This is a genomic window from Thermostichus sp. MS-CIW-37, from assembly GCF_054060065.1.
The window spans coordinates 55,628-141,422 of sequence record NZ_JBSSCV010000004.1; the positions used below are offsets into that span (position 1 = coordinate 55,628).

The following is an 85,795-nucleotide window of genomic DNA, read 5'->3' on the forward strand; positions in this document are numbered from 1 at the left end:
GGTCGGGCTGGGAGCACCGGTGTGGGGTTGGACAGAAGCGCTGGGCAGCAGCTTACGCTCCGGCTTGCGCTCTAGGAGCAAGGCTGACCGTTCCAAGCGCGTATCCACCAGTACCGAGGGAGAGGCCAAGTTAACGCGCTCCAGCAGGCGCTGCAGCAGTTGAGCATCGAGGATGTCCACGCTGTGGGGGGATGTCGCCGTTCCGGCCACCAGGGGGGTGGGGGTGGCTTGAGGAAGGGATCCCTCAGCAACAGGTTCTGACCCATCGCTGGGCTCTTTTAGCACCAATTCCGCCATTGCCTGGGCCACCTCTTGACCATACACCCCATCAGGGCCCGAAGGGAGTAGATCCAGCCGTCCCTGCTGAGCGGCCAAACGGCTCAACCCCAGTTGCACAGCTACCACCGCTGCCCCCCGATCCCCCCGCCTCAACGTGCGTTGGCCGGCCAGAATGCTCTTGAGTTGGGCTTTGGCCGCCTCTTGCTCGCTGCCGGGCAAAAGTTGCACCAGCCCCTCCAGCCGATCTCCCTCAGAGCCAGCCTTGGCCTCGGGAAGGGGATCCCTGGCCCAGAGGCGGTTCATGTCGTAGAGCAAGATGGCATGGGGCACAGGACGGCTGGGCTGGTTGGGACCGGCATGGCCGGTGGCGAGGATCTCCCCTTGGTAGACCAGGGAGGTGCTAAAGCCAGAGTCCAGCAGCACGGCTTCCCGGATCCCGGTTTTGGGCAGCAGACTGGCCAGGATGGCGGCGTTGACGTGGGTTTTGGTAACTCCGATCACCACCCGCTCCTGGTCATCTACCCCAAAGAAAGCTCTGGGGCGAAACTCAGCAGCGCTGGCAAGGCGGAACGAGTTGATCTCCGCCGGAGAGAGGGCATGGCCATCCTTAACCAGCCATAGACCGGCCACAAACAGATCCGTGACATCCGGCATCAACTGGCGGATGTTCTCCAAGTGGGTCATGGTGTCGGGATCAAAGGGCACAAAGCGGAGGCGATCCCTGCCCAGCAGCACCAGCGGCCGGCCGCGGATTGCCTGGTCATCTTCGGGACGACCGGGGATGAAGGTCTTGTGGTTGGCAGCCATCGCCGGCCCCACCATGACGTTGCTGGCGGAGTTGATCCAGGGGATGGAGAAGAAGCTGCCGTTAATGCCAGCATCGGCCTGGTAGCGCTGGACCAACGTCCTGACTTCGTAGCGCCGTTCTGCGTGCACTGTGGCTGCCCGTCCGCCGCGGATGGTGAGCACCCGCACCCCGTCAATGATCTCGTCGGTCAGAGCCAGAGGCTGCGTCACATCCAGCCAGTAGTCGAGGCTGCGGCTGAGGCTAAAGGTGCGGGCGCCAAGAATGGCCTCGGTGAGGCGAAACTGGTTAAAGCGCCGCACCTCCAGCAGGTTGGGCGATTGTCCTGTAAAACCGGGATCCATCGTAAAAGACATCCGGTAACCGGCATGGGCCAGGTATTGCTTCACCCGATCGTCCCGGTTGCCTTCGGGATAGGCAAAGTAGTGGATGGGGTGGCCCAGCTCCTGCTCCAGCTTGGTCTTGCAGTCGAACACTTCCCGCCGCAGACGGGCATCGTCTAGCACCCGCAGATCAGGAGGATGGTTGACGGTATGGGCGGCAAAGTCGATCAGCCCGCTGGCATCCATCTCCCGCATCTGATCCCAGGTGAAGTGATCCTTGCTGGTGGGCACGCCGACAAAGCCGGTTTGCACAAAGTAGGTGGCGGGGTAGTTGTACTCCTTCAAAAGGGGGTAGGCGTTTTCGTACAGGCCCAGGTAAGCGTCGTCAAAAGTGAGCAAAATGGCTTTTTCGGGCAAGGGATCCCCGTCCCGCAGGTGTTTGTACAGTTGGTCGATGTGGATGGGGGTAAGTCCTGCTTGTTTAATGGCCTCAAAGTGTTGCCGCAGCTCCGCCACCGTAGTGTCGAACCAGACCTGTTTGCGTCCGGCCACCACATCGTGGTACATGATGGCGGGCACATAAGAAAGGCTGGCCAAGGGATCCAAAGCAAAGGGATCCCGCTCCAGTTGGGTCTCTAAGGAGATGGGCAAGCGCTGTTGAGCCGCTTTAGCGTGGGCGCGGGGGGCAGGGAGCTCCGCTAGAGGTGGCGATAGCCCTGGCAAGCGGCTGACCCAATCGGGATGAGCAGTTGCCCAGGCTACCAGGGCTCCAGTCCCAAACCCCAGCAGGATCACCAGCAAGCTGAAAAAGTGGAACGACCTAAGGCGAGACTTTGCCGGCGAACGTCGAGGGGGATGGGGAAAGCTCTGTCGTGAAGTGGGTGAGGAGTATGGCTGGGATCCCTTTGTTGACCCAGAGCCTGAGTAGCCTTGGGGTATCGACCCTCCCAAGCGCGTCGGCTGTCGTCGAGATGTCATGGCCTCACTCCCCACTCCCAATTGCAAAAGCTCAGCCCTCGCCGGAACGCCTTTTCCTACCCAAAGCCCACCCCCAGGACAGCAGGAAAAGGCAGCCTTCCAGGCAACGGCAAAACCAACGCCAGCCTACCACCCCATCCTCAGGTTGGGGATAGGGGAGAAATCGCCGCATGCTTTCTACAGGGATCCCTCGTTGAAATTGTTTGAACCAGAACGGCCTGGACGGGTGGCCTGAAAGAACCCAGAACCTCCCAGGAAGCCGCCCGCTACTCAAGGGTGCTTAGCAGATTGGACTCGGCAATGCTGACGATCTTGCCTCCCATTTGGGTGATCCGTTTCACTTCTTGGGAAAGGCGGCTGAAGGGCACTTTGTACTCGACAACGCTTCTGCGCACGCCTCCTCCCACAAGGCCGGATACCTTGATGGTGAAGATTTTATCGCTATTCGGCAGCCCTCCTTCTGAGCTGCTGGCCTGAGCGACCTCTGGTTCTGGGGCCGATGCCGCTTGAGGCGCGGTAGCAGCGCTCTCCCGCTCTAGGAGCAGCCTCCAACTGCGGGGATAGGCGGGGGCCAGACGATAGACCACTTTGTAGGACCCGGTCGCGTGGTCATCCTCGGACTCCACCTTCACCACAGTTCCCGCTGGAATGTCCAGCTTGGCCCCCTTAGACATGACTTTAATTCCCGGCCAATTGGTGGGCACATCCGTCAGCAGCTCGACCTCAAAGGCTTGATCCCCCAACAACAACTTGGCCATCTCAACAACTCCGTTTTGCTCAGCATTCAGTGGCGGGAGAGCCGCCCACAACCACAGCTTCATCGTCAAACATTCTACCGTTGCCAGGTGCCCACCAGAAACCTCCTGCAGGCAGGGGCTAAACTGCTGCCTCAAAAGGATTTGAGCTGCGCTCGATCTGAGTGGACAATTTGGGGATCACCTGCAGCTTGAACTGCTGTTCGAAGACTTTTTTCTTCTCGTTCAAGCTCCACAGCTCCAAGGCGCAGTCATCATTGGGATGCCTGGGATCCAAAATCAACTCCATGCGGCGGGGGCCTTCTCCCAAGAGCTGAAAACGGCAGTGCAGCGCTTGGATGGCTTGCAGACGGCGGCGATCCAGGGCACAAGCCATGCGCAGCAAGGGGCTCAGTTCCAAGACGATTTGGCGATCCCGTTCGTCGGTGAGGCGCTGAAAGTTTTCGTGCTTCTTCTTGGGAGGCGATTTGCGGTGGTAGCGGGCCAAGTTGGCGATCACTTCCACCTCTTCTTCATTGAAGCCCAACAGTTCCCCATGGCGAATCAGGTAGTAGGAGTGTTTGTGGTGGGCGGCATGGCTGATAAAGTGGCCGCAGTTGTGCAGCATGGCCGCTGACCAGAGGAGGGCCCGCTCGCGGGATCCCCAACCATGCAACAGGCCGCGGGTCTGGTCGAAGAGGCTGAGGGCAAATTCGGCCACCCGTTCGGCATAGGGCAGCTCCACCTGATATTTTTCCGCCAGCTTGAGCACACTGCGCCGCCGCACCGAGCTGTGGTAGCGCAGCCGATCCTCAATCAAGCCTTGGCCGATCATCCAATCCACGATCAGCCCTTCCCGCAAAGCCCGTTCGCAAAATTGAACCCGCTCTACCCCCAGCAGGCTCATCACTTCCTCTAGGATCAGGGCGCCGGCCAGGATGATCTCCCCCCGTCTTTCCCCTAGACCGGGAAGTTTTTGCCGTTCGGCCACCGTCAGGGATCGCAGCTCTTTGATGTAGCCGCGCAAGGCTTCCAAGCTGAACTCATACCCCTGCAGGCGACTGGGGGGAGCGCCCAAACGACGGCGGGCATCCCACTGGGCCAGGCTCTCGACGGTGCCAGAGGTGCCCACCAAAGGCAGGGATCCCTGTTGTTGTGAAGATGCGACGATCCGTTTCATCTGCTCAATGGGGGATTCCAGCATGCCGCGGATGTGCTGGCGCAGGGCTTGCAGTTCGCCAGAAGCGGGCGGATCGTGGTGCAAAAAAGCCTGGGTTAGACGCACAGCTCCCACCTTGATGCTGCGCAGAAACTCCGGCTCTTGGCCGTTGCCCAAGATCAGCTCGGTGGAGCCACCGCCGATATCCACCACCGCGTGCATCCGGTTGTGGAACTCCATCGCCGAGAGCACTCCCAGATAAATGCGGCGGGCCTCTTCCTGCCCCGAGATCAACTCCACCCGCAGGCCCAGCTCCCGTTCAATCCGCTTCAAAAACTCCGGCCCATTGGGGGCCTCGCGCACAGCACTGGTGGCCACCGCAACAATGGAATGCACCTGAAAGCTCTCGGCAATGCGGCAAAATCGTTCCAGGGCCACTCGGGCCCGCTCCATGGCTGCAGGCGTGAGGGCACCCGTCTGGTTGCAGTATTCCCCCAGCCGCACGGTGGCTTTTTCGCGGGAGATGATGGTGAAGCTGGGGATACGGGGATTGATGCGCACCACCACCATGTGGAGAGAGTTGCTGCCCACATCGATGGCCGCCAGAACGGGGGCAGCCCAAGATTCAGGACGAGAAGCCGGGCCGGTTTCGGAAACTGGGGGAGCAGAGGCGACAGGGCATTCCGTGAAGTCGGTGCGCGAAGAGATCATGGCTCGGGTGTGGGGGTCAACCCCTTTAGGATACTGTGTACTTTCCCCCCTTGTTCCGGGCCCAGTTGTCAGGTTTGCGATTGACTCGGCAAACAGGGGAATTGATTAGCTGGGGATCCCTGCCGCTCTCGCCCCAGCCTAAGATAGGGACACAGTATTTGATTTGTTTGTTTCAAAGTAGGTTCCGATGTCTCAGCCAGCCGAATCACCTCAGAAGGCCAACAGCACCCTCAAACTGCTGCGCACTCACGAGTCTCCCCAACTGGAGCGCATCCGCCACACCACTTCCCATGTCCTGGCTATGGCGGTGCAAAAGCTGTTTCCCAAGGCCCAGGTGACCATCGGCCCCACAACCGACTACGGCTTCTACTACGATTTTGACCATCCCGAGCCCTTCACGCCGGAAGATCTGGATCGCATCAAAAAAGAGATGCAGGCAATCATCAAAAAAGGTTTGCCGGTGATCCGCGAGGAGGTGAGCCGTGAAGAGGCCAGGCGCCGCATCGAAGCCCTCGGCGAACCCTACAAGCTGGAGATCTTAGACAGCATTCCCGAAGGGGAGGTCATCAGCATTTACCACTTGGGGGATGAATGGTGGGATCTCTGTGCTGGCCCCCACGTGGAAAACACCCGAGATCTCAACCCCAGAGCCTTTGATTTGCTCAGTGTGGCCGGCGCTTATTGGCGGGGGGATGAAACCAAGCCGCAGCTCCAACGCATCTACGGCACCGCCTGGGAGACCCCAGAGGAGCTGAAGGAATACAAGCGGCGGCTGGAAGAAGCCAAACGGCGGGATCACCGCAAGCTGGGCAAAGAACTGGGCCTATTTTTGTTTTCGGATGAGGTGGGGCCGGGCTTGCCCCTTTGGACTCCGAAAGGAACTACCCTACGCTGGGTGCTGGAGGATTTTCTCAAGCAGGAGCAGCTCAAGCGGGGCTACCTGCCGGTGGTTACCCCTCATATTGCCCGTGTGGACTTGTTCAAGATCTCCGGCCACTGGCAAAAGTACCGGGAAGATATGTTCCCCATGATGGCGGAGAATGAGCAGGATCGCGCAGCCGAACAGGGCTTTGTCATGAAGCCGATGAACTGTCCTTTTCACATCCAAATCTACAAATCCGAGCTGCGATCCTACCGCGATTTGCCCCTACGATATGCCGAATTCGGCACCGTCTATCGCTATGAGCAATCGGGGGAATTGGGAGGTCTGACGCGAGTGCGTGGCTTCACGGTGGACGATGCCCACCTGTTTGTCCGGCCCGATCAATTGGAGGAGGAGTTTCTCAAGGTTGTCGATCTCATTTTGGTGGTTTTCGATAAGCTCAAGCTCAAGGATTTTCGCGCCCGCCTCAGCTTCCGCGATCCCAAGTCGGACAAATATCTGGGATCCCCCGAAGATTGGGACAAAGCCGAAAATGCCATCCGTCGCGCTGTGGAGAAGTTGTCGATGCCCCACTTTGAAGGGATCGGAGAGGCAGCCTTCTATGGGCCGAAGCTGGATTTTATTTTCCGCGACGCGCTGGATCGGGAGTGGCAACTGGGCACGGTTCAGGTGGACTACCAAAACCCACAGCGCTTTGATCTGCAATACGTAGCTGAGGATGGATCCCGGCAGCGTCCGGTGATGATTCACCGTGCTCCCTTTGGCTCGCTGGAACGACTCATCGGCATTCTCATCGAAGAATACGCTGGGGATTTTCCCTTCTGGCTGGCCCCGGAACAGGTGCGCATTTTGCCCGTTTCCGATCAGTATTTGGGCTATGCCACCCAAGTGCGGGATCAACTGCGAGAACACGGGATCCGCGTCCACATCGATGCCGACAGCGATCGTTTGCCCAAAAAAATCCGCAATGCCGAGAAGGCCCGGATCCCCTTCATGCTGATCGTGGGGGAACAGGAACAAGCGGCAGGAACGGTGAGCGTGCGCCAGCGCCATGGACAGGAGCTGGGATCCCTGACGGTGGCAGATTTCCTAGCCCAGCTACAGGCACTTGACTAGCCCGAGCATTCGGGATCCCCGGCTTGCGGCAATTGGGTTTTCAGAACTTGGAGCTCAAGAAAGAGCCTGAGTTTCCCTTTCTCAAGGGAAGCCAAGGGGGCTCATTGAAATCAGGGTTTGGCCGACAACCCACCATGTTCTCTAGGGATTTTCTGGAGAGGATCCTGCAACGCTTTAGGAGCTGACGGCTAAATCGATCTGTCGCCGAATGGATTGGCCGTTACTTTGGTGAATTGATTGATAGTTACTTTGAATTGCAGTGAAATAGCCTGTCGATCTAAGCTCCTCATCTCCCGCTCTGCGATTGTAGATAACAGCACTATGAATTGTAGCTTTTACTACAGTATTAGCTTCTCTATTGGAGATAGGCTTTTGTGCATTCAAAGTCTGACCGCAGAGTGATGACTCAAGGATAGGATCCCATGCCCAAAACGCTGTTTAAAGTTGACCTGACTAAGCCAATGGATCAACAGGATCTACCGGGTCACAACCGCTGGCATCCTGATATTCCCGCTGTGGTTTCTGTAAACCCTGGCGAGGTATTCCGAATTGAGTGTAAAGACTGGACGGATGGGCAAATCAAAAACAACGATGATCCTTCCGACATTGAGCAGGTTGACCTAAGCGTTGTCCATGTTTTGAGTGGGCCTATTTGGGTTAACGGCGCCCAGCCTGGAGATATCCTGGTTGTCGATCTGTTAGACATTGGGCCACTGCCGGGAGACGAGTGGGGGTTTACAGGTATTTTTGCCAAAGAAAATGGAGGGGGATTCCTCACCGATCATTTTCCCAACGCGGCCAAAGCCATCTGGGATTTTCAAGGCATTTACACCACTTCCAGACACATTCCCCATGTGCGCTTTGCCGGCATCATTCACCCCGGCCTCATTGGCTGTGCCCCATCTCACGAGTTGCTGGCGGCTTGGAATAAGCGGGAAGCTGAGCTGGTCGCTTCGGCTCCCGATTTGCGCACTTACGGCGCGGGGCTATCCGGCAATCAGCCTGTGCTGGCCGCCTTGCCCAATCCCAAGAACGCAATTTTGGGAACTTTGCCCAAGTCAGAGTATGAGCGGGTTGCTGCTGAAGCGGCTCGGACGGTGCCCCCGCGAGAGCACGGCGGTAATTGCGATATTAAAAACCTGTCTAAAGGAACACGGATCTACTTCCCGGTTTACGTGGAGGGTGCCAAGCTGTCGATGGGAGATATTCACTTCTCGCAAGGGGATGGGGAGATCTCTTTTTGTGGCGCTATTGAGATGTCGGGCTACATCGATCTCCACGTCGATCTAATCAAGGGTGGTGTTGAGAAGTACGGATTGGTTAACCCCATTTTTAAGCCCGGCCCTGTTGAGCCACGTTACTCGGAATACCTTGTGTTTGAGGGCATTTCTGTGGACGAGCTTACAGGTAAGCAGCATTATATGGATGTTCACATTGCCTATCGACGCGCCTGCTTAAATGCCATCGAATATCTGAAAAAATTCGGCTTTACGGGAGAACAAGCTTATCTGCTGCTCAGTTCTGCACCGGTGGAGGGCAGAGTGAGTGGGATCGTCGATATTCCCAATGCTTGCTGTACGGTGGCTGTTCCTACGCAAATCTTCGACATAGATATTCTCCCTAGGTGAATGTTATCCGATGCCTCGTTCAAGGGGGTGGAATAGGAAGATGCCGCTGTATGAGTTTAAGTGTCAAACCTGTGGGGAGTTTGAGGTATGGCGGCCCTTATCTCAATATCGAGATCCGGCCTATTGTCCTTCTTGCAATCAGGAAGGGAAACGTCTCATTTCAGTTCCCATGGTTCAGCTTTCCAGCTCTTTGCCTATTTCAAAGGGGGGAAGAGAACCCAAACTGATCAAGCGTGAACAGCACTCAAATTCTGATCCAAACTCGCCAAAATATCGCTCCCAATCTTGTGGGCGACCTTGGATGTTGCACCATTAGTTATTAGACATAGTTGTTTCAGGCTAGGGTAAGACGCCTGGGCTATTGAAAAAAGCCTTCTGGCCCCGTGCATTATTGCTCCGCAGCGCTATTGCTATGCCTACGGCACCCTGACGGGAACCGCAACGCTGACGCGACGATGCGACGACGTAACGACGTGACCAACGTTTTAGGTGTGGGTGCAGTGTCCCAGTTTGAATCGAAATGACCATAGTGCTTAGAAAAAGAGAGACTCTCACAATACCCCCAGAAATGCTTTCCTCTGGCATGGCAGTTCACAACCTATGCTGGAAAAGGCGTTCAAGAAGCACCTCATGAGTGGGCCTGATCCTTCTTTGGCAGAGGGATCCCATCGCAGCGATATTGCCCTTCGCTTGCAGGGGATCACCAAGCGTTATCCTCTGGTGTTGGCCAACGACCACATCGATCTGGAGGTGCGTTGGGGAGAGATTCTGGCGCTGATGGGGGAGAACGGGGCGGGCAAGTCTACCCTGATGAAGATCGTCTATGGGTTGGTCAGCCCGGACGAGGGATCCATTCAAGTGGATGGGCAACCGGCCAAAATTCACAGTCCCGCCGATGCCATTCGGTTGGGAATTGGGATGGTGCATCAACACTTTATGTTGGTGGATCCCTTGACGGTTATGGAAAACGTGGTTCTTGGGGCTGAACCCGGCCATCTTTTTCAGGTCGATTTCCGTCGGGCCAGGGCTGAGGTGGCTCAGTTGATTGCCGAGATGGGCTTCCATCTGGATCCCGACGCCAGAGTGGAGGATCTGCCGGTAGGCCTACAGCAGCGGGTGGAGATCTTGAAAATGCTCTACCGCAAGGCCCGCATCTTGATTTTGGATGAGCCGACGGCAGTGTTGACTCCGCAGGAGGCAGGCGAGCTGTTTGCGTTTTTGCGCCGCTTTGCCCGGCGGGGGGGAGCTGTCATTTTCATCAGCCACAAGCTGAAGGAGGTAATGCAACTGGCCGACCGCGTCACCGTCATTCGGGATGGCAAGGTGGTGGCGACGTTGCCCACTGCCCAAACCGATGCCCAGGAACTGGCGCGGCTGATGGTGGGGCGGGAAGTCAGTCTGACCGTTGAAAAAAAGGCCGCTACCCCTGGGGAGGTGTTGCTGGATGTGCGAGATCTGTGGGTGGATATACCGGGGCGGAAGCCGGCGGTGGCGGGGGCGAGCTTCCAGGTACGTGCCGGCGAGATTGTGGGCCTTGCCGGTGTGGAGGGAAACGGCCAAACGGAATTGGTGGAGGCGATCACCGGCTTGAGAAGCTACCGCGGCCAAATTCGCTATGGAGCCGGATCCCTGTCTGCTTCGGCCCGACAGGTGCGTTGCTGGGGTCTGAGTCATATCCCCGAAGATCGCAATGTGAGAGGTTTGGTGCTGGATTTCCCCACCCGCGACAACCTGATCCTGGGGGATCACCATCAAAAGCCGTATACCGGCTGGTTGGGATTTTTTCGGGAAGAGGCCATTGACCAACATGCCCGCCAGGTGGTGGAGAGCTTCGACGTTCGCCCCCGCAGCATTTCCCTGACGGCCCGCCGCTATTCTGGGGGCAATGCCCAGAAGATCGTTGTGGGACGGGAGCTTTCCTGTGGATCCAAAGTGCTGGTGGCTGCCCAGCCGACGCGGGGGGTGGATGTGGGGGCCATCGAGGCCATTCATCGCCGCATCCTGCAGGCACGGGATCAGGGCATGGGGGTGCTGCTGGTATCGGCGGATTTGAATGAGGTGATCAGCTTGTCGGATCGCATTTTGGTGATCCATGAGGGCCGCCTAGTAGGAGAACTCAGGCCTGAAGAGGCCACCGAAGAGCGGATCGGGCTGCTGATGGGCGGGATCCAGCATTAGACGAGGCTGGGGGCAGCTTGAGAAGACCCTGCCGCCCGTTCTTGGGCTAGGGCTGCTCGCCGTTGCTCCAACTCTTGAGGAGAGATGCGCCCATAGGTCACGCTCATCTCGGCCAGCCGCTGGATCATGTCCTGCCGCAGCATCTCTTCGCGGTAGCGCCAGGCCCAGTTGTTCTCGGTGGTGCCGGGGAAGTTCATGCGCGCCTCTGCCCCCAGCCCCATCACATCCTGCAGGGGAATGATGGCCAGGTCGGCTACGGAAGAAAGGGCCAAGCGGATCAGATCCCAATGGATGCCCCCGGATCCCTGGCAGCCCAAATAGCGCAGCAGGTTTTGTTTTTCCCACTCCGAGCGATCCGGGTCATGAAACCAACCCACCACCGTGTTGTTGTCGTGGGTGCCGGTGTAAACGACAAAGTTGCGCTCATAGGCATGGGGCAAATAGGGGTTATCGGGCCCAGAGCCGAAGGCAAAGAGCAACACCTTCATGCCGGGCAAGCCAAATTGATCCCGCAGTTGCAACACCTCGGGCGTAATGTCTCCCAGATCTTCGGCAATCACCGGGATTTCCCCCAGCTTGTCGGCCAGGGCCTGAAAGAAATCTGCTCCCGGCCCTTTTTGCCACTCCCCTTCCACAGCCGTTTCCGCATCGCCCGGAATGGCCCAGTAGCTCTCGAAGCCGCGAAAGTGGTCGATGCGCACACAATCCACTTGCTTGAGAATGGCCTGCATGCGTTTGATCCACCAGTCGTAGCCACGGGCCTTGAGCACTTCCCAGTTGTAGAGGGGGTTGCCCCAGCGCTGCCCGGTGGGGCTGAAATAGTCCGGCGGCACACCGGCTACTTGTAAAGGCCGTCCCTGTTCATCCAGGTGAAACAGCTCCCGGTTGGCCCACACGTCGGCACTGTTGGGGGCAACATAGATGGGCACATCCCCGATGAGCTGCACTTGATGCCGATGGGCATACTCCCTCAAGGATCCCCACTGCTGGGCGAACAGATACTGCCAAAACATCTGCTCGGTAATGGCATCGGCATAGCGGTCGCGAGCCTCTTGCAGGGCCGGCGGATCCCGTCGCACCAAGGCCGGATCCCATTGGTTCCACTCTTGCTCGCCGTACACATCCTTGAGGGCCATGAACAGGGCATAGTCGGGCAACCAATCGGCTTCGGCAGCACAATAGGCTTGGAAGGCTTCCCAGTCGGCGGCGGACGCTTTTTCTTTGAAGGTTGCCCAGGCGCGGTGCAGCAGGCCCAGCTTGAAGGGGATCACGGTTTCGTAGTCCACCCGCTCGGCAGACCCGGCTTGGATCGTTGGCCATTGGGGCAGATCCTGCCAACTGTTGGGATCCAGCCAACCGGCCCCCACCAATAGCTCCGGGCTGATGAGAAGCGGGTTGCCGGCAATGGAGGAAAAGCTCATGTAGGGGGAGTTGCCCCAGCCGGTCGGCCCAAGAGGAAGAACCTGCCAGAGGCGTTGGCCGCTCTCCACCAGAAAGTCCACAAAGCGATAAGCCGATGGCCCCAGATCGCCGATACCAAATGGCCCCGGTAGCGAGGTGGGGTGCAGGAGGATCCCACTGAGTCTGCCCATGCGCATGGCCAAGCCCTTTTGCCCTAGGTGGTTTCACCGCCTATGCTGTCACTTCTGGAGCCACGGTGGACAGCTCCAGACAAGACAAAATTAGAACAAAGTTAAAAAATGAGCAGGATCCAAGGCCAAGACGCGCTTTTCCCTCTGGCCAGGGGATCCCGTCAGGGCGTCTCAGGAGCAGGGCAGGCTTGGGCATACCAGTCGTAGAGGCCATCACCGGTGGTGAGCCAAGTCTGAGGGCGAGATTGGATGTGCTGCAAGGCTTTTTTCAGGGATCCCATCCGCAGAGGCTGCCCGACAATGAAAGGATGTAGGCCGATGGCCATGACGCGGGGGGAGCGTTCCCCATCTTGCCACAGTTGATCAAACTGGTCGATGAGGGCTTGGGCAAAGGCTTCTGCCGGCAGGCGGGCGCTGAGGCAGAGGCTGATGTCGTTGGCCTCTAGAGTGTAGGGGATCCCCAAGAGAGGGCCGGCGGCAGTCTGCAGCCAGTAGGGTTGGTCGTCGTTTACCCAGTCGGTGGTGTAGCGGATCCCGGCAGCCTTGAGCAGGTCAAAGGTGTTCTCGCTAACGGAAAACCCCGGCGTCAGCCAGCCCCAGGGTCGGGATCCCGACACCTTCTCCAAAAGGGACAAACTGCGCTCAATGAGCTCCTGTTCGACGTCACGGGCCAGGCCGCTGTGGCCGGTGGAGTTGTTCCAGCCGTGGGCCAGCACCGACCAGCCGTATTGGCGGATCCCTTCGATGATGGGGGGGTAAAGATCCACCATTTCCGCATTCAAGGCCGCCGTCACCGGGATCCCCAGCTCGGCAAACAGCTCAAACAAGCGCCAAATGCCCACCCGATTGCCATAGTCCCGCCAGCCATAGTTGGCGATCTCAGGGGAGCTGGTGAGATGGGGTTGAATGGCCGTGCCCAGCTTGCCAAAAGTGAAGTGCTCGATGTTCATCACCACGTACACAGCCACCCGCGCCCGATGCGGTAGGCTCGGCAGATTTCGGCTGGGCAGAGCTGAGTAGGCAGGGGGCAGCATGTCCGCTCTCCAAAGCTTTGATGCTCACCAAGGGGGCAGGCTAGTCCTTTGATTTTCCTGAGGTCAAGGCCCGATGGCAAGCCTGCACTTCTGGAAGGGTGAATAGGCGACGAAAGGCGATCCCTGCCTCTCGGTAGCGGTCTTCTGCCCCTTCCAGCCGATCCACCAAAGCCAGGATCCCTTCCGCCCGGTAGCCGGCTGCCCGCACCCGCTCTACAGCTTTGAGGGTCGAGCCGCCGGTGGTGACGACATCTTCCAAGATCCAAACCCGGCTGCCCGCCGGCAGTTCTGGCCCCTCGATCCAGGCCTGCGTACCGTGCCCCTTGGGCTCTTTGCGCACGATCAAGGCGGGTAGGTTGGCGGGTTCAGCATGCAGAGAGGCCAAACTCACCGCCGTCACCAGGGGATCTGCCCCCAGCGTCATTCCGGCCACTGCCTCGGTTTCGGGCGGCAACAGTCGGTGCAGCAGGGATCCCACCCAATAAGCTCCTTGGGGGTGAAGGGTAACCGGTTTGCAGTTGATGTAGTAGGGGCTCTTCTGTCCAGAAGTGAGGGTAAAGGAGCCTTCTCGGTAAGCCAGTTGGGCCAGGAGATATAGCAGTTTCTCCCGCGCTTCCTCTGGGGAAAGGGTCAGGGGAGAGCAATCGAGAAGCAACACAACGGGGATCCTCTTGGTTCAATGGCTGGCAAGAAAGATCACTCAGGACATTTCATTATGCGGCAAATCTCCACCGAATCCAATCTCCCGTTTTTCGGCTTCACGGGAGGGATCCCTGTCACGCAAAAGATACGCCTGTGTTGGCTGGGGTCGATGTTGCTAAAAAAAGCTGTAGCCTGCTGGATACCTGAAAATCTGTTCAAACAACCACCTGGGGCATCATTTGCTCAACCAACAGAAGCAACGTGTTGGCAACAGAAGATGGCTCTTGAGCATTCAAAGTGGTGTGGGGAATCGCGCCATCTTGATTCCCCAAAATTAACAAAATGTCTTCTGGATCCCAGGCATTGGGTTGATCGACGTGAGTGATCCCAATCACGCAGGGGGCACTTGTCCTGGCTTTCATAAAAGATTGAATAGCTTGGGCGTTGCGAAATTGGCCCGGCAGGTGCGCGGGCACCAGAAGAACATAGCCGTGGGCACGCTTAATCAAAATATCCCACATAAAGTTAAAGCGAGACTGGCCGGGAGTGCCGTAGAGATGCAGCCACATCTCTTCTTCCTCCTCTCCAATTCTCAAGCGGCCGAAGTCCATGCTTACCGTCGTGGTTTTCTTCAGCTCTGCCACCTCGTCGGTTGCTTTGCAATCGGTGTCTACTACCTCAATCTCGCTAATCGTGCGAATAAAGGTAGACTTTCCAGCTCCCACCGGCCCTGTTACAACAATTCGCAAGATATTTCCCATAAACTGGCCTCAGACTAAGCTCTAGCGACAAAGCTGAATAAAACTCGGGGGAGTGCACCGATGTGCCGCACGGGAGGTAAAGCTATCTCCAGGTTGCTTCTAAGATAATCTAAAAAAGATACCAACGCCAGCTCTGCTCCAGAGGGATCCCAGAAACTCAAGCACCTCAGCCCAAGAAGGTAGAGAAATTAAGCAAGTAGAGTAAGCAAGAGCCCACTCTAACTCAAACAACTCAAATTAAACTGTTGGCACCATTGGCAATTAACCGTTTGAATAAAGCCTCGCTCATGCCTGTTTCCTGTTGCACTGCATTGTAGGCCACCTCAAGGTAAGCTTGCTCAATAAAGGAGAGGTCAATCATACAGACCTTGCTCAAGCTGGTGCGCAACTGCTCAGGCTTGCCTTCTTTCACCAACCGCCGACTGACCTCCTGCACAACTGTGGCCATAGCAGGCACAACATGTTGAGGGCCGATGCCAACGCGCACATGAACTATGCCAATCTTCCAGCGCCGCTCAGCGTATTGTGGCCCCCAGTTATCCATGCCCGTGAACATTTCCTTGAACCAGTCAGCAAAAGTTTGGCCCAGCCGCTGCCGGTTGTGCTTGGCTATCACTGCCGCCATTTCGGCATCGCGATCCAGATAGCCGTAAAAGGCGTTTGACATTTCCGCCGCGATACTGCCGCCCCAGTCAGCACTTTGCTGCAAAATTTTCTTGTCATCATCTGTGAATTGCGTGCGTGAGATCAGGACTTGGAGCAGCTCAGAAGGTTTAATGGCCATACTTCCCTCAACGTCAGGACAGAATCAAAAACTTAGCCTCCACATTTGATTTTCTTACTTCATTGCCTCTGCAATGCTTGCCGCGACTCGCTTAATTTCCAAAAAGAGCAAGCCTTGCTTGACTTCATGGCTGGCAATTGTCAGCAAGACGGCATCGGGGCCACAACTGGTTAAAACCCCGTATCCTTTTTCCCCCTGTACAAAAACCCTCTCTATGGCTCCGCGCCCTAGCTCTCTCCCAATCCGTTCGCCCAAAGAAAGCATGGCAGCCGACATAGCAGAGGTTCTCTCTTCATCCATACCCACAGGCAGTGTGGAAGCTAAAGGTAGCCCGTCGGGGGTGACCACTGCTGCTCCCTGGACTTCCGGTGTGTTGGCAACATAGCTCTGGAGGATCGCCTGCAAAGAGGACAGATTAGCCATCCTACATCTCCCTGCTGATTCACTATTTCTAATGTTTCTACCCGAAAACCGAAAACATGACTGCAAATATCCCTATGCTTTTATTTTTCGCGCATGCCCTTGAGGAGGGTGGCTAATCGACTGACCAGAGAAGGCTTGACCGGGCCGCTCTCATCCTGAAAACCGGGCACCCTTGCCCCCAGCCTCTCCCTCACTTGCTCAGGATTCACCCCCTCAGCCACTGACTTGGACAGCTCCAAGTGACCAGACCGAGCCAGAACCGTTGGCCCCTCACAGGGACTGATCAACCCCAGCTTCGCCAGACGGGCACAGGCATAGCGCACCTCCAGCAGGTCTGCCCCCAGTGCTTGAGCCAAAGCCGTCAGCTTGCGGGAAGGCGACACCTGCTCTAGGATCCCCCACTCCAGCGCAGAAAGCTTGAACAGAGGCAGTTCGGTGCTGGTACGCCAAAAGCAGCTATCAGGCTCTGGCAGGTCTTTTTCGGGGCGCTGGTCTAGCTTGAGCTGCTGCAGGGCTTCCAGGACGGCAGCGGTGGCGCCTTTGCTCAGGCCGGTCATTTCTCGGTAGGGCATGGGCACGTTGGGCAGGAAGCTGAACTGGCCGGATTCGAGGGCAAAGAGGCTGTAGAGGCCGGTTTGCAGTTGATGGCGGAAGAGCTTGGCCAGGGCTGCTGGGGTAATCAACCCTTGCCGCTGCAAGCAACGCCCCAGAGGCTCTTCCGAGCCGCAAAAGGAAGCCAGCTTCTCGACCACCCGCTCGCTCACCAAGCCGGAATGGGCCAGCAAGCTCTCCAGGCGGTGTTCTTCCTGAGGTGGTAGGGCAGCAATGACCCGACCCTGATAAAACCAGATCCTGTAGATGCCGCCGGGCGCCCAGATACAGAGCTGTCCTGTTTTGCTGCCTCTCTCGATCAGCTGCAACAGATCGGGCAAGGAAAATTCTTGGAGGTCTCCAACTATGGCCATAAGAACTCTCTATGAACCTCGCTTCGATGGAATGGGTAAAAAATCAATGCTTCAGTGATTTTTTGGACATCCCTATTCTTGTACATGTACTCTCGGACAACAACCGTGTATCAACGGCTGTGTTCTTTGTAGCTAGGTACTCTGCGCGCCAGCAGTTACACTTACTATCCGGGAAAATCTATCAAGGAATACAATTAGGCAGCACTCGGAAGCCCTTCACAGAAGAGTTCTAGTTTCCTTTGTTTCAGCTTTGTGTTGGATCATGTCGCTTCGTAAGATAGAACTCCTATTTTTGCTTTCTCTGTGAGCGGAAGTTAGAGAAAAGTTATAGACCCTTCCAAGTTCTTTACAAAGCCAGAAGAAAGCCAGAAGATTGTTTTTTTCCGTTAGGTTTGCCTCACTTTTCGCGCATGCCCTTGAGGAGGGTGGCTAATCGACTGACCAGAGAAGGCTTGACGGGGCCGCCCTCATCCTGGAGACCAGGCACCCTTGCCCCCAGCCTCTCCCTCACCGGCTCGGGATTCACCTCCTCAGCAATCGACTTGGACAGCTCCCAGTGACCAGACCGAGCCAGAACCGTTGGCCCCTCACAGGGACTGATCAACCCCAGCTTGGCCAGACGGGCACAGGCATAGCGCACCTCCAGCAGGTCTGCCCCCAGTGCTTGAGCCAAAGCCGTCAGCTTGCGAGAAGGCGACACCTGCTCCAGGATCCCCCACTCCAGCGCAGAAAGCTTGAACAGAGGCAGTTCGGTGCTGGTACGCCAAAAGCAGCTATCAGGCTCTGGCAGGTCTTTTTCGGGGCGCTGCTCCAGCTTGAGCTGCTGCAGGGCTTCCAGGACGGCAGCGGTGGCGCCTTTGCTCAGGCCGGTCATTTCTCGGTAGGGCATGGGCACATTGGGCAAAAAGCTGAACTGGCCGGATTCGAGGGCGAAGAGGCTGTAGAGGCCGGTTTGCAGTTGATGGCGAAAGAGCTTGGCCAAATCTACGGGCGAGATCAACCCTTGCCGCTGCAGGCAACGCCCCAGAGGCTCCTCCAAGCCCCTAGCGACCAACTGGCTGACCACCTGCTCGTCCACCAAGCCAAAGCGCGTCAGCAGGCTTTCCAAACGATGCTTTTCTTCAGGGGTGAGGGCGGCGACCACCCGACCTTGGTAAAACCAAATCCGCTGAATGCCATTGGGTGCCCAGATGGATAATTGCCCTGCTTTCTTACCCTTTTCCATTAAATGCAACAGGTCGCATAAGGAAAATTCCTGAAGATCTCCAAGCATCGCCATACTTTTGCTCCCTTCACCGCTGCAAGATGCGCTTTCCCAGTATTTTCACGGTTTTTGCTTTGCTAAGCAAGAAACCAGAAGATGCGCTTACAGCTTGGTTTCGGCCTAATCTTACAACCAAATCCTCAAAAGTTAAAGCGGATTAATCTTTTTAATCAAATGTAATCGAAGTTGCCGAATTTTTGGCTTGGACGCAGCGGAAATTGTGTCAGAAGCTCGGTAAAACCTCGGAAGACTTAACGATCGATACTTAGTCATTCGTAATTTTTAACACTTTTTTAGCTGCGGCTACTCGAAGATCTACGGGGTACAAAAGTTCGCCTCAAGAGGAGTGAATTGAGGATTACACTGAGGGAACTCAAGGCCATGAGACCCCCAGCGATTGCCGGGCTAAGCCCAATGCCAAAGGGGGGTAGGAGCACGCCTGCTGCCACTGGGATCCCCACCAGGTTGTAGCCAAAGGCCCAGAGGAGGTTCTGCTGGATCTTGCGGAAGGTGGCGCTGCTGAGGCGGATAGCTTCCACCACATCCCAGAGGCGGTTGCGCATGAGGATGATATCGGCGGTTTCTAAGGCCGCATCAGTGGCTGAGTGCAGGGCGATGCCCACATCGGCTTGGGCCAAAGCCGGAGCGTCGTTAATGCCATCTCCCACCATGGCAACTCTCTGGCCTTGGGTCTGCAGGTCGCGGATGACTTGAGCTTTGTCTGCCGGGTGAACCTGGGCGATAACGCGGATCCCGGGCACTTGCAGAGCTTCGGCTACCTGCTTGGCCACCTCAGCCCGATCGCCAGTAAGCAGCATCACCTGCAAGCCCATCTTTTGCAGTTGTCGCAGTGTTGCCTGCGCATCAGGCCGCAAGGGATCCTGGGCTGCCAGCAGCCCCACCAAGGATCCCTCTACAGCCACGCCCACCACCGTTTTGCCGGCTGCCAGTAGCGCCTCGGCCTGGGCCTGCGCCTCTGGGGAAATTGGGATCCCCAAAGCAGCCAGCCCATCCAGGGATCCCAACACCACTTCCTGCCCTTCCACTTGGGCGGCGACTCCTATCCCCGGTTGGGTTTGAAACTCGCCGGCGGAGAGCAACGGCAAACCCTGGGTGCGGGCGGCTTGCAAAATGGCTTGCGCCAGAGGGTGGCGAGTGCCGCTTTCCACTGTGGCCGCCAGTTGGAGTAGGCGATTGGGATCCAGGGAGGGGTCAAGGCTGAGACAGTCCGTCAGGTGGGGATCCCCTTGGGTGAGGGTGCCGGTTTTGTCGAAGACCACCGTTTGCAAGCGATGGGCTTTCTCCAGAACATCTCCCCCTCGGATGAGCAAACCCCGCTCGGCTCCCAAGCCAGTACCCACCAGGATGGCCATCGGCGTAGCCAACCCCAAAGCACAGGGGCAGGCCACCACCAAAACGGCAATGGCCATCTTGAGGCTGCTGAGCAGGGGTGTGGGGTGAGGGGGATGGTCACCCAGATGCAGATGGGCGTGCAGGCTGAACCCCTCCAGGACGAAGTGCTCCGCACCGTCGCTCCCCCAAAGCGGGATCCCAATCCAGTACCAGAACCCAAAGGTGAGAATGGCCAGCGTGACCACCCCATAGGTGAAGTAGCCCGCCACCTGGTCGGCTATCCCTTGGATGGGGGCCTTGCGAGCTTGGGCCTCTTCCACCAGGCGAATGATCTGGGCCAAGGTGGTGTCTTTCCCGGTGCGCGTCGCCCGGCACAGCAGCAACCCCGATTGGTTCAGCGTTCCCGCCACCACGGGATCCCCCACTTGTTTCAGCACCGGCAAGGGTTCCCCTGTCAACATCCCCTCGTTGACCGTGGCCTGGCCGGCAATGACCTCTCCATCCACCGGGATCTGTTCGCCGGCTCGCACCTGGAGCCAATCCCCCACTCGCACCTGTTCGACAGGGCACCATTCTCCGGTTTGGGATCCCAGATCCAGGTTCCCCTCTGGGCTGGAAGCCAGAGATCCCGCCTTCTCTGCAGGCTGAACCCGCCGAGCCAAACTGGGACACAAGCTCACCAGCGATTGCAGGCTGCTGGTCGCCCGCAGGCGGCTGTGCTGTTCCAAGGCCCGTCCCAACAGGATGAAGCTGAGCATCATGACGGGCTCGTCGAAAAAGCACTCCCAGCCCACCTGAGGGGCCAGCAACCCCACCAGACTGGCCAGGTAGGCCGATCCGGATCCCAGGGTAACCAAGGTGTTCATGTTGGGGGCCAGCCGCCGCGCCCCTCTCCAACCATCCAGGACAATGCCGCGAGCTGGGCCGACAAAAGTCAAGGTCGCCAAGCCCCAGTGCAGCCAGACATCATTAAGGAGGGGCAAGCCCAGACGGGCGAAGAGATCCAAGTGTCCGGCGGCAGAAATCAGCAGCAAAAAAGCGGCGGTGAGCGCTTGGCGAATGTGGTGTCGGGTCTGCTGTCGCTGCCGAGAGAGGGGATCCGCAGGCACATCCAAGGCTTCTTCCCACCCACCGGGAGGGGAAGAGGGATCTTGAGAGTGCTCCGCACCGCTGACGCGAACGGAACTCCCGCCGGAGAGGGCCTCACCCTCTGAACTGTAGCGGCTGGGAAACCCTGCCTCTGTCAAAATCTGGGCCAGGTGCTGCGGGTCGGGCCGGATCCCAGGGGCAAACTCCACAAGGGCCGACTCGGTAACCAGGTTAACGCTGGCCTTAACCACCCCCGGCTGTCTCAGCAGGGCCTGCTCAACGGTGCGAACGCAGCCGGCACAACTCATGCCCCCCACGCGGAGAATCAGGGATCCCGCCTGAGAAGGCGCTGTGGGCCCATTCTGGTCAGCCGGATCCCTTGGCCTGTCTGCCTTATGGGCCTTATGGGTCAGAGTGCTCCGCACCGCTGACGCAATTGCATCTGTAATGGCCATCTTTGTCCTCCCGTGGTTGACAGACTCCTGGCCCTACTGGCTGCGGTAGGACAGGGCTCTACATCCCATTTTTTGCCAAACTCAATCGTAGGACTGGGATCCCGGCGACAAAGTGCTCCCCACCGCTAACGCAAACGGCAAGGGAACAGAAAGCAACAACTAGGCAGCGCGGGCAGGCGGGGACATAAAGCTGGGGGGAATGGACTCGGGAACATACCTTTGCAAAATATCCTCGATGGTCTGCATCGCTTCCGCATCCAACGACCAGCCCCAAAGGCCGGATATTGCCTCCAGATGATAGGGCTTGCGTGCCCCCCACAGCGCCACACTCACCCCCGGTTGATCCAGCAGCCAGCGCACCGCCAACTGGGCCAAGGTCTTGCCATAGCGATCCTGAGCAAACCGGCTCAATGCCTCTGCCGCTTTTAGGTACTGGGAGTAGCGCGGTTCAACAAACTTGGGATCGATCCCGGCGCGCATATCCCCTGGGGGGAAGGTGGTTTGTGGCGTCATCCGTCCGCTCAGCAGACCTCGGCAGAGGGGGCTGTACACCAAGGTGTGAATGCCGTGCTCTCGACAGTAGGGCAAGACCTCTGCTTCAATCTGCCGCTCGAACAGGTTGTAGGGGGGCTGGGCGGTGTGCAGAGGAGCCACCTGGCGAAACCGATCCATCTGTTCGGGGGAAAAGTTGCTGACCCCAATGGCGCGGATCTTGCCCTGCTGCAGCAACTGCCCCAGAAACGCCGCCGTTTCTTCGATCGGTTCCAAGGGATCCGGCCAATGAATTTGGTAGAGATCGATCACATCTGTTTGCAAGCGGCGCAGAGAATCCTCCAGTTCTTGGGCCAAGCGAGGCAGGCTGGAGTTGCGCACCACTTTGTTGTTTGTCCACTCCAGTCCCGCTTTGGTGGCGAGAACCACCCGATCGCGGCAACCTGAGTCTTTGATCGCTTGCCCCAGCACTTCCTCCGAAACACCCAGTCCGTAGATGGGAGCGGTGTCGAAGGTGGTTATGCCCAAATCAATGGCTTTGCGAATCGTGGTGTAAGATTCCTGGCGGTCGGAAGGGCCCCACCAGCCGCCGCCCATCGCCCAAGTGCCCAGGCCCACCCGGCTCAACCTTAGCCCTGCATCTGCGAGGGTGACGAACTCCATGGCTGCTCCTGCTGAACCCCGATCCTCCCACTGTGGCCAGGGATCCTCTCCAAAAATCTAGCAGACATTGCTGACAGCAGCCGAGGTTGCGTGAACGACCCAAGCCTGTGACCGGGGTTGGAAGGAGAGGAGAGGCTTTTGACTCTGCTGTTGTAAGGAACTGAATCGATAGGATCCCATTCAAGAGCTGCAGCGTCTCTCAACCCAGAACTTTTGCGAGGAATGGCTCCATGAAGCCCACTTTTCTTGTCTCTACTGTCAGCTCCGTCGGTATGGCTCTCCTGTGGGGATCCCTTCTGGCTGGAAGGGCTGCCCAAGCGCAGGTGATCACCCCTCTTTTCCCCTCTGGAACTCCCATCCCCGTCGAACCCTTGCCCCCCAGTCCCGATATTCCCACCCTGCCCATCGTGCCGGATCCCCGGCCTGTGCCGGCAACCCCTGCTCCCCGGCGACCGCTGCCCAGGGGGAGTTTTGAGGAGATCAGCCGCTACTTCCGGGATCTCAACCGCGCCAAAAACCTGGCCCGTCAAGCTGCCGAGATCGCCAATGGGGGCCTACAACGCTATCGCGCCGAAGCTTCCATGCACGGGGCAGCCATTGACTCGCCGTTTGAAGAGTTTGAAGACGCCTGGATCTTCACCTTCCGGGGGGGAGAGCCCAGCTTTGTCCAGCCCAGCATTGAAACCCAGGTGCGGGTGGACAGGCGCACCTTTCAAACCACCATCCTCTACAACGGCCCCATCCGCTCTCTGCGCTGAGGGATCCCTGGCATAATCAAAAAAAGGCAAGGGATCCAAGCTATGACCAAGTTTGTCTTCGTCACCGGTGGAGTGGTCTCCAGCATCGGCAAAGGCATTGTGGCGGCTAGCTTGGGTCGCCTGCTCAAATCCCGCAATTACACGGTGTCGATTTTGAAGCTGGATCCCTATATCAATGTGGATCCCGGCACCATGAGTCCCTACCAGCATGGAGAAGTGTTCGTCACCGACGACGGCGCCGAGACCGACCTGGACTTGGGCCACTACGAGCGCTTCACCGACACCAACATGTCTAAGCTCAACAACGTTACCACCGGCGCCATCTACCAGGCCGTGATCCACAAAGAGCGGCGCGGCGATTACCAGGGCAGCACGGTGCAGGTGATCCCCCACGTCACCCAAGAGATTAAAGAGCGCATCCGGCGGGTGGCCCGCGAGACCAACCCCGACGTGGTGCTGGTGGAGGTGGGGGGCACGGTGGGAGATATCGAGTCTCTGCCCTTTTTGGAGGCCATCCGCCAATTTCGCAAGGATGTGGGCCGGGCCAACGTGGCCTATGTGCATGTTACCCTGGTGCCCCTGATCAAAGCGGCAGGGGAGATGAAAACCAAGCCTACCCAGCACTCGGTCAAGGAGCTGCGCTCCATTGGCATCCAGCCAGATGTGTTGGTGTGCCGCTGCGAGCAGCCCCTGCCCCGCAGCATCAAAGAGAAGATCTCCGAGTTTTGTGACGTGCCGGTAGAATGCGTCATCCAGGCGCAGGATGCCCCCAGCATCTACGACGTGCCTCTGGTGCTGGAGCAGGAGGGGTTGGCGCAGCGGGTTTTGGAGATCCTCAACCTGGATCCGCAGCAGCCAGATCTACGGGAGTGGGAGCTCCTGGTGCAGCGGCTGCACCACCCCCAAGAGCAGGTGGAGATTGCCATTGTCGGCAAATACGTGCGCCTTACAGATGCCTATCTTTCCGTGGCCGAGGCCCTGCGCCATGCTGGGTTGGCTCTCAATGCCGGCGTCACGCTGCGCTGGATCTCTTCTGAGGAAGTCGAGGAGCGGGGGCCGGAAGCCCTACTGGCTGGTGTGGATGGGGTAGTGGTGCCGGGGGGGTTTGGCAATCGCGGCATCGAGGGCAAAGTGGCCAGTATTTGCTACGTGAGGGAGCAAGGCATTCCCTTCCTAGGGCTGTGTCTGGGCATGCAGTGCGCGGTGATCGACTGGGGATGTCACATTGCCCACCTGGAGCGGGCCAACAGCTACGAGTTTGACCCCGATACCCCCCACCCGGTGATCAGCCTCTTGCCGGAGCAGAAAGATGTGGAAGATCTGGGAGGAACCCTGCGGCGGGGCCTCTATCCCTGTCGCATCATGCCCAATACCCTGGCGGCCAAGCTGTATGGCGAGACCATCATCTACGAGCGCCACCGCCATCGCTATGAGTTTAACAATGCCTACCGCAGCCTTTTTCTGGACTCTGGTTATATCATCAGCGGAGTCTCGCCGGATAACCGCTTGGTGGAGATTATCGAGCTGCCCAGCCACCCCTTTTTCATCGCCACCCAGTTCCATCCGGAGTTTCGCTCCCGCCCCAACCGCCCCCACCCCCTCTTTTTGGGGTTGATCGAAGCTGCCCTGCGCAGCCGCCCTCAGCCTCACCCCCTGCAGTTGCAGAAGATGGGCTAGTTGACAGATCCCTTGTCCAAAAGTGGGGGCACGCCTCTGGTCCTGGTTCTGCAGAGCTTTGCTGAACATAAACTGCTGCGGAATCCTGGGTTTCGCCTGTGGAGCAGCCGTGGCCTACTGCCTAAAACGAGGTCATCCAATCTGCCAAAATTTCCTGTCGGCGTGGATGGCGCAGTTTGCGCATGGCTCGTGCTTGAATTTGTCGGACGCGCTCTCGAGACAGGCCGAAAAGCTGACCAATTTCGGAGAGAGTGTGTAGGTGGCCATCTTTCAGCCCATAGCGGAGCTTGAGAATCTCTTGCTCTCGGGGGCTGAGCTGCTCCAGCATCTCTTCCAGTTGGGCAGACAGCAGGTACAAGTCCATTTGCGATTCGGGAGTGAGGCTGTTGGCGTCCTCGATAAGCTGCATCAGCTCCCTATCCTCCTCTTTGCCAACCGGAGTATGTAGCGAAAGGGTTTGGCGACCGGCTTCCAAGAGGGTTAAGAGAGCGTCCAGCTTGTCGGGGGAAATCTCCAGAGCTTCGGCAATTTCCGCTTGGGTGGGGCGACGGTTTAGGGTCTCGGTCAGCTCCCGCCGGATCCGCTTCACCTGGTTGAGCTTTTCTACCATATGCACCGGGATCCGCACCAGACGCCCCTGATTGGCAACGGCGCGGGTGATTCCTTGGCGAATCCACCAGTAGGCATAGGTGGAAAACTTGTAGCCGCGTTCGCACTCAAATTTTTCTGCGGCTCGGATCAGGCCGATGGTGCCTTCTTGAATCAAATCCAGAAACGGCACACCGCGATTCAAATACTTTTTGGCAATCGAGACCACCAAGCGCAGGTTGGCCCTGACCAATTCCCGTTTCGCCCGTTCCCTGGCAGCTCCCCCCTCTGCGATCAGCCGCCCCAACTTCACCTCCTGCTCGGCACTGAGGAGTGGGTAGCGAGCCATTTCCCGCAAAAATATGCCCACCGAGTCCTCCGACAGCGAGGCTTGAGTTGCCCGGCTGCCGGGTTTGCTGAGCCGTACCTCAACCCGCTTCAGTGGAGGAGGAGAGTTCTGAACAGCTACATTCGTCCCATTTGGTTGAGATTTCATACAAACTCAAGCTCAAGTTCACAAGCGGGTGTTAAGAACTTTACTCAGTACAGGATGGAGGCGGCTAACCTTTCAGCAAACCCAACTTCCTTCAGGGATCCCTGCAGACACAGGGCAGAGATCTCGCCGGATTTCAAGAGGCTACTCGATTTCTCTAGGTTCAGACTTCAGCTTTTGCTAAGGTGGGGCGCAGACTAAACACTTCCGTGATGGTAACGGTCAGCATCCGGTAGGATTGTTAAACTGACTACAGAGTTGACCTTGTTTTGCAGTGCACTATGCCACGCCAACGGAAGAAATCGGATTTGCCCAGCAAAATTTGTCTTACCTGTCAGCGACCCTTCACCTGGCGCAAAAAGTGGGCCGACTGTTGGTCGGAGGTGAAATACTGTTCTGAGCGGTGTCGCAATCATCGCCCCAAGGGATCCCTGCCTGCTTCCCGGCAAGACGGTTGGGACGGATAATGTTGTCTCAGGATCAGGACATAAGGGTTTGGATCTGTCGGGGTTGGCGATGCGGTTTCTCAAGTGGCTGTTGCACAATCCCCACGAGACAGAAGAGGAGGATCCCTTTTTGCGGGCCATCACCCGCCTGGAAAGCCTGATCTCGAAGCTACTGTCAATTTTGATGATCGGGCTAATCACAGTAGCAGTGGTGGACTTGGCCCGGTTCTTGGTGGCAGATTTGTTGACTGAGCCAACTGGGTTTTTCTCCACCACTTTAATCGAGATCTTCGGCCTCTTTTTAAATATTCTGATTGCGCTGGAAATTCTGGAGAACATTACCGCCTACTTGCAAAAGCAGGTGGTGCAGGTGGAGCTGGTGATCGTCACCTCTTTGATTGCGGTGGCCCGCAAGATCATCATTTTTGATTTCGAGAAGCTGGGGGGGTTGGAGCTCATTGGCTTGGGGGCAGCGACGTTGGCCCTCTCGGTGAGTTATTGGCTGGTGCGGCGAGCCAAGCCTCCATCCAAGTCCGGGGAAAATTAGGCTAGGACAGAATCCTGGTAGGATAGGGGTGGAGCTTTCCTGCAAGAATTGTGCGTGCGCGATCTGAGTTGGCCAGCCTGGTGAAGTTAGCTGTGCTGATGGTGGTGCTTTGGGTGGGGCTGAGTGCTCTCCCTGTCTTGGCCCGCCCGCATTCTTCTCGCGATTTGCTCCTGGCACAACACTTGGGCAAACCCGTGAAAACCTACAACAGTCCCCCCCCGATGGTGATCGACCCGGCCAAGTCCTACACGGCCACGATGGAGACCACCGCCGGCACAATGGTTCTGGAGCTGTTTCCTCAGGAAGCTCCCCTGGCCGTCAACAATTTCGTCTTTTTGGCCAACGATCACTTTTACGATGGCGTCATCTTTCACCGCGTGATCCGCGGCTTCATGATCCAGGGCGGGGATCCCACGGGTACAGGGCGGGGTGGGCCGGGCTACCGCTTTCCCGATGAGCCGGTGCAACGTCCCTACAGCCGTGGCACTTTGGCGATGGCCAACGCCGGCCCCAACACCAATGGCAGCCAGTTCTTCATCATGCATGCCGACTACCCGCTGCCGCCCAACTACACGATCTTTGGGCAATTGATCGAGGGAGAGGATGTGTTGGATAAAATTGCAACGGCTCCCACCGGCCCCCAGGATCGCCCGCTGAATCCAGTGGAGATCCAGTCCGTTCGTATCTCGGAATCCAATTAGGTTGGGCCACTCCGGTGGAACAGTTTGGTTGAATTAACTTGGCCTCTGGCCCCATTTTTGCAACTTGCCCTCAGGGGGACTCAGGTATGGAGTTCGCTAGGCCCCGGCGAATGTCCCCCCGCATTCTGGTTCTGGATTTTGATGGTGTGCTCTGCGATGGGCGGGCGGAGTATTTTGCTTCCTCCTGCCGCGTTTGTGCTCAGGTGTGGGGCTTGGCTCCTGCTCAGCTAGAGCCGCTGCGTCCTGCTTTTGACCGTCTGCGCCCGCTGATCGAGACCGGCTGGGAGATGCCTCTGTTGTTGTGGGGGCTACAGGAAGGGATCCGGGAGGAGGACTTGCGCCAAGACTGGCCGGGCTGGCGTCAGCAGTTGTTGCAGCAGTCAGGGATCCCTGCCCTCTCTCTAATCCAAGCGTTGGATCGGGTGCGGGATCGCTGGATTGCAGAGGATCTGCAGGGGTGGCTGGGGCTACACCGCTTTTATCCGGGGGTGGCGGCTTGGCTACGCCAGGTTCAGGCTGCCGGGGAGCCGCGCTTGGCCATCCTCAGCACCAAAGAGGGACGGTTCATCCAGCAGCTCTTGGGCCGAGCAGGGATCCAACTGCCACGCCACCGCATTCTGGGCAAGGAGGTGCGCGCCCCCAAGGCCACCACTTTACAGCGGCTACTGGCTGCCGCCCAACTGCCGGCTGAGGAGCTGTGGTTTGTGGAGGATCGCCTGCAAACGCTGCGCCAGGTGCAGACGGTGCCGGAGCTGGAGCAAGTTCTCCTGTTTTTGGCCGACTGGGGCTACAACCTGCCGGAGGAAAGGGAAGAGGCCGCTCGGGATCCCCGTCTCCATTTGCTCAGCCTGGAACAGCTTTGCCAGCCCTTTGACCGTTGGATTGCCCCTTCTCCCCCGCCGCGCTTTTCTATCAGTCCCGCCAGCTGGGAAGACTTGAGCCAGGCTCGGCCCACCCCTGGCCGGAAACGCCCGGAAGCCGGTTTGGCCTCTCTGGTGCTGACCTTGGTGGAGCTGTTGCGGCAGTTGATGGAGGCGCAGGTGGTGCGGCAAATGGAGGCCGAGCGCCTTTCTGCAGAGCAGATTGAGCGGGCCGGCAGCAGCCTACAAGCCTTGCGGGAGCAAATTCGACAAATCTGCAGCCTGTTGGAGATCGACCCAGCGGATTTGAACCTGGAGCTCGGAGATCTGGGCACCCTCCTGCCCCGCCAGGGGGACTACTACCCCGGACAACCCCACCGCGAGGGATCCCTGCTGGAACTGTTGGATCGGCTGATCCACACCGGCATCGTCGTCGATGGCGAGATCGACTTGGGGCTGGCGGACTTGGATCTGATCCACGCCCGCCTGAAGCTGGTGCTCACCTCCAGCGCCAAGCTCTACTGAGCCCGTGGATTGAGAGTGCTGATGGAGACGATTGGGAGAAGAGATGCCGGAAGCGGAAAGAGAGACCGGAAATCGCGGTATGCTGGCTGTGGATCCCCTTCATCTGTCTTCATGTCTTCCCCTATGGATGTCTTTGCCCCAACCGGAAACCTGTATGCCGGTGCCATTTGGCCAGAAGTGGTGGTTACCCTCACCCTCTTGCTCGTCTTGGTGGTGGATTTGGTCGGTGGTTCGGCGGCGCGCAAAAGTCTTCCGGCCCTCTCCATCTTTGGCTTGATCGGGGCCTTGGTGACCTTGGTGTTGCAATGGCAGCAGCCCCAGTTGGAGAGCTTCTTGGGCAGCTTTGCAGCGGATCCCGTCAGCATTCTCTTCCGTGGCCTGGTGGTGGGGACGGCGGTACTGACCGTGATGATGGCGGAGCGCTACATCTCTCAGTCCGGAGCCCCCACAGGCGAGTTTTATGTGTTGCTGCTCACGGCCACCTTGGGGGGCATGTTCCTCTCCGGGGCGACGGACTTGATCCTGGTGTTTGTATCTCTGGAAACCCTGGGCATTGCCAGCTACCTGATGGCCGGCTACACCAAGCGGGATCCCCGTTCTTCGGAGGCAGCCCTGAAATATCTCTTGATCGGGGCCAGCAGCACAGCCATTTTTCTCTACGGCATGTCGCTGCTCTACGGCCTTTCGGGTGGGCAAACGAAGCTGGAAGCCATTGCCTCCTCTATGGGGGATGCCGGCTTGGCAGGGATCATCGCTTTGGTGCTCTGCATTGGTGGTATCGGGTTTAAGTTGGCGGCGGTGCCCTTCCACCAGTGGACTCCCGACGTCTACGAGGGATCCCCAACGCCGGTGGTGGCCTTTTTGTCGGTGGGATCCAAAGCGGCAGGCTTTGCCTTGGCGGTGCGCTTTCTGGCCACCGTGTTTCCGGCCATGACGGAAGAGTGGCGGGCGGTGCTCTCGGTGCTGGCCATTTTGACCATGGTGCTGGGCAATGTGGTGGCCATTGCCCAAACCCGCCTCAAACGGCTGCTGGCCTATTCTTCCATTGGACAGGCGGGCTTCGTTTTGATTGGCTTGGTGGCGGGCACTGAGGCCGGCTATGCCAGCTTGATCTTCTACTTGATGGTCTATTTGGTCATGAACTTGGGGGCCTTTTTGTGCATCACCCTGTTCAGCCTGAAGACCGGCACCGACGAAATCAACGAGTACAGCGGCCTCTACCAGAAGGATCCCTTCCTCACCCTGTGCTTGAGCATTTGTCTGCTCTCGTTGGGTGGATTGCCCCCTCTGGCGGGCTTCTTCGGCAAGCTGTATCTGTTCTGGGCCGGTTGGCAGGCGGGGGCCTATACCTTGGTGTTGGTGGGGTTGGTCACCAGCGTCATCTCCATCTACTACTACGTGCGGGTGGTGAAAACCATGGTGGTGAAAGAGCCGCAGGAGATGTCGCTTTCGGTGCGGAATTACCCCGAGACCAACTGGCAGGCGGAAGGCATGCAGGCTCTGCGGGTGGGCCTGGTGTTCACTTTGGTGGCCACCATCTTTGCCGGGATCCTCTCCAATCCCCTCTTTACCCTCTCCATCCAGGCAGTGGAGCAAAGCCCGTTCTTGGGGTTCCCAGCCGCACAAGCCTTCCTTCCAGAGTCGGCAAGACTTCAGGTGGCAGTCGAGGGATCCCTGGGTGCGTCTGCTCAGACTGGCGAAGCATAGTTTTTGGGATTCTCTCTGCCTCGAAGTTTTGGAAAGCAGTGCTGGGCAGCGCATGGGGCTAGCTCCTCAGGGCCGAGGGTCTGTCTCCCCAGAGGGATCCCTTCAAGGTCGGCCTATTAGCGCCCACCGATCACAGCGATGTAGTTGGTCACCCATTCGTAGTAGGGCACGCAATCCATACGTCCATCGCCACAATCGGCCACAGGAGTTTTCCAGAAGAAGATGCGCTCAAAATTGTCGATGCCATTGGTCTTGCATCCCTCTGGCCCCAGCAGCTCGCTGGCCTGACAAGCGGCGGGCACCACCGGCACCGAGCCAAACCAAGCCGCCAGATCCCCCTGCACCTTCGGGTTCAAGGAATGTTCCATCCACAGGTAGGCACAGTTGGGGTGTTTGGCGGTAGCGCTGAGCATGGTTGTATCTGCCCAGCCGGTGGCTCCCTCTTCCGGTATCACACTGGCGACAGGTTGACCTTCGGATCGCAACAGATTGACCTGGAAGGGCCAAGAGCTGGAGGCCACTACCCCTTCGTTGACAAAGTCATCCACCTGCACCGCCGCATCGTGCCAGTAGCGTCCAACCAGTTGCCGCTGCTGTCGCAATAGAGCTAGAGCAGCATTGAACTGTTCGCGGGTCAGCTCGTAGGGATCCGTGATGCCCAATTCTGGGCGGTGGGCCTTCAGGTAGAGGGCGGCATCGGCAATGTAGATGGAGCCATCGTAGGCTTGGATGCGGCCCTTGTTGGATTTGCCGTCTGGCAGGATTTTTTCTTCAAACACCACATCCCAACTGGTGGGGGGTTCCGGGAAAACCTTTGTGTTGTACATCAACACGTTGGATCCCCATTGATAGGGCACGCCGTAATGCTTGCCATCCACGGTATGCCAGGGAGCATCCCGCAGGCGCGGGTCGATGGTCTCCCAACTGGGGATCAGGCGGGGGTTAATCTGCTGTACCCGTTCCCCTTTGATCAGGCGTAGGGTGGCATCGCCGGAGGCCGTCACCAGATCAAAGCCGCCCTCATTCATCAGGGCTACCATCTCATCGGAGGTTGCCGCCACCTTAACGCTGACTTGGCAGCCGGTTTCTTTCTCAAACTCGGTCACCCAGTCATAGGCGGGATCCGTTTCTCCCCGTTCGATATAGCCTGCCCAGGCCACAATCGAGACCGCCCCCTCTGGGCGGCCCAAGCGATACAGGGGCCCGCGAGCAGCATGGGCGGAATGGGAGGTCAGCAGCAGCGTGAGCAAGGCCAAGCCCAATGAGAGCAGAAGAGTTAGCCAGAGGCGAAACAGAATAGACCCCAGCTTCTTGGCCTGTAGGGGAATGAAGGGGTTCAGGTTGGCCATCACAGGCTTCTCCCAGGCAACAACTGCGCTGGCATCAAGGGTAGATCATTCCTCGAAGAGATCCCGCTACATTGAAAACAATCTCGACAACTCTCTATTCGACTCCACAGTTCTGGATCCCCCTCAATGGTTTCACTGTTGCCCAAGGATGGGATTCCGTCTCGCTCAAGCGACCAGCAGGGCGGGGTCAAAGCAATGGCACCGCAGGGAATCAAATGCCCTCTAGGCTGACGTTGAGAAAGCGGGCAATCTCGGCTGCCTGGTTTTCGATCTCCATCAGGGGGGGAGGCTGGCCCACTCCGGTGAGGGGGATGTCACCACGTCCTTTCACTCGCAAGTAGATGGCTCGGCGGGGGTTAAGCCCCTCTCTCAGCTCCACCCGTAAGCTTTGCACATCGGCAAAGTCATACTCCAGGCGGACTTCACGGTTTTTGCCCGGAAAGCCTCGCCGTACCAGAGTTATCTTCTGCGTGCGCCGGTCGAACTCGTTGTAGCCGCCTCCCAAGTTCCAATACAAACTCAGCCACTGGTATAGCCCCGCCAGGGATCCGAGCACCCCGTAAAAGAGCATGGCAATGCCTTGGGGAATAAACACCAGGCTGGCGGGATCGGAAAAGGGGAGCAAATTGCGGTGGAGATAGCTGGAAAGGCCGGCCAAGGTAAAGCCCAGCCCTCCCCCCGTCAGCGCCACCGCCCAAAAGTACACGCTGGGCCGCCGCGACCCAATCACGGTGTAGCGCAGCAAATCGTCAGAACGGATTTCAGGAACAATGGCGGACACAGTTGGGATCCCTGCAGGTTTTCCAAGGCTGGCTTCCCCCATTCTATAGGCTATGGGCGGCAAGGGTTTTCCCCAGCAGAGGGGCGCTCAGGGGACTGGCAAGAGCTAGAGCCGCCTGGGGAATGGGGGCGGAAGTCCTCTGCGCTGTACAGCCCCTCTCCCGAAGGGAGTTAGGGATAGTTTTTATTGTTATGGCTCCTTTTGCTCCTTGTAAGAGCCGTAGCAGGGATCCCTGCTGGGGTTCTGAGGCGTTCTATCTGCTGACAGAGCCCAACAGCATACGCCAATGGGATCCCTCTCACCTCAGGGTTGGGTTTGGCGTGGGGTAACGATCCTACCCTCTCCTGGGGCGACTTCCGGGGGGTTGGGTCGGGTCTGCCCAGGGGGCTCATCAGCAGCATCCGAGGGAGAGGCAGGGGTGGGATCCGGCTCAGGAGAGGCCGTTTGTTGCGGTTCTGCGGCAGGGGGAGAAGGCTGAGGCTCAGGGGTTGGGTCTGGCAGGGCTGGCGGCTGGGGTAGGGCGTCTTGGGCTGTTCGTTCCCCAAAAGCCGATAAGGCAATGGCAGCTTCCCCGCGGCTGACCGGCTCGAAGGGGTTGAAGGTGCGGATGGGGCCAAAGGTGCGCAGCACGGTGGAGGCATTCTCCAGACTGCGATCCGCTACCAGAGCAGGAACAACCTCAGGAGGAATTTGCGCCGCATCGGTAAACCCCCAGCGCTCTTCCAGCTCTGCTCGGGATCCCTTGATCTGGCCGGGAGGTAAGTCCAGAGGCACCTTCATGCGGATCAACTCTGCCCGCGACAGCAGGCTGTTGGGGCGAAACTCTCGATTGGCATCTCCGGCAATTATGCCGGCAGCTCCCAGGGCTTGAATGTAGCGAAAGTTGGGATCCTCCTCCGGCACATCCAAAAAGAGGGGGCGTTCCGAGGGGGATCCCAGGCGGATTTGCCGGCTGGGCTCATCGGCGTGGATGGCGTTGTTGGCCAACACCAGCCAACGGGCAAATTCTCCGCGACGAACGCTGCGCTGCGGCTGAAATTCGCTGCTGGAGATATCGGCAAAAACTCCCAACCGATCTAGGTATCCCACCGAACGGGCCACCAGAGATCCGGGCTCCAAGTCTGTAAAGCGGCTGCTGTCCTGGCTGGGCAGAGGTGAAGAGGGGGCGGGAGCAGTGGGGATCGAGATAGAGGGTGGGATGGATCCCGGCGAAGGTTGAGGCGAGGGAGGTGCCAGCGGCTCAGATTGGGCTGTGGGCGGGCCCACTGGGCGTACAGCGCGCTCTAGCTGTTCTCCCCACTCGGTTCCCTGGCAAGCCGACAACAGCCAGAGCAGCGGAATAAGGCTGCCGAGCTTGAGCCAGGGGCCAGGCCGCATAGGTTTAGACTGATGATGCACCGCTCTACCTTTCTCTATTGGTCTCTATTGGGCCCATTTGCGGCTGAACTCCTCCAACACGTCCAGCAGGTTAAGCAGGCTTTGCATCGGCAGGAGATCGGCCAGGGGCAATTCTTTGCGCCCACCCCCCACTTTCACCGGGATCCCTTGCAAGATCTCTGTGACGGCGTCCTCATCCACCTTGCCTGCCATCACCTGGGGTGCCAGTCGCTCCGCCAAAAGGGTATGCAGGTGGGCATCGCGCAGGTAAAGATGCCAGCGGGCCACATCGATGTAAACTTCTTTACCAATGGCAGCAGCTAATTGCTCAATGTCTGGGTTGCTGGGCACTTTGGCCATCGCTCAGCTCCGTTGGGGGTTGCGTCTGCCCTTGCTCAATCATAGCCTGAACCCAAGGGATCCTCAGGGAGAGCTGGCAGCCGAGCGGTCGGGTAGAGGTAGGGCGAAGTTCTCTTGCAACTGCCGCAGCATCAACAGGTGCTCTAGGGCCAAGCGATCCCGTTCTGTCCGCAGCCGGCTCAGTTGGGCCTGAATTTGACGAATATCGGCCTCATCGGAGTCCCAGCTTTGCAAGAGGCGGTAGAGGCGCTCTTGTTGGTCGGCAATTTGCCGGTTTAGGCGGGCTAGGCGGCGGCTGAACTCCACATCCATTTCCTCTGCCAGCTCGGAATCCGGCAGCAGGGCCAGGCGATCCCAATGGATGCCCAGGTCGGCCAAGCTTGGCGGGGACGGATCCAACTCCTTGAGGAGGGGGAAATCCGGAAAAAGCAATGGATCTGTTTGATCGGGGGCGGGGGGTTGAGGGCGAGCCACCGGAGGGGTGAGACGGGATCCGGGTGAAGGCAGGTTTGTGGGCTGGGGGGCAGGCTCCTGTCCACTGGGAGAGGAGTGCAACTGCTTCGGACTCCGTCCCGCCGGCGCGGACGGCGTTGCCAGATGGCTACTGCTGGGATCTGCCTGGGCCGACAGGGATCCCAGACTGCATAGCCAAAGGCAGACTCCTAGCCCACAAGCCCAGCGAACTGCTTTTTCCACCCTGCGCTCCTCAGTCTTTCTCAAGCCTGCTCAGGTCATTCCCAGCCCACCAAGGACTCCGTCCCGTTGATGCGAACGGCTCCGGTCCCGTTGGCGGAGCGAGATCCACGGTCGGGCATTGCCTCAAACAAAATCGAGTAGGCATCTTGTTTTTGCCCCGCCTCGAAAAGATAGCGTTGGGCAACACGAGCAGAGGCAGGCACGATGGCCACGCGCACCGGCGGATCTTCCAGCGATACCAAAGGCTGGGGATGAGACCAACGCCATCCCGCCCAGCCCGCCCCTGCCAAGGCCACTACAGCCGCTGCCACCCGTCCCCAAGGGGTGCCCTTACGTTGCCGCCAGCCCAGGTCGAGCATTGGCCGCCGATCCAGCTCAGCGAACACACGGCTGATCAACAGCTCCGTCTGGGTGGAGTTCAAGGTGGGGGCCTTGAGATTGGCCAAACCGGCCTGTAAAGCTGCCAGTTGGCTGTACAGTTGCCGCGCCTGAGGATCGCTGGCCAGCCAATCTTCCACCTGCCGCGCCTCTTGAGACGACAATTCCCCATCCAAGTAGGCGCTCAACTGTTCAAAGCGCTCATCCACCACCGGCAGCTCTTGCTGGGGATCCCTGGGGTCGGGGTTGGGGTTGCCGCGAACCATGGTCATTCACCATTAAGGTAGGGTTTTAGGGTGGATTGCAAGCGGGCGCGGGCGCGGGCAATGCGAGACTTAACAGTGCCCAAAGACACCCCTGTGATCTCGGCAATTTCCTCATAAGCCATTCCCTGAATTTCCCGCAGCAGGATTGTCTGGCGAAAGGCCTGCGGCAGGTCGCGGACGGCTTGGTGCAATCGCTCGTAGAACTCGCAGGTGGCGAGGTGCTCATGGGGACTGGGGCTCTCGCTGGGCAGCTCCCACTCCATCTCGCTATCCCGCATCTGAATCGGCGCATCCAGAGAAAGGGGCTGCTGCTGTCGTTTGCGCTTGCGCAGCTCGTCGTAAAACAGGTTGGTGGCGATCCGCCCCAGCCAGCTGCGAAATTTTGCCGGCTCCTGTAGGCGTTTCAGGTGGCGGTAGGCCCGGATCCAAACTTCCTGGGCCAAGTCATGCCGGTCCTGCCAGTCCGGGGCAAGATGATAGAGCACCTTGTCCACATGGGCCTGATGGCGACGCATCAACTCGGCAAAAGCCTCCCGATGGGGCTGGGATCCCTGCTGACAGAGCAGCACCAGATCCGCATCAGCGAGCTTTTCGGGCCGCACAGGCACGTTCTTCACCAAGACGGACCAGCGCTGGCCACTGATGTCGCTGAGGGCAGCATCCATAGGCATCCATAGGTTGTAACAACAGCAACAGCGGAGGGATCCCCTCGCCGACAAAACCTCTGTTGCCCAGACGAAATGGCAGAGTTTGGGTTCCCCCCACCCTCAAACCGAGGGTAGCTCCAGAGGCTCTGAGGGCCATACCGGCAAGACCACCTCCTCATTGGATCTTGGCGCACATGGCAGGACGGTGGACACAGGAGCACTTTTGCAGGATAGCTCTTGAGTTGATAACTGGGCTACAGTGGGCTTGCGGTATGGTAAAACCCCGACCCGGCATGACTTCCGATGCTCCTGTTGCCGTCCTCTCCGAGCTCAAGGCGGTACCCATGTTGGCCGAACTTTCGGCAACGTCCTTGCAATGGCTGGGATCCCAGGTCAAGCTGCGGGATATCCCGGCGGGACAGGCCCTCTTCATGCAAGATGCCTGGGGCAGCGTAGTTTATCTGATCCTCGCCGGCTGGGCTAAGGTGCGGCGGGCTTTGCGGGCGCAAGACAGCACCAAAACCCTTGCCTTGCTGGGGCCGGGCGCTTGGGTGGGGGAAATGGCGGTACTGGACGAAGCTCCCCGCTCGCGAGATGTGCTGGCCCTAACCCCGCTGCGGGTGGCCGGGATCCCGGCGGCAACCTTCAAAGCACTGATGCTGCAGGAGCCGCAACTGTGCTACCAACTGGCCTGCAGCCTCTCCCGTCGCCTGCGCCTGGCCAACTTGCAGGCGGATCTCGACCAGCAGAGCCCCCCGGTGCGGGTGGTGCATACACTGGTGCAACTGGCGGAAGCTTTTGGCGAGAAGACCGCCCAGGGGATGCGCATTGTCTACCCTCCCCCCCAGGATTTGGCCGATCTCAGCCAGGTTAGCCGAGAGACAGCCACGGCGGTGCTAAGCCGTCTGCAGCAGCAGGGAGTTATTCAGCCTTTGCCGGAGCAACAGTCTTTGCTGCTGATCCAGTACGCCAAACTGGTAGAGGCCACCCGTCTGCTTTAGATATTGAAGATATTGACCCATGTCTCCCCAACCGATTTCTCCCCATCCAGGACAAGAATCTGTCTGGGACTATCCGCGCCCACCTCGTCTGGAGCCCACCACAGAACTGGTGGAAGTTCTCTTCAATGGCGAGCTCATTGCCCAAAGCCGCCGTTGCTACCGCGTCCTGGAAACCAGCCACCCGCCCACCTACTACATTCCCCCCACCGACGTTCGACTGCAGTATCTCCGCCCCAGCTCTCGCACCTCTTTCTGTGAGTTCAAAGGGGCTGCCTGCTACTGGACAGTTCAGGTCGGATCCCAAACAGCCGTAGATGCCGCCTGGAGCTATCCGGATCCCAGCCCGGCGTTTTTGCCCATCCGCGACTACCTTGCCTTTTATCCAGGCCGTGTGCAGGAGTGCCGGGTAGGTGGAGAACGAGTCCGGCCTCAACCCGGAGATTTCTACGGCGGTTGGATCACCTCAAAGGTCGTAGGCCCTTTCAAAGGAGAGCCGGGTAGCTGGAACTGGTAGGGGCGGAGCAGCGATTCCCGAGGGGGGATCCCTTTTACCCACGAAAAGGACTACAGTTAAGTCGATGCGGGTAAGTTGTCCAAGGACTCCGTCCCGCTGGCACGAACAGGAGAGCGCGGACAAAAACCATGACGGTGCGGGTGCCCCTCGACTATTATCGGGTTTTGATGCTGTCGGCACGGGCAGATGAGCATCAGATTGAGCAGGCATACCGGGAGCGAATCGATCTCAAGCCGGGCGAGCGCTCCTGGCTGCTGGAGTTCTCGCCACAGGCTGTGGAAGCTCGCGCTCAAATGATCCAAGAGGCAGCTTCTGTGCTGCTTAACCCTGAGGCACGGCGAAACTACGACGAACATCTCATGCCGGCGGATCCCACCTTAACGGTGGAGGAAACACGCTTGCCGGGAGTGCTGTGCTTGTATTGCGAAGCCGGAGAATACCAAGCTGCCTTGGACTTGGCTCAACATATGCTGGAGCAGGGCCACCCTGCTCGTTCCGATGCCATTTTGGCGCGGGCCATCGCTCGTCTGGAACTGGGTCGAGAAGCCTGGCAACAGGGATCCTATGAAGAGGCGGCGCGTTCCCTACAGGCGGGCTTGGCGGAGCTGGAGGAGTATCAGGCCTTTCCGCAGATGCAAGCGGAGATCCGTATCGATTTGGGCAAGCTGCGTCCCTATCGCATTTTGCAACTCCTCAGCCAAAGTGCTCCCGCCCAAGCTGGAAGACACACCGCTGATGGGAACGGGGAGCGACAGCAGGGACTGGCTCTCCTCAAAGCCATGCTGGACGAACGGGGCGGCATCGAGGGGATGGGGCAAGATGGCTCTGGCCTCAGCACCGAAGATTTCCTGCGCTTTATCCAACGGGTACGTCGCCACCTCACCCTCAAAGAACAGCAGGAGTTGTTCGAGCGGGAGGCTGAGCGTCCCTCGATGGTGGCCGCCTACTTGGCCGTGCAGGTGTTGCTGGCGGCAGGTTATCTGGAAAACCGCCCGGCTCTGGTGCGGCGTGCTCGCGGCTACCTGGCTCGTCTGGCGCAGCGGCAGGATGTGCATCTGGAGCAGGCTATCTGTAGTCTGTTGCTGGGGCAGACCGAAGACGCGCTCGCCCATCTGCGCTCCACCCAAGAAGTAGAGGCCTTGCAGTTTATCGAAGAACACTCCGCCGGTTCTCCCGACCATCTGCCGGGTCTGTGCCGCTTCACAGAAAAATGGTTTCAGGAGGAGGTGTTCCCGGAGTTCCGCGGTCTGGAAGCCGCCCAAGTGACGTTGCAAGCCTACTTCGACAACCCCCAAGTACAAGCTTACCTGGACGAAATGCCCAGCCGCGAAGACCCGCCGGCGGGGATGCTCTCTCCCAGTGCTCCGCACCGCTGTCGCGAACAAGTCCCCCATCCCCCACCTCATTTGCCTGCCGTGGTGGGTGGCGTGCGCCCCCCTAATCCAACCCAAGAATTGCAGCGCCCCCCCACCCCTTGGCAACGGGGAGGAGTGATGCCCCCGCCAGAACCCCCGCGCCTCTCGGATTTGCCCTCCTACCGGAGCACCCCCAAGGCGGGCGTCTCTGCTCTTGCGGATGAGAGTTCTAGTGCCCAAGACCGTTCCCCTCAGGGGGACGGAGTCCAGGGCCTAAGGTCCGCTGGCGCGATCGGTTTGCAGGATGTGGAGCGTTACCGCCGCAGCCGCTTGGGGGGCCGTAAGCGTCCTACCTTTCCCGCTGGCGTTCGTTTGGGCTCCGCACCGCTGGCGCGAATGGCCGGGGTGGTCGGTGTGGGCATCCTCTCCCTATTGGTCATCTGGCAAATGTTGCGGGGCCTCTTCACGCCGCCGCCGGCACCACCGCTGGAGCAACCCCAGGTGCAAATTGAGCAGCCGCCGGTTGACATATCGCTACGCGACGCCTCCGCGAACGACAATCCCGGCCAGACGGAACTCACTCCCACGCCTGAGCTAACCGGCCCTCTGGCGGAGTGGCAAGGAGTACAACAGGTGCGGGTGGTCTCCAACGATGGCCTCAACATTCGCCAGCAACCCAGCCTGACGGGAGCCATTGTCGGGACAGCCCCACGCCAAGCCCTGCTGCGGGTGGTGGAGGTGCAGGCTGGGGAGGGACAGGTGCCCGTCTGGCTGCGCATTGAGCGAGATGGCGCGCCCGGGGGATGGGTCGCCGCCCAGTCGGGCTCCACCCGTCTGGTGGAACGGCTCTAGCTCTCCCTTGCTGCCAGCTGTTATTGCTCCGCAACGCTGCTGCGACCGCGCTACGGGGACGGAGTTCTCGGTCCCGCCCTTTTAAGGGGTATAGTCTGCTTCCTTCTCAACTGTTGTGGATATTCTGCGCAATGCCCCGCTGGGGATTTATCTGGAAGAGCCTCGCACCTGGCTACATTGCCTGGATCCGCGGGTTAAGCTGGCCTGGCTGCTCAGCTTTCTCCTCAGCCCCATTTTGGCCGGCAATGGTTGGCGCTTGGCCGTGGTGGTGGCTCTTCTGCTGCTAACTGTGGCGGCCCGTCTGCCGCGCCGGGTTTGGTCGGGCCAACTCTCCCTGGTGCTGGCCCTGAGCCTGCTCACCTTTGGGATCACCAGCTTGGCGCCGGATGGATTGGGGGTTTTTCCCCAACCGCAACGGCAGGATATGCAGGTGGTAGGCTATGGGCTGATTCCCGTTAGCGGTGCCGAGCGCTCTGTTCGCGACAGCGGGAGGGATTCCTTTTTGGCTGTAGAACAGGGATCCCCAGACCGTGCCTGGCGGGAGCAAACCCGTGCTTGGCAAACCCCTTACCGCTACCGCCTGGTTCAGTTTTCCCTGTTGGGGCGAACCTTTCAGGTCTCCCGCCGTTCTCTATCGGTGGCGCTGCGGCTGGGCACCCTCATTTTTACGTTGCTCTACGCTACCCATTTGTTTTTGTTGACCACGGCCCCCGAAGAAATTGCCGAGGGGATCGGCCAATGGTTGCAGCCTCTCAAGCGTTGGAGATGGCCGATTGCCGAAGTAATTCTCACCCTCACCTTGGCGCTGCGCTTTCTGCCTTTGGTGATGGAAGAGGTGCAAAACTTGGCGCGGGCGGTGCGAACTCGGGATGTGCGCTGGGGATCCCTGAGTTTCCGGGGCGGGATGCAAACCCTGCTGGCCTTGGTGGAGCGCTTTTTTGAAAACTTGCTCCTGCGTGCCGAACAGACGGCTATGGCAATGCAGGCCCGTGGGCTGACCGGCCCAGACCATCCCCTGCGCTGGCACCGCCTACAACTGCGGCGGCTGGATCGCGGCCTACTGGCTCTACTGCCCCTGTTTTGGCTGCTCAGAACCTTGTCCCCCTAAGGTGACCGGCAACACAGCTTTTTCCTACCCAGGGGGATGGGGCTCGTCGCTGCCCATCGGCATGAGCAGCCGAGAGACACAACGCCCATCGGAAGAGAGGTAAAAGGAGAGCTGGCCCCCCATCCGCTGCACCACCCGTTGACACAGGCTGAGTTCCAGACCAGGACTTACCGATAGAGGCGACTTGAGCAGAGGATCTGCGTAGATCACCTGGTTCGGATCCAACTGAAGGGCGGCCATCAGGTGAGGGTCGAAGCTGCCCTGATCCACCACCAGCAGCTCTGCATAGCCAAAGGGCTCCGCATCGCTATCGCGAACGCTGGCTTGGCTCCACAGATCCAGCCGCCCCCCTTCCGGGCTGCGCAAAATAGCGGCTGTCAACACCTCCCAGAGCACCATCTCCAGTCGTTCGGGATCCCCCTGGATGGTAAGGCTCATGTCCCCATGGGCCCGCGGCCATAACTTGCGTTTTTGGGTCAGGGCCTCCACTCGGCGTAGGCTTTTGCGCACCAAGGTTGCCAAGGGCACCGACCGCGACTGCGGCTGCACCTGCCAAGTTTCCGACTGCAACAACGGCCCTGTGGAGACGGTCAGATCCCGCAGCCCTCTGCCGATCTCCACCACCTTTTGCCAGCGGGTGGCTTCGTCTCCGGGAATCTCCGGCACCTGACCCAGGCGGCGCAGGCTGTCCAGAAGGGCATTCTGCATGTCCATCAGGCGGCGGTGTTTGTACCAGTTCAACTCCCTGAGCACCTCCTGCTGCTCTTGCAAAGTTTGCATCCAGAGCAAGCGCCGCACCGTCCAGCCGCAGGTCTGGGCGATCAACATCACAGCCGCCCGCTCGTCGGGATCCCAAACCTTGCCCGCTTCTGCCCCCAAGATCAAAACTCCCAAAGCTCCCGCCTGAGATTCCGTTGGGACAGTGTTGACCAGCAGCCAGGATCCCAGGCCGGTAGCAAAGTGCTCCGCACCGCTGACGCGACTGAGCCAAGTGCGGCTGGCAGGGGGGATCTGGGTGAGCGGGAGAGGTTCTGCTGACTGCAGCGCGTAGGCCAGTAGGGGATCTTGCAGATCGATCTCGGTGGGGCCGGTCTCCGTCCCGGCAGCAAAAGATGGCTGGAGCTGAGCCCGGCTCTCCCCCGGCTGCCAACTAACCATGAGCGCCAGAGGGATCCCCAGCAATTGGGCCGTCTGTCGAGTGGTAGTGGTGTACAGATCTGACAAGGTGGCCGAGTTTTGCAAGGTTAAACAAGTGGTGATCAGGCCCTTGAGCAACTGCTCTTGTCGTTGCCGGCGTTGTTCTGACCGAATTTGCCGCAGGATCACCCCCACCTGTTGGGCAATCCCCCGCAGCAGTTGCCGCTCTTCCCGGCTCCAGGCCCGTAGCTGGGGATGCAACACCAAGAGCAGCCCTTCCACGGGTGTGTTGGCCCCGGTATGGGTCAGCATCAGGGAACGAACTCCTGCCAGTTCCTGCCGCCAAGAGAGCAGGCGCAGATCTTGGTCGTAGTTTTCTGCCACCACCACCTCGCTGCGCATGAGATCCTGCCAGTCCTGGTCGCTCAGAGGGCTGAGCTGCTGTGGCAAAGTCTGCTTGCCTTCCCTGCGGTACTCGTAGAAGAGGCGGGGGATGGGGCTGTCGGGATCCACCGTCAACACGGCCACTGCACCGACTTTCAGGCGCTGGGCCAGGCCGACAATGGCTTGCTGGAGAGCCTGTTGCAGCTCCGCCGGGTTGTAAAGCGAGCGGCCCACCTGTTGCACAAACTCTTGGTCATCGGCCAACTGGCGAATGCGGCGATCCAGATTTTCCAGAGGGCTGGCCAGGGCCAACCCATTGGCGGCAGCGGCCACCAACTGTCGCTCAGCGGCTTGCCAGGTACGGGGCACATCGGATTGCACCCAGATAAACCCCAGCAGATCCTTCTCCAGCAAAATCGGGGCCGCCAAAACGGCCTGGGCCCGCAACTGCTGCATCAGCTTGGGGGGAACCTCAGAGCGAGTCGTCCCTGTGCCGCCCACCACCACCTGGCCATCGGCGAGGGTGTAGTACATGTCCCCCAATTCCCGCAGCGAAAGGCTGACCTCCCCTGTTGGCCCTGCTCCGACTTTCTCCGCCCCGCTGTCGCGAACAGCTTTGGGGACGCTCCCGTGGGGAACGAACTGACCCTGGCTGCGCTCGTGCCAATACACCTGAATGTGGACAGCGCCCAGAAAAGACTGTAACTCCTGCCTCACCAGGCTGACCCGTTCCTGCAGGGATCCCACCTGGCGCATCGCCGTTCCCAACCTCAGGAGCGGATCCTCAAGGCGCTTTTCGGTCTGCTGTTGCCAAGCGTTTTCCAACTCCTGCAGAGAGGCTGCCAACTGCCCCAGCAAAATCCCCAGGAGAGCCTTTTCGTCCTCACGGGTGGTAACCCCCCACATTTGGGATCCCAGCATCAGAATCCCCAAGCAGCGCCGCCGTCCTACTGCCGTTCGCGACAGCGGGCCGTAGGCCGAGAAGGGATAAATGAAACAGCCCTGGATCCCGCCCAGTCGCCTGGCCTCCCGCTGCCAAATGCCCATGCGCGGCTCCTGAGAGAGGTCAGGCAGGCTGATCGGTCGCTGCTCGATCACCACCTGCTCCAGGATCTCCCCCGGCTGTAGAGGATGCACCGCCCGCAGTAGGGTTTGATCCTCAAGAAGGGTCACTCCCCCCTGGCCCACCAACTGGTGATTTTGATAATCGTAAAAGGCCAGCCAGACCAGCGGCGCCCCAAACACCGCCCCGACATAGTCGAGGGTGAGCTGAATCAGCCCATTGGCATCCGTTTGCTCTCGCATCTGTTGCAATGTCGCTTGCAGGGCCACCAGGGGAGATATTGACCCAGCTCTATCCGAAGAATAAGGGGGAACAGACTGAACCATACCTGTGTGGATCTATTCCGCAGGTTCCTCTGCAAGCCAATGCCGTATCAGCCAGACTTCAGCTCGTCTCTGTTATGAGCCTTCTCGTCTCCCTGCTTCCTTGTTACTGGGCAACACTGACACAAAAAAGCGAGGAGAAGCGAGCCCGGACTTGTTGCTGTTTGAAACAACTATAGCCCCCAGATGAAAGGCTGGGTAGCAATAGGGGCAGCCGAAGTCTTTGACATGCTCCCCCGCCTAAAGGCAGGGGATTCCGGTTCCTGGTTCTGCGACAACTTGCCGTGTTGGGTTGCCCCTCCACAACAGCGGTGCTCATCTCCCCAGGCGTTCCCCCAAGCGCTACGCGCCACTGATGCAAGCGCAGGGCGGTTTCCTCTCGCGCCAGCGGGACAGAATCCTTATGCCCTTAGGTGCCGTTGCGAACAACAACTAAAAAACCTATTGAGGTTGCATCCAGTCGTGAGACTGTTGGGCTTAAGGCCTACGGCCCGCTTACGCGAATAGAGCGGTTGATTACCCTGTCGCTGCGGGCAGCATAGCACACAGCCGCCCTAAAGCGCGGGGCTTTAGACCCAGTTTTTTGGTAAGTGATTAAGTAATTAATTTGGGGTTAATTGTGGGAAGGCTTCACAACTGGGATCCCGCGCAGCTTGTGAGTATGGGTCACCAAGCTCTGGACAAAGTGTTGAAAGCGCTGTTGTAGCTTCTCGTCTTTGAGATTGCCTTGCTCGTCAAAAGCGTTCCAAGCCCGACCGATGGCGATTTGCTCTGGGATCACCCAGCCATGCACCCAACGCACAATCAAGCGCATCTGGTTCAGGGTATTGCTGTTGCTCTCGCCGCCCAAAACGCTGATTAACCCAAAGACCTTACCCTCCAGTTGCTCAAAACTCAACAGATCCAGTGCATTTTTCAGGCTGCCGCTGATGCCGCCGTGGTACTCCGGGCTGGCTAGGATGATCCCATCCGCCCGCTTCATGGTTGCTCGTAGGACTGCCACATCGGGATAATCCGCATAGGACTCCGAGCCATCCACAAAGGGCAACTTCATCTGCCGCAGATCGAGGATGTGCAACGGGGTCCCCAACTTCTCAAACTCGCGCCGCGCCACCTCCAGCGCCTGGTACGTTAAGGAATTGGGCCGCAGGCTGCCCCCGATTGCCACGAAACGGGCCTCAGAGGTTTCAGCCATGGTGGTTTGAGGATTGCCAGTGAGGGCTTGTAGAGGAGACATGGGCTGGACTCCCGAGCAGACATTAGTTACGTTGCAAACAATCATAACTCGTACCAACTTCGAGTTGTAAAGATTTCCTTAACTTTTCTGCTCCGCAACGCTAACACGTTTGCCGAAGGGTCGCGTAGCGATAGCAGCCGGATTCCTATCCAGAACTGGGGATCTGGATACCCTTTAGCAAAGGGATCCGGGGCCAACGGATCACCTGCAGCAGGTTGGAAAAATCATCCCGCCAGACGGGATCCCCGGCTTGGGGCAAAAGGGGCTGCCAGGGATCCAGTTCCTGCAGGACTCCAGAGTTTTGGGCCAAAGGGCTCCGCCCTGCTGAGGCGGTCGTCGAAGCGTCGCGCGGCGATAACAGCACCCAGTGGGAAGGGGCCAGCCCCGCCTGTCGTTGCTCAGGGGAGAGATCCCGGTGGTCTTGGTGCCAAGCGTGAAGCTGCAGGGATCCGGCCAGGCCGGCCAACACCGGGGCCAAGTCGAGGTGGCGGTTGGTGATGTTGAACAGCAGCCAGCCCTGGGGTTTGAGCTTGCTCAGGTAGAGGGCCAAAGCCTCTTGCGTGAGCAAATGCACCGGCACCGCGTCAGAGCTGAAGGCATCCATCACCATCAGGTCGTAGCTGCCCTCTGGGATCCCCTTGAGGCTGAGCCGGGCATCGCCGAGGATGACCTGCACCTGCGCCCGTGCCTGAGCCCACCGGAGATAGGAAAAATAGCGGCTCGCCCAATCGGCCACGGTGGGATCCAACTCGAAAAACGTCCACTCATCCCCTGGCTCGGCATAGGCGGCCAACGTGCCGATCCCCAGCCCCAACACCGCAATGGCGGGCGTGGGATCCACAGTCTGGGCTCTGAACGCCGCAAACACCTGCCCAACCGGCCCAGACCGAGAAAAATAGGTCAGCGGCTCCAGCGCTTTTTCCGGATCCAAGTTTTGGCTGCCGTGTAGAGTGGTGCCGTGCAGAAGGCTGCGGAAGGATCCCTGCTCAGTTTGGTATTCCACGATCCGGTTGAGGCCGAAGGCGCTGCGCTCGCTGTGGATCACCTGCAGTCCCGGCTGCAGCCAGGGTTGCCCCAGCAGCACAACCAACCCCGCCATTGCTCCCACCCAACCGACCTTGGCCTGCCAGCTAGGGGCTCCGCTCTGCTGCTGTGAACGGCTCTCCCCTGACACCAACAGCGCCAGCACCGCCCAGCCCAACGCCAAACCCACCCCAGCGCCCACCTGCAGCAACGCCTGCGGTTGAAAGTGCAACAGCAGCAAAGGCAGGAGCAGCCCCAGCCCCAGCCACAGGCCCACCCGCCCCCCCTGCGCCCCCAGCACGGCCAGCGACATCCCCAGCAACAGGGGATATTCCAGCACCGTCTCGAACACCTGCGGTGCCAAGAGGGCAGAGAACATTCCCCCCAAACTCCCCCCCAAAGCCAGCCACAGGTAAAACTGCGTCAACTGCTTCACCGGCGGGCGACGGCAAGCTAACCGGCTGTGGCAGCCCCAGCTCACCAGCCCAAAGGTGATCAGATGCAGCGGCAGAAGCAAAAAACCGGGCCTCACCCAGCCCAAGACCTGTACCCCCACCGCCCCGCAGGCCAGAAGAGCTGTTGTTCCCAAAACCCACTCATTGGGGTGGATCCCCCCGAAAGCCAGCATGAGTGTCAGCAGATAGATCCCCAGAGGAATGGCCCACAACAGGGGCACTGCCGCCACGTCGGTGGTCAACAAGGTGGTGACCGCCACCAACAGGCCCGCCGGCAAAAAAGCCAGACCCGCCCAGCGCCAACGCTCTCGCCAGGAAACAGTCAAATCCCCCGGAGCAGCGCCGGATCCCTGGGAATCTGCCCCGCGTTCTTGTTGCTCTGCAACGCTGTTGCGACTGAGCAGCAGACCCACCCCGCTTAGCAGCACCAGGGCTGCCACCAGCGCGTAGGATCCCGTCCACAGGTGAGTTTGCCCAGCCAAAGACAGGCGGGGCTCCAACACCAGCGGGTACCCCAGCAGCCCGCCCAAGCTGCCGGCATTGCTGGCCACATAGAGAAAGTAGGGATCCGGGATCCCCTGTTGTTCCGCGCCCCCTCTTGCTGCCAACCCCCGTTGCAGCAACGGCGTCGTCGCCGACAGGAGAAACAGCGGCACTCCAGCTCCCAAAGTCAAGTCTGCCAACAGAGCGAGAGGGGGCCACCATCCTTCCGGTTGGCCGGGGATCCCCAATTGAAAGGGCAGAAGCCTCAGACCGGCCAGCAACAGGATCCCGTGGATCAGCACCCCCATCCTGGGATTGAGGCCGCGCCCCAGCCGATCTGCCCACAGGTAGCCCAAAAGCAGGGTGGCCTGAAAAAAGGCCAGGCAGGTATTCCACACCAGGGGGGATCCCCCCCACAGCGGCAGCAGCAACTTGCCCAGCAGCAACTGTCCCCAAAAGAGGCAAAAAGCGCTGCCAAACAAGCTGAGGCCAACCAGCCAAATCAAAGCCGACCTACCGCAAACCCCTCAACTGCCAGTATTCCCCACTTTCTCCCGGAAGCTTGAGGTGGGATTCACAGTCATTTCAGGTTAGCTAGACCGCCGAGAAGCCCCGCACTCTATGCGTCAGCATGAGTGCAGAAGTATGTCACGATCGCAACGCTGACGCAAACCCAAACTGCACTCCCAATGTTGCCATACAGCGCTAACGCGAACACAGAGCATCGCTGGCTCTGGCGTAACCAGCCCATTCGCTACCAACAGTCGGGATCCGCAGGCCCAGCCGTGTTGCTCATCCATGGCTTCGGGGCCAGCAGCGACCATTGGCGGAAAAATTTGCCGGAGCTGGGGCAGCACTGTCAGGTGTATGCGATTGATTTGTTGGGGTTTGGGGGATCCGCCAAGCCTCTGCCGGGATCCCCTTTGCCCTACACCTTCGAGACCTGGGGATCCCTGGTGGCCGATTTTGTGCGAGAGGTGGTGGGCCAGCCAGTCTATCTGGTGGGCAACTCGATTGGCTGCATTGTGGCTTTGCAGGCGGCGGTTCTGGATCCGGCCCAGGTTTTGGGGGTGGCGATGTTGGATCCCTCGCTGCGGCTGTTGCACGAGCGGAAACGAAAGCAGATCTCCTGGCTGCGCCGCCGGTTCACCCCTTTGCTGCAATCCCTGCTGGGGTGGCCCCCCTTTGGTCGTTTCTTCTTCGCTCAAGTGGCCCAGGCTAGGGCCATTCGCAATATCCTTCTACAAGCCTACGGACGCAAAGAAGCGGTCACCGAGGAACTGATCCAGCTTTTGCTCAAACCCGCTTTGGAGCCGGGGGCGGCAGAGGTCTTTTTGGCCTTTGTGCGCTATTCTCAGGGGCCTTTGGCTGAAGATCTCTTGCCTCAGCTCACCTGTCCCGTCTTGATCTTGTGGGGGGAAGCGGATCCCTGGGAACCCATTGCTCTGGGGCGGGCCCTGGCACAGTTTCCTTGCGTGGTGGGGTTCATCCCGTTGCCGGGGGTCGGCCATTGCCCCCAGGATGAAGCCCCCGAGCTGGTCAACCCGCTGCTTTTGGATTGGATCCGGGATCCCACCAAAAAACCTGAAAAAGGAGTTCGTTCCGCCGGGATCCCCTCACCCCCCCTGCAAGAGGAGAGCTAGGAAGTGGCGCAGCAGGAGCTTCCCCGTGCTGGGGAATGGCATGGGCTGCCCTTGGAATCCTCGTACCTACGCCCGACCGAGGTGCTCCAGTCGATCCAGGTTGGGGCCGCTCAGCCGGAATGCCTGGCCAAACCCCTGGATGAAGCTGCCAGCTTTGGGGATGATCTGACAGAAGTGAAAATCCGCCAAGCCCAGGATCATCTCGGCAATCTCGTACTTGGCGCGGTAGAGGGCTTCAAACCCCTGCGCCTGCGCCTCCTCGCGGCTGAGAAACTGGGCTTCTCCGCTCACCATCACCCGCGGCAGGGCGTGGTTACTGCGGGGATCCCCTGGGGTGGGCGGCTCGTGGATGAGCAGGCTGGCACGGGGATCTGCCCGCAAAGCCTGGGTGTGGCCAGAAAGATCGCTGATGACAATGGCAAAGCGCAAGGGATCCCGCTGCACCACAAAAGGCACCAACGACACCGCCGGGGATCCCTGCTCCAGCACCGCCAAGCTGGCCACCGGCTGGCCATCCAGCAGCATATTTAACTGTTCCAGCACCGACATGGTTGTCCTCCAGTCCCCTTGCTATTATCAGCTCCCCTGTACTGGGACAAGAGCCACAACCCTGCTTACAGGCTGTTCCTGGCCTGGTTGAACTCTGCCCGGCAGCTCGGAACATTGGGCGTCAACAACGTTGTAAATAAAACTTTACAATCCTATGCAAAGCGAGCTACGCTGGTGAAGAAAGCACAAGGAGAACCCTATGACCCGATATCGCTCCGTTGTCGTCGAAGAAGGTGGTCGGCTGAACAACTACGCCATCGAGCCGGAAATGTATGTGGACAGCACCCCCCGCGTGGGCTTCACCGAATATGCAGAGCGCTTGAACGGGCGTTTGGCAATGATCGGCTTTGTTGCCCTGATCCTGTTTGAAGCTCTGTCCGGTACCACCCTGCTCGGCTGGCTGCAATCCCTGGGCCGATAAGCCAAAGAACGCTTCCTAGGAAGAGGGCTGTCTCTAATCGCCGATTGACTGTTCGCGATAGTGGGACGGAGTCCTCACTTTGCTGCACAGTTCTCTACAACCTGATGTGCAAACGCTAGGCAGTTGTGCGAGTGTGCAGAGAGCGGGTGGTTAGGTTTATGTTTCTAGACCCCAGCTACCGTTTGAAATGTACCCCAAGCTCTGGGGGAACTAACGCCTGTGGAGACTCCTCTGGCGGGGTGGTAGGTCTAAAACCTACCGCTAGTCAAGGGTTGCTGAAGCAGGAAGAAAGCAACAGCGCTGAGCAAAAATCTGTTCTGTTCAGCTAGAAATCGCAGGAGCCCCGCACTGTACCCGTAGGGTCAGTGTCGGGAGGAATGCGGAAGTTATGATAGAACCATGACCCAAGTCCTGACCGTATCCTGCAAGCTCAAGGCGTCCCAGTCGCAAGCCGCCAAATTGGACGCGACTTTGGAGGCTTTTGGCCAAGCCTTGAATTGGGTCAACCAGAACACGCCGGAGAAAGTCGCCAACGCCGTTAAGCTCCAGTCTCTGTGCTACCGCGAAATCCGTGCCCGGTTCGGCTTATCCAGTAACTTGGCTCAGCAGGTCTGCAGACGGCTGGCCGGTGCCCGTAAAGTTGCCCAACAGAAAAACCGCCCCGTCAAAGCGTTCAAAGGGGGCTTCGCTACCTACGACGCTCGTATCTTTTCGTTCCGCGAGAAAGACTGGACGGTGTCGCTGACCACGGTGGAGGGTCGGGAGCGCTTTGAGCTGGCGATTGGCCGTTACCAGAGAGAACAGTTGGCAGGCTCCAATCCCAAATCTGCCACTCTGGTCAAGCGCAAAGACGGTTCCTACTCCATTCAAATCTGTGTGGAAACGGAACCGTCCCCACCGCAACGCACGGATAGGGTGCTGGGGGTGGATTTGGGCAGGACGGATATTGCTCATACAAAGGACTCCGTCCCGCTTGCGCGAACGGAAGGAGATAACTGGAATGGACAGCAGTTGAACAAAGTCCGAGACCATCACTTGCGGTTGAGGGCGGTACTTCAACGCAAAGCCAGTAAGGGCACCCGCAGTTCGCGGCGCAGATGCAGAGAACTGTTGCAACGGCTGTCTGGCAAGGAAAGACGCTTTCAGTCGCGTCAGCGTTGCGTAGCAAAAACGTGGGTCAATCATCGCATCTCCAAAGCTATTGTCTCTAGGGCAAAGGCGACAAACAGCGCTATTGCTCTGGAAGACCTGACAGGGATCCGGGAAAGAGTCAATCAACAACCCCGCAGCAAAACCGAAAGGCGCAGGGCCAACAGTTGGGCGTTCTACCAACTACGTCAGTTTCTGGAATACAAGGCGAGGGCTGCAGGGGTTTCTCTGATTCTTGTGCTGCCTGCTTACACGTCGCAGACCTGTCACCGGTGCTTACACATCCACCCTGAGCAGGGCAAGTCCTACCGCAGTGGCAAGTCGTTCAAGTGTGGGCACTGTGGATGGGAAGGGGATGCGGATTTGAATGGTGCGAATGTGATTGCGCTTTTGGGGGCTGTCGTAAACCAGCCTAGAGGTCCGGGCTTGTTTTGTTCTCTGGTAGAGCAGAGCAGGCTCAGGGCTACTGAAAGCCCGCTCCGTACCGCTTTAGCGGTCGGAGTCGGGTAGTTTACAGCGGCATCTCCCAGTGCAGCTCGACATGGGTGTGGCCTTCCGGGGTGCGGGTGCGATGCCAGGATCCCTTGGGTAGATAGCGGGCGATGGTGTTCATGGCCTTGCTGCCGTAGCCGCCGCTGAGGCCGGGAGCGTACTCGATACCATCGTTGACCACGGAAAGGCAGCAGTGGCGCTCCGTTTGGGCCAGCGACACCTTGACAAAGGAAGCATTGCCTTTGGGGGGTTGTACATGGGCGATGACATTGCCGATGGCCTCCCGCAAAAAGCGCAAGATGTCTTCTCGCTGATCAAACCACTCACCGGTGTTGGGCTCCTGCAGCGGTTGCAGTTGCCGCTCTACAGATAGCGTTAGGCTGCCCGATTGGATCAGTTCATCCAGATAGATCTCGATGCCTCGATGCAGCCCTTCTCGTAAGCTGGGGGAGATGCGCAGCTTGGCAGCTAGAGTGCGCACATCGTTGAGCTGATTCCGGATCCCGCGTCCGATCCTCTCCAGTTGTTCGAGCAGGTGGTCGTAGACGGCGGGGTCGGGCGACCTGCCTTGCTGCTGCTGCCATTGCAAGCTCTCCAAGTCGTCCATCACCACCTTCAACTCCTGCAGCTCCCGATCGTGAATGTCGGTGGCTACCCGGTAAAGCAACTTGCGGGCTTGGTCGATAGCTGCCTCCTGTTCGGCCCGACGCAGACGCTCCAATTCCTGCTGTTGGGCCAAGAGCCGCTCCTGATTCTCCACAATGATCAAAGTGAGCAGCAGGCTTACCCCCGTTAGCCCACTGGCCAAGGCTGGCAAGACGAGAGGCCAAACCCAACGCCACAGCAGAAACTGGGCCACAGCCAACCCTTCGTAAACGGCAAGCCCTACCATGGGTCGCAGGAGAAACTGCTGTTGCTTCCAGCCCCAATGGCTCAAAAGTGCTCCGCACCGCTGACGCGAACGTAGGGGGGGACGATAAAGCACCAAGAGCAGTCCCGTTCCCACTCCCAGCAGCAAAACCACCGCAGCCGCCACCCCCTCTGGCACAGATTGGTAGACCTCTCCGGTGAGCAGGCTGGAGAGGATTTGCGCCTGCAACTCCACCGCCGCAATCTGGGATCCATCCGCAGTCCGCACCGGGAAGGTCTCTGGATAGCCGCCCACAAAGCCCACCAGGACAATTTTGTCCCGCAGTTGGTCGGCAACTTCGGGGTCAAGGGGAGGGATCCCTTCTTGGCCGCGGCAGGCTTGGCTGGGGTTGACCAAAGTGCTCCGCACCGCTGTCGCGACTGAGCCAGCAGACCCGGATCCTGCTTGTGGAACAGCCGGAGGGCAAACCTGTTCGATGGGGATAATGGGGATCCCGTGCTGGGATCCGAGGGGGTTGAATTGGATCGGCTGCAACCCCCGCTCGCGAAACCAGCGGCTGGCCCGCTCCGGGTCGTATTTGGCAAAAGCCAGAGCCTCGACCGAGGCGAACATCTGCTCCTCTTGGCTGTCGCGGCGCAGGTAGAGCCCCCGCAACTGGGCCTGGCGCAGGATCCCGGCCCTATCCACCCGATATTGCACCACCCCCTGCACATGCTCTGGCGGCACCAGGTACTCCAGCCGCAGAGAAGAGAAGGGCAGAAAATGGTTGTAGATGTTAATCTCGGAGCGGCCAAAGCTCTCGCTGCTGCGGGTGGCCAGGACCAAGCGATCTGGGTAGCGCTGCACCACCTGACGCAGAGGGGCATCTAAGTTCTCGTTGCCCAGGTTTTGAGGTACCACAAAGCTGCTGGGCAGGTTTAGCACCACCACCCTGGCCTCAGCTTCTTCCAGTAGACGCAACGTCAGGCCGGCGTAGTTGGCCCGTTCCAGAAGGAAGTCAACTTGATGTTGGCCAAGGTGCTCTGCACCACTGGTGCGGCCATTGCTTTCCCCCTGTCCGCTGTTCCCGTTAGCGGGAACGTGCTCCGCACCGCTGTCGCGATCGAGTCCTATACGACCATCAATGCCGACGATCACCACCTCGGGAGAAGGCTGCTGAGGGCCACGCCAAGCGTACAGCCACTCCTGGGCGTCGCTCTCCATCCGCACCAACAAAGGATGCTGAGCAGAAAGGTTAAGCAGAGCAGCCCAACCCAAGCCCCAAGCCAACGCCCAGCCCAGCCGCCGCCGGGAGGGGGACAGTCGAGCTGGAGAAGTATAGCCCTGGCCAACGAGAAAGGGAGGGACGGGATCCGGCATATTGCAAAGGGCTTTGCACCGCTGACGCGACCACACGAACGGCAGTGCAGACGCGAGCCAGCTAAAAAGCGCATGGAGTTTTCTCTGCCATTTTGGCCGCTGCCGGCGGCTGTCGAGGGGATCCCTGGCCCCCCCGTTGCTGGGGGAAAACCGCAGCCTCAGTGGTGATGGTTGCGCACCCGCGCTGCTTCCTCAGGGCTAATGCCGAGGCGAGTGAGGTTGATGCGGCCTTTGTGATCGATGCTGCGCACCTTGACCACCACCTCATCCTCCACAGCCACCTCATCTTCCACCCTGCCGACGCGGTACTCCGCCAGTTGCGAAATGTGGATCATGCCTTCTTTGCCGGGCAAAAACTCCACAAAAGCGCCGATGGGGATGATGCGGGTCACCTTGCCCAAATACACCTGCCCCTCTTCCACCCGCCGCACCAGATTTTCGATCATCTCCCGAGCGGCTTCGGCTTGCCCCCCCACCGAGGAAGACACGGTGATCGTGCCATCGTCGCTGATGTCCACCTTGGCCCCCGTCGCTTCGGTGATGCCGCGCACCGTCTTGCCGCCAGGGCCGATAATCTTGCCGATATCCTCGGGATCCACCTTGAACGTGAGCAGACGGGGAGCTGTTTTGGCCAACTGGGGTCGAGGGGCGGCAATGGTCTCCAGCATCTTGTCGAGGATGAACTCGCGCCCGGCCTTGGCTTGCCGAATGGCCTGCTCCACCACGTCAACGGTGATGCCGGTGATTTTCATGTCCATTTGCAAAGCAGTGATCCCCGCCCGCGTACCGGCCACCTTGAAGTCCATGTCCCCCAGAAAGTCCTCGATCCCCTGGATGTCGGTGAGGATGCGCACCTCGTCCCCCTCCTTAATAAGGCCCATGGCCACCCCGCTGACCGGCGCTTTGATCGGCACCCCAGCATCCATTAGGGAAAGAGTAGAGCCACAGACGGATCCCATCGAGGTGGAACCATTGGAGGAGAGCACTTCCGACACCACCCTCACCACGTAGGGAAACTCCTCTTCCTTGGGCAGCACCGGCACCAAGGCCCGCTCCGCCAGCGCCCCATGACCGATCTCCCGCCGTCCCGGCGAGCGTGAAGGCCGCGTTTCTCCCACCGAAAAGCCCGGAAAATTGTAGTGGTGCATGTAGCGCTTCTCATCCACCGGGTGCAAGTCGTCCAGCTCCTGGGCATCGCCGGGGGTGCCGAGGGTAGTGATGGAAAGGACTTGGGTGAGGCCGCGATTGAACAAGGCACTGCCGTGAACCCTTGGGATCAAACCCACCCGGCAAGAGACCGGTCGCACCTCGTCCAGCTTGCGTCCATCCACCCGCACCCCCTCTTGCAGGATTTGCTGGCGCATCAGCTTCTTGAGCAGAGCCTTGAACTGGTTGTCCAACTCTTTGGGGTTTTCCAGAAGATAGAGCCGCAAGGGATCCCCCTCTGGCCGTTCCTGGATTTGGGCCTCCAGCTTGGCCTTGAGCTCCTCCAGTTGCTGTTCCCGGCTGGTCTTGTCCAAAAACTGCCTGAGAATGGAGCGAATGCCCTCCTGAGCCTGCTCTTCTACAAAGGCAATCAGCTCCTCGTTTTTGGGGGGAGGGGGCAGCTCTACCGGGGTGATGTTGAGATCCGCCAGGACTTGCTGTTGGGCTTTGAGCAGCTCCTGGATGGCCTCAAAACCAAACTCGATGGCCTCCACCACATCCTTTTCCGGCAGTTGGTTGGCCCCGGCTTCCACCATGATCACGCCATCGGCACAGCCGGCCACCACCAGATCCAGATCGCCCGCCTCAATTTCGGCATAGGTGGGGTTGAGGATAAATTCATCCTTGACCAAGCCCACCCGCACCGCCGCCACGGGGCCATTGAAGGGGATGCGAGCGCCGTGAATGGCTAACGAGGCTCCCAAAATACACAACACATCGGGCGGCACCGTATCGTCCACCGAGAGGGTGGTGGCCACCACCTGCACATCATCCCGCAGCCATTCCGGGAACAACGGACGAATGGGTCGGTCTATTAAGCGAGAGATCAAAGTGGCCCGTTCCGGTGGCCGGCCTTCTCGCCGCAGATATCCCCCTGGGATCCGCCCCGCTGCGTAGAGGCGCTCTTCGTAATCGACCAACAAGGGCATAAAATCAACGCCAGGCCGGCCTGGCTGCCGTGTGGCGGTAACCAAAATCGAGGTTTCGCCCGAAGTCAGCCAAACCCCGCACCCTGCCTGGGGGGCCATCAGCCCAATATTGATGTCAATTTCCCGCCCATAAAAGGAAATCGACCGAGTGTATTCTGCCATGTAACGCTTCGCCTTCTTTTTTTCTTGCCGCTATCGTAGCATTCTCCTTTTGCTCCTTTTCAGCCCCCGCTGACCGGAGGGATCAGAACGACTTCGTCTCCCGCCGATAGGGGAGTGTCGGCAGCTACAAAATTGAGGTTGAGACCGAAGCGCGTTTGGGAGCGCCAAGGAGCCAAGCTGGGGTAGCGCTGGATCAGTTGATCGCACAGTTGCCCGACGGTGGTACCGGGGCTCACCTGCAGGCACATTTCAGTTTGTCCGATCACTTCTTGATAGATGGCAAAGAGCTTCAGCGTGATGGAAAAAAGCTCATCGGGGGCTGGATTTTGGGCAGCAACCATCGACAGTGCTCCCACCTGCTTTGAACGATCTTGTAGACAATCTTGGGCAATCTTTGGCCGGTTTGTCCACCAGAATCCTCTGCCCATCTCCTACTCATCAGGGATCCCCACAACCCCAGAAAAATCGGCTCTGGAGAAGCGAAAAAATACCCGCCTCCTAGATCCCGGTGAGGGGTTGGGGCGTCGCCCAAACAAAACTGTTCTTTTAGCTCTGGCCGGGGATCCGGGGCAAGGCTAGGGTAGGCCAAAAGCTTGCTTGGCAGCCAACCGGCTTCTGTGCTGATGCTAGAGCCACTGACCCCCTCCCAAATCAGGGCCTACTTGGATCGGATTGGCTACGTTGGCCCCACCCAGCCCACCCTGCAAACCCTCCGCCAGATCCACCTAGCCCACCTGCTGCGGGTGCCGTTTGAAAATCTGGACATTCATCGGGGTCGTGCCATTCGCCTGGAGCGGGATCCCCTGTTTCACAAGATTGTCCGGGAGCGGCGGGGTGGGTTTTGCTTCGAGCTGAACAGCCTGCTGGCCGCTGCCCTGCAGGGGATGGGGTTTTCGGTACACCTACTCTCAGGACAGGTGAGCCGGTCGGAGTTCGATGTCCGCTTTGGGCCTGAGTGCGACCACTTGGCTGTGCAGGTGAACATTGGCGATACAGCCTGGCTGGCAGATGTGGGGTATGGGGATGCCTTTCGCGAACCGCTGCGGCTGGGGGATCCTGGGGTTCAGGCCCAGGCTGAAGGACGCTACCGCCTCACCCCTTGGCCAGGGAATCCCACCGCTCGTCGGTATTGGCTCGTTCAGCAGGAACAGCCGGATCACACCTGGAAAACTCTGTTTCTTCTGGATCGGATCCCACGCTCCCTGCAGGAGTTCGAGCCCATGTGCCGCTTCCACCAAACTTCGCCAGAATCGATGTTTACTCGGCTCCGCCTTTGCACCCTAGCCACTCCAACCGGACGGATTACCCTCACCGCCCGCGCCAATGGCTCTTTCAAGTGGATCGAGACCACTCCAGAAGGCCGCCGGGAACGCCCTCTCAAGGACGAGAAAGAGTATGAACAACTGCTCGCTTGCGCCTTCGGGATCCACCTTTCTCCATCTCCTTCTGCCGCCGAGGAACGCAGGGAAAACAAGCCAAATGGCAATTTAACAGAGCCCACCCCAATCTCCCCCGAGCCAGGTTAGAACCCCTGCCAGTTAATGTCAAAATAGTAAGGCAATGTTTCGTTATCTCAGTAACCGTTATGGATGCTGCCGCGGTCGCTGCGTTTGATGGCCAAGCTTTGGATCACGTACTCATTTTCGACACCACCCTGCGAGACGGGGAGCAGTGCCCCGGCGCCACCCTCAACACCGAAGAAAAGCTGGCCATTGCCCGGCAGTTGGCCCGGCTGGGCGTCGATATCATCGAAGCGGGATTTGCCTATGCCAGCCCTGGTGACTTTGAGGCCGTGCAGAAGGTGGCCGAGCAGGTGGGAACCCCCGATGGCCCTGTGATTTGCAGCCTGGCCCGTGCCCTAAAGCCGGACATTGAGGCCGCCGCCGCCGCCCTGAAGCCTGCTGCCAAGCCCCGCATCCACACCTTCATCTCCACCTCAGACATTCACTTGAAGTATCAGTTGCGCAAAACCCGCGCCGAAGTGCTGCAAATTGCCGAGGAGATGGTGGCCTACGCCAAGTCCTTCGTGGACGATGTGGAGTTCTCCATGATGGACGCCACCCGCTCCGATCCCGAGTTCCTATACCAGGTGATTGAGGCGGCCATTCGGGCGGGGGCTACAACCATCAACATCCCCGATACCGTCGGCTATGTCATGCCGGAGGAGTTTGGCCAACTGATCAAGGGCATCCGCGAAAATGTGCCCAACATTAAGCAAGCGATCCTTTCCGTGCATGGCCACGACGATCTGGGGGTTTCGGTGGCCAACTTCTTGGAAGCGATCAAGCAGGGCGCACGTCAGGTGGAAGTGACGGTCAACGGCATTGGTGAGCGGGCCGGCAACACAGCGCTGGAAGAGTTGGTGATGGCCCTGCACGTGCGGCGCAGCTACTTCAACCCCTACTTCGGCCTGCCGGTGGACTCCGAGAAGCCTCTCACCCACATCAAAACCCAGGAGATCTATCGCACCTCCCGCCTGGTCTCTAACCTCACCGGCATGTTGGTGCAGCCCAACAAGGCCATCGTCGGCTCCAACGCCTTTGCCCACGAATCCGGCATCCACCAGGACGGCATGCTGAAAAACCGCCAGACCTACGAGATCATGGACGCCCAGACCATTGGCCTGCAATCGAGCACCTTGGTGTTGGGCAAGCACTCGGGCCGCAATGCCTTCCGCACCCGCCTGAAAGAACTGGGATTCGAGCTGTCGGAGCAAGATCTGAACAGAGCCTTCTTGCGCTTCAAAGAACTGGCCGACAAGAAAAAAGAAATCTCCGACCTGGATCTGGAAGCGATTGTTAACGACGAAACTCGCCCGGTGCCGGAGCTCTATCGCCTGGAGCATGTGCAAGTGGTGTGTGGCAATCGGGAAGCTCCCACCGCCACGGTGCGGCTGGTAACCCCGGAAGGAGAAGAGCGGGTGGACGCTGCTGTGGGCACAGGCCCGGTGGATGCGGTGTACAAGGCCATCAACCGCATCGTCAATATCCCCAACAAGCTGATCGAGTTTTCCGTCCAATCGGTTACCGCTGGCATCGACGCCATTGGGGAAGTCACCATCCGCCTGCGCCACGAAGACCGCATCTTTTCCGGCCATGCCGCCAACACCGACATCATTGTCGCTTCTGCCCAAGCCTATATGAATGCCCTCAACAAGCTCTACTCTGCGCTGCATGCGGCGCGCTCCACTCCTGAACAACGGGAGGCCGCCACACAAAAAATCTAAAGGTGCTCTGCACCGCTGGTGCGAACGCTTTGGGGGCTGCCAGAAGGGATCCCGTCCGCAAACACCCGCCCGATCACTTCCTCAATGGGCGGGTCGGTTACCGTTAGATCCAGCACCTCCAGCTCCGCCAACAGCTTCGCCACCGTCTGGGTAAGCTGCTCCCGCTGCACCCAAAGCCGCGCCTCACAGCCGCCGGCCTCTCCATCCGTGCGCACCTCTCCATAGAGCTGCAGTTGAGCCACAGGGCAAGGGCGGGCCAATTCCAACTTCACCTCTCGGTAGGGGGCAAAGCGCTCCAGCAGCCCCTCGAGGTCGCCATCGTAGATGAGCTGCCCCGCGTTGATGACCAGCACCCGTTGGCACAGCGCAGTAATATCGGCCATGTAATGGCTGGTCAACAGCACCGTTGCTCCGTAGCGGCGGTTGTAGTCCCGCAGAAATTGCCGCACACCGGCCTGAGCGTTGACATCCAACCCCAAGGTGGGCTCGTCCAAAAACAAAATCTGCGGGCGGTGCAACAGAGCCGCCAACAGCTCCGCCTTCATCCGCTCCCCCAGCGAGAGCTTGCGCACCGGTTGCTTCAGCTTGCTTTCTAGGTCGAGCAGCTCTGCCAGCTCCCCCACCCGAGTTTGAAACTCTTTTTCGGGGATCTCGTAAACGGCAGCGTTGATGCGCAGAGAGTCCATCGCCGGCAGATCCCAGATGAGCTGCTGCTTCTGTCCCATCACCAGGGTGATCTGCCGCAAAAAAGCCGGCTCCCGGCGGTAGGGCACATGGCCGACCACCTGCACCGTGCCGCCGGACGGATAGATTAAACCGGTCAACATCTTGAGGGTCGTGGTCTTGCCCGCCCCGTTGGGCCCCAAGAATCCCACCATCTCCCCCGGCTGAACTTGAAAGCTCACGGACTGCACCGCCGGGATGTAGCGATAGGTGCGACGAAAAAAGTGGCGCAAGGTGCCAACCACTCCGGGATCCTTGACGGCCACTGGATAAACTTTGCTCAGGTTGTGGGCGGCAATGATTGGCTCCAACCGGGTCGGAACATCAGTTGACATCTGTCCTTACCCCCACGAAATAGCCAGACCCGCTACCCCAACCCCAAGGGCAAATCTTCTGGAGCTGGGCATACCGGATCTGGAGAGGGCTATTCTCAGTATCTGAGGGAAAGGAACGACTGGATAGGGGAACTACAACAGTCCTACATCCATCCCGGGCTTACCCGTGGCCAGCTCCACCTTCAGGATGCGGCCACCCGATTTCTGGATGCGCTGCTGCTCCCGAAACCAGTTGTCGTAGGGCACCAGCTTGGTGAAGTAGGTATTTTGCAGCTCCCGCTGAGTGCGAATCCGGGTTTGGCTGGGCACACAGGCCGTGATCTTAAACATGCGCATGATATGGGATCCCTGCTCAACAACGAAATGGGCTATCTCGACCAGCAGAACAGGCGACTCACCTCAGAAAGCTCGCGTACCGCAGATAGCACACCAGATCCCTGTGGCAAATCGCCCGTCGTGCTCGTTGGACAATGAACCTCACGCCGAGGCAATGACGCTGGCAGTTAGCTCAGGCCAGAGCAGATGTAATCGAAGTACACCCCCATTTCCTTGCCGGCATCGGCACCCACCAGAGCGGCAGTCACTTCTTTCATGGCTTGGATGGCCTGGATGGTGGCCCCAATGGGTACCCCCAGCGAATTGTAGGTTTCCTTGAGTCCGTTCAGCACCCGCTCATCCAGAATAGAGGGATCCCCGGCCAGCATGGCGTAGGTGGCATAGCGCAGGTAGTAGTCCATGTCGCGGATGCAAGCGGCATAGCGACGGGTGGTGTACATGTTGCCACCGGGACGGGTGAGATCGGAGTACAGCAACGCCTTGGCAGCAGCATCCTTGACGATGGTGGAAGCATTGGCAGCAATGGTGGCAGCCGCCCGCACCCGCAGCTCGCCCGTGGCGAAGAAGGCTTTCAACTTCTCCATAGCCGAGCTGTCCAGATACTTGCCTTGGACATCGTAGCTGTTGATCACAGCGGTAATTGCGTCTTGCATGATGAGCTTCCTAAATCCAAATCGGTGAACAGCAAAAGGTTGTGCGGCAAGAACAATGAGGGACTAGCCCATTGCCCCTACCACAAAGTCGAAGTAGTAGCCAGCTTCAGCCGCATCGTCAGGAGAGAGCAGACCCATGGCCACCTGCTTCATTTGACGAATGCTCTCGGCCACCGCCGGAATGGGTGTGCCCAGGGAGTTGTACATCTCGCGGACACCCACCAGGCCGATCTCTTCAATCGGGGTGACATCGCCGGCAATGATGCCGTAAGTGATCAGGCGCAGGTAGTAGTCCATATCCCGCAGGCAAGTCGCCGTCATCTCTTCCCCGTAGGCATTGCCCCCCGGAGAAACAATGTCGGGGCGCTTCTGGAAGAGTTGGTCGGCAGCTTGTTTGACGATGCGCTCACGAGACTCGGTCAAGACTTGAGCAATGCGCAACCGCTTCTCGCCCGAGGTGACAAAGGACTTGATCCGATCCAGTTCCCCCGGGCTGAGGTAGCGGGCCTCCGCGTCCGCGTTCACAATCGATTTCGTAACAACACTCATGGATATCCATCCTCAAGTCGATTTTTTAAAGAGTATGACGAGCATACCCGCAAGCTATTTTCCGATATGCTTGCCGTCTGCCATCTCAGATCTTCACACTTCTTAAAATCTCTCCCAGAAAAGGGCCGTCCCGCTGGCGCGACCAGTGTTGCGTAGGTCTTTCAGAGCGGACAGTCTCATTCCCGCCCCGATGGGACAGTTCCTTCCCCAAAGTCCGGCAAGAGAGGGATACAATCTTAACGTTAGAATAAAGGAGAATGAAGGTTGAGTTGCCAGGGGATCCCTGCAGGCTTGACTTAAGACATGCGTTGAGGTTGCGATGACGGATGCCTCTGGGTCAGAACGATTGAAGCGAGCGAAAAGCATTTCTGAGGGTACGCCCTCATCTCTTCCGGATCACCTGATCCGGGCCACGGCGGCAGAAGGCAAAATTCGGGTGGTGGGCTTGGTGTCTACCCAGGCGGTACAAGAGGCACGGGAACGGCACAAGCTGTCCTATGTCGCGACGGTGGCTCTGGGGCGGGCCATGAGTGCAGCCCTGTTGCTAGCGGCCAACCTGAAGCGGCGCCAGGCGCGGATTAACCTGCAACTGAAAGGAAATGGCCCCTTGGGCAACATCTGGGTAGATGCCGGCTTGGATGGCACGGTACGCGGGTATGTGAGCAACCCCGCCATTGAGCTTCCCCTCACTGCCGAGAGCAAGTTGGATGTAGGCCAAGCCGTTGGGCGCTATGGCTACCTACACGTGCTGCGGGATCTGGGGTACGGCCAGCCCTACACCAGCGCGGTGGAGCTGGTTTCGGGAGAGGTGGGAGACGATATCACCTACTACCTCTCCTCCTCAGAGCAGATTCCCTCGGCAGTCCTTCTGGGGGTAAACCTTGACTCGCAGCGGGTACGTGCCGCCGGTGGGGTGTTGTTGCAACTGATGCCAGGGGCGCCGGCCAGTCTGATTCCGGAGATGGAGGCCCGTTTGGCCAAAGTGGAAGAGTTTAGCCCGATGTTGGCTTGCGGCGGCGGCTTGCGGGAGCTGTTGCAACTTTGCCTGGGCGACCTGGATCTGAAAATTGCGCCGGAAATGCGCACCATCCGCTTCTACTGCAAGTGCAATTCCGACCGGGTGAAGGGGGCTCTGCGCATGTTGGGGCGGGACGAATTGCTCGATATGATCCACACCGATAAGGGGGCAGAGGCAGTTTGCCACTTTTGCAACGAGGTTTATCGCATCTCAGAGGATGAGCTGCGCTCGATTGTGGCGGAGATGTCGGCCACCCCCTAATGGCAAAATGATGGCCAACTACGGGATCCTCATTGTTTTCTGACACCTCTCGATGTTGTCTGAGCCCCCGGTTGAGTTGGTTGAATTATCGGTTGTTGTCCCCTGCAAAAATGAGGCGGATAACCTGGAACACCTGTTTGAGCGTCTGCGGCAGACCTTGGATCCTTTAGGGATTCCCTACGAGATCATTTGTGTCAACGATGGCAGCCAAGACGACACACTGGAAAAGCTGATCGCCTTTCACCATCAGGATCCCCGCATCAAAGTGGTGAACCTTTCCCGGTGTTTTGGCAAGGAGATCGCCCTCACCGCCGGCCTCGATCACGCCTCTGGCAACGCTGTCGTTCCCATCGATGCCGACCTGCAAGATCCGCCGGAGCTGATCCCGGAGATGCTGCAGCAGTGGCGGCAGGGCTATCAGGTGGTTTATGCGGTGCGCCGCAGCCGCCAAGGGGAAAGCTGGCTAAAACGCTTGACTGCCAACGGGTTTTATTGGGTGATCGATCAACTCAGCCAGGTGCGGATCCCGCGCAATACGGGGGATTTTCGACTGCTGGATCGGCAGGTGGTGGAGGCGATTAAGCAACTGCGGGAGCGCACCCGCTTTATGAAAGGGATCTTTGCCTGGGTGGGCTATCGTCAGGTGGCCATCTTTTACGATCGGGCTCCCCGTTTTCGCGGCAAAACCCAGTGGAACTATTGGCGGCTCTGGAACCTGGCCTTGGAAGGGATCACCTCCTTCAGCTCCTGGCCCTTGCGGGTGTGGAGCTATTTGGGTCTGGGGATTTCCGTGCTGGCTTTGCTCTACGGTCTTTTTCTGATCATCCGCACCTTGCTCTTTGGCTCCGATGTACCTGGCTATGCCTCTTTAGCGGTGATGATCTTGTTTTTGGGCGGGATCCAGCTGATCAGCTTGGGCGTGATTGGCGAGTATTTAGGCCGCGTTTTTGAAGAAGTGAAAGGCCGCCCCCTCTACCTGGTCGATGGCACCTTTGGGTTTGAGACCCCACGACCTTCCCCTGCCCTAGATTCAGTACCTACGCAAAAGCTAGGATGAAAAGTCATCTTTCAGAGTTTTGGATCCCGAGGCAGCATAACTTTGGTACTCGCGTATAAAGATATCTTTCATCTCTTCTGGAGATAGCTGGATCCCTTGGATTTTGGCGCGGGCGATGGCCTTCATCAGCTCGATATAGGCCAGGCCCAGAGAGAGAGTGAGGGTGGCTGCCGTAGTGGATTGGATAGCGCTGCCTACAATCCCCGGGCCGGGAATCATCTTCAGCAAGTTGGACACAATCGTTCGCCCGATTGCTGTTGTAATTGTAGTGCCTGCCAAAGCGGCTATCAAAGAGTAGTAAAAAGAAGGGGAAGCCTCGAAGCCAAAAATAAAGCTGATATTGGCAATCATGCCTGCTTGGGCTGTAACCAACAGAGGGGCATCTGCAAAGGGAAGGGGCACTGCCCCGATAAACGCTGCACTGGCCACATAGCCTGATACGTACTTAAAGGCAGCCTCGGCTTTGAGATCCACCCGCAGCAATTGCTGGCGGATAAAGGCAAGGCGAGCCACTTCCGGCAAAAGCTCTAGCGTGCAGCCAATTAGGTGCTCCAGCCCGTGGGCAGGAATGGTAATTTGCCGGTTAATCGCCTTGTTGCGGGCCAAAACGGGAACAATGTAGCGGACAGGCAAATTTTGATGCTGCAAATACCGGAAAAACTCGCTCTCTTCAGGATTGGGATATTCCAAGCATTGGGTTAAGACCAAGATGACGGGAACGTCTTTGAGTTCCAACTCCTTTAGCCATTTGCGTTCAACTTCCTCCAACCGCTTCAGTTCGTGGTGGAGGCAGTACCAAACAACATGGATGTGATGTTCAGGATCCTTAAAGCGCAGCTCCTCGATAAGCTGGGAAACCTCCAGGCGAACTTGCTGATTCTGTTCACCGTCTAGTTCCATGCCAGGTGTATCGTAGATGGTGATTGGGCAACCTGGCTTGGAATACTGACGAATGTGGCGGGTGACGGGGCTGCCAACACCGGTACGGGCCAGCTCATCTCTAAACACTGCATTGACCAAGGTGCTCTTGCCCACCCCGCTTTTGCCAATGACCAGGATGTTGCAGTGGCCCAACTCTGTCTGCGCCTCTAGGAGGTCCTTCTGTAGTATCTGAGACACCGAATTCCAGAAAGACTTAAAGGCTTCTGGCTTCTCGAGAGATTCAGAAGCTTCTGGGATGCCTCGGGCACGGTCAACCGTTTGGCGGGTTAGGTCAATCAGTTTGTCCAGAAGGGATGGGCTTTTCTGAGACATGCTTCTTGCTCTGGCTTCCTCGAGGCTGATAGCCCCACAAGGGTAGCCCAGGGGGGATCCTACCGCCAAGTTTCTTCCTATACAGGAGACTGCCCCAGCAAAGAGCAAATCTGTCCGCGCCCTGATCCCACTCCAAAGGGATCTGCAACAACGGGCTTATTGAGAGTTATTCACAAGAGCCATTTTCTGCACTATGCTAGATTTGGAGATAAACACCCAAGGATCCCAGGCCCGCTATGGCGGGCAGTTTAGGATTCGCAGCTCCTCTTAACTTGTGCTGGAGAATTTTATGTCCGAAACTTCAACCCTGCGCCAGTCTTTCAACAGCGTGCGCGACAATCCTGTCTTGCTTGGCACTGAGATAACCCAGCCGGTTTGCGAGGGGATGAACGCCCTGCTGGCCAGCTTTCAGGGGCTGTACTTGCAGTACCAGAAGCATCACTTCGTGGTAGAAGGCACTGAGTTCTATCCGCTGCACCAACTCTTCAAAGATCACTACGAGCAGGCGAGGGAGCATGTCCACGACCTGGGAGAACGCCTAGAAGGGCTGGGAGGTGTGCCGGTAGCCAGCTTTGCCACCTTGGCCCAGCTTTGCTGCTTTACCCCTGAGCCAGATGGAGCTTTTGAGGCACGGCAAATGTTGATGAACGACCTGGCGGCAGAGCAGGCCATCATCGATCTGCTGCGGCGGCAGGCAGCCCAGGCGGAGAGCCTTGGGGATCGGGCCACCCGCTACCTCTACGAGCAGATCCTGTTGAAGACAGAGGATCGCGCCTTCCATCTCCATCACTTCCTGGCCAACGATAGCCTGGTCTTTGGCTTGATGAACGGCAGAGTCTAGCCAGAGGGTCTACAGGTGGGCTTGAGCCTGCCTAGCTTCCGGCCTCTGGCTTTTTTTTGAAAGGCTATTGAGAATTTGTTTCATCTCTTCACTATTCTTTACTCTGAGGTGCTGATCCCGGCCATGAACCCCGTCTTTCTGGACTCTGAGCGCGGCTATCTCTTGAACATTCCTCTGGGCGAGCGCTGGCGCGTTGGTCGGCGGCTGATGGAATTGGGGATCCCGGCAGTTTGTACGGGAGATGGCCGTCTGCGGGTGGAGGCGAGTACTCCGTTGGCCGTTCTACAGGTGCGCAGCGTGATCCGTCAGCACACAGCGCGACGACAGGAGCTATTGGATGGCCTAGAGGCTTGTTGGCAGCTCAACACGGAGGCTGGGGGTCAAGATGAGCAAGTTTCCTAAGCAAGGGATCCCGTTTGAGTCGGAAGGCCGGTTTTTGGGATTTCTTCCCGATAAAGACGGCAAGCTCAAGTACCTGCGTTGGCAAGCCGGAGCGGACGTTTTTTCCGGCAAGATCCCCAAGCCCCTGCGTTCTGCCCTTTACCGCACCCTCAAACCTGGCGATGCGGTGCAGATCTCGGGGGAGCGAGAAGTGGATCTGCACAAAGGGCGAGAAAAATGGGTGCTTTACCGGGTGGTTCCCCTCGGAGAGAAGGCGGAGGGTATGTCTTTGACGACAGCTCCAGCTTCCGGGGGTGAGACGGAGCCGGTTGTCCCAAAGGTCAAAGGTAAGGTGCTGGTCTGCCAGAAATCCGACTGTTATCGGCGGGGGGCCGGAGCGGTGATGCAAGCCTTGAACTCCCATTTGGCCGCCTACTCCGGTTCGATTTGCGTGCAGGGGGTGGGCTGCATGAAAGATTGTAAACGGGGCCCCCATGTGGTGTTTATGCCCGACAAGGCTCGTTATAGCGGCGTTTCCCCCCAGGGGATCCCGGCTTTGTTGGAGCGGCATTTTCCGCTTTCCTCGCCGCAACCCCAAGAGGTTGAAGCAGCAGCTTCTTCCTAACGCCCATGGGATCCCCACCGGCGAACAGCTCTGTGAGGTAGGCACAAAATCAAAGGGTGCAGCAGGAGTTTTCCGGCAAACCTAGGCGGAGCGAGATCCGGATTGCCGGGTGGTACAAAGGATCCCTGCTGTGTGATGCTGAAGACAGGGCTAGGCGAGGGGAGGGAACAGACCTTGCGGGTGGGGATCATCGGCACTGGCTATGCCGCTCGCTCACGGGCTGAGGCAGTGAGCAAGGATGGCCGAGCGCAGGTTGTGGCGATTGCCGGTCGACATCCAGAGCGGGCAAGCTCCTTTGCGGCTGAATTTGGGGCGGTGGCCTGTCCAGATTGGCCTGCTCTGCTCCAGGATCACCGGCTGGATCTGGTCTTTGTCAGCACCATCAATCGGGATCATGCCGCCATGGCCCGTGCTGCTCTGGAGGCCGGGATCCACACCGTCGTGGAATATCCCCTTGCCTTGAGCGCTGCCGAAGCACGTTCTTTGGTGCAATTGGCAGCCGAGCGGCAGGTGCTGCTGCACGTCGAACACATTGAGCTGATCAGCGGCGTCCACCTGTTGCTGAAACGAGAGCTGGAAGGGCTGGGCAAGCTCTTTGCCGTCCGCTACATTACCCTCACCGCCGCCCACCCCGCCCCCGACCGCTGGACCTATCGGCCTGAGTTGTTTGGCTTCCCTCTCATAGGGGCTGTTTCTCGCATCCACCGCTTGGTGGACTTGTTGGGCAAGGTGGAACGGGTGAGCTGCCAACTGCGCTACGACGGGCCGGACCTGCCCCACCGCTACAGCAGTTGCTACTGCACAGCCCAACTGAGTTTTGCCAATGGGTTGCTGGCGGTGTTGACGTATGGCAAGGGGGAATCCCTGTGGTGTTCCCAACGGCTGTTGGAGTTTCACGGCCAACGGGGGGGCCTGTTGATCAACGGCGAAGAGGCAATGTTGTTGCGGCCCGGCAGCGCCCATTCTCTAGAGACGGGATCCCGCCACGGCCTCTTCGAGCAAGACACCCGCATGGTGCTGGATCACCTGCGCCACGGCAGACCCCTCTACATCAATACCGAAAACATGCTCCACGCCCTGGCAGTGGCCGAGGCAGCCGAGCGATCTGCCCAAACCCAGCAGGTGGTTCCCGTTCAGGATTGATCCCAGAGTCAAGACCCAATTAACCAACGGCTCCAGCCCCCGCAAACACGCTGCCGATGCGGCGCATCGCCTCTTCCACGTTGGCGCGGCTGTTGAAAGCTGACAGGCGCAGATAGCCCTCTCCGGCGCTGCCGAAGCCAGAGCCGGGGGTACCCACCACATGGCAGGTGTGCAACAGCTTGTCGAAAAACTCCCAACTGCTCAGCCCAGCGGGTGTTTTCACCCAGACGTAGGGGGCATTCACGCCGCCATAGACTTGGATCCCCACCTCGGCCAATTGCTCGCGAATGATGCGGGCATTTTCCAGGTAAAACTGCACCAGACCTCGCACCTGCGCCTGCCCCGCTTCGGAATAAACTGCCTCTGCCCCTCGTTGCACAATGTAGGACACCCCGTTGAACTTGGTGGATTGGCGGCGATACCACAAGCTCCACAGATCCACCCAGGATCCATCGGCAGCTTGCCCCCGCACAGACTTGGGCACTACCGTAAAGGCGCAGCGGGTGCCGGTAAACCCAGCGGTTTTGGAAAAGGAGCGGAACTCAATAGCGCATTCCCGCGCCCCCGGAATCTCGTAGATGGAGTGGGGGATCCCAGGCTCGGTGATGTAAGCTTCGTAGGCGGCGTCGAACAGGATCAAGGAGTTGTGGGCACGGGCATAGTCCACCCAGTTCTGCAGATGCTCCCGCGTGGCCACTGCACCTGTGGGGTTATTGGGGAAGCAGAGGTAGATCACATCCACCTTTTGGCTGGGCAGGCTGGCGGTGAAGTGATTTTCGGCGGTGATGGGCAGATAGACTAGGCCCTCATATTCGCCGCGTTCGTTGGCTGGCCCTGTATGGCCCGCCATCACGTTGGTGTCCACATAAACCGGATAGACGGGATCCGTGATGGCAATGGTGTTGTCGTGGCCGAGGATATCCAGGATGTTGCCGCAGTCGCACTTGGAGCCATCGGAGACGAAGATCTCGGAAGCATCGATATCGCAGTTGCGAGCTTGGAAGTCGTGCTGGGCAATGGCCTGGCGCAGCCACTCATAGCCTTGTTCTGGCCCATAGCCGCGGAAGGTGGCCCGTTCCCCCATCTCTTCCACCGCCCGGATCATGGCTGTCCGACAGGCTTCCGGCAGCGGCTCGGTGACATCGCCAATCCCCATTTTGATGATCTGAGCTTCGGGATGGGCGGCGGCAAAGGATTGTACCCGTCGGGCAATTTCAGGGAAAAGATAGCCGGCTTTGAGCTTAAGGAAATGGTCGTTGATCCTGGCCATGGAGATTTGCCGAAGAGGAGTTGACATTCCCCCCTAAAAGCAGGGGATTCTTTCAAGCGCTCCGCGCCGCCAGAGGCGAACAGCGCTATGGGCATGGAGCTCATTCTCTGAGGTGTTGGGGAACCAGCGCAGGAGGCCGGTGGGTTTGAGCCACAGACCTTTCTTGCGCACCACGCGCCAAAAGGCGACGAGGGCTCTGAAATACAATTCTCCAGAGGCCAAAGCCAACTGGTGCAACTGTGGGAAAGTCGCTGACTTCAGCTCCGGACGCAATACACTGACTTTCACCAGTGCCTCGAGAAAGATCATAGCGCTCTGTGCCACCAGAGGCGTTCGCGAAAGCATCGCGTAGCGATAAAGCAAAAGCCGCCCTACTGGCTTGCTAAGGCCTACGGCCCGCCAAGGCGAACCGCGTAGCGGTAAGTCGGGGCTTGTTCGTTTTAGCAGCGCGGAGCGCCGAACCCGGTTTTCCTGGTCAGCCGGCTTGGCGTTGCTGCTGCAGCTCGGCAAAGGCCCGACAGAAGTCTTCCTGTTGGATGACCAGGGTTTTGGCATCCACCGACTCTGAGGTGGCCCGGTGGCGACGAATGGCAGCGATGGCGGCGCGGTTGCTGAGCAGGGCGAGGTCGGCACCACTCCAACCTTCGGTTTGCTCAGCCCACCCTTGCAAATCCACATCGGGCCCCAGGGGACGCTTGCGGTTGTGAACCGCCAAAATTTCCCGTCTCCCGTTGCGATCTGGCAGCTCCACGCTCAAGTGCAGCTCCAACCTGCCGGCCCGGGTGAGGGCGGGATCCAAACTGGCCTTGCGGTTGGTGGCGGCCACCACCAATACCCCTTGGCTGGGGCGGATCCCGTCCAGCTCTGCCAGCAGTTGCCCCAGAACGCGGTCGCTGACCCCACTATCCCCGGAGTAGCTGCCTCGCGCCGGGGCCAGGGTATCGATCTCGTCGATGAAAATCACGCAGGGGGCACACTGCCGAGCACGGGCAAACAGCTCCCGCACCGCCTGCTCGGAGGATCCCACCCATTTGCTGAGCAGCTCCGGGCCGGAGACGGCGATGAAGTTGGCCTTAGCCTGGGAAGCGATGGCTTTGGCCAACAGGGTTTTGCCAGTGCCAGGGGGGCCGCTGAGGAGGATGCCCTTGGGTGCTTGGGCCTGAGCCTGCTCGTACAACTCAGGGTGCAGCAGGGATCCCTCGATGGCCTCTTGCAAAATCTGCTTGGCGTGATCCAAACCGCCAATTTGATCCCAGCTCACCTGTGGGGATTCGATCTCCACCGAGCGCAGCACCGCCGGCTTCACCTGTTGCAGAGCCTGTTGAAAATCTGCCGCCGAGACCGTCAACGAGTCGGGGATGGGGGATCCCAAATCGGGCACCTGCCGCCGCAAAGCTGCATAGGCTGCCGCCTGACACAACCCCCGCAGATCTGCCCCCACAAAGCCCAAGGTCTGATCCGCCAAGCTGTCCAGATCCACATCCTCCGCCAAGGGCATGTCGCGGGTGTGGATGGCCAAGATCTCCCGCCGCCCCTCCCGATCCGGCACCTTGAAGATCACCTCCCGGTCAAAGCGCCCCGGTCGCCGCAGAGCCGGATCCAAAGCCTCGGGCCGGTTGGTGGCTGCCAGCACCACGATCCCTTTTTGGGCCACAAATCCATCCATCAGCCCCAGCATTTGGGCCACCAGGCGTTTTTCCACTTCCCCCTCGACGGTGGCGCGGTTGGGCACCAAGGCATCGATTTCGTCAATAAAAACCAGACAGGGAGCCGATTTGGCCGCCTTTTCAAAAAGCTGTCGCAGGCGCGCCTCCGCCTCGCCGTAATACTTGCCGATCAGTTCCGGGCCAACAATGGCAATGTAATTCACCCCCAAGCTCTCGGCCAGGGCACGGGCGGTGAGGGTTTTTCCGGTGCCTGGGGCTCCCACCAACAACACCCCGCGGGGCGGATCCAATCCCAGCTTGGCCAGCAGATCGGGCCGCTTGAGGGGAAGCTCTACCATCTCCCGCAGGATTTGCAACTGTTCTTTCAGCCCACCCACATCCTTGAGACGTGGCCCAGCCCAAGACTCTGCGCGGTCGGCAGAAGTTGATGGCGAGTCGGACACAGCAGCCTGGGATGGTTCCTGAAAGCGGGTTGCAGACACCACTCGGGGCTCGCTGCTCCAGGGGGGATCCCCCGTTTGGGCATGGCTGCGGCGGCGAGGGATGGAGCCGGAAGGGGGGATAGAACTGCTCAGGGGACGGGTTTGGATGCGGACTTCGGTTCGCAGTTCTCCACTTTGCTTTTTCTCATCCAGCTTCTGAGCCAGCTCGATCAACTGCTCAATGCCCTGTACAAAGTCGCTTAAATTGGCCATAGCCGGGATTTTCCATCCACACACGTTATCTGAAATTGACCCGCCAGAGGTGCTAACTCATCCCCTGCCTGGCCAGCTCAGGTGAGGAGAGTTCCACGGCCAGATGCCCAGTATGATACCCTTCACTGCGGCTGCTGTCGGCGTTGGGCCAGGAGAATCTGCTCTCGGATCCAGCCCAGCCAGGGCTCCAGCCCGACGCCCGTCTTGGCAGAAAGACAAAAAATCGGCACAGAAGGGTTGATCTCGCGGATGTTGGCCTGGATCCGCTCCAAATCCACCTCTAAGACAGGAACCAGATCCACCTTGGTGATCAGTAGACAATCCGCCTCTCGAAACATAATCGGGTACTTGAGAGGCTTGTCTTCCCCTTCTGTGACGCTGAGCAGGGCTACCTTGGCGTGTTCCCCCACCTCAAACTCCGCCGGGCAGACCAAGTTGCCGACATTTTCCACCAGCAGCAAATCCAGTTGTTGGGGATCCAGCAGTGCTTCCAATTGCCGCAAGCCCCCGGCCACCATGGCCGCATCCAAATGACAGGCCCGCCCTGTGTTGATGGCGATCACCGGGATCCCGTAGCGACGCAGCCGCTCCGCGTCCAGTTGGGTCGTCATGTCCCCCTCGATCACCGCCAGGCGCAGCGAGTCAGCCAGAGCGGCCACGGTTTTCTCCAGCAAAGAGGTCTTACCCGCCCCCGGCGCGCTCATGAGGTTCAGACAGGTCACCCCCCAGGCATCAAAATGCTCCCGGTTGTGGTCGGCCTGGTGTTGATTGGCGTGGAGCAGGTTAATCCCCAGATCCAAGACTTGGTGCATAGCACAACCCGCGTTGCAGTTGAGGAGAAACAGCTCTAGCTGCGGAAAGGGCTGGATTCGGCCACCGTAGGGGTGGGAGAAGGGCCGGCGGAGAGTTTGCGCACCTCTGAGCAGAAAGAGGCCATGCTGAAGCCGCCGAACCGCTTGACAGTGCTGGCCCGCAGGCGCAAGTTGGGGCTGGCAAACCAAATGCGCTCTTCCGATTCGGTCATCTCATACTGGGTGTAGAGGGTGAGGGCACCATCGGATCCCATGACATAGGTACCGGCCACCGGCACTTTCTCGGCGTAGCCCTGATCCCGCAGCAACTGCCCGCGCATGGGATCGGTCTCATCGGGGATAGGTACCAGCACCACATCTCCCTTGTACTCTTCGTTATCCCACTCCTGCTCGCCATTCCACTGCACCCGCGCTGCTCCCACAGCTCGTCGGGGATCCACCTTGAACAACTCGCAAACCCGTATGACTGCCGGATCGGTTGCCGAAAGCGTTGCAATTTGGACTCTCGACCTCCCCCCCTCAGAGCGGCGAAAAGCCAAATGATGGCTGGTGCGCTGGCACATCCACTCCCCGGCACTGAGGGCAAAAAACTCCATTACGGTCATCATGGCCGACGCGGATCCTCATCGATGGAACAGGGTTCGCCGATCTTAGCTTGCACGGCAACCCTCAATCTTGCCGATCTTGCCGACTTTGGTGTTCGCGCCAGAACTGCTCCGCAAAAGCCACCGTCGGGTGGAGAGGGGCACGGGGTTTGCTGCGCAGGGGCATGTTGGCTTCTTCAGGGGTGCGGTTGCCCTTGCGTTGATTGCAGCGTTCGCAAGCCGTCACCACATTGTCCCAACTGTGGGATCCCCCTTTGGAGAGGGGCACGACATGATCCAAGGTCAGATTGTGGGTGCTGCCACAATACTGGCAGGTGTGGTGATCCCGCCGCAAAACCTCCCGCCGATTCACAGGGGGCACGCGCCAAGCGCGCTCTTTGCCCTTGATGGTCAGGCGAATATGTTCGGGCACTTCAATGACCTGGCTGGGGGAGCGCACCTTCCACACCGGCACATCCATCATCGAGAGCGGTTCGGCTTTGCCTGTTAGCAGCAGCACGATTGCCCGCTTGATATTGACCCGGCTGATGGGCAAATAGTTTTGGGAAAAGACAACGATCGACTGTTCCAGAAGGTGGGTAGCGGCAGTCATGGCTCAGCTCTTCCTTTTGCCGCCATTCTCCTGAGGAATCTTGCGAATGGCAAGCTTTTCCCCACCGCCATCGACACCGGCAGAGCTCAGACATTCAAGAGTTTCTTACGATCGCCAGCCGGACAGATGGGCTAGTATCCGGGTGATGGTTGGATCCCGTACCGCCCATGACTTACCCGCTGCACGTCGCCCTGGTTTGGCACCAACACCAACCCCTCTACAAAAGTCCGGTGGCGGGTAAATATCGCATGCCTTGGGTGCGCCTACACGGGATCAAAGATTACCTGGACTTGGTGTTGCTGTTGGAGCGCTATCCCCGCCTGCACCAAACGGTCAACTTGGTGCCCTCCCTGATTGTGCAAATCGAAGAGTACGTAGCCGGCTCGGCTTTTGATCCTTACCTGGAACTGACCTTATCCCCTGTCGAAAAGCTCAGCCCCGATCAACTGCGCTTTGTGGTCGAGCGTTTTTTCGACAGCCACTACCCCACCATGATCGAGCCCTACCCCCGTTACCGGCAGCTCTACAACCAACGGGAATCTCAGGGGGTGAACTGGTGTCTGCAGTACTGGACTCCGCAGGACTTCAGCGATCTGCTGGCCTGGCACAACCTGTCTTGGTTTGATCCTCTCTTTCAGGAGGATCCTGAGATCGAGGGCTGGATTAAGATGGGATCCGGTTTTACCCTGGCGGATCGGCAACGGATCTACGCCAAGCAACAACAGATCCTCGGCGCTATCCTGCCCCAGCACGCCAAACTGCAGAGCAGCGGCCAACTGGAACTGACCACCAGCCCCTATACCCACCCCATCTTGCCCCTGTTGGTGAGCGAGCGCTCGGCGCGGGTGGCTCGGCCAGGGTTGCCTTTGCCTCGCTACCCCTTTCACTGGGAGCAGGATGTCCACAGCCAACTGGAGCGGGCTAAGCAGATCTATCGGGAGCGCTTTGGCCGCGAGCCGCGGGGCCTGTGGCCTTCCGAGCAATCCGTAAGCCCTGCCATTGTGCCGATTGTGCAAAAACAGGGCTTTGAGTGGATCATCTCCGACGAAGGGGTTTTGGGGTGGAGCCTGGGTCAACCGTTTCACCGCGATGGGCAGGGCCACATTCTGGAGCCGGAGAAGCTCTACCGCCCCTACCGCCTGGAAACCGAGCGGGGGGATCTGGCCATCGTCTTTCGGGATCACCGCCTTTCGGATTTGATCGGCTTCAGCTACAGCGCCATGCCCGCCGATGCTGCCGCCAAAGATCTCATCGGCCATCTGGAGAGCATCCGCAACCGCCTGCCCCAGGAGCAGCCCTGGCTGGTTACCATCGCTCTGGATGGGGAAAACTGCTGGGAGTACTACCCCCAAGATGGCCGGCCCTTCTTGGAAAACCTTTACACCCGCCTCAGCCAGCACTCCTCCCTGCGGCTGGTGACCGTTTCGGAGTTTCTGGATCAGTTTCCGCCCACCGAGTTTTTGCCGGCAGAGCAGCTGCACAGTGGCTCCTGGATCGAGGCGGACTTCACCACCTGGATTGGGGATCCCGTCAAAAACCGCGCTTGGGAGCTTCTGGCCCAAGCCCGTCAGGTGATTCAGGATCATCCCCGCGCCAATCCCCAAGCCTGGGAGGCCCTCTGGGCCGCCGAGGGATCCGATTGGTTCTGGTGGTTTGGGGCAGGCCACTCCTCCGCCCATGATGCCGTTTTCGACCAGTTGTTTCGGGAGCACCTGCAGGCGCTCTACACTGCTTTGGGAGAGGCGGTGCCGACCGTGCTGCAATTTCCCCTGGAGGATCATGACGGCCTAGGGGATCGCCTGCCGCAGGGGTTTATCCACCCGGCCATCAACGGTCGTCCGGCAGAACGGGAGTGGAGCCAAGCGGGGCGGGTGGAGATTGGAGCGGCCCGAGGCACCATGCACCGCAACAGCGCCGTTCGCCGCCTCTGGTACGGGTTTGACCACTTCAACCTCTATCTGCGGCTGGATTTTAACTCGGTGGTGCAGCGGCCCAGGCAATTGCTGGTGCTGTGGTTCTATCCCAACCGCGTCACCGTCAACAGCCCCATTCCCCTGCAGGGGTTGCCGGCAGAAGCCCCTCTCAACTACCACTACCGCCACCTGTTGCGGTTGTCACTGCCGCCTCCCGGCACCGGCCAGCATCCGGCAGAGGTGCAAGCCCAGCTCTTGCAGGCAGGGGAGTACCACACCTGGCACGCCATCGGCCATCAAGTGAAGGCGGTGGTGGATGCCTGTTTGGAGGTGGCCATCCCCTGGAGCAATTTGGGCGCCCAGCCGGGTCAGGAGCTGCAATTTGTCATCCTGGCCGCGGATGGCGAGACCTTTCAGGAAGGGATCCCGCCCAAGGCCACCATTGCCCTGCGCAGACCCTGAGAGTGATGACCAGCAGAGCTTCAAGTTATGTCGCGCGATCTCTATCCCCCCATCGAGCCCTACGATCAAGGTTTTCTGGCGGTTTCCTCCCTCCACACCCTGTACTACGAGCAGTGCGGCAACCCGGCAGGCAAGCCGGTGGTGTTTTTGCACGGGGGGCCTGGAGGCGGGATCGATCCCATCTACCGGCAGTATTTCGATCCCAGCCGCTGGCGGGTGGTGCTGTTCGATCAGCGGGGCTGCGGGAAAAGCCGCCCCTATGCCGAGCTGCGGGAGAACACCACCTGGGATCTGGTGGCGGATATCGAGAAGTTGCGCCAGCATCTGGGCATTGATCGCTGGTTTGTGTTCGGGGGCAGCTGGGGCAGTGCCCTTGCCCTGGCCTATGGGCAAACCCACCCCCAATCCTGCCTAGGGTTTGTCTTGCGGGGCATTTTTCTCTTGCGCCCTTTTGAGCTCCGCTGGTTTTACCAGTCGGGGGCCGGCTACTTTTTCCCCGACGCTTGGGAACATTACCTGGAGCCGATCCCTCCCGAAGAGCGGGATGACCTGCTGGCAGCCTACCACCGCCGCCTCAACGACCCAGATCCCCAGGTACGGCTGAGGGCAGCTCGCGCCTGGTCCGTCTGGGAGGCCAGCACCAGCAAGTTGATCCCCAGCCCAGAGCTCATCGAGCGCTTTGGTCGGGGAGAGTTTGCCGAGGCCTTTGCCCGCATTGAGTGCCATTACTTTGTCCACGGCGGTTTTTTGGATCCCGAGGATCAGTTGCTGAGGGGAGTGGGGCGGCTGCGCCATCTGCCGGCTGTCATCGTCCAGGGACGTTACGACGTGGTGTGCCCTCCCATTTCTGCCTGGGAACTGCATCAGGCTTGGCCAGAAGCAGAGTTTCGGATGATCCCCGATGCTGGCCATTCCATCACCGAGCCCGGAATCCGCGCTGCCCTGCTGGAGGCCACCGATCGCTTTGCCGGTTTGTGAGCCCCGCCGAGCCAACCCAGTGCTGCCAGGGATCCCAAGACTTGAAGAATTGCTACAGGAAGGCCGGCAAAACCTCGGGAGCCAGCCCAGAAGCACGGCCAAGCCTATCGACAGTTGGCGATTTTGGGTTTATCACTGAGGGAGGGGCGGTGCAAGCTGCCCACACCTGGCTGGTGCATCCACCCAAGTGCTTCGCGGATTCAAGCTCATTTCTACTTCACCGTTTCCAGGGTCGAACCATGCAGAAACCAACCCATCTGTTCAAGCTTGCCCTAGCCCTGCCCATCTCCTTCTTGCTGGCAGATGCAGTTGTGGCCTACCCCTGCGGCTCGGTTGGGGGTGAAGCTTACAATCCCTACAGCTCCACGGTTCAGGTCAGCAGCGACGCCAACAGCTTCGGGGTTCAGTGGTCGCCTGCCTCCTCTGCTGTCGGCAACGGCTTCATTGGAGTTGCCATTGAAACGGTGAACGGCGAGCAGGCTCAGAGCGCCATCAGCCGTCGTCTGTTCGGCCCCGCACTTCGAGTTCAAGGGGTGCAGGTGGTCGGCCTGCTCCAAGACGGCCCTGCTCAACGAGCTGGTTTGGCCCAAGGCGATATCCTGATTGGCGTGGATGGGCAGCGGGTCACCTCCGTGCAGCATGTGCAACAAATCATTCAAAACACCCCGGTGGGCCAATCGGTGCCGATTACCTTCCGTCGCGGCGGGCAGGTGCTGTCAACGGTGGTTGTGGTGGGGGATGGCCGTGTGTTGCGCCCCTTGATGCTGCAGCAGCAGTGAGGCTTGTCGGGATCCCTACCCGGAGACCTCCGTAAATGCCGATGGGAGTTTCAGGATGGGCCGTCTGGGCAGTTTGTGCTCTTAACGGGCTGCTGTTTCTGGCTCTGATCGCCCTTATCCCCATCATCTTGAGCCTGCGCTCGGCTCTTGGGGTTACGGAGCGGGCCATGGCTGATTGGCGAGAAGCAGCTCAGCAGGCTTTGGCTCCCACCCCGGCTGAGTTGCTGCGTCTGCGAGACCGTCTGCGCGAGAGTCGCCGTACCCTTGACCGCTGGCAGCGTCGTTTGCAGTTCTGGCAAGGGATCCGCAGGGTGGCCGTTTGGCTGCGGCGCAGGCTTTGATTGGAGAGGTATGGATAGCAACCGTCCTGTCTCCAACCCCATCCGGTTGCAGGTCATGGCCAACGCTCTGGCGGGGATCGCCGAAGAGATGGGGGTGCGCCTCATCCGCGGTTCATACTCGGCCAACATCAAGGAACGGCGGGATTGCTCCACAGCTCTGTTTGACGCGCAAGGGGCCTGTATTGCCCAGGCGGCCCACATCCCGGTACATCTGGGGGCCCTCTCGGAGGCGGTGCGGGCGGTGGTGGCAGCCGACCCCTGCCCCGGAGATGTGTTTGTCCTCAACGATCCCTACCAGGGGGGATCCCATCTGCCGGACGTCACGGTGGTCGCAGCCATTCCCGGCTGGCGGGATCCCGACCGGATTTGCGCCTATGCCGTGAACCGTGCCCATCATGCCGACATTGGAGGGATGCGCCCCGGCTCCATGCCCGCCGACTCCAGCGAAATCTGGCAGGAGGGGCTGGTGATCCCGCCGGTACGGCTGGCTAGGCTCTCTCTGGAAGGAGCGTTGCACTGGCAAGAAGATCTGCTGCGCCTAATTCTGGCCAATGTGCGCAATGCCGAGCAGCGGCGGGGGGATTTGCAGGCCCAAGTGGGGGCCAACGGGGTTGGGGTGAGCCGGTTTCGGGAGCTGCTGGCCCGCTTTGGAGAAGAAGAGGCTTGGCAGTTGATTGCGGGGGTGATCGAATACAGCCGCCGACGGATGCGGGCGCAGATTCAGGCTCTGCCAGATGGGATCTACACCGCTGAGGACTGGTTGGAGGGCTACGGGGATCCGCCCGAACCCATCGAGATCCGGGTGCAGGTGGAGGTCAGGGGCGAGAAGCTGCGGGTGGACTTCACCGGTACCGCTCCGGCCATGGCGGGAAACCTGAATGCGCCGCTGGCCGTCACCCGCTCGGCAGTGTTGTTTGCCCTGCGTTGTCTGTTGGATCCCACGGCCCCCAGCAATGTCGGCTTGGAGGATCCCATCGAGATCGTGGCGCCGCCTGGCTGCTTGGTGAATGCCGAGTTTCCGGCAGCAGTGGTGGCGGGCAATGTGGAAACCTCGCAGCGAATTGCCGATGTGGTGTTCAAAGCTCTGGCTCCCGTGGCCGGATTGCGGAGCATCGCCCAGGGACAGGGCACCATGAACAACTGTGTGCTGGGCAACCGCCGCTTCACCTACTACGAAACCTTGGGGGGTGGTCAGGGGGCCAGCCGACAGCGACCGGGCCTGGATGGCGTCCACGTGGGCATGAGCAATACCCTCAACACCCCCATCGAAGCCCTGGAGTTGGAGTATCCCCTGCGGGTGCTGCGCTACGAGCTCCGCCAGGATTCCGGCGGCCATGGTCAACAGCGGGGCGGGTGGGGACTGATCCGATCCATCCAGACTTTACAAGATTGCACCCTCTCCCTGCTCACAGACCGGCGCCATTATGCCCCCCAAGGAGAACAGGGGGGTGGGCCAGGCCAGGTGGGGATCAACCTCATCAATGGGGATCCCCTACCCGGCAAAATCAGCCGACCCCTAAAAGCGGGCGACGTAATCACCCTCTACACGCCCGGCGGCGGAGCTTGGGGCTCAAGCGAGGATGAGCAGGCTCCCGAACCCAGGTAGCGCAGGTGGTCAAGAAACAACTGCTCGCAGCGGCGGATCACCTCATCGCGATTGGCGAAGTGCTCCAGCCTTTGCACTTCTTGACCCTTCTCAAACAAAATTAGGGTTGGCAAAGAGCGCACCCGATAGCGGCGCGGCAGCCAAAAATTGTCGTCCACATTCACCCGCAGCACCTTGACCGCCCCTCCCCACTCGGCTACGAGACGGTCGGTAATCGGCTGGATGAAGCGACACAGGCCACACCAAGGGGCGCCGAAATCCACCAAAACCAACCCGTCACTTGTCAAAAGTTCTTGATTAAAAGCATCTAATGCAACTTGCAAGATCATCGCCCCCAAACTAAAGAAGTTCTTTGGGATCATGCTACCAGGCAACTCGGCTGGCTGCAGAAACCATTTGTGGATGGAAGGCGTAAAGAATCACTACAAAGCTGAACACCCCCAAATAGGCCCAGCGCAGAAACTCTCGCGGGCGCAGTTGCTGTCGCTTCTGCAGAATGGCCAAGCCGGGGATCACGGAGGTGCGCGCCTTGAGATCGCGGAAGGCCTGCCCGTATTTCCGCTCCAGGCGGTGATCCCCATGCCAAACGGCAAACAGGTGGTAGGCAATGAGCCCAAGCGAGGTCACCACCATAAAGCTGGAGCCAATCCAAAGGGTATGGGCTACACACCAGATCACCTGGCCCACCATTTGCGGATGACGGGTGATGCGGATGATCCCGGTCTCAAACAGGTGGATCTCCGGCTTGCGAATGGCGGCGATCTCCAGCAAGTTGAAGGTGGCCGGATACAAGAAGAAAAAAGAGAGGGCAGACAGAAGAGTAACGGTGGTTCGGATGCCTGGGACGGCTTGGAGATCCCAGAGAATCACCCCGTCGTAGCGATGGTTAAAAAAATAGATCAGCAACAGTGGTGCCAAACTGAGGCTCACCAGAGCAAAGAAGATGCGGTACAGACGGGATCCCAGCCAGCTTTCCCCCCAGGGCCGCAAGTAGGCTAATCCGCTGTGAGCACAGGCAAACCCCAAGATCAGGGCTAACATTGTCCAATGGGATCCGTACTGGCCTAGCCTCTGCAGAAAGTCGCTGAAGGGCGTGAACAGCATCTTTTGGATGACTCCTCTGGTGTTGCTGTGGCTTATGCTTAAAAATAAGTTACATTAGGTTCCCCATGCTCAAAACTTTTTTTCGGCGTCTTGTCAGCCTGCTCCTGTCTGTAGCCCTTTTGCTGGGATCAGGGAGTTCAGTTGCTCAGGCTGCCCGTCTCACCGGCAAGTATTACGAAGACAGCATGACCTTGATTCAAACCCTGCGCACCGTCCTTTCCGAAGGGGATCCCCTGATGAACCCAGAGGAGGCGCGAGCGGAAGCCATGCAAGCCATCCAGGAGTTTTCTGGGCGCTACCACGGCCATCGCTACGACAAGCTGCAGTCTTTTACCACTTTGCGCACGGTGTTTAACACGCTGGCCTCCCAGTACCGCACTTCCAACCGGCCTCTCAACCCCGAAAAGGTGGAGCGGGTGCTGATGCAACTGGATCGGGCGGAATTGGCCTTGCGCCGAGAAGGTTGAGCTTTTTTTTAGATTGGACTCCCCGATCCAAATCACAGGCAAATTTCCCCGCTGCGGCCAGACTGTTCCCAGTCCGCAGAAGCCAGGGTCTTCTCAGGTCTATTTTTGAATCTGAGAGGAAGGGCGCAGTGCTTTTCTGGAAGTGGAGGAGATTTTTATCTCGATTGAGGATTGGGGAGGTCGTGATGGTCAAAAATCGTTGGGTTTTGCTCTCGCTGCTGCTGATGGTTGGAGCTGTTGCTTCTCATCCGGCTTGGCTCCTGTCTCGCCCAGCCCAAGGACAGGTTGTTGGGGCTGCCGAGGAGGGATCCCCAGGCCCTTTTTTTGCGACGGACGGCCTGGCCCTGCGGGGCTATGACCCGGTGGCCTATTTCATCGATGGCAAGCCTGTCAAGGGATCCCCAGAGTATGAATGGGAGTGGGGAGGGGTGACCTGGAGGTTTGCCAGCGCCGACAATCGAGAGCGGTTTCGCAACAACCCAGAGCGCTTTGCCCCCCAGTACGGCGGGTTTTGTGCCTGGGCAGTGGCCCACAACTACCTTTACCCGGTGGATCCCTTTGCCTGGAAAATCGTCGATGACAAGCTATACCTGAACGCCAACCGGCGGGTACAGCGCAACTGGGAGCGCGACATCCCCGGGTTGATCAAGAGGGCAGATGCCAACTGGCCGGGTCTGCGAAGCCGCTAAACCCAAGCCCCCCTGCTCTGAGATTCACTGTGCAAGGCGCAGGGTTACCTTGATGCCAACCCGGTAGAGTCCACTTTCACAGAGTTCCAGCTGGCCTCCCATTTCTCTCAGGAGCCGCTCGCTTACCCGCCAGACGGCACAGCCCTCTGTTTGAATGGGCACATGGCATCTCCCCTCAAGGTTCCACTCTAGGCACAAACGTCCCTCTCCTTCTGGGGCGGGATAGAGGTGCAGAGCCATCGAACCGTAGCGTAGGGTGCGGATGCCCCAGCGACACACTCCCAGAAGCGCCTGTACCAAGCCGTGGGGATCCGCCCAAACGGTGAGGCTATCGGGGAGAAGGGGCACCTCAAAGGCCGAGGTGGGTTGTAGGGCCGGCCATTCGTAGCGAATGCCCTGATCCTGGGCCTGTAGGCGAGTTAGGCTGTACACATCCTGCAGGAGGGGGCGTAGTCGGGTCGGTTCCGGTCGCAGAGGTTGGATGGGCAGGTCATGGCGAGCCAGGCGGGTGTATTCCTCAAGCAGCTTGATCAGGCGCTCTACCGCCTCTTTGGCACTTTGAAGGTATTCCCGCTCCTCTTCGGGAGAGTCACATAGATCCGACAACACCAACTGCAGGGATCCCATCTGGCTGCTGAGGGGATTGCGCAGCTCATGGCCGATGCTGACGAGCAACTCTTGTTGAAAGGCTCGCATCACCTCAGAGCGTTCAAAAGCAAACTGCCAATCCACAGCCTCTTGCTTGTCGGCAGGGGCGGCCTGCTGTAAGGGTGGGTCGGGTTTGGCTGTAGGCGAAGGCTCCCTCAAGAAGTGCTCCTGGCGAAGGACAGGGGATCCCATCCGTGCTCAGATCTCTGGGCTCGGAGCTTTAAGTTTTGGACAGTTCCGGCTCCGGCGATACCCCATCTTATGGGATCCTACCCTTTTCTATCCGACGAAGTGGGCGCTGACCACCCGTTCAATCCCGGCCAGATCTCGGTGAACTTGGATCTGCCGATAACAGCCCCTATCTCGCAACTGCTCCGCCACCCAAGGGGCTTGGCCTCGCATCACTTCCACCGCCCAAAAGGAGTTCGGGGCCAGGTAATCCGGTGCTGCTTGAATCAACAGTCGCAAGTGGGCTAGGCCGTCTTCTCCCCCATCCAGAGCTTGTCGCGGCTCGTGCAGTCGCACCTCTGGCATGAGAGAGGCCAGCTCGGCAGAGGGAATGTAGGGAGGGTTGGAAACCAGGCCGCGCAGCCGTCCTCGCCAGGGATCCAAAGGTACAAACCAGGATCCCAGCAGCAAGTTCACCCGCTCCTGCAGATGGTGGGCTACCACATTGTCTGCCGCAACAGCCAATGCCTCTGGGCTGGAATCCACGGCCAGAAGCCGCAACTGGGGGTGCTGATGGGCCAACGCAATGGCAATCGCTCCACTACCTGTGCCCAGGTCGGCAAAGCAGGAGCCGGACGGCAGAGGGTTAGCCTGCAGCCAGAGGGAAGCCTGCTCCACCAGCAGCTCGGTCTCCAGGCGCGGGATCAGCACCGCCGGCGTCACCCGTAAGCTCAAGCCCGCCCACTCAACTTTGCCCAACAGATACTGTAGGGGGATGCGCTCTTCCACCCTTTGCCGCCAAAGGGTCTGCACCTCCTCCAGGGGATCCCCCTCCCCAGCCGGAGCGCGACCCATCAGCCGCTCCAACGGCCCCCACCCCAGCCGTTCTTTGAGCAAAATGTCCACTTCCTCGGCAGGGATCCCAACTGCTTTTGCCGCCCTCAGAGCCTGGGCGCGCCACTCTGTTAACCGCTTCACCAGAGCAGACGGGGATCCCATCAGGGGCTTAGGTTAACGCTGAGGCTGGGGACTTGCAGAAGGATTGGCAGGCCGGGCCAGGGATTGGATATACTCCAGCGCCGAGCGAGAGGGGATAAAAGCGATCTTCTGCACATCGGCCTGTGCGTCGGGAGCCAGCATACGCTCTACCACAATGGCCAGCGAGGTCACTTCAATCTGGGTCTTTCCAACTACATCCGGGTTCTGCGCTGCCGCTCGATCCAAGGCCCTCCGCAAATCGTTGCGGTCGAAGAAGAAGGGTACCACCTCATGGCCATCCTGCTCGATGGTCAGCAGCCCCTCGCCGGAGCGGCCATAGAACAGAGGCACGCCGATTGCCTCCGGGGGCACATCTTGTCCGGTTTCCTTCAGCACCTGCTTAGCTGCCTCCACATCAGAAGCCCGAGGCACCACCTCAAAATACAGATCGCTGTTCTTGGCGCGCTCCTCTTCCGATTTTTCGTAGGCATACCCCAGCGAGAGAGGCACTACCCGGGCTTGACTGGCTATCTCGGGGTTGCTGGCTTTCACCTGCTCCAACACTTGCTGGGCTTGGGCTTGATCCAGCCAGAAGGAAACCACTTGGATGGTGCGGCCATCCCGCTCCACATTGGCGACAACAGGGGTGCCGTTCTGAGACACGATGGCAAAAACAGGCACCAGATTCAGCCGTTCCGCCACCTCTTGCCGGCTCATGGGGCCTGCCGCAGCCTGAGCCAGTAGAGCACTCTCCTGAGCCCAAACGGGAGTCACAGCCAAGCCCCCCCGAGCCGTCCCGATCAGGATCCCGGCTATGCTGCTCACCTGAGCTGCACGGCGGCAGAGGAATCGCGCAGACGATACTACATTACAGCGCATCATTCTCATCTCAACTCCCGGCATCGCGCCTCGTTCTGGTTGCTATGGGGTCAGATCCCTTAAGTACTAACCAACAGCCTGGGGCAGAGCAGAAGCTGCCCAGATTAAACCTGCTCGACAGGGCCTAGGCTAGCGATGCGGCACACTCTCGGCGTTAGGATCCCGGTTGGCCATCGCTGACAACACCCCGGCACACCTACCTTGAAGAGCGCTCTTGGGCCACCCTAGAAGCCAAGGTTAGAACATCTGCTCAACCTCTGTCGAGGGGCAAAGCCCCTATTTTGGGTGGGGATCCCGCATCACCCAATACTATATACGGAGTCATTCGGAACTGATCCACACTAGATGCAGATCCGCTTGAATCATTGCATACCTGGCTCTTCCTCCAGCACGCTGCTTGTTCTGGCCTTGTTCAGTTCACCGTGCGGAGCTGCCACCGATCCCTGTGGTCAAGGATGGGGTTGTAAACTACCCGACCCTGACTGCTTCGCAGTACAGGGCGGGCTTAAGGCCTCCGGCCCGCTGGCGCGAACGGTAGCCCTGCAGTTGGCAAGCCA

The 85,795-nt window shown here is 59.1% G+C and carries 77 protein-coding genes (1 of these 77 only partly in view); 33 read left to right on the forward strand and 44 right to left on the reverse strand.

All coding sequences use genetic code 11. The annotated features are described in order from the left end of the window. The 3 genes from ACVWYZ_RS03130 to ACVWYZ_RS03140 form a co-directional block, all read right to left on the reverse strand. Positions 1 to 2,385, reverse strand: partial view of a polysaccharide deacetylase family protein gene (locus ACVWYZ_RS03130; RefSeq protein ID WP_457465984.1) — the 5' portion only. The gene continues 18 nt to the left of window position 1, outside the view; 2,385 of the gene's 2,403 nt are visible here — the first part of the coding sequence; it begins with the start codon at positions 2,383 to 2,385; the stop codon falls past the left edge of the window. Positions 2,386 to 2,651: 266 nt separating this feature from the next. Further along, positions 2,652 to 3,143, reverse strand: coding sequence for a phycobilisome linker polypeptide (locus ACVWYZ_RS03135; protein ID WP_457465986.1), 492 nt, complete (start codon positions 3,141 to 3,143; stop codon positions 2,652 to 2,654). A 118-nt stretch (positions 3,144 to 3,261) separates the two neighbouring features. Next, positions 3,262 to 4,989: a Ppx/GppA phosphatase family protein gene (locus ACVWYZ_RS03140; RefSeq protein WP_457465988.1), complete on the reverse strand. Its 1,728-nt coding sequence runs from the start codon at positions 4,987 to 4,989 to the stop codon at positions 3,262 to 3,264. 187 nt (positions 4,990 to 5,176) lie between these two features. Here ACVWYZ_RS03140 and thrS point away from each other — a divergent pair, with 187 nt between their 5' ends. The 4 genes from thrS (at position 5,177) to ACVWYZ_RS03160 (ending at position 10,794) form a co-directional block, all read left to right on the forward strand. After that, positions 5,177 to 6,988, forward strand: a complete 1,812-nt coding sequence (gene thrS / locus ACVWYZ_RS03145; RefSeq protein WP_457465989.1) for a threonine--tRNA ligase — start codon at positions 5,177 to 5,179, stop codon at positions 6,986 to 6,988. Between the two features lie 422 nt (positions 6,989 to 7,410). Further along, a complete protein-coding gene (gene fmdA, locus ACVWYZ_RS03150; protein ID WP_414341590.1) occupies positions 7,411 to 8,616 on the forward strand; it encodes a formamidase in 1,206 nt (401 codons plus the stop codon). Between the two features lie 40 nt (positions 8,617 to 8,656). Further along, the gene (locus ACVWYZ_RS03155; RefSeq protein WP_041438561.1) at positions 8,657 to 8,932 is read left to right on the forward strand and encodes an FmdB family zinc ribbon protein; all 276 of its coding nucleotides are present in this window, start codon (positions 8,657 to 8,659) and stop codon (positions 8,930 to 8,932) included. 314 nt (positions 8,933 to 9,246) lie between these two features. Further along, positions 9,247 to 10,794 (forward strand): ABC transporter ATP-binding protein, encoded by a 1,548-nt coding sequence (locus ACVWYZ_RS03160; RefSeq protein WP_457465990.1) that lies wholly within the window; start codon positions 9,247 to 9,249, stop codon positions 10,792 to 10,794. Here the strand turns inward: ACVWYZ_RS03160 and malQ are convergent. The 10 genes from malQ to ACVWYZ_RS03210 all read right to left on the reverse strand — a co-directional run bounded on the left by malQ (position 10,791) and on the right by ACVWYZ_RS03210 (position 22,311). Next, positions 10,791 to 12,392 (reverse strand): 4-alpha-glucanotransferase, encoded by a 1,602-nt coding sequence (gene malQ / locus ACVWYZ_RS03165; RefSeq protein ID WP_414374488.1) that lies wholly within the window; start codon positions 12,390 to 12,392, stop codon positions 10,791 to 10,793. The genes ACVWYZ_RS03160 and malQ overlap by 4 nt on opposite strands. A gap of 155 nt (positions 12,393 to 12,547) precedes the next feature. Then, positions 12,548 to 13,420, reverse strand: a complete 873-nt coding sequence (locus tag ACVWYZ_RS03170) for a polysaccharide deacetylase family protein (protein ID WP_414408096.1) — start codon at positions 13,418 to 13,420, stop codon at positions 12,548 to 12,550. A gap of 40 nt (positions 13,421 to 13,460) precedes the next feature. Next, complete coding sequence (pyrE, locus tag ACVWYZ_RS03175) at positions 13,461 to 14,078, reverse strand: orotate phosphoribosyltransferase (protein ID WP_457465992.1); 618 nt, start codon at positions 14,076 to 14,078, stop codon at positions 13,461 to 13,463. A 199-nt stretch (positions 14,079 to 14,277) separates the two neighbouring features. Beyond that, the gene (locus tag ACVWYZ_RS03180; protein ID WP_414356695.1) at positions 14,278 to 14,823 is read right to left on the reverse strand and encodes a GTP-binding protein; all 546 of its coding nucleotides are present in this window, start codon (positions 14,821 to 14,823) and stop codon (positions 14,278 to 14,280) included. A gap of 232 nt (positions 14,824 to 15,055) precedes the next feature. After that, positions 15,056 to 15,607, reverse strand: coding sequence for a protoglobin domain-containing protein (locus tag ACVWYZ_RS03185; protein ID WP_457465994.1), 552 nt, complete (start codon positions 15,605 to 15,607; stop codon positions 15,056 to 15,058). Between the two features lie 54 nt (positions 15,608 to 15,661). Then, positions 15,662 to 16,030 (reverse strand): roadblock/LC7 domain-containing protein, encoded by a 369-nt coding sequence (locus ACVWYZ_RS03190; protein WP_011433098.1) that lies wholly within the window; start codon positions 16,028 to 16,030, stop codon positions 15,662 to 15,664. Positions 16,031 to 16,110: 80 nt separating this feature from the next. Beyond that, positions 16,111 to 16,995, reverse strand: a complete 885-nt coding sequence (locus ACVWYZ_RS03195) for a DUF4388 domain-containing protein (RefSeq protein WP_457465996.1) — start codon at positions 16,993 to 16,995, stop codon at positions 16,111 to 16,113. A 397-nt stretch (positions 16,996 to 17,392) separates the two neighbouring features. Next, positions 17,393 to 18,274: a DUF4388 domain-containing protein gene (locus ACVWYZ_RS03200; protein ID WP_414418333.1), complete on the reverse strand. Its 882-nt coding sequence runs from the start codon at positions 18,272 to 18,274 to the stop codon at positions 17,393 to 17,395. A 278-nt stretch (positions 18,275 to 18,552) separates the two neighbouring features. Then, positions 18,553 to 21,156: a heavy metal translocating P-type ATPase gene (locus ACVWYZ_RS03205; protein WP_457465998.1), complete on the reverse strand. Its 2,604-nt coding sequence runs from the start codon at positions 21,154 to 21,156 to the stop codon at positions 18,553 to 18,555. Between the two features lie 159 nt (positions 21,157 to 21,315). After that, positions 21,316 to 22,311, reverse strand: a complete 996-nt coding sequence (locus ACVWYZ_RS03210; protein WP_457465999.1) for an aldo/keto reductase — start codon at positions 22,309 to 22,311, stop codon at positions 21,316 to 21,318. Between the two features lie 230 nt (positions 22,312 to 22,541). Here ACVWYZ_RS03210 and ACVWYZ_RS03215 point away from each other — a divergent pair, with 230 nt between their 5' ends. Both ACVWYZ_RS03215 and ACVWYZ_RS03220 read left to right on the forward strand, forming a co-directional pair. Continuing rightward, the gene (locus ACVWYZ_RS03215; RefSeq protein ID WP_457466001.1) at positions 22,542 to 23,069 is read left to right on the forward strand and encodes a hypothetical protein; all 528 of its coding nucleotides are present in this window, start codon (positions 22,542 to 22,544) and stop codon (positions 23,067 to 23,069) included. Between the two features lie 42 nt (positions 23,070 to 23,111). Continuing rightward, on the forward strand, positions 23,112 to 24,746 hold the full coding sequence (locus tag ACVWYZ_RS03220; protein ID WP_457466002.1) for a CTP synthase: 1,635 nt from the start codon (positions 23,112 to 23,114) through the stop codon (positions 24,744 to 24,746). A 121-nt stretch (positions 24,747 to 24,867) separates the two neighbouring features. On the opposite strand, the gene ACVWYZ_RS03225 is transcribed toward ACVWYZ_RS03220, so the two are convergent. Continuing rightward, positions 24,868 to 25,830, reverse strand: a complete 963-nt coding sequence (locus ACVWYZ_RS03225; RefSeq protein ID WP_457466004.1) for a sigma-70 family RNA polymerase sigma factor — start codon at positions 25,828 to 25,830, stop codon at positions 24,868 to 24,870. A gap of 278 nt (positions 25,831 to 26,108) precedes the next feature. Here ACVWYZ_RS03225 and ACVWYZ_RS03230 point away from each other — a divergent pair, with 278 nt between their 5' ends. The 5 genes from ACVWYZ_RS03230 (at position 26,109) to ACVWYZ_RS03250 (ending at position 30,613) form a co-directional block, all read left to right on the forward strand. Beyond that, on the forward strand, positions 26,109 to 26,294 hold the full coding sequence (locus ACVWYZ_RS03230; RefSeq protein WP_041437321.1) for a DUF2256 domain-containing protein: 186 nt from the start codon (positions 26,109 to 26,111) through the stop codon (positions 26,292 to 26,294). Between the two features lie 49 nt (positions 26,295 to 26,343). Then, positions 26,344 to 26,820, forward strand: a complete 477-nt coding sequence (locus ACVWYZ_RS03235) for a phosphate-starvation-inducible PsiE family protein (RefSeq protein ID WP_457384368.1) — start codon at positions 26,344 to 26,346, stop codon at positions 26,818 to 26,820. A 221-nt stretch (positions 26,821 to 27,041) separates the two neighbouring features. Further along, positions 27,042 to 27,521 carry a peptidylprolyl isomerase gene (locus ACVWYZ_RS03240; RefSeq protein ID WP_011433087.1) on the forward strand — a complete coding sequence of 160 codons (480 nt, stop codon included), beginning with the start codon at positions 27,042 to 27,044 and terminating at the stop codon, positions 27,519 to 27,521. Positions 27,522 to 27,631: 110 nt separating this feature from the next. Then, entirely contained in the window at positions 27,632 to 28,906 is a 1,275-nt protein-coding gene (gene gvpJ / locus ACVWYZ_RS03245; protein WP_457466005.1) for a gas vesicle protein GvpJ, read from the forward strand. Positions 28,907 to 29,029: 123 nt separating this feature from the next. After that, complete coding sequence (locus ACVWYZ_RS03250) at positions 29,030 to 30,613, forward strand: NAD(P)H-quinone oxidoreductase subunit N (RefSeq protein ID WP_457466066.1); 1,584 nt, start codon at positions 29,030 to 29,032, stop codon at positions 30,611 to 30,613. Positions 30,614 to 30,729: 116 nt separating this feature from the next. Here ACVWYZ_RS03250 and ACVWYZ_RS03255 read toward each other — a convergent pair whose 3' ends face one another. The 7 genes from ACVWYZ_RS03255 to ACVWYZ_RS03285 form a co-directional block, all read right to left on the reverse strand. Beyond that, the gene (locus ACVWYZ_RS03255) at positions 30,730 to 31,962 is read right to left on the reverse strand and encodes an ABC transporter substrate-binding protein (protein ID WP_414356713.1); all 1,233 of its coding nucleotides are present in this window, start codon (positions 31,960 to 31,962) and stop codon (positions 30,730 to 30,732) included. A 211-nt stretch (positions 31,963 to 32,173) separates the two neighbouring features. Further along, a complete protein-coding gene (locus ACVWYZ_RS03260) occupies positions 32,174 to 32,743 on the reverse strand; it encodes a photosystem I assembly protein Ycf4 (protein ID WP_457466006.1) in 570 nt (189 codons plus the stop codon). Positions 32,744 to 33,046: 303 nt separating this feature from the next. Next, on the reverse strand, positions 33,047 to 34,120 hold the full coding sequence (locus tag ACVWYZ_RS03265; protein WP_457466008.1) for an S-layer homology domain-containing protein: 1,074 nt from the start codon (positions 34,118 to 34,120) through the stop codon (positions 33,047 to 33,049). A gap of 45 nt (positions 34,121 to 34,165) precedes the next feature. After that, positions 34,166 to 34,480, reverse strand: coding sequence for a DUF3181 family protein (locus tag ACVWYZ_RS03270; RefSeq protein ID WP_011433076.1), 315 nt, complete (start codon positions 34,478 to 34,480; stop codon positions 34,166 to 34,168). Between the two features lie 63 nt (positions 34,481 to 34,543). Continuing rightward, positions 34,544 to 35,176 (reverse strand): hypothetical protein, encoded by a 633-nt coding sequence (locus ACVWYZ_RS03275; RefSeq protein WP_457466010.1) that lies wholly within the window; start codon positions 35,174 to 35,176, stop codon positions 34,544 to 34,546. A gap of 35 nt (positions 35,177 to 35,211) precedes the next feature. Beyond that, entirely contained in the window at positions 35,212 to 35,820 is a 609-nt protein-coding gene (locus ACVWYZ_RS03280; protein WP_457466012.1) for an anti-sigma factor family protein, read from the reverse strand. 2 nt (positions 35,821 to 35,822) lie between these two features. Further along, positions 35,823 to 36,485, reverse strand: a complete 663-nt coding sequence (locus tag ACVWYZ_RS03285) for a sigma-70 family RNA polymerase sigma factor (protein ID WP_414399934.1) — start codon at positions 36,483 to 36,485, stop codon at positions 35,823 to 35,825. Between the two features lie 254 nt (positions 36,486 to 36,739). Between ACVWYZ_RS03285 and ACVWYZ_RS03290 the strand changes: the two genes are divergently transcribed. The 4 genes from ACVWYZ_RS03290 (at position 36,740) to ACVWYZ_RS03305 (ending at position 41,297) form a co-directional block, all read left to right on the forward strand. After that, positions 36,740 to 37,468 carry a Crp/Fnr family transcriptional regulator gene (locus ACVWYZ_RS03290; protein ID WP_457466014.1) on the forward strand — a complete coding sequence of 243 codons (729 nt, stop codon included), beginning with the start codon at positions 36,740 to 36,742 and terminating at the stop codon, positions 37,466 to 37,468. A gap of 19 nt (positions 37,469 to 37,487) precedes the next feature. Then, a complete protein-coding gene (locus tag ACVWYZ_RS03295; protein WP_011433071.1) occupies positions 37,488 to 37,982 on the forward strand; it encodes a DUF427 domain-containing protein in 495 nt (164 codons plus the stop codon). Positions 37,983 to 38,110: 128 nt separating this feature from the next. Further along, positions 38,111 to 40,189 (forward strand): SH3 domain-containing protein, encoded by a 2,079-nt coding sequence (locus ACVWYZ_RS03300; RefSeq protein ID WP_457466016.1) that lies wholly within the window; start codon positions 38,111 to 38,113, stop codon positions 40,187 to 40,189. Positions 40,190 to 40,304: 115 nt separating this feature from the next. After that, on the forward strand, positions 40,305 to 41,297 hold the full coding sequence (locus ACVWYZ_RS03305; protein ID WP_457466018.1) for an energy-coupling factor transporter transmembrane component T family protein: 993 nt from the start codon (positions 40,305 to 40,307) through the stop codon (positions 41,295 to 41,297). Between the two features lie 24 nt (positions 41,298 to 41,321). Here ACVWYZ_RS03305 and ACVWYZ_RS03310 read toward each other — a convergent pair whose 3' ends face one another. From ACVWYZ_RS03310 to ACVWYZ_RS03320, 3 genes are all read right to left on the reverse strand, one after another. Next, positions 41,322 to 44,207 (reverse strand): GAF domain-containing protein, encoded by a 2,886-nt coding sequence (locus tag ACVWYZ_RS03310; protein WP_457466019.1) that lies wholly within the window; start codon positions 44,205 to 44,207, stop codon positions 41,322 to 41,324. A gap of 610 nt (positions 44,208 to 44,817) precedes the next feature. Continuing rightward, entirely contained in the window at positions 44,818 to 45,399 is a 582-nt protein-coding gene (locus ACVWYZ_RS03315) for an NADPH-dependent FMN reductase (protein WP_457466068.1), read from the reverse strand. 187 nt (positions 45,400 to 45,586) lie between these two features. Then, entirely contained in the window at positions 45,587 to 47,908 is a 2,322-nt protein-coding gene (locus tag ACVWYZ_RS03320; RefSeq protein ID WP_457466020.1) for a spermidine synthase, read from the reverse strand. 183 nt (positions 47,909 to 48,091) lie between these two features. On the opposite strand from ACVWYZ_RS03320, the gene ACVWYZ_RS03325 reads away from it, so the two are divergent. Beyond that, the gene (locus tag ACVWYZ_RS03325; RefSeq protein ID WP_457466022.1) at positions 48,092 to 49,045 is read left to right on the forward strand and encodes an alpha/beta fold hydrolase; all 954 of its coding nucleotides are present in this window, start codon (positions 48,092 to 48,094) and stop codon (positions 49,043 to 49,045) included. A gap of 66 nt (positions 49,046 to 49,111) precedes the next feature. Here the strand turns inward: ACVWYZ_RS03325 and ACVWYZ_RS03330 are convergent, their stop codons facing one another. After that, a complete protein-coding gene (locus tag ACVWYZ_RS03330; protein ID WP_457466024.1) occupies positions 49,112 to 49,594 on the reverse strand; it encodes a pyridoxamine 5'-phosphate oxidase family protein in 483 nt (160 codons plus the stop codon). A gap of 199 nt (positions 49,595 to 49,793) precedes the next feature. On the opposite strand from ACVWYZ_RS03330, the gene ACVWYZ_RS03335 reads away from it, so the two are divergent. After that, positions 49,794 to 50,015, forward strand: a complete 222-nt coding sequence (locus ACVWYZ_RS03335; protein ID WP_414349692.1) for a high light inducible protein — start codon at positions 49,794 to 49,796, stop codon at positions 50,013 to 50,015. Positions 50,016 to 50,414: 399 nt separating this feature from the next. Continuing rightward, positions 50,415 to 51,674, forward strand: coding sequence for an RNA-guided endonuclease InsQ/TnpB family protein (locus ACVWYZ_RS03340; protein ID WP_457466026.1), 1,260 nt, complete (start codon positions 50,415 to 50,417; stop codon positions 51,672 to 51,674). Position 51,675: 1 nt separating this feature from the next. On the opposite strand, the gene ACVWYZ_RS03345 is transcribed toward ACVWYZ_RS03340, so the two are convergent. The 3 genes from ACVWYZ_RS03345 to ACVWYZ_RS03355 all read right to left on the reverse strand — a co-directional run bounded on the left by ACVWYZ_RS03345 (position 51,676) and on the right by ACVWYZ_RS03355 (position 56,524). Continuing rightward, positions 51,676 to 53,886 (reverse strand): CHASE2 domain-containing protein, encoded by a 2,211-nt coding sequence (locus tag ACVWYZ_RS03345; protein ID WP_457466028.1) that lies wholly within the window; start codon positions 53,884 to 53,886, stop codon positions 51,676 to 51,678. A gap of 158 nt (positions 53,887 to 54,044) precedes the next feature. Further along, positions 54,045 to 56,183: a polyribonucleotide nucleotidyltransferase gene (locus ACVWYZ_RS03350; RefSeq protein WP_414349690.1), complete on the reverse strand. Its 2,139-nt coding sequence runs from the start codon at positions 56,181 to 56,183 to the stop codon at positions 54,045 to 54,047. Between the two features lie 59 nt (positions 56,184 to 56,242). Beyond that, a complete protein-coding gene (locus tag ACVWYZ_RS03355) occupies positions 56,243 to 56,524 on the reverse strand; it encodes a MoaD/ThiS family protein (protein WP_414408120.1) in 282 nt (93 codons plus the stop codon). A gap of 282 nt (positions 56,525 to 56,806) precedes the next feature. On the opposite strand from ACVWYZ_RS03355, the gene ACVWYZ_RS03360 reads away from it, so the two are divergent. Continuing rightward, complete coding sequence (locus ACVWYZ_RS03360; protein ID WP_457466031.1) at positions 56,807 to 57,709, forward strand: arylamine N-acetyltransferase family protein; 903 nt, start codon at positions 56,807 to 56,809, stop codon at positions 57,707 to 57,709. 59 nt (positions 57,710 to 57,768) lie between these two features. Next, positions 57,769 to 59,409 carry a 2-isopropylmalate synthase gene (locus tag ACVWYZ_RS03365; protein ID WP_414373361.1) on the forward strand — a complete coding sequence of 547 codons (1,641 nt, stop codon included), beginning with the start codon at positions 57,769 to 57,771 and terminating at the stop codon, positions 59,407 to 59,409. On the opposite strand, the gene ACVWYZ_RS03370 is transcribed toward ACVWYZ_RS03365, so the two are convergent. The 4 genes from ACVWYZ_RS03370 to ACVWYZ_RS03385 all read right to left on the reverse strand — a co-directional run bounded on the left by ACVWYZ_RS03370 (position 59,406) and on the right by ACVWYZ_RS03385 (position 62,005). Further along, entirely contained in the window at positions 59,406 to 60,467 is a 1,062-nt protein-coding gene (locus ACVWYZ_RS03370; protein ID WP_414373362.1) for an ABC transporter ATP-binding protein, read from the reverse strand. The genes ACVWYZ_RS03365 and ACVWYZ_RS03370 overlap by 4 nt on opposite strands. A 132-nt stretch (positions 60,468 to 60,599) precedes the next feature. Then, the gene (locus ACVWYZ_RS03375) at positions 60,600 to 60,803 is read right to left on the reverse strand and encodes a phycobilisome linker polypeptide (RefSeq protein WP_414373364.1); all 204 of its coding nucleotides are present in this window, start codon (positions 60,801 to 60,803) and stop codon (positions 60,600 to 60,602) included. A 167-nt stretch (positions 60,804 to 60,970) separates the two neighbouring features. Then, positions 60,971 to 61,456 (reverse strand): allophycocyanin subunit beta, encoded by a 486-nt coding sequence (gene apcB, locus ACVWYZ_RS03380; protein WP_414373367.1) that lies wholly within the window; start codon positions 61,454 to 61,456, stop codon positions 60,971 to 60,973. Positions 61,457 to 61,519: 63 nt separating this feature from the next. Continuing rightward, a complete protein-coding gene (locus tag ACVWYZ_RS03385) occupies positions 61,520 to 62,005 on the reverse strand; it encodes a globin family protein (RefSeq protein WP_414373368.1) in 486 nt (161 codons plus the stop codon). Between the two features lie 319 nt (positions 62,006 to 62,324). Here ACVWYZ_RS03385 and hslO point away from each other — a divergent pair, with 319 nt between their 5' ends. Continuing rightward, positions 62,325 to 63,284: an Hsp33 family molecular chaperone HslO gene (gene hslO / locus ACVWYZ_RS03390; protein WP_414357280.1), complete on the forward strand. Its 960-nt coding sequence runs from the start codon at positions 62,325 to 62,327 to the stop codon at positions 63,282 to 63,284. A gap of 52 nt (positions 63,285 to 63,336) precedes the next feature. Next, positions 63,337 to 64,341: a glycosyltransferase family 2 protein gene (locus tag ACVWYZ_RS03395; RefSeq protein WP_457466037.1), complete on the forward strand. Its 1,005-nt coding sequence runs from the start codon at positions 63,337 to 63,339 to the stop codon at positions 64,339 to 64,341. Here the strand turns inward: ACVWYZ_RS03395 and ACVWYZ_RS03400 are convergent. Beyond that, complete coding sequence (locus tag ACVWYZ_RS03400) at positions 64,333 to 65,595, reverse strand: YcjF family protein (RefSeq protein WP_457466039.1); 1,263 nt, start codon at positions 65,593 to 65,595, stop codon at positions 64,333 to 64,335. The two genes, ACVWYZ_RS03395 and ACVWYZ_RS03400, sit on opposite strands and share 9 nt — an antisense overlap. Positions 65,596 to 65,884: 289 nt before the next feature. Between ACVWYZ_RS03400 and dpsA the strand changes: the two genes are divergently transcribed. The 4 genes from dpsA (at position 65,885) to ACVWYZ_RS03420 (ending at position 68,585) form a co-directional block, all read left to right on the forward strand. Continuing rightward, on the forward strand, positions 65,885 to 66,436 hold the full coding sequence (gene dpsA / locus ACVWYZ_RS03405) for a DNA starvation/stress protection protein DpsA (protein WP_414424269.1): 552 nt from the start codon (positions 65,885 to 65,887) through the stop codon (positions 66,434 to 66,436). A 123-nt stretch (positions 66,437 to 66,559) separates the two neighbouring features. After that, positions 66,560 to 66,838: an Asr1405/Asl0597 family protein gene (locus ACVWYZ_RS03410; RefSeq protein WP_457466041.1), complete on the forward strand. Its 279-nt coding sequence runs from the start codon at positions 66,560 to 66,562 to the stop codon at positions 66,836 to 66,838. Continuing rightward, positions 66,822 to 67,442 (forward strand): (2Fe-2S) ferredoxin domain-containing protein, encoded by a 621-nt coding sequence (locus tag ACVWYZ_RS03415; RefSeq protein ID WP_414408127.1) that lies wholly within the window; start codon positions 66,822 to 66,824, stop codon positions 67,440 to 67,442. The genes ACVWYZ_RS03410 and ACVWYZ_RS03415 overlap by 17 nt, the downstream gene beginning before the upstream one ends. Positions 67,443 to 67,577: 135 nt before the next feature. After that, complete coding sequence (locus tag ACVWYZ_RS03420; RefSeq protein ID WP_414408186.1) at positions 67,578 to 68,585, forward strand: Gfo/Idh/MocA family protein; 1,008 nt, start codon at positions 67,578 to 67,580, stop codon at positions 68,583 to 68,585. Positions 68,586 to 68,604: 19 nt separating this feature from the next. Here the strand turns inward: ACVWYZ_RS03420 and ACVWYZ_RS03425 are convergent, their stop codons facing one another. From ACVWYZ_RS03425 to ACVWYZ_RS03450, 6 genes are all read right to left on the reverse strand, one after another. Then, on the reverse strand, positions 68,605 to 69,855 hold the full coding sequence (locus ACVWYZ_RS03425; protein WP_414373488.1) for an LL-diaminopimelate aminotransferase: 1,251 nt from the start codon (positions 69,853 to 69,855) through the stop codon (positions 68,605 to 68,607). Positions 69,856 to 69,888: 33 nt separating this feature from the next. After that, positions 69,889 to 70,164, reverse strand: a complete 276-nt coding sequence (locus ACVWYZ_RS03430; protein WP_414358425.1) for a hypothetical protein — start codon at positions 70,162 to 70,164, stop codon at positions 69,889 to 69,891. 166 nt (positions 70,165 to 70,330) lie between these two features. After that, positions 70,331 to 72,217: an AAA family ATPase gene (locus ACVWYZ_RS03435; RefSeq protein WP_457466043.1), complete on the reverse strand. Its 1,887-nt coding sequence runs from the start codon at positions 72,215 to 72,217 to the stop codon at positions 70,331 to 70,333. 122 nt (positions 72,218 to 72,339) lie between these two features. Next, positions 72,340 to 73,029: a hydrogenase nickel incorporation protein HypB gene (gene hypB / locus ACVWYZ_RS03440; RefSeq protein ID WP_414373376.1), complete on the reverse strand. Its 690-nt coding sequence runs from the start codon at positions 73,027 to 73,029 to the stop codon at positions 72,340 to 72,342. A gap of 35 nt (positions 73,030 to 73,064) precedes the next feature. Then, the gene (locus ACVWYZ_RS03445) at positions 73,065 to 73,634 is read right to left on the reverse strand and encodes a phycobiliprotein lyase (protein ID WP_457466071.1); all 570 of its coding nucleotides are present in this window, start codon (positions 73,632 to 73,634) and stop codon (positions 73,065 to 73,067) included. Positions 73,635 to 73,698: 64 nt separating this feature from the next. Further along, entirely contained in the window at positions 73,699 to 74,226 is a 528-nt protein-coding gene (locus tag ACVWYZ_RS03450; RefSeq protein ID WP_457466044.1) for an HNH endonuclease, read from the reverse strand. A 167-nt stretch (positions 74,227 to 74,393) separates the two neighbouring features. Here ACVWYZ_RS03450 and ACVWYZ_RS03455 point away from each other — a divergent pair, with 167 nt between their 5' ends. The 5 genes from ACVWYZ_RS03455 to ACVWYZ_RS03475 all read left to right on the forward strand — a co-directional run bounded on the left by ACVWYZ_RS03455 (position 74,394) and on the right by ACVWYZ_RS03475 (position 80,305). After that, positions 74,394 to 76,601: a glycoside hydrolase gene (locus ACVWYZ_RS03455; RefSeq protein ID WP_414357857.1), complete on the forward strand. Its 2,208-nt coding sequence runs from the start codon at positions 74,394 to 74,396 to the stop codon at positions 76,599 to 76,601. Positions 76,602 to 76,628: 27 nt separating this feature from the next. Next, positions 76,629 to 77,579 carry a prolyl aminopeptidase gene (gene pip, locus ACVWYZ_RS03460; RefSeq protein ID WP_457466046.1) on the forward strand — a complete coding sequence of 317 codons (951 nt, stop codon included), beginning with the start codon at positions 76,629 to 76,631 and terminating at the stop codon, positions 77,577 to 77,579. Between the two features lie 239 nt (positions 77,580 to 77,818). Further along, entirely contained in the window at positions 77,819 to 78,358 is a 540-nt protein-coding gene (locus ACVWYZ_RS03465; protein WP_457466048.1) for a PDZ domain-containing protein, read from the forward strand. Between the two features lie 35 nt (positions 78,359 to 78,393). Next, positions 78,394 to 78,699: a hypothetical protein gene (locus ACVWYZ_RS03470; RefSeq protein WP_414373389.1), complete on the forward strand. Its 306-nt coding sequence runs from the start codon at positions 78,394 to 78,396 to the stop codon at positions 78,697 to 78,699. Between the two features lie 10 nt (positions 78,700 to 78,709). After that, on the forward strand, positions 78,710 to 80,305 hold the full coding sequence (locus tag ACVWYZ_RS03475; RefSeq protein WP_457466050.1) for a hydantoinase B/oxoprolinase family protein: 1,596 nt from the start codon (positions 78,710 to 78,712) through the stop codon (positions 80,303 to 80,305). Here ACVWYZ_RS03475 and ACVWYZ_RS03480 read toward each other — a convergent pair. Then, positions 80,242 to 80,667 carry a thioredoxin family protein gene (locus tag ACVWYZ_RS03480; protein ID WP_457466052.1) on the reverse strand — a complete coding sequence of 142 codons (426 nt, stop codon included), beginning with the start codon at positions 80,665 to 80,667 and terminating at the stop codon, positions 80,242 to 80,244. The genes ACVWYZ_RS03475 and ACVWYZ_RS03480 overlap by 64 nt on opposite strands. A 1-nt stretch (position 80,668) precedes the next feature. After that, the gene (locus ACVWYZ_RS03485; protein WP_457466054.1) at positions 80,669 to 81,409 is read right to left on the reverse strand and encodes an NnrU family protein; all 741 of its coding nucleotides are present in this window, start codon (positions 81,407 to 81,409) and stop codon (positions 80,669 to 80,671) included. Positions 81,410 to 81,474: 65 nt separating this feature from the next. On the opposite strand from ACVWYZ_RS03485, the gene psb27 reads away from it, so the two are divergent. Both psb27 and ACVWYZ_RS03495 read left to right on the forward strand, forming a co-directional pair. Beyond that, a complete protein-coding gene (gene psb27 / locus ACVWYZ_RS03490; RefSeq protein WP_414329352.1) occupies positions 81,475 to 81,876 on the forward strand; it encodes a photosystem II protein Psb27 in 402 nt (133 codons plus the stop codon). A gap of 185 nt (positions 81,877 to 82,061) precedes the next feature. Next, positions 82,062 to 82,565 (forward strand): YHS domain-containing (seleno)protein, encoded by a 504-nt coding sequence (locus ACVWYZ_RS03495; RefSeq protein ID WP_457466056.1) that lies wholly within the window; start codon positions 82,062 to 82,064, stop codon positions 82,563 to 82,565. 24 nt (positions 82,566 to 82,589) lie between these two features. On the opposite strand, the gene ACVWYZ_RS03500 is transcribed toward ACVWYZ_RS03495, so the two are convergent. From ACVWYZ_RS03500 to ACVWYZ_RS03510, 3 genes are all read right to left on the reverse strand, one after another. Continuing rightward, a complete protein-coding gene (locus tag ACVWYZ_RS03500) occupies positions 82,590 to 83,405 on the reverse strand; it encodes a sensor histidine kinase (protein ID WP_457466057.1) in 816 nt (271 codons plus the stop codon). An 87-nt stretch (positions 83,406 to 83,492) separates the two neighbouring features. Next, complete coding sequence (gene prmC, locus ACVWYZ_RS03505) at positions 83,493 to 84,359, reverse strand: peptide chain release factor N(5)-glutamine methyltransferase (RefSeq protein WP_457466059.1); 867 nt, start codon at positions 84,357 to 84,359, stop codon at positions 83,493 to 83,495. Positions 84,360 to 84,392: 33 nt separating this feature from the next. Further along, positions 84,393 to 85,184, reverse strand: a complete 792-nt coding sequence (locus ACVWYZ_RS03510) for a Tic22 family protein (protein ID WP_457466060.1) — start codon at positions 85,182 to 85,184, stop codon at positions 84,393 to 84,395. Between the last annotated feature and the right edge of the window lie 611 nt (positions 85,185 to 85,795).

What these genes read in the sequence shown, in the direction of transcription:
- ACVWYZ_RS03135 (WP_457465986.1), bottom strand. Translation starts at nt 3,143, where the DNA reads ATGGCCAAGTTGTTGTTGGGGGATCAAGCCTTTGAGGTCGAGCTGCTG.
- ACVWYZ_RS03140 (WP_457465988.1), bottom strand. Translation starts at nt 4,989, where the DNA reads ATGATCTCTTCGCGCACCGACTTCACGGAATGCCCTGTCGCCTCTGCT.
- thrS (WP_457465989.1), top strand. Translation starts at nt 5,177, where the DNA reads ATGTCTCAGCCAGCCGAATCACCTCAGAAGGCCAACAGCACCCTCAAA.
- fmdA (WP_414341590.1), top strand. Translation starts at nt 7,411, where the DNA reads ATGCCCAAAACGCTGTTTAAAGTTGACCTGACTAAGCCAATGGATCAA.
- ACVWYZ_RS03155 (WP_041438561.1), top strand. Translation starts at nt 8,657, where the DNA reads ATGCCGCTGTATGAGTTTAAGTGTCAAACCTGTGGGGAGTTTGAGGTA.
- ACVWYZ_RS03160 (WP_457465990.1), top strand. Translation starts at nt 9,247, where the DNA reads ATGAGTGGGCCTGATCCTTCTTTGGCAGAGGGATCCCATCGCAGCGAT.
- malQ (WP_414374488.1), bottom strand. Translation starts at nt 12,392, where the DNA reads ATGCGCATGGGCAGACTCAGTGGGATCCTCCTGCACCCCACCTCGCTA.
- ACVWYZ_RS03170 (WP_414408096.1), bottom strand. Translation starts at nt 13,420, where the DNA reads ATGCTGCCCCCTGCCTACTCAGCTCTGCCCAGCCGAAATCTGCCGAGC.
- ACVWYZ_RS03180 (WP_414356695.1), bottom strand. Translation starts at nt 14,823, where the DNA reads ATGGGAAATATCTTGCGAATTGTTGTAACAGGGCCGGTGGGAGCTGGA.
- ACVWYZ_RS03185 (WP_457465994.1), bottom strand. Translation starts at nt 15,607, where the DNA reads ATGGCCATTAAACCTTCTGAGCTGCTCCAAGTCCTGATCTCACGCACG.
- ACVWYZ_RS03190 (WP_011433098.1), bottom strand. Translation starts at nt 16,030, where the DNA reads ATGGCTAATCTGTCCTCTTTGCAGGCGATCCTCCAGAGCTATGTTGCC.
- ACVWYZ_RS03195 (WP_457465996.1), bottom strand. Translation starts at nt 16,995, where the DNA reads ATGGCCATAGTTGGAGACCTCCAAGAATTTTCCTTGCCCGATCTGTTG.
- ACVWYZ_RS03200 (WP_414418333.1), bottom strand. Translation starts at nt 18,274, where the DNA reads ATGGCGATGCTTGGAGATCTTCAGGAATTTTCCTTATGCGACCTGTTG.
- ACVWYZ_RS03205 (WP_457465998.1), bottom strand. Translation starts at nt 21,156, where the DNA reads ATGGCCATTACAGATGCAATTGCGTCAGCGGTGCGGAGCACTCTGACC.
- ACVWYZ_RS03210 (WP_457465999.1), bottom strand. Translation starts at nt 22,311, where the DNA reads ATGGAGTTCGTCACCCTCGCAGATGCAGGGCTAAGGTTGAGCCGGGTG.
- ACVWYZ_RS03215 (WP_457466001.1), top strand. Translation starts at nt 22,542, where the DNA reads ATGAAGCCCACTTTTCTTGTCTCTACTGTCAGCTCCGTCGGTATGGCT.
- ACVWYZ_RS03220 (WP_457466002.1), top strand. Translation starts at nt 23,112, where the DNA reads ATGACCAAGTTTGTCTTCGTCACCGGTGGAGTGGTCTCCAGCATCGGC.
- ACVWYZ_RS03225 (WP_457466004.1), bottom strand. Translation starts at nt 25,830, where the DNA reads ATGAAATCTCAACCAAATGGGACGAATGTAGCTGTTCAGAACTCTCCT.
- ACVWYZ_RS03230 (WP_041437321.1), top strand. Translation starts at nt 26,109, where the DNA reads ATGCCACGCCAACGGAAGAAATCGGATTTGCCCAGCAAAATTTGTCTT.
- ACVWYZ_RS03235 (WP_457384368.1), top strand. Translation starts at nt 26,344, where the DNA reads ATGCGGTTTCTCAAGTGGCTGTTGCACAATCCCCACGAGACAGAAGAG.
- ACVWYZ_RS03240 (WP_011433087.1), top strand. Translation starts at nt 27,042, where the DNA reads ATGGTGATCGACCCGGCCAAGTCCTACACGGCCACGATGGAGACCACC.
- gvpJ (WP_457466005.1), top strand. Translation starts at nt 27,632, where the DNA reads ATGTCCCCCCGCATTCTGGTTCTGGATTTTGATGGTGTGCTCTGCGAT.
- ACVWYZ_RS03250 (WP_457466066.1), top strand. Translation starts at nt 29,030, where the DNA reads ATGGATGTCTTTGCCCCAACCGGAAACCTGTATGCCGGTGCCATTTGG.
- ACVWYZ_RS03255 (WP_414356713.1), bottom strand. Translation starts at nt 31,962, where the DNA reads ATGGCCAACCTGAACCCCTTCATTCCCCTACAGGCCAAGAAGCTGGGG.
- ACVWYZ_RS03265 (WP_457466008.1), bottom strand. Translation starts at nt 34,120, where the DNA reads ATGCGGCCTGGCCCCTGGCTCAAGCTCGGCAGCCTTATTCCGCTGCTC.
- ACVWYZ_RS03270 (WP_011433076.1), bottom strand. Translation starts at nt 34,480, where the DNA reads ATGGCCAAAGTGCCCAGCAACCCAGACATTGAGCAATTAGCTGCTGCC.
- ACVWYZ_RS03280 (WP_457466012.1), bottom strand. Translation starts at nt 35,820, where the DNA reads ATGGTTCGCGGCAACCCCAACCCCGACCCCAGGGATCCCCAGCAAGAG.
- ACVWYZ_RS03285 (WP_414399934.1), bottom strand. Translation starts at nt 36,485, where the DNA reads ATGGATGCTGCCCTCAGCGACATCAGTGGCCAGCGCTGGTCCGTCTTG.
- ACVWYZ_RS03290 (WP_457466014.1), top strand. Translation starts at nt 36,740, where the DNA reads ATGGTAAAACCCCGACCCGGCATGACTTCCGATGCTCCTGTTGCCGTC.
- ACVWYZ_RS03295 (WP_011433071.1), top strand. Translation starts at nt 37,488, where the DNA reads ATGTCTCCCCAACCGATTTCTCCCCATCCAGGACAAGAATCTGTCTGG.
- ACVWYZ_RS03300 (WP_457466016.1), top strand. Translation starts at nt 38,111, where the DNA reads ATGACGGTGCGGGTGCCCCTCGACTATTATCGGGTTTTGATGCTGTCG.
- ACVWYZ_RS03310 (WP_457466019.1), bottom strand. Translation starts at nt 44,207, where the DNA reads ATGGTTCAGTCTGTTCCCCCTTATTCTTCGGATAGAGCTGGGTCAATA.
- ACVWYZ_RS03315 (WP_457466068.1), bottom strand. Translation starts at nt 45,399, where the DNA reads ATGGCTGAAACCTCTGAGGCCCGTTTCGTGGCAATCGGGGGCAGCCTG.
- ACVWYZ_RS03325 (WP_457466022.1), top strand. Translation starts at nt 48,092, where the DNA reads ATGTTGCCATACAGCGCTAACGCGAACACAGAGCATCGCTGGCTCTGG.
- ACVWYZ_RS03330 (WP_457466024.1), bottom strand. Translation starts at nt 49,594, where the DNA reads ATGTCGGTGCTGGAACAGTTAAATATGCTGCTGGATGGCCAGCCGGTG.
- ACVWYZ_RS03335 (WP_414349692.1), top strand. Translation starts at nt 49,794, where the DNA reads ATGACCCGATATCGCTCCGTTGTCGTCGAAGAAGGTGGTCGGCTGAAC.
- ACVWYZ_RS03340 (WP_457466026.1), top strand. Translation starts at nt 50,415, where the DNA reads ATGACCCAAGTCCTGACCGTATCCTGCAAGCTCAAGGCGTCCCAGTCG.
- ACVWYZ_RS03345 (WP_457466028.1), bottom strand. Translation starts at nt 53,886, where the DNA reads ATGCCGGATCCCGTCCCTCCCTTTCTCGTTGGCCAGGGCTATACTTCT.
- ACVWYZ_RS03350 (WP_414349690.1), bottom strand. Translation starts at nt 56,183, where the DNA reads ATGGCAGAATACACTCGGTCGATTTCCTTTTATGGGCGGGAAATTGAC.
- ACVWYZ_RS03355 (WP_414408120.1), bottom strand. Translation starts at nt 56,524, where the DNA reads ATGGTTGCTGCCCAAAATCCAGCCCCCGATGAGCTTTTTTCCATCACG.
- ACVWYZ_RS03360 (WP_457466031.1), top strand. Translation starts at nt 56,807, where the DNA reads ATGCTAGAGCCACTGACCCCCTCCCAAATCAGGGCCTACTTGGATCGG.
- ACVWYZ_RS03365 (WP_414373361.1), top strand. Translation starts at nt 57,769, where the DNA reads ATGGATGCTGCCGCGGTCGCTGCGTTTGATGGCCAAGCTTTGGATCAC.
- ACVWYZ_RS03370 (WP_414373362.1), bottom strand. Translation starts at nt 60,467, where the DNA reads ATGTCAACTGATGTTCCGACCCGGTTGGAGCCAATCATTGCCGCCCAC.
- ACVWYZ_RS03375 (WP_414373364.1), bottom strand. Translation starts at nt 60,803, where the DNA reads ATGCGCATGTTTAAGATCACGGCCTGTGTGCCCAGCCAAACCCGGATT.
- apcB (WP_414373367.1), bottom strand. Translation starts at nt 61,456, where the DNA reads ATGCAAGACGCAATTACCGCTGTGATCAACAGCTACGATGTCCAAGGC.
- ACVWYZ_RS03385 (WP_414373368.1), bottom strand. Translation starts at nt 62,005, where the DNA reads ATGAGTGTTGTTACGAAATCGATTGTGAACGCGGACGCGGAGGCCCGC.
- hslO (WP_414357280.1), top strand. Translation starts at nt 62,325, where the DNA reads ATGACGGATGCCTCTGGGTCAGAACGATTGAAGCGAGCGAAAAGCATT.
- ACVWYZ_RS03395 (WP_457466037.1), top strand. Translation starts at nt 63,337, where the DNA reads ATGTTGTCTGAGCCCCCGGTTGAGTTGGTTGAATTATCGGTTGTTGTC.
- ACVWYZ_RS03400 (WP_457466039.1), bottom strand. Translation starts at nt 65,595, where the DNA reads ATGTCTCAGAAAAGCCCATCCCTTCTGGACAAACTGATTGACCTAACC.
- dpsA (WP_414424269.1), top strand. Translation starts at nt 65,885, where the DNA reads ATGTCCGAAACTTCAACCCTGCGCCAGTCTTTCAACAGCGTGCGCGAC.
- ACVWYZ_RS03410 (WP_457466041.1), top strand. Translation starts at nt 66,560, where the DNA reads ATGAACCCCGTCTTTCTGGACTCTGAGCGCGGCTATCTCTTGAACATT.
- ACVWYZ_RS03415 (WP_414408127.1), top strand. Translation starts at nt 66,822, where the DNA reads ATGAGCAAGTTTCCTAAGCAAGGGATCCCGTTTGAGTCGGAAGGCCGG.
- ACVWYZ_RS03420 (WP_414408186.1), top strand. Translation starts at nt 67,578, where the DNA reads ATGCTGAAGACAGGGCTAGGCGAGGGGAGGGAACAGACCTTGCGGGTG.
- ACVWYZ_RS03425 (WP_414373488.1), bottom strand. Translation starts at nt 69,855, where the DNA reads ATGGCCAGGATCAACGACCATTTCCTTAAGCTCAAAGCCGGCTATCTT.
- ACVWYZ_RS03430 (WP_414358425.1), bottom strand. Translation starts at nt 70,164, where the DNA reads ATGATCTTTCTCGAGGCACTGGTGAAAGTCAGTGTATTGCGTCCGGAG.
- ACVWYZ_RS03435 (WP_457466043.1), bottom strand. Translation starts at nt 72,217, where the DNA reads ATGGCCAATTTAAGCGACTTTGTACAGGGCATTGAGCAGTTGATCGAG.
- hypB (WP_414373376.1), bottom strand. Translation starts at nt 73,029, where the DNA reads ATGCACCAAGTCTTGGATCTGGGGATTAACCTGCTCCACGCCAATCAA.
- ACVWYZ_RS03445 (WP_457466071.1), bottom strand. Translation starts at nt 73,634, where the DNA reads ATGACCGTAATGGAGTTTTTTGCCCTCAGTGCCGGGGAGTGGATGTGC.
- ACVWYZ_RS03450 (WP_457466044.1), bottom strand. Translation starts at nt 74,226, where the DNA reads ATGACTGCCGCTACCCACCTTCTGGAACAGTCGATCGTTGTCTTTTCC.
- ACVWYZ_RS03455 (WP_414357857.1), top strand. Translation starts at nt 74,394, where the DNA reads ATGACTTACCCGCTGCACGTCGCCCTGGTTTGGCACCAACACCAACCC.
- pip (WP_457466046.1), top strand. Translation starts at nt 76,629, where the DNA reads ATGTCGCGCGATCTCTATCCCCCCATCGAGCCCTACGATCAAGGTTTT.
- ACVWYZ_RS03465 (WP_457466048.1), top strand. Translation starts at nt 77,819, where the DNA reads ATGCAGAAACCAACCCATCTGTTCAAGCTTGCCCTAGCCCTGCCCATC.
- ACVWYZ_RS03470 (WP_414373389.1), top strand. Translation starts at nt 78,394, where the DNA reads ATGCCGATGGGAGTTTCAGGATGGGCCGTCTGGGCAGTTTGTGCTCTT.
- ACVWYZ_RS03475 (WP_457466050.1), top strand. Translation starts at nt 78,710, where the DNA reads ATGGATAGCAACCGTCCTGTCTCCAACCCCATCCGGTTGCAGGTCATG.
- ACVWYZ_RS03480 (WP_457466052.1), bottom strand. Translation starts at nt 80,667, where the DNA reads ATGATCCCAAAGAACTTCTTTAGTTTGGGGGCGATGATCTTGCAAGTT.
- ACVWYZ_RS03485 (WP_457466054.1), bottom strand. Translation starts at nt 81,409, where the DNA reads ATGCTGTTCACGCCCTTCAGCGACTTTCTGCAGAGGCTAGGCCAGTAC.
- psb27 (WP_414329352.1), top strand. Translation starts at nt 81,475, where the DNA reads ATGCTCAAAACTTTTTTTCGGCGTCTTGTCAGCCTGCTCCTGTCTGTA.
- ACVWYZ_RS03495 (WP_457466056.1), top strand. Translation starts at nt 82,062, where the DNA reads ATGGTCAAAAATCGTTGGGTTTTGCTCTCGCTGCTGCTGATGGTTGGA.
- ACVWYZ_RS03500 (WP_457466057.1), bottom strand. Translation starts at nt 83,405, where the DNA reads ATGGGATCCCCTGTCCTTCGCCAGGAGCACTTCTTGAGGGAGCCTTCG.